Source organism: Corynebacterium lowii (assembly GCF_001412085.1).
GTDB classification, from domain to species: Bacteria; Actinomycetota; Actinomycetes; order Mycobacteriales; family Mycobacteriaceae; genus Corynebacterium; species Corynebacterium lowii.
In genome coordinates this window covers 283844-398329 of the sequence record NZ_LKEV01000001.1, presented here as the reverse complement: position 1 = coordinate 398329, position 114486 = coordinate 283844, and the positions used below count along the sequence as shown (strand labels likewise).

Sequence of the window (114486 nt, the reverse complement as noted above, 5' to 3'; positions counted from 1 at the left end):
TGGGGGAAACAACCTCCGAACCCATGGTCATCAGATCCGATGGCTCTCTCCTCCCCGCGCAGCTCCATGAAATGCGCACAACCATCTCCCGGCAACAGTGCGAGACAGAAACAGCATTACCCCTCGATGGCCCGCTACTGAACCGAGAGTGGGTGGTGCGACTCAATTATTTTTCCTCTGAGCCTGGAATCGGAGCGCTTTCTTTGGATGAAAAACTCGTGGAGTTTCCTGTTGAGGCAGGATTACATAGTGTGTACATACAAGTAACCGGGGGAGGTACCACACTCCATGCTTCCGCCCCCACAGCGTGTTTTGGTCGCAGTACTGTGGGGATCCTTATACCATCAGAATAATATTATTCTGATGGTATAAGGATTATTCAAAAGCAGGATTTCCCTGCATCACAGCAGCAACGTCCGTTGCCGTAGGAAGCAGTGTGACGGGCCCCCGAGTAGCACCAGATTTCATGATGTCACCTGCACAGCTATGAGCCAACCCCATCTGATGGCCCAACTCATGGGCAATGGTAAATACCCTACTCTCGGCACCGATCGTTGGCCGCAAGCGAAGATACGGCCTCTCAGTTCCCTGCCCACCAGCAGTCGCTACAGCACCCTGATTATTATCCTGCACACGGATATCCACAACGCCGTCACTCAACTCATCATGGTACTCGAACTTAATCTTCCCATCAGAAGCGTCCGTCCATGCCTGCGTGGCTTGTCGGATCTCCTTTCCATACAAAGCCTCCGCCCTATCGCTCACATACACATGGAGAGTGTCACCCTCCATAGAGGATGGCCTGTCGCGGAACCGGAACAAGGAAGGATCCGGCAACGGCTCACCAGCAGCGATAGCATTATGAGCTTCAGTGCACTGTGCCGACGTAATATGAGTGAAAAGGTCAGAACCAGCTTGAGCCGCAGGAACAGTGACAGCCATCGAAACCGATGCAAGGATTGCAGATAGAGTTACGGAACCATGCTTAACAGGATACTTCATCAGAATGAACCTCCATTGCAGACTACAAAAAAGAACATCAGTATAGCCTAAAATTCACGGAAATCAACCCCCACGTTTGAATTACCAGGGAAATTGTTCATCAAAAAGCGCCCATGCTTTCACACACTAAGCAATGAAGCAATCGTTAGCTAACCAATAGCCGCCCCACAAAAATACCCAAAGCAAAAATCGGAAGACCTAGCGCTCCGATAGCTCCTGAGCAATCCATTCCTTGCGCTCACGGCGGCGCTGTGCCCAAGCAGCTACGGCCTCATTGGCTTCTACACGCATGCGGGGGAAAATGAGCATGGAAAGCGGGAAGGCCACCAATAGCGCACCCGTGGCGGATACCAACAAGGGGAAGGGGCTGCCGATGAGCCAGGCGAGGAACTGAATGAGCACCGTAAGCACCACAAAAAGCCCCAGGCGGGCCAGCCCGTATTTCAATAGGGCACGGTTGGCCTTCTTGCGCAGCAACTGATCTTCACTCACCCCCTCCACGCTACTATGGTGGCAATGTCAAGGAGGAATGATACGTGGGTCGCCTAATACTTATTCTTCTCATCATCATCGCGCTGGTGCTGCTGTGGAAGGCCTTTGGCCCTAAAACCTGGAATCGCGGTACGGCCTTGAACCGCCTGAACCGCGTTCCGCAGCAGCCCGTGATTAAGGGACCGGACGATGATCCCGATTTCCTGTGGAACATCGACAAGCAGCGGTTTAAGGAGCGCCGCGCCCGCGAGCAGGCCGAGGAGGCCCGCCAGCAGGAGGAACAGCGCCGGACTCAGCGGCGCGATGTACAGAATCCCAGTGAGCAGAGTTCCGGCGAACAGAAGCCTGCGGAGGACGCTCAAGGCTCAGAGGAAGAACCCGAACCTCCCGAAAACTAAACCCCCGCCTCCCCGCGCCGCAGGATCTCCATGAGGTATTCCCCGTAGCCAGAGGCCCGGAGTTCCCCGGCGCGCGCCGCTAAGTCCTCGCTGGAAATGTAGCCCATGCGCCAGGCCACCTCCTCCGGGGCGCCGATTTTAAGCCCCTGGCGCTGCTCGATGGTGCGCACGAAGTCCCCCGCGGCCATGAGCATGTCCACGGTGCCGGTATCCAGCCAGGCCGTGCCGCGCGGCAGCACCTCCACCTGCAATTGTCCGCGCCGCAGGTACTCGTTATTCACGTCCGTGATCTCTAATTCCCCGCGCGCGCTGGGTTTCAAGTTCCGGGCGATCTCCACCACGGAGTTGTCGTAGAAGTACAGCCCCGGCACGGCAAAGTGTGAGCGCGGCTGCTGCGGTTTTTCCTCTAAGGCCGTGGCCCTGCCCTGCTCGTCAAAGGAAACCACGCCATAGGCCTGCGGATTGGCCACCCAGTAGGCGAAGATAGCCCCGCCCTCTACCTCGGTATAGCGGCGCAATTGGGTGCCCAGGCCCGCGCCGTAGAAGATATTATCGCCCAGCACCAGGGCCACGGAGTCGGTGCCGATGTGCTCGGCGCCGAGGCGGAAGGCGTCAGCAAGGCCGCGCGGGGCGTCCTGGGTGGCAAAGCTGAGCTGGATACCGAATTGGGAGCCATCGCCTAGCAAGCGCTCGAACTGGGGGCGATCCTCGGGCGTGCTAATCACCAGGATCTCGGTGATCCCCGCGAGCATGAGGGTGCTCAGGGGGTAGTAGATCATGGGTTTGTCGTACACCGGCACGAGTTGCTTGGATACCCCGTAGGTGATGGGCCGCAGGCGCGAGCCGGTACCCCCGGCCAGGATGATGCCCTTCACAGCCCGGCCTCCTCGTTAGCCACCGCCCAGGCGTTGCGCAGTTCCGTGTAGTAGGCGCGGGCTTCCTCCGCGCTGGGCAGATGACCGTCCTCTTCGGCCGTGGCCAGGCTGGGGGCCTGCTGGTCCTTGGAGGAGAGAATCGGCTGGCCGCCTGCCACAGGCCACTCAATCCCGATGGCGGGGTCGAGGGGGTCAATGCCGTGCTCCACCTCGGGGGCGTACTCGGAGGTGGTCAGGTACACCACGGTGGCGTCGCTCAGCGCCAGGAAGCCGTGGGCAAAGCCCGCCGGAATGTAGAGCCCCTGGCGGTTTTCCTCGCTGAGTTCAAAGCCCGCCCACTGGCCGAAGGTCTCGGAACCGGTGCGCACGTCCACCAGCACATCGAAGATCGCCCCCGCCGAGCAGGTGACCAACTTGGCCTGGCCGGGGGGCACCTCCGCGTAGTGCAGGCCGCGCAGCACCCCGGCCTTGGAGGTGGACATATTGGCCTGCTGCACGTCCAGGGGGTACCCCGTGGCCTGCTCAAACTCGCTGGCCTTGAACCATTCGTGGAAGGCCCCGCGGCGGTCGGGGTGGACGGTGGGCACCAGGCGCAGCGCGCCCTCACAACCTGCTATGGGTTCAAACATGCCCGCCATTCTAGTGCGGGAACTGCCGCTCGCCCTTGCGATAAGCGCTTTCCGACGCCGCGAAGGCCGCCTCCCACCACTGCGGGTTCTCCCGGTACCACTCCACGGTGGCGCACAGACCCTCGCGGAAGTCCCCGTGCCGGGGCTCCCAGCCCAGTTCGCGGGTGGAGGCGGGGTCAATGGCATAGCGGCGGTCGTGGCCGGGGCGATCGCTCACGTGGAGGAAATCATCGGGGTCGCGCCCAAAAATCTCGTTGAGTTCCCGCACCACCTCCATATTGCTGTGCTCCCCGTCCGCGCCGATGAGGTAGGTATTCCCTGGGGTACCGCGCTCGATGATGGTCCACACGGCGGAATTGTGATCCTCCACGTGAATCCAATCGCGCACGTTGCGGCCGGTGCCGTACACGCGGGGCGGCTCGTCCGCGAGGAGGTTGAGAATCTGGCGGGGAATGAACTTTTCCGGGTGCTGGCGCGGCCCGTAATTATTGGAGCAATTAGAGATGGTGGCCTCTAGGCCAAAGCTGCGCACCCAGGCCCGCACCAGGTGATCGCTGGCCGCCTTGGAGGCCGAATACGGGCTGGAGGGGCGATACGGGGTATCAGGGCGGAAGCGAGCGGGATCATCAAAGGCGAGATCCCCAAAGACCTCATCGGTGGAAACGTGGTGGAAACGCACCTTATAGCGTGCCGACGCCGCGAGCAGCACCGCCGTGCCCTCCACGTTGGTGCGCACGAAGTCTAACGGGGAATGCAGGGAGCGGTCATTATGGGATTCGGCGGCAAAGTGCACCACCAAATCCACCTGGGAGACCAGGGAATCCACCAAGTCCTCGTGAGTGATGGAGCCGCGCACGAAGCGCAGGCGAGTGGCGTCGTATGCCTCTAGCGCCCCCTGAAGGCTCGCGGGGTTCGCCGCGTAGGTCATGGCGTCTAAAACAATAAAAGAGTGCTGGGTATCAGCCAGAGCACCCAGCACAAAGTTGGAGCCGATAAAACCGGCACCGCCGGTGACCAGGATCTTCATGCTCACCAGGGTAACGGAGCCCTATTTATCCTCCACAAACTGCATGGAAAGCCGCAACTCCTGCGCCACGGCCACCACCTTTTCCCATCGCACCCCCGAGGCGCCGTGCTCGATAGCGTGCAGAGTGGAACGGGATACCCCCGCGCCATCAGCAACGTCCTGTTGCAAACGACCAAGCTGGCGTCTCCGCTCCGCCAATTGCGTACCCAGCACCAATAGTTCTGGTACGTCGCCGGCTGGCTTGCCAGCCTTACGCCGAGGTAACGCCACAGCCCTCACCCACCTCTTCCACACCTTATTTTATTCCAAGAGCACATTTTAATTTTCTTGCACTAAGACACTACACCGAAAGCGACACTTGGAGCCAATTTTTTCCACTTCCACTTTCTGTATACCAAAAAGTAGGAAGATCCGCTCGTTATAGAAAAATACCCCGCCTCCCAGCAGAAATGTCCAAGGTAGCACCCCTAACAGAAGGATGTACATATTTTCACACATAGACCACTGAGGTTTTGGAGAAGATATACAGAAAAATGTGTTTCATTGGCCAGACCAGAATACTATCCACGCCCAGAATCCGCCCCCTGAAAATACTTTGACACCCATTCTTGGAACACTTTGGTTCAATTTCCCACACATAAGAATCCTCATGCGGCCTCGCCCCCGTATCCCGCTCCTGCCCCTGCTGTCGCTCCCCCGGCGCCCCCTATCCCCCGAGTACTTCTTAGTTCAACCCGGCATAGGAGTGCAACCCCGAGACCACCAGGTTGATGAAGAGCAGGTTGAACACCATCGTGCTCATCGCCAGGATATTCACCCACGCGGCCCCCACCTTCCAGCCCGCCGTGGCGCGGGCGTGCAGGTAAGCGGCGTAGAGAATCCAGGAGATGAAGGAGAAGGTCTCCTTGGGGTCCCAGCCCCAAAAGCGAGTCCAGGCGTCCTCCGCCCAGATAGCGCCAAAGATGATGCCCATGCCCAGAATCGGCAGGGTGAACACGGCGAGCTTATAGGCGATGGCGTCGAGCTTGTCCGCCGTGGGCAGCGGGCGGGCCATCGCACCAAATACCCCGGCGATGCCGCCCTCGGCCTCCTTGCCGGGAGCCTGCCCCACGCGCAGCAGATACAGCAGGGAGAACACGCCGGAGACGATACCGATGGAGGCACCGGTGGAGACCGTGGTTACGTGCACCGGCAGCCAATAGGATTGCAGGGCCGGCACCACCGGGGCCGAATCCGCATAGAGTTTGGTGGCCCCCACGAACATGAGTACCAAAAGCGGCGTGAGAATCCAGGGCCATACCACTTGCTGGCCGCGGCGCTGTATCACAAAGGCCGCCACAACCAGGGTGATGCACGAGATCATCAGCACATACTCGTAGAGATTGCCCAGCGGAAAACGCCCAGCGGAGAGCCCTCGGGTGACCGCGGAGATCACGTGCAGGATGAGGCCCGTCCACACCAGGGCCTGTGTAGCTCCGGCCCATTTGCGCGCCTTTTCCTCCCGCTCGCTCAGCGTCATATCCCCCTCGCTGGGGTTCTTCACACTGGGGTCCTGCGCAACCAGGCGACGCAGGCGAATAATGGGCTGCATTTTCACGTAATAGAACAAGGAGGCCACCAAGGCCACCGCGTACACCAAAAACGCGGCCTGAAAGGTATTATCGGACAACCCCGCCAGGCTGGTATTCACAGACATTTTTAGGCTTCTTCCTCAACAAACTTCCCTGCACACTGATAGCAGACGCTACCAGAGGCATCGCGCTTTAATCCTCGCCGTCCTCGGCGTCATTTTCCTCCGGTAGATCCAGAATTCGGAGGCGCAGTACCTCAAACTCCGAACCCCATCCGGCGCGATCGGTGCGCGCCAATCCCGCCATTTCCACCAGGGTAGTCCCGCCCGCCGCCGGGCTGATACGCACCCAGATGCGGCGGCGCTTCACCATCAACGAGGCCACCAGGGAACCCAGCATCACCACGGCGGAGACGAGCACCCACACCTGGGTGGGGTCGGAGGCCACCACGTAATTGGCGTACTCATTAGCCCCCTCGAAGGTCACCACGGTGCCATCATCCAAGGTCACGGATTGACCCTGGCTGAGGTTCACGCGGTCGATCTTTTGGAGCTGCCCGGCGTGGATGAGGGCGGGGTCCAGGGTAAAGATGTTCTGCCCCACCCCGGTATCCAGACCGTTATCGCCCCGGTAGACGTCGATAGCCACGGCAGGATCGCGCAGCGTGGGGAAGGCCGAGGTAAGCAACTCCCCGTTTTCTCCCGACCATTGCGCAGTGGGGGCAAAGAGCCCCTGAATGGCCAATTGGTTCTGGCGGCGCTCGTAGAGGTCCGGGTACATGCCCGCCGGGGGGTCAAAGCGCATGGCCCCGGAGGAGAGGAAGAAGGTGGGATCGTCAGGACGCCACTGCAAGGTCTGCGTGCGCTTTTCCCCATTGGGCCAGGTGACGGTGAAGGTGGGGGCAAAACCGTGGCCCTGAAGGTAGAGGCGATCCCCAGCCATGCGCAGCGGGTGATTCACCTTGAGTTCGTAATCCTCCCAGGTGGCCGGGTCCTGGGTGATGGCCTCGCCCTCCGCATAGGAGATATTCGAGCTAAACATCTCCGCCTGGCCGCTGGGCAGGTAATCGGCGGTGAAGTCGTGGGCGTGGAAGCAGAAGGGGTTGAGCCCCGTGCCGTCGAAAAGCGGCCCGGCGCGGAAGGAATCGAAGTTAGCCGGGGAGGTATTGCAGAACTCCGTGGACTGATCGAGGGCCACCGTGTCATTGGAGCCCGATTCCGTCACCACAATCACGTGTCCCTCGTAGGAGACCAATTTGCCCAGCCCCACCGTGACCAGAAGCGCCACCAGGGAGAGGTGGAAGAGCAGGTTAAAGAACTCGTGTGCGTAACCGCGCTCGGCGGAAAAGGCCTGCTTGCCCGCGCGGTCCTCGGCGGGGCCGTACTCCGCCAGCCGCCAGCGGCGAAAACTGGCGCGCACCCTCTGCTCCATCTCGTCCGCGCTGAGTTCCACCTCGTCCGCGCTGTGCAGCGGCATGCGCTCTAGGCGCTTGGGCGGGCGCACCGGCGCGGTGCGCATGGCCTTGTAGTGCTCCCAGCTGCGCGGAATAATGCAGCCCACCAGGGAGATCATCAGCAGCACATAGATGGCGGTAAACCAGGTGGAGCTAAAGACGTCAAAGAGCTGAAGGCGGTCGTATATCTCCGCCAGCTTGCCGTTTTCCGCCAGGTACTCCTCCACATTGGCCATGCTGAGGTTGCGCTGCGGCAGCAGAGCACCGGGAATGGCCGCCACGGCCAGCAGGAAGAGCAGCACCAGGGCGGTGCGCATGCTGGTGAGCCAGTTCCAGGCGCGGCGCAGGTACCTCGCCACGTGCTTCATCATCTCTTTGCGTCCTCCTCGATCAGGCCTACACCAGGGTGGTGCCGTATTCCACGGTCCACTGCCGCACCCAGTTAATGAACTCCGCCCATACGCCGCTCACCAGGGCCAGGCCGACGAGCACCATGAGCACCCCACCGGCAATCTGGATGGCCCGGGTGTGGCGGCGCAGCCAACCCACCCCGCGCAGGGCCGCGCCCGACCCCAGGGCCAGCACGATGAAGGGCAGGCCCAGGCCCAGGCAATAGCCGATGATGAGGATGACCCCGCGCGCGGCGGTCATGCCCTCGGTGCCCGCGGACACGGCCATGATTGCCGTCAGGGTAGGCCCCAGGCAGGGCGTCCACCCCAGGGCAAAGACACCGCCGAGCAAGGGCGCTCCCACCCAGGTGGTCCAGCGCTTGGGGTTCATGCGGGTATCGCGCTGCAAGCCCGGCACCAGGCCCAAGAACACCAGGCCCATGAGGATGGTGACCACCCCGCCAACGCGCATGAGCGTTTCCGCCTGCACCGTGAGCACACTGATGGCTCCAAAAACCGCGACGGTGGTCAGCAAAAACACCACCGTAAAGCCCAGTACAAAGAGCACGGAGGCCAACACCACCGCCCACTGACGGTGCTTGCCCACCTGGGGGCCGTGCTCACCGGCATAATCCATCTCCCCGCCCACGGTGCCCGCGAGGTAGGAAAGATAGCCCGGCACCAGCGGCACCACGCACGGCGAGGCGAAGGACACCAATCCGGCCAGGGCCGCCGCCAGCACCCCGAGGATCAGCGGGCCGGAGGTCACGAGGTCAGCAAGTTGCTCTCCCACCGGGCTACTCCTGAGCGATCTGCTTCACGACGTCGATAAGCTCCCCCGCCGTGATCGCCCGCAGGAACACCGCTGCCGGGCGGTGCTCCCGATCGAGCACGATGGTGGTGGGCACGACGCTAGCCGGTACCCCGCCGAGGGCGGCGGCGGTGCGGAAGGGTGGGTCATACAGGGAGGGGTAGGTCACGCCGTTGTCTTTGACGAAGTCCTGGGCGATCTGGCGGTTATAATCGCGCACGTTAATGCCCAGAATCGTGGCGTCCAGGGGCTCGATGGCCTCCTGGGTTTCCTCTAGATCGTCCACCTCGGAGCGGCAGGGCGCGCACCACTGCCCCCAGGAATTGAGCACCACCACTTTGCCCTCAAAATCGGAAAGGGAAATCTGCGTACCCTCCTCCATGAGGGAATCCCCGGAGAAGTCCTGCACCGGCTGGCGTTCCGCCTGCTCGTAGAAAATCTCCGTGGCCCCGCCGGGAGAATAAAAGGAAAAGGAGCCCTCGCCCTGACTCACGGCGTTTTGCCCGGCGGTCTGATCGGCACTGCACCCCGCGGCGGTGAGAGCAAGGGCTATCGACGCCGCCAGCGCGGCGCGGCGGCCAGTGATGCGCCCGGTAATGCGCGCAGTACCGCGCGCCATGAAACGGCTCTGCGGCATTGCTAAATCTCCTGCGCGGGCTCGCTATAGCGGTGCTCCACCAGTTGCTCATCCTGGAAGATGAGGGAGGTCACCGAGGCCAAATCGCAGCGTCGCGTGGCCGGGTTATGGGCCAGGGGCTTGCCCGCCGCCCAGCGCTGCACCATCACGATGGGCAACTGATGGCTCACCACGATGGCCTCGTGGCCCTCGGCGGCTACTCGGGCGCGCTCAATGGCGGCCCGCATGCGCTCCAAGATCACGTCGTAGTGCTCGCCCCAGCTGGGCAGGGTGGGATTGACCATGAGCGGCCAGCGCACCGGATTCCACAACTGAGAGCGCAGCCCCTTCACACGCAGCCCCTCAAAGCGATTGCCCGCCTCTAGAACACCCTCCTCGGTGCGTACCTCGCAGCCGGTGATCTGGGAGATCGGGGCGGCGGTCTCCTGGGCGCGCTCCAAGGGAGAGGCCGCCAGGTAGGTCACATCGTGGCCCTCGAAGGAACGCGCGGTGCGCGCCGCCTGGCTCTGGCCGCGCGAGGAAAGGTAATAGCCCGGCATACGGCCATAGAGAATCTTGGCGGGGTTATATACCTCGCCGTGGCGTACCAGGTGAACGATGGTTGTGCTCATGGAGTGCTTTCTCTTATGGGTTGCCTTACGCGGTAGCCCCAGAAGCTTCCGTGGCCGCAGCGGCCGCCTTGGCGGCGGGAATCAGGGCGCGCTCGATCCGCTCAAAATCATCGTCGCTCAGCGCGCTGGACACAAACCACGTCTCAAAGACGCTCGGCGGGGCGTACACCCCGGCGTCGAGAAGCGCGTGGAAGAAGGGCGGATAGCGGAAGGTATCGGCGGCCTGCATGTCCTGGAAATTGCGGCCCTCGCCCTCGGCAAAACGCACCGAAAGCATGGTGGCGGCGCGCTGGATATGGTGCGCCACCCCCTCGCGTTCCAGGGCCTCGTGCAGCAGCGCAGCCAGGCGGTTAGCATGCGAGCCCACGGCGTCATAGACCTCCTCGGTGGCCGCGCGCAGGGAGGCCAGGCCCGCGGCCACCGCCACGGGATTCCCCGAAAGGGTGCCCGCCTGATACACCGGCCCCAGCGGGGCCAGGTGCTCCATCACGTCCCTGCGCCCACCAAAGGCCGCCGCAGGCAAACCACCGGAGACCACCTTGCCAAAGGTCACGAGGTCACCGGCCACCTGATCCACGCCATACCAGCCGTTATAGGAGGTGCGGAAGCCCGTCATCACCTCGTCCAGAATCAACAGTGCCCCGTTGGCGTGGGCAATCTCCTTGAGCTTGGCATTAAAACCCGGCTCCGGGGCCACCGTGCCCATATTCCCCGCCGCGGCCTCCGAAATAATCGCCGCGATCTCGCCGGGGTGCTCGGCAAAGGCCCGCTCCACCGCTGCCACATCGTTATAAGGAACCACGATGGTATCGGCCGCCGAGGCTCCCGTGACCCCCGGAGAATCCGGCAGCCCAAAGGTGGCCACCCCGGAACCCGCCGAGGCCAGCAGCGCATCGACGTGCCCGTGATAGCAGCCCTCAAACTTCACGATCTTTGCCCGGCCCGTATAACCGCGGGCCAGGCGCACCGCGGACATCGTGGCCTCCGTACCGGAGTTCACCAGGCGCACCTGCTCGGCGGCGGTACGCTCCACGATGGTCTGTGCCAACTCCACCTCAGCTATCGACGGCGCGCCGAAGGACAACCCGTGCGTAGCGGCCTCCTGCACCGCCTGCACGATGGAGGGCAGGGCGTTCCCCATGAGCATCGGCCCCCAGGAACACACGAGATCCACGTACTCATTGCCATCGACGTCGATGAGGCGAGAGCCCTTGGCCTCCTTAATAAAGCGCGCCTGGCCGCCCACCGAGCCGAAGGCCCGCACCGGGGAATTGACGCCGCCGGGGATGAGATTGGAGGCGCGCTCGAACCAGCGCGCGGATTCGGCGGTGTGGGCAGAAGAGGCGTGGAGGTCAGTCATGGGGGCCATTGTAGGTTCGGATAGGGCAACAGTGGGAGTCTTGGTGGTGAGGCAGTGCCCTTGGCCATGTCTTGCGATTTTTTCGTTTTTGCACGCTAGGCTTCAGCGCATGAATACAACGCTCCCTCCCACCGATCTAACAGGCATGAAAAAACTCAGCGCGTTCCTTGAGAGCCTTAGCGAACCAGCCACCTTAATCAGCTCTGACGGCGAGACCATGCCGCTCCCCTCGGAAGTCTCTAGCATCCTGAGCATGGTCGCCAAGAGCATGGAAAATGGCAAGGCTGTCACCGTAGCCCCGATTGACCAACAAATAACCACCCAAGAAGCCGCCGATTTCCTGGGCATAAGCCGCCCTACCCTTATTAAGCTCCTTGATAAAGGCGAGTTACCGTACCACCGCTCTTCTGGTGGGAGGCACCGAAAGCTCCTCTTACAGGACGTGATGGATTATCAAGAGAGCACTAGGAAGAAGCGCAGAATAGCGCTTGACGCCCTGACCGCTGAGGCATATGCCGCAGGTCTCTACGACGCCACAGCCGATACCTACAAAGAGGCACTACACCAAGTACGGAGAGAGATTCAAAAAGATTCTTAATCCTGCCCCATCTCCTAGGACATACGTGCTACACTAACGGCGTATTCCCCCTCGCACTCTAAGGTATCCGTCTTAAAGCGGTGTCCGGCGTTGGGGGTTATTTTTATTCCCTCCCCTCCCCCGGCTCAAAGAGCAACTGCACCGTATCCCCCATCTCCACGCGGTGCACCCCCAGCCCATAGACCTCCCCCACCAACGCCGGGTCAAGCACCTCCCCCGGCGTTCCCTCGGCCCGCACACGCCCTTTGTCGAGCAGCACCAGCCGGTCGCAGTAGCGGGCCGCCAGGTTGAGGTCATGCAGAATCACCACCACGGTGGCCTCTAATCCCCGAATCAGGGCCATCACCTCGTGCTGATAGCGCACATCAAGGTGGTTAATCGGCTCGTCAAGCAGGATATAGGGCGCACGCGCCGCCAACGCCCGCGCGATGGATACTCGTTGGCGCTGTCCGCCAGAGAGTTCGGCTACGCGACGTCGCCCGTGGCCCGCGAGCCCTACCTGGTGGAGCGCAGTGGCGGCGATCTTTTCGTCGATAGCTCCGGTGCGTTGGAAGTCCCGCAGGTGGGGGCTGCGGCCCAAAAGCACCATCTCGGCGGCGCTGAGCCCCAGGGCTAGTTCGCTTTCCTGGGCCACCACGGCGATGGCCCGCGCCCTTTCCTTGGGACGCAGCGCGGTAAGTGGCACGCCGTCTACCTCCACGGTGCCGCCGGTGGGGTGAAGCGCGCCGCTAAGCAGGCCTATCAGGGTGCTTTTGCCGCTGCCGTTGGGGCCGATGATGCCCAGCACCTCGCCGTCGTGGGTACGCAGGGAGACGTCGCTGAGCACCGGGGCGTCGGTACCGTAGGCAAAGCTCAACCCCTGGGCGGCTATCACGGGTGGAACCTCTCCACGATATTTTCCAGGCCCTGCACGGTCAGGGGGGTTCCGGGTTCGGTGTAGTTCATCAACTGCACCATCACGTTGCCCTCGCGCACGGCTCTGAGTTCATCGGCTCCAGGCAGTTCTTTCAGAGCCTCGGCCACCTGGGCTGGGTCACCGGTGCTGTGGAGAAGCACGATCACGTCCGGGTCTCGGCGGATGAGTTCTTCCACGTTGATCTCCGCGACGCGCTCGGCCATATCCCCAAAGACGTTGCTCATGCCCGCGGCCTCCAACTGAGGCGTGGCCATAGAGCGCTGCCCATAGGCGAAGGTGGCTCCCCCGCCCACGGTGGGATAGAGCACGGCAGCGGTGGTGGGCTTATCCGGGCGAGTATCGGCCTGGGCGCGCTCGGTGGCGGCCGCCACGCGCTCGCGCAAACCCTCGTTGACCTGCTCGGACTTATCCGTGACCCCGTAAATCTCGCCGTAGAGATTCACCTGCTCATACACGTCCTCCATGCTGGCGGGCGTGGTGCGGGAGTGGCAGAAGATCGGCTCGATCACCTCCGGGATTCCCGCTTTATCCAGCGATTCCCGATCCACGTTGTCCAGGTGCCCGAATACGGCATCGGCCCCCTGGGCGAGCACCACATCCTTGGAAAGTTGAATGTGGCCGGTGCCGTCCACCTGATCGGTCAGCGAGTTCATGGCGGCCAGTTGCTCGTTCTCCTGCGCGGTGTAGTACTGCTCGGGGTAAGCCCCGGCGCGAGCGCTCACGCTGCCCAGCACACCCAGGGCGCTCAGCGTGGATACCGGGGCGCTATCGAGCAGCAGGGCGTTGCTGGGCGGGGCGGTAAAGGTGACGTCCTGCCCGCAGTTATGCACGGTCACGGGATAGTTCCCACCCGCCTCGGCGGCCTCCTGCGTCTGTGTCCCGCCCCCGGCGCAGGCACTCAAACCCAGGCTCAGCGCCACGGTGCCCACTGCCACCACCGTGCGCGCGGGGCGTCGTACCGTGCAAAGCCCTATGCGAAGAAAATCCATCATCTCTCCTCCTCTATCCATTTTCCGCGCGCCCTAGTAGGCCGCGCTGCCTTTACGAATAACGCTCCACAGGAAGGGCGCGCCGATCATCGCGGTAATCACTCCCACGGGAATCTCCCTGGGTGAAAGCACCATGCGGGCCAGAATGTCCGCGCTCACCACCAGCACCGCCCCCATCAGCGCGGAGATCGGCACCACGTAACGATGGGCCGATCCCACCGCGCGCCGGGCCAGGTGCGGCACCACCAGCCCCACGAATCCGATGCTTCCCGACGCCGCCACCAGCACCCCCACGCACGCCGCCACCAGCACGAGCAGCCAGGCGCGCAGGCGGTGCGGGGAATAGCCCACGGCGTGCGCGGTGGTATCCCCGATAGCCAGGGCGTCGAGTTGGCGGGCGTTGAGCGTCAGCAGCGCCACTACCACGAGGGTGACCACCACGGCCACCGCCAGCGGCGAGTTCCCCTGCGCCAATCCCAGGGAGCCGAGCAACCAGAACATCACCGAGCGAGTGCCCTCGGTGTTGCCCACCGCCATGATGAGAAAGCTCGTGAGCGCGGAGAGCGCGTAACCCACCGCCACCCCGGAGAGCACCAGGCGCAGCGCTGTTAAAGCACCCCCGGCGCGCGCGGTGGCATAAACCACCAACCCCGCCGCCAGAGCGCCGAGAAAGGCCATCACTTGCAGGGCGTGTTCCATCCACCCCACCCCAAAGCCCAGCAAGATCGCCAGCGCTGCACCGCAGGAGGCACCCGCGTTGATGCCCAAAAGTTGCGGATCAGCGAGGTCATTGCGCACCATCGCCTGAAGGGCCGCACCGCAGGCACCCAGACCCGCACCCACCACGAGGCCCAGGAGCACCCTGGGCAGCCGCACCTGCCACACGATCGTGGCCTGCGCCCCGGTTCCACCGCCGCTGAGCACGGTGTAGAGGGTTTCGGGGCTGAGCACCACCGAGCCCAATGCAATCCCCAGGGCCACCGCCACGCATAGCGCCGCGAGCAGCCCCAGGCTCCAATAGCGGGCACGTGAGCGCGTGGCCCGCATACCCAGATCATCGACCATGCCGTAATCCTTGCACAGCCAATACCACCCAGGTAGCCAGCACGAAGGGCCACGTGAGCACCGGCCAGCCCGCCAGGGTCATGGCCGCCTGAATGAGCAGGGCCAAGGCAACGGCGGCGGTGGCGGGGATTACACGGTGATTCCCACCACCGCGCCCCTGGGGAGGGGTGAAAGTGGCTCCCACGGCGATGGCCGCCAGCAGGGCGCAGTAACTCCACACCCCGGTGTGGAACTCCGCCAGCGGGATAGCGAGCAGGCAGACCACCGAGACCGCCGCCCCACCAAGCCCCCAGGCGGCGGCGCGCCACGAGCCCAGGGCGAGACCGAGGAGAATGAGCAGGCCGGGAAGCCACCCGGAGCCCAGGCTCACCTGGGCGAAGGCGGAGGCCACGCCGCCGAGTACGCCGCCGACGGCGCCCTCAGAAGCACCGGCAGGCGGCAGCACCAGGGCATAGACCATACCCACCGCGCAGAAGGGCGCGGTGAGCACCGGCAAACCAGCCCTTCCTACAACGCCTTCCAGCAACCATTGCAGACCCACCGCGCAGCACACCCCCAGCAGCAGCCACCCCAAGCCGGGCAGACTCAGCCCGCAGCGGGCGGTCACCAGCGCCCCGATGAGCGCGCCGTTATAGCCCCACAGTCCCTCGCGCACCTGAGCCAAGCGCGCCGAGCAGGCCGAACATCGCAGAAACAACAAACCCAACCCACACCCCACCGCCGCCCCGAGCACAGCCCCGGCAGCCAGCACCGGCGACACCAGGGCCAGGGCCACGGCAATCACCAGCCCCGTCATCCAGGAAGGCACCAGGTATATCTGCGCCAGGGAAGTCAAAACCGCTCTCATTGGTACTTCCTCATCTCTATGGGGCCCTGGCCGCGCAGGTGCGCGCGCAAGCAAGCGCTCACGGCGGCGTGAAGCTCGCGGATCTGCCCGGTGCTGTGGGCCAGGGTGCGAATCACTATTCCGGTTGGCAGCCCCGGCCCCTCCACCAGGCGGCTGATTCCGCTGCGTGCCCCCGAGGAATCCTCACGCACCAGGGCCGCGATCTCTTCGAGAAAAGAAGGGGCCAGGTGGGCGTCGATAGCCATGAGCGTGCCGGCATGCGTATAGCCCTCCATGTAACCCAGCCCGGTCACCCCCTCGCCGGGCAGCAGGCGCAGGTGATCCACCGCCAGCCTGCGCCCGCTACAGCGCACTTCAGTGCACAGGCTCAGTTCCTCCCAGCCGAACTCCGAGCCGTCGGGTGCCCAGCCGGGGGTCACGATGTCGGTGAGCAGCAGGCTGGACTCGGGGTGCATGTCCACCGTGGTGCGCTGGCGGTAGCGCCCCTGCCGGTACATGATGAGCTGGTCAGGCACGTATTCCAGCACCGCTCCCCGGGCCAGGCGCACGTTCATCTCCTGGGTGGCGGGGCCTTGGGGGCTGCGGTAGACCTTGGTGGCTGATTGGGTGCTCAGCAGCAGGGAGGCTCCTTGTTCCACCTCAATGCCCAGGCGGTAGGAATCGCCGCCCAGGAAGCCACCACCGGGGTTGAGCACCGTGTACATCACCTGCCCGGATTCATCCAGGTAATGTGGCCGCATGACGCTGAGCGCCCCGCGATGGTACTGGCGGGTGGCCACGCTGCGCTGCCCCTCGGCGCCGGGGCGCAGCGCCACGCCAAGGTCCAGCTCTCCGGTGTGGCTTATCGACGTCACGGCGGCCCCACTCCCTAGCGCAGGTCCAGCATGAGCACCTCATGCCTGATCCAGTCCAGCACCGTATCCAGGCCCTCATCGGTGCGCAGATTGGTGAGCGCGAAGGGCTTATCGCGGCGGAACTCGCGGGCATCGGCCACCATGACGTCCAGGTTCGCCCCCACGTAGGGGGCCAGGTCCGTTTTATTAATCAAGAAAAGATCGGATTTAATCATGCCCTGGCCCGCCTTGCGGGGAATCTTCTCCCCCTGGGCTACGTCGATGATGTAGATGGAAAAGTCCACCAGCTCCGGGGAGAACGTGGCCGAGAGGTTATCTCCGCCCGATTCGATGAACACGAGGTCAAGATCCGGGAACTTCTCTTGGAGTTGCCTCACGGCGGCCTCATTCATGGAGGGGTCCTCGCGGATAGCGGTGTGCGGGCAACCGCCGGTCTCAATGCCCACGATGCGCTCGGGGTCCAGCACGCTATTGCGGGCCAGGATCTTGGCGTCCTCGATGGTGTAGATGTCATTGGTGATGGCCGCCATCGAGAGTTCCCCGGCCAGGGCGCGGGTGATGCGCTCCACCAGTTGCGTTTTACCGGCACCCACCGGTCCTCCGATGCCAATGCGCACCGGGGCGTTTTGAACATTATCTGCCATGATTTTCTCCTTCTAACTCATAAACATGCGGGCGCGCTGCGCCTCGTGCTTCATCTGGGCGATTTCTAGCCCCGGCGGCATGGCGCCAAGATCCTCGCGGGTGAGTCCCGCTGACTCTGCCACCGCGCGGGCCACCCAATCCCGCGCGCTGGCGATGATCCGCTGCCCGGCGTCCTGGCCCAGGGGCACCCCGCGCACGGCGTTCTGGGTGAGGGATATGACCGTGGCGTGCAGGTGCACCGCCACGGCCTCCTCCTCGGGTATACCCCACTGGCGACAGGCCAGCCCCCAGGTCACCGACTGCTGCCCATAGGCGCGCCCCTCCTCTACCGCTTGGGCGTAGGGGCTCAGCCAGGGGCCGGGGTCCGATTGCGCGGCGAGGCTCAGCAAGCGGGTGCCCATCGTGATTCCGGCGCGGCGCACCTCGGCGGGCAGGGTGGCGGCGGTGGCGAGATCGTCGAGGTCAATCACCTCCGCCATATCCACCGGCTCGCTCAGGCGATACACCTCCCGCACGATCACGGCCTCCGTGGCGGTCAATTGGGCGCGCACGAACATCTCCAACCAGGCCCCGAACTCCTCCGGGCCGCCGATCTCCCCGGAGTCCACGTAACTCTCAAAGCCCAGGGAATGACTAAAAGCCCCGGTGGGCAGGGCGGAGTCCGCCATCTGCATGAGCGCCAGGCGGGAGTTCAGGCCCATCATCAGTGGGTGTGCTCGGCGTGGCGGAAGGGCACCGGCATCACGCGCTCCTCGCGCCGGTAGGGCACCCCGTGGTGTTCCAGAAAATCCACCACCGTGGAATCCCATTGCACGATCATCTGCTCGCCCTCAAACTGCGCGGGCAGGTGCCGGTTGCCCAGGGCGTGCGCCACCCGGCCCATCTCCCCGATACCGCGCGGGCTCATCACCAGCACATCGCTGGCCTGTGCCTTCACGACGATCGCGTTGCCCTCCTCTTTCAGCAGCACGTCGCCGTCGCGCAGGTCGGGGTGGCCCGCGGGCAGGCGCAGCCCCACCTCGGTGCCGTGGTCGGTGCGCAGACGCTGGGTGCGCTTGGTGCGCGCCTGATCGTCAAGCCACACCACCTCGCGGTGGATACCTGCGGGAATAAACGCGGGATCGTCGTAAGTATTTCCCAGAATCGAGGTAATAATCATCGGTGCTCCTTAGAAGAGGAAGTAGCGCTGCGCCAACGGCAGACGTTCGGCGGGCTGGCTGGTGATGAGTTCTCCATCCACGCGCACCTCGTAGGTTTCCGGGTCCACGGTGAGGTGTGGGGTGGCGTCGTTGAGTTTGAGGTCTTTCTTGCTGAGGCTTCGGATACCGGAGCAGGCGCGAATCTGCTTGCGCAGGCCCACTTTGTCCGGCACTCCGGCAGCCACGGCGGCCTGGGAGAGGAAAGTGATCGAGTTATGCTGCGGGGCGCTGCCGTAGCCGCCGAAGGCATAGCGATACAGGCCGGGCTGCGGGGTGGGAATAGAGGCGTTCGGGTCACCCACCACGCTGCTCACGATCTGCCCGCCCTTGATGATGGCGTCCGGCTTGGCGCCGAAGAACTTGGGCTCCCACAACACGAGGTCGGCAAACTTGCCCACCTCCACCGAACCCACGGAATCGGCAATGCCCTGGGCGATGGCGGGGTTGATGGTGTACTTGGCGATGTAGCGGCGTATCCGCAGGTTATCGCCTTGCTCTCCGCTTTCGACGTCGCCCGCGAGGCGTCCGCGCTGACGTTTCATGGAATCGGCCACCTGCCAGGTGCGCAGAATCGTCTCCCCCACGCGCCCCATCGCCTGCGAATCGGAGGAGGTGATGGAAAAGACCCCGAGGTCGTGCAGCACGTCCTCCGCCGCGATGGTCTCGGTGCGAATGCGCGAGTCCGCAAAGGCCACGTCCTCGGGGAGATCGGGGCGCAGGTGGTGGCACACCATGAGCATGTCCAGGTGTTCCTCGGCGGTATTGCGCGTGTACGGCAGGGTGGGGTTCGTAGAGGCCGGGAGCACGTTGCTATCCCCGGCCAGCGTGATGATGTCCGGGGCGTGCCCGCCGCCCGCGCCCTCGGTGTGGAAGGTATGAATCACCCGTCCGCCGATGGCCTCGCGGGTGGACTCCACAAAGCCGGCCTCGTTGAGAGTATCGGTGTGAATGGCCACCTGGATGTCGTATTCCTCGGCCACGCGCAGGGAAAGGTCGATGGTGGAGGGGGTGGCTCCCCAATCCTCGTGCACCTTGAGCCCGATGGCCCCGGCCTCGATCTGCTCGGCCAGAGCACGGGTGTGGGTGGCGTGCCCCTTACCCAGCAGGCCGAAGTTCATGGGGAAGGCCTCGAAGGAGCGCAGCATAGCCGCGATATTCCAGGGGCCGGGGGTGATGGTGGTGGCCTTGGTGGACTCCGAGGGGCCGGTGCCGCCGCCGATCATGGTGGTGATCCCGGAGGTCAGGGCCGTTTCAATCTGATCGGGGCTGATGAAGTGAATGTGGGTATCAATGCCCCCTGCGGTAAGAATCTTGCCCTCTCCGGCGATCACGTCGGTGGAGGTGCCAATCGGAATGGTCACATCGTCCATCATGTCCGGGTTGCCCGAGTGCCCGATTCCGCAGATGTGCCCATCGCGCACCGCCACATCGGCCTTGTAGATGCCGGTGTAATCAATCACCAGGGCGTTGGTTATCACCAGATCCGGCATCTGGGCATCGTCATCGCGGCGATGTTCGCCGTTTTGCCCCATGCCCACGCGGATCATCTTGCCGCCACCAAAAACGGCCTCTTCACCATCGGCGGTGAGATCGCGCTCCACGCGGGCAAAGAGCTCGGTATCGCCTAGGCGCACCATATCCCCCACGGTGGGACCGTAGAGGGCGGCGTGCTGAGCGCGGCTCATTTGAAAGCTCACCGTTGCTCCCCCTTATCCACTGAGCCCTTATCCACCGGCCCATTGAACTGGTTGCGGAACCCTCGCACCACGCGGTTTCCGCCCAATTCGATGAGCCCCACGGTGGTGCTATCCCCCGGTTCCAGGCGCACCGCGGTTCCCGCCGGAATGTCGAGGCGGCGGCCCAACGCGGCGCGGCGGTCGAAGTCGAGGGCCGGGTTGGCCTCGGCAAAGTGATAATGGGACCCCACCTGCACCGGACGATCACCGGTGTTCTTTACCTCAATGGTGATGGCCTCCTTACCCTTGTTATAGATCAGCGGTTCTTGTACCAACGCATATTCACCAGGTATCACTTCATACTCCTTCGATTAGCGGATGGGATTATGTACCGTGACGAGCTTGGTGCCATCCGGGAAGGTGGCTTCTACCTGAACGTCATCAATCATCTCCGGCACCCCTTCCATCACGTCCTCCCGACGCAAAATTGTGGTTCCCCAACTCATCAGTTCGGCCACGGTGCGGCCATCGCGCGCACCCTCCATCAACTCGTAGGTGAGGATGGCCACGGTCTCTGGGTAGTTCAGCTTGAGTCCCCTGGCTTGGCGCCTTCTGGCGAGGTCCGCAGCCACCACGATCAAGAGTTTTTCCTGTTCTCGCGGTTGTAGGTGCATAGCCCTCTCCTTTTCTATCAATCAATAGATAGCTATTTTAGCCCCACCCGCCTCCCGGCGCGCACCCACCCCGGCAGCGCGGGAAAGTTGAGCGTGCATCGAAAGATAAATGAGCGAAATTAAAATACCAAAGTAGAGAAAGTATCTCATAATTTAGGGAACCCTAAAGTGTCAAATATGTACATCCCATCACAATGCAAGTATCGCTATAATTTCATCACAAATAAAAAGAACCTCAAATTTGCAATAAAATCAAAGAAAAGCCTGCTCTCCCATGGGGAGAAGCAGGCTAAAGGAAAGGGCATATGCTTTTAAGAAAGCGCCCTCCTGGCGGCCTCGCGGGCGTCGGCAAGCACGGCAGGAACCCCCACCCCACCGGCCCAGGCCCCCGTGGCCTCCACGCCGGGTACCTGCGCCAAAGCCTCACGCACCCGCGCCACCGTATCCAGGTGCTCCACCCCGTAGCGCGGCAGACCGCCAAACCAGCGCTGCACAAAGATCTCGCTCAGGCCCACCGCGCGGCCATCAAAGCCCGTGACCTTCTGCAAATCATCCAGGGCATAATCCACCAGATCGTCCTCCTCGGCGCGCACCAGATCGTCCTGCCCAAAACGCCCGAAGCTCGCGCGCACCAGTGCCCCGCCGCGCTCTGCCAGGTGCGGCCACTTCTTAGAGGAGAGAGTAAAGGCCTTGGCGTGCAGGCCGGGCTCATCGGCGGCGATGAGCACCCCGGAGTTCTCCGGCAGCCCCTCGGCGGAATCAAAGCGCATGCCCACCACGGCACTGCTGGCTAGTTGCACCCCCTTCAACGCGGCCGCGGCCTGCGGGGCTACCGCCCCCAGCAGGAGCGCGGTGGTGGGGGCCGGAGTTGCCAATATCACGCGATCGTAGGTGCCCTCCCCCGCCCCCTTGAGGCGGAACCCAGCCCCGGCGCGCTCCACCCCGGAGATGAAGGCATCCACGTAAATCTGTGCCCCGCTGCGCTCCGCCAGGGCCTCGTAGAGATCGGCGTACCCGCCCTCAAAGGCAGCAAAGAGCGGTTTATGCAGCGTGCCGCTGCCCTGACGCCGCTCCAATACCGCGGCAACCGCCGTGGAAAGGCGCACCGGCTCGCCCCGGCGCGCCAGATCGTCCATCGCCTCGGCCAGGGCGGGAATGGTGGCCCGCAGCCCCAGATCATCGGCGGCACAGGAATACACCCCGCCCAGCAGGGCCGATACGCAGCGGTCCACCACCTCGGCACCGTAGCGCTGGCGCACCAGTTCGCCCACGTTGGCCTCCTGGCCGGGCGTCCAGGCCAGGGGCTCGGCGGTGGCCTCGGTGTCGATACGCTGCGCGGTTTCCGCGCTCACCAAGTGGGCCACGGCCTCCCCGGTGGCGGGAATACCCATGAGCGTGCCTTGGGGCAGGGCGGCGGTGCGGCCACCCGTGTACACCAGGGAGCGCAGGCCAGAGGGGTGAACCAGGCGCTCACCCAAGCCCAATTCCTCGAACAAAGCCACCGCGTACTCATCGCGGGCGATGAAGGCCTCCGCCCCCATGTCCACCGGCCCGGAGGCAAAGGGCACGGTGAAGAGCTTGCCGCCGGGGCGATCGGCGGCCTCGTAGACCTCCACCTGAGCGCCCTCGTCGCCGCGGGCAATCTCATAGGCGCAGGCCAGGCCCGCTATTCCGGCTCCGATAATCGCATAACGCATGTGTGTTAAGCCTCCTCGTGAATCAGGGCCACGGCCTTGGTGATGGCCTCGGCCTGGGTATCCGGCAGCACCCCGTGGCCCAGGTTGAAGATGTGCCCGGTGGCGTGCCCGGCTTCTATCGCGCGGCGCGCCTCCTCCTTAATCCGGCGAATCTCCCCGCGCAGCACGTCCTCCCCGGTAAAGAGCATGGCCGGGTCCAAATTGCCTTGGAGCACCTTGGAGCTAGCGGCCGCGTGGATACGCCGGGCGGCTTCATCGAGCGGTACGCGCCAGTCCACCCCCACCACGTCCGCACCCGCCAGGGCCATATCTCCCAGGAGTTCCCCGGTGGTCACCCCAAAGTGGATGCGGGGAATACCCGCCTGCTCGATCTCGGAGAAAATCTGGGTGGAATGGGGCAGCACGTACTCCCGGTATTCCTTGGCGCTGAGGTAGCCCGCCCAGGAATCAAAGAGCTGCATCACATCAATGCCCGCCTCGATCTGCTGGCGCAGGAAGGCCACCACGATCTCCACCAGGCGCTCCATGAGGGCATGCCAGGTATCCGGCTCCGTGTGCATGAGCGCCTTGGTGCGCTGGTGTGCCTTGGAAGGGCCGCCCTCGATCAGGTAGCTGGCCAGGGTAAAGGGGGCACCGGCAAAGCCAATGAGCACCTGGTCATCGCGCAATTCCCCCAGGATTCCGGCGATTCCCTCGCTCAATCCCGGCACCGGAGCCTCCAAACGCGGCAGGGCCTCCACGTCCGCGCGGCTGCGCACCGGGGTTTCCATCACCGGGCCACGTCCGGCCACAATATCCACGTTCACCCCGGCGGCCTTGAGCGGCACCACAATATCGGAGAATAAAATCGCGGCGTCCACATCGTGACGGCGCACCGGTTGCAGGGTGATCTCCGCCAGTAGTTCCGGCATAAAGCAGGAATCCAGCATGCCGATCCCCTCGCGCACCTGGCGGTACTCCGGCAGGGAGCGCCCGGCCTGGCGCATGAACCACACCGGGGTGCGGGTGGGGGTGCGGCCCGCGATGGCGTCGAGAAGCGGGGCGGAGGATAACTGGCGGCGTGCGGTTGAGCTCATGCCCTCGATTCTGCCCTACCCGGTGGGATACTTGCGCACCGCGTTCGATCGCGCCTCGATAACTAGCGACGCCGCGAGCATGAGCACCGTGGCCGCCATCGGGTGCAGCAGCCCCGCCACGGAGGCCACCACCGCCACCGCGTTATAGGCCCAGGCGAAGAGGATATTGCGATCCACCACCGTGCACACCTTGTGGGCCAGGGCCATCAGTTGCGCGATGGCGCTCACGTCGTGGCGCAGCAGCACCACATCGGCCTCCGAGGAATCGGAACGGCTGGCCTTATCCAGCTGATTTCCTCCGTTGATGAGGATGCCCACGTCCGCCACCTTGAGGCACTCGCTCACCGAGGAATCTCCCACCATCGCCACCCTGGCGCCCCGGGTGTGTACCGCGCGCACCGCATAGGGCTTGCGAGAGGCCGAGATACCGGCCAGCACCTGGGAGATGCCCAGGCGACGGGCAAAACGACGCCCCACCGGGTAGGCATCGCGGGTGAGCATCATGGTTTCCAGGCCCATCGAGTTCAGCTGCGCCACGGCCTCGGCGGCGTCCTCGCGCACCGTATCTTGCAGGGAGATCACCCCGCGGTCCTTGCCATTCCAGCGCACCACCAGGGGCGTACCGGCGGCAAAGGCGGCGTCGGCAAGCCTGCCGGTGAGCTCGGAGAGATCGTGGGGCCGCCACAGGCTCGCGCTCATCTGGCGCAGGTGGCAGCCGCCCTGATCGCGCACGGGGAGTTCCAGGGTGCCGTGAAAGGCTCCCTCGCCGTCAATGTGCACGTGATTGACGTCAATCCAGTGCGGAATATCCTCGCTCGTATCGTGATCGCGGGCCTGGCGCGCGGCGTGCACGATGGCGCGGGAGGCCGTGTGATCGGATTCCAGGCACAGCGCCGCCGCCACGCGCAGCACCAAATCGGGATTCTCACCGAGGTCAGCGGTGACCGTCTCCACCGTCATATCCGAGTGCGAGAGCGCGCCCACGCGATTAAAGATCACCGTGTCCACGCCCTGAAGGCGGCGCATCACGGCCCCCTCCCGCAGCAACATTCCGTGCCGTGCCGCCGTCTCCACGCCCAGGCGCAGCGCCAGCGCCGAGGAGAGCGCCAGCGCCGCCGGGGCCACGCAGGCCAGCACCGCCAAGGCCGTGCCAAAGGCCAACGCCGGGTTACCCGTGGCCAGCGCCCACCCGGCAAAGCTCATTCCCGCCACGATCAACGCCGCGGGGATGAGCATGCGCGCGCTGCGGGTGGAGAGCATCACCGCCGTGTTTTGCAGGGCATTGACCCCCGAAACCCAGCGCTCCACTCCCGCGATGCGGGTGCGGTGCCCGGTGCGCTGCACCCGCACCTTGATCCGCTGCCCGGTGTTGATGGACCCGGCGCGCACCGGGGAATCCACCTCCACCGGCACCACTCCGCCCGAACGCGGCAATACCGTTTCCACCACGCCGGGCCGCACGGTGCCGCTGCCGCCGATGACCACCCCATCGACCGGGATGCGCTGGCCGGGTTGAATCACCACATCATCGCCCACATTGATCTCGCTCACCGGCACCTCCTCGGCCACCGGCTGCCCGGTGACGCGATTGTGGCTCACGAGCGTCACCATCGACTGCGGATCAATCCGCTGCGCGGCGAGATCATCGAGGAGGGAGGAACGCGCCTGAATAGAGAGCTTGCGCCCACCGAGAAGCAGCAAGGTGGTACCGCAGGCCACGTCAAAGAACAGTTCTTCCTGGTTAAAGCGCTGCGCGGTGAAGGCGAATACATCTGGCGTACCCCGCCAGCCGAGCGTTCCCACCTCGGTAAATAACAGCGTGCCCAGCGACCACACGAAGGCCCCCACGATGGCGATGGAACTCGCGCCGTCGAGAGCCACGGCGCCGCGACGCACCCCGCCCGCCAAGGCCCGGTGGAAGGGCCAGGCACACCAGGTGACCACCGGAAGGGAAAGCAGCGCGCACACCCACTGCCAGCCGGAAAATTGCGCCTGGGAGAAATAACTGAGAATCACCACCGGAACGGTGAGCAATAAGGCCAGAATCAACCTCGGGGTGGTGATGAGATCGCGGGCGGTGTAGAGCACATCGCCCTCGCTGCGCTGCCGCCTGGCCTGTGCGCCGGCCTCCGGGGTCAACCACGCGGATTCCGAACGAAAGAATCCCTCCGCCCGGGCGCGTTCCAGGGAGCGCAACTCCACCTCGGCCCGGCGTCGCTCCTGCTTGCCGCCACGACGCCGCCGAGGCGGCATCGAGAACGGATCGCCGCCCTCCGAGCGGTACAGGCTCTGACGGCGCAGGGCATCGTCGGTGAGCACCGCCCGAACATCAAAACGCTCAAATACCTCCACCACGAGGTTGGGCATCAACCCCTCCGGAGCCGTCACCCATGCCGTAGCGGAGTGGTACACAATCCTGGCGTGAACCCCCGGTATCTCCTCTAGCTCCCGCTCGATCTGCGCGATCTCCGGGGCGTCGTTAAGCCCCTGCAATTCAAAAGTGAGCGAGGTCTTGCGCCCGGACTCCCCCAGGGCTTGAGGATCGCCAAAGCCCGCCTCCGCAGCGGCCGCCTTGGCCTGGCTAATTGCCTGAGCTACTTGGTCAGCCATCCTTGCCCGCCTTTCTCCGTATTTCACCAGAGCACCCTACTCCGATATGCCCCGCAAAAAATCACTGGCGGCAGGGCGGAACATCGCCAAGGCGGCGAAGGCCAGGACAATAACGTGAAGCAAGATCGCCACCCCCACCGCCTGCGTTATCAGCCCCAGCACGCTCACCGCAATGCTCGCAGTGATCGCCGCTGCCACTATGCGACGAGCGCGCAGCCCCGGCTTTCCGGGTTTGGACAGGTGAGCCGCGAACGACGCCACCAGTACCCCCGCCACCAGGTTCGTGCCGCCAACCACCCCGAGGTTCACCCGCACGCTGCCCTCCGTGGCCTGGGAAATATCGCTGAGCGCGATGAAGGCGGAAAGCAGCATGAGCACGGCCCCCGCCACGGAGAGCCAGTAGGCCACGCGGAGGGCACCAGGAACCTGGGAAGAAGAATCGGCGGACATGTCTGGTGATCCTACCGATGGGGTGGGACGAGCGCCGTGGTGTGCAAAGATAATTCACCAAACCATGTATGAGGCATACATTCTGAAGCAGGGCGGTGATGCTCCATTTCTTCTTTTTCTCTTTCCCCCCGGCCCGCTGCGCAGGTCTATCACCACCTTCCTCCTCAGCAAGGCCCTCATCAGCGCCGCCCTGGCCCTCCCCCACGCGATTCTCACGCCCCTGCTGCTGGATAAGGGGCTCTCGCTCACCCAGATCGCCCTCGTCCACGCCCTGTACAGCCTGAGCATTATCCTCACCGAATATCCCAGCGGTATCCTCGCGGACCGCATGGATAGGAAGCGCCTTTTCCTCTGGTCAAAGGTGGTTCTGCTGGCTTTCTTTGCCGTCGCCATTCTGGGCCAGGGCTTCCTGCTTATGTGCGTGGCCTGGATGCTCTATGGCGTGGCCTCCGCCTTGGAATCGGGCACCATTGATAATGACGTCATCAATGCTATCAAGCGCGCGGACGGGGATAGCGGGAATAAAGAAGCGCGCATATCCCTCCTGGTGCGCCGTGATAACCAGGTATCCCTCGCCGCCATGCTGGCCGCCAGCATCATCGGCTCCTGGTTCTACTTCCAGTTTGGATACTCGCCCTATCTCATCTCCATTGGGCTTGTTCTTCTCGCCGTGCTGGCGGTGCTGCGATACTTCCACCTTGATTCCAGCGCGGAAACGGGCCACCAGCGCGGTTCCTCCCTCATGGGGCAAATCAAGCACAGCTGGGCCGAACTACTCGGCAGCGGCGAGTTGCAGGTTTTCATGGTGCTCTCCATCGCCGGGCAGATCTTCTTTCAGGCCCACTTCCAGCTCTGGCAGGCCTTCTTCCTAGAAAAGGGCTCTCCCGCCGAGCGCCTGGTGATCTTCTACGTGCTCTTCCAGATAACAGGCATTGCTGTGAGCCAGATTCCCACCCACAACCTCTCCATCCGGCGGCTGCGTACCTTATCCCTGGCGCTCATTCCCATTTTCGGCCTGGCGATCTTGCTTTTTAGCCGGCTAGAGGGCGTGCTCTCCCTAGCCCCCTATATCTTCTTCGTGGCGGTGTTCTGGGTGCTGGTGAACCACTCCAACTTTTCCTACCGCAAGCACGTCTCCCCGGAAAATATCAGCGCGCTCACCTCGCTGAGTTCTTCTATATCGCGGCTCTCCGCCTTTCTCACCCTCGCGGTGGCGGCGCTGCTCCTGCGCTATCTCAGTGCGGTGCAGGTGGTTTCCCTGCTCTTCCTCGCCGCCTCCTGCGCGGTGGCCGGTGCCCTGGTGATCTTTTCCAGGCTTGCTCGCCAGGGCGCCTGAACCCCGGCCCCAATATGCCCCACCCGCATGGGGAGCCAAGGCGGCCCCTACTCGGCCTTCTTCACTTCCCCCGTCCACACGAGGGTTTCGCGGCGGAATACAAATACCAGGGTCACCACCGCACCCACTCCGGCGAGTATCTGTAGGGAGCCGTCGATAGCATAAAACGCCATCGGCACCGCCGTGCTGCCCGGAACCAGGGAGAACACCGCCACGGCGCGCACCACGAAGTAGAAGGCGAAGATCATGGTGATTCGGCGCGCCACAGGAGCCCACTTATGCCCCTTGCGTAGCAGGGTGAGCATCCACCACAGCAGGCCCACCACACCCAGAGCGATCAAGAAGGAAAAGCCCACCCCCAGATACGCCACCGCATCCAGCATGGAATCGGAAAGTTCCACTCCGCCGCCTTGGTTTTCCGCCATCTCGCGGGCGGCGGCCTTCAGTGGGCCGGTATCCATGAGCGTCATCACAACGGAGACCACCTCGTGCAGGACGTCCGCCAGCAGCACCAAACCCCACACGCGGGCCAGAAGCATCACGCTTTCGGGCGCGGAGCCTTGACCGGGTTTAGTTGCGGCTGCGTTCTTTTCTTGCTCGTTCACGTATTCCTTCTATCGTGCTTGTATTTTTGGCGCAGTCCTGGGCCACTCAGCGCAGAAGTCGCGCGGCCTCGGTGGCAAAGTAGGTGAGAATCTGATTCGCCCCGGCGCGTTTGATGGAAAGCAACGATTCCATCATCACCTGCTGCCCATCTACCCAGCCGCGCTGCCCTGCGGCCTGAATCATCGCATATTCCCCGGAAACCTGATAGGCGGCCACCGGCACCGGGGAGGTCTGCGCCACTCGGTGCAGAATATCCAGGTAGGGCAGGGCGGGCTTGACCATCACGAAGTCCGCCCCCTCCGCGATGTCGAGTTCCACCTCCAAGAGCGATTCCCGCGCATTGGCGGGGTCTTGCTGGTAGGCCCGGCGATCACCGTTGAGGGAGGACCCCACAGCCTCCCGGAAGGGACCAAAGAAGGCGGAGGCATACTTGGCCGAGTAAGCCATGATTGCTACGTCCTGATAGCCGCCCTCATCCAGGGCCTCGCGGATCGCAGCGATCTGCCCATCCATCATGCCCGAAGGGCTCACGATGTGGGCTCCCGCCTGAGCCTGGGCCACCGCCATCGCCTGATAGCACGGCAGGGTGGCATCGTTATCCACGATGGTGGCCCCGTGGCGGTCAGTTCTGAGCACCCCGCAGTGGCCGTGATCGGTGAACTCGTCCAGGCAGGTATCGGCCATCACCAGCAGATCATCGCCAAACTCCGCTCTTAAGGCCTGCACGCCTCGGTTGAGCACGCCCTCTGGGTTCCAGGCCGCAGAACCCGTGGCGTCCTTATCCTCCGGGAGCGGCACCCCAAAGAGGTCCACGCAGCGCACCCCGGCGTCCAGTGCCTCGTGGGCGGCACGCAGCAGGGAATCCGTGGTGTGCTGGTACACCCCCGGCATGGAATTAATCTCGCGGGGTTCGGTGATCCCATCGGCTATAAACATCGGCAGAATTAAATCAGCCGGGCGCAGCGCGGTTTCCGCCACGAGTTCCCGCATGGCGGGGGTGGAGCGCAGGCGGCGGGGGCGTCGCGAAGGCTCCTGCGGGTGGTAGTTCTGGGGATCGGGCGGCGTAGCGGGCACGGTTCAACCTTCCGATTGGGGAATAGAGCTGTGTCCCCATAGTAGGCGCGTGGTTTTTATGCTTTACGACGCGCCCGTCGCTTCCGCGTCGGCAGTTAACTAGCCCGAGCCAGGAGAGGACGGTGCTTCATGGCGATGCCCGTGCTCTTGCACAAAGCGGGGACATCATCGTAACCAGTCCACATATCCCACGGGGTAGACCGAACAAGGTGGTCATAGAGGGAATCAAACTCCACAAAAGCACCCTCATCATCGTGATTGAGGAGGTCTACCCATATCTCTCCGGGGTCGGCCTCCGCTACCCTCACCCGTGCCTTGTCCAAGGTAATGGCGCCACCAACAAGGCGTGCATGTGGAGCCGTCATGATGGCTTCTGCAACGCTCTTAACCGTCAAACCTGGCGCAGCAGCGGTCAAGTACACTTCCACGGACATTTTCACTCCTTACTACAGGCGTGAGTTCAATCCTATGCTTTACGACGCGCCCGTCGCTTCTTGCGCGGCGGCGGCAACTGCCCCGCAGCGCGCAGGGAGGCCACGTGTTCGGCCAGCGCGTCCACCAGGGATGGCACGTCCGCCTCCTCGGGCATGACGTCCACGCGCAGTCCCATCTCACGGGCCACCTGGGCGGTGGCCGGGCCGATCACGGCGATGATGGTGCGCCGATGTGGCTTCCCCGCGATGCCCACGAGGTTCTTCACCGTGGAGCCGGAGGTAAAGCACACGGCGTCGAAACCGCCGGTCTTAATCATGTCGCGCACCTCGGCGCTCGGCGGGGCGGCGCGCACGGTGCGGTAGGCCACCACGTCATCGACCTCCCAGCCCGCGGCGTGCAGGCCCTCCACCAGAAGATCGCTGCCCAGATCAGCGCGCGGCAGGAGCACGCGGCCCACGGGGTCAAGGTCCTCCACGTATTCGGGAAAGACCTCCACGAGCCCCTGGGCGTTCTGCTTGGTGGCCGGTGGGGTGATCTCCGGGGTGAGCCCCAAGGCCTTGATGGCCTCGGCGGTTTTGCGGCCCACCGCTCCCAGGTGCACTCCGGCGAAGGCGCGGGCGTCGAGCCCAAAGGCGGTGATCTTATCCCACACGGCGTCCACCGCGTTCACGGAGGTGAAGATGATCCACTGGTAGCGGCCCTCCACGATGCCCTTGATGGCGCGTTCCATCTGTGCCGGGTTGCGCGGGGGTTCCAGGGAGATGGTGGGTACCTCCTGGGGAATGGCGCCGTGGCTGGCCAGGCGCGCACTCATGGGGCCTGCCTGGGATTTGGCCCTGGGTACGAGCACTCGCCAACCATAGAGCGGGCGGTTTTCCCACCAGGAATACTTGGAGCGATCATCGACGGCGGTGCCCAGGGTGACCACGAGGCGGCCGGGAAGGTCTACATCGAGCTTGGCGAGGGTGCCCAGGGTGGCGTCGAAAGTGCGCTGCAATCGCGTGGTGCCGTTGACGGTCACGGATACCGGCGTGGCCGCCCCCATGCCGCGATCCAGCAGTTCCTCCGTGATGGTGCCCAAGTCCCCCTGCATGGCCTGGAGCACCAGCGGCTGCGGGGCGGCGGCGAGTTGATCCCAGTCCGTAGTACCGCCGGTGACGTCCGTCTCCGTGAAGGTGGAGCCCAGGGCGATGCCCGCGAAGGCCGGCACCGTGGAGGGCAAGGACATTCCGGGAACCACCTGGAACTCCGCGCCGGTATCCGCCACGGCGGTGATCTCCGCCAGCACGGATTCCCGCGAGAGCGGGTTGCCCGCAACCAGGCGAATCACGTTGTGGCCCTCCTGCACGGCGGCGGCCAGTTCCGCGGCGATCTCGGCAGGTTCGGGGTCGCTAACCTCACGAATATCCGCGGCCGTGGGGGGCGCGGGGCGCGGGGGTTTGCGTCGAGCGCCGTTGCTGCGGGCCTCCTCCACAAGGGCCTCGTATTCCTTTTCCGCCTTATCAATCTTTTCCTGCGGAACCGGCAGATTAGCCGCCACGATCTCTCGCACCCCGGCCAACACCTCGGCGTCGGTATACGCCACGGAGGTTTCCGCCAGTACCTCACGGGCGCGAATGGTCAGCAAATCTGGATTCCCCGGGCCTGCACCCACAAAGATGACCGTACCCGGCTGGGTGGTCTGCGGCGTGCTCTGAGGCGCAAAAGCCTGGTGGGCCATACTCATGTGCTTCTTTTCTAGTTCTTGGACAGGGGCAAAAGACACCTCGCGGGCAGCGCGGCACCACCTGGGCGTGCCAGACACAGCGCGAGGCGTTTTGTACGATTCCGCGGCGCAATCTCATACCCCGGGCGCCGCCGCAGAATCACAATGTGGTATTTACACCATAAAATATGCTGAGTTAAATAGGAAACCGGCTCATGCGGCTCGCCGCTGCCCCTCCGGCTGCAACTGTTCGGCGTAGCGCCGTGCGAGCGGGGTGGTGACCACGATGTAATCCACCGTGGCCTTATCCAAGGTCAGCACCAACCCCTCACGACCACTGCGGCCGCTGCGCCCGCCAGAACCCGCATGGCACACGGCAAAGATTTTCCCCTGTGGGGTTTGAAAGGTGCCGGTGGTGGTCAGTCCCTTGATTCTCGTGGCCGAGGCCGCCGACCCCGAGGCCTGCGCGGCGGCGTGGATTTCTGGCAAGGCAAACACGTCCTCCACGGCGCGCGCGTTCGTTACGGCGCGCAGGGGGATCGTCAGGTGGGAGCGGTGCGCAGCGAGCTTTTCCCACCAGTCCAAGGTAATCGTCACCTGTTTATCGGTGATCTGTAAATAAGCCATGATGGCTCTCCACTTTAGGAGTTCTTGGCGCGCAATCCCAGTAGGAGCACCAGCGGCAGCCCCAATAACAGCGCCGCCGCGCCAGGGCAGGCTACCCCGCCATGAGCTCGGCGGCCCCCTCGCTGAGCAGTTCCCGAGCAGCCATAACTCCCAGCTCCTGGGCCTGATTCCGGGAGGCGCGCCGCTCCACCAGAAGACGCTGGGAACCATCCAGGGCAAAGACCCCGGCGCGCAGCACCAGTTCTTCCCCCTCTATCACCGCGTGCGCCGCCACCGGGGCGGTGCACCCCGCCTCTAGGGTGGCCAGGAGGGCGCGCTCCGCGCGGGCGCGATCGGTGGATTCGGAGTGCGCCAACTCATCCAGGGCGGCCACGGCGGGGGCGTCGTCAGCCCTGCACTCCACCGCCAGCGCTCCCTGCGCCGGGGCGGGGAGGAAATAGCCGGTATCAAAGACTTCCGTGGCTCGATCCTGCTTACCCACGCGCACGAGCCCCGCGTAGGCCAGCACGATGGCATCGAGTTCGCCGGAGAACACCTTGGACATGCGGGTATCAATATTGCCCCGCAGAGGGCGAATATCCAGGTCCGGGCGCAGCGCCTTGAGCTGAGAGATACGCCGGGGCGCGGAGGTACCCACCTTGGCCCCCTCGGGGAGTTCGGTGAGCGTGAGGCCGTCGCGGGCAATCAGCGCCTCGCGCGGGTCCTCGCGCGGCGGTACGACGAGGTGAAAGCGCGGGTCGGGGGCCGTGGGCAGGTCCTTGAAGGAGTGAACCGCCGCCACGCATTCGCCCTTCGCCATCGCCTCGCGCAGGGCCTGGGTAAACACGCCCACGCCGATGCGCTCCACCGGGGCCATGTTCACGTCCCCCTCGGTGGTCACGATGTGCAACTGCGCCTCGTGCCCGGCCGCCGTGAGAGCATCGCGCACGTGTCCGGCCTGGGTGGTCGCCAGAAGGCTGCCGCGCGTACCGATCGTCAGGGTGTTCATCTGCTCTGCTCCTTAATTTTGTTGCGGGTCCCGCTCCGGCGCATCGCTAACCGGAGAATCACTGACCGGCTCATCACCGACGAGAGAATCACCAGCAAGAGAACCGCCGCCAGTAAAACCCTTGCCCGTAAAATCGCTGTTCGGGAGATCGCTGGCGGGCAGCGATACGCTGCGGCTAGGCAGGGGGTTGAGATTAAAGAGTTCCTGAAGGGCCGACTCATAGGAGACCACCCCCGAGGTCATCGCCAGCTCTTTTACCCGCACCGTGGGTGCGTGCAAGAGCTTATCCACCAAGCGGCGCACGGTGCGGGCGGCTTCCTCAAAATCCGCTTCGTCCATATCGGGCACGCGCCCCCGCAGCCGCTCTAGCTCGGCATTGGCAAGCTGGGTGGCGTGGCGTCGCAAAGCCGTCACGGCGGGCACCACATCGCGTACCCGCTGCTCGGAGGTGAAGTGGTTGAGTTCCTCCTCCACGATGCCGCGCGCCTGCTGCTCCACCTCGCTGGCGCTGCGCCCCTCATGCTGGTGCAGACTCTCGATATTCACCAGGTTCATTCCCGGCTGCTGCGCTATCTCCGGGTCAATATCGCGGGGCAGGGAAAGGTCGATCAGGGTCAAGGGACGCTTGCCGACGTCCCCCGGCGTCACCGTAAAGTAATCCGCCCCGGTGGCAGAGACCACCAGATCCACCCGATCCAGCACCTCGCGGCGCTGCTCGAAATCTATGACCTCGGCGTTCACCCCGGCCTGCCTGGCGTGATCGGCCAGACGCTCGGCGCGCGAGCGGGTGCGGTTAGCCAGGATCAACGTCTCCACACCGAGTTTGCCCAGGTGCGTGGCGGCGAGGGAGGCCATCGCCCCCGCCCCCAGCACCAGGGCCTCGTGGCCCCGCAGCGGCTTTTCTCCGCTCAAATCCTGTGCCTCTAGGGCCGATTCCACCGCGAGGGTCACCATAGAGGCTCCCTCATCGTCAATGCCCGTTTCCGTGTGCACGCGCTTTCCCGCGTGCAGGGCCGCCTGAGTCAGGGAATGCAGCAGGGGCCCCACCGTGCCCTTATCCGTGGCCTCCTGGTACGCGCCGCGCACCTGGCCGATGATCTGCTGTTCGCCCACCACCATAGAATCCAGGCCCGCGGCCACCGCCATCATGTGCTCCGCGGCGGCGTCGGCATAGCGCACGTAGAGGTAGCCGCGCAGGGTGTCAATGTCCACCCCGGATACCTCGTGGAGCACGCTCACCACGTCGTGCACCCCAGGGTGGAAGCCTTTAGCCACGGCGTAGACTTCCAGGCGATTGCAGGTGGAAACGATCATCGCCTCAGAGAGCGCGGGGCGCTCCACTAGGAGGCTCGTTGCCTCGTTGCGCACCGCGTCATCCATGCTCAATTTTTCGAGCAGTGCCACCGGGGCCGATCTATGCGACATGCCCACCACGAGCACACTCACCTTGCCACTCACCGCTTTCTCACGTATCCCCCAACTTTAGGTGGATAATAGGGAGATCTTTTTAGTTGATGCCAACGGTAATAGTCTTTCTTTACCTAGAACAACAAAGCATGGCCTAACTCCTCGTTATCCACCTCCCAGCAGGCAAATTCCTCCCCGTCGATCACCACCACCGGCACCCTATCGCCAAACTCCGCCGCCCATTCGGCATTGCTATCGACGTCGCATATCTCCAAGGTGGCGCCGCGCTCCTGGATCACCGGCCTGATCTGAGCCTCCACCCGCGCGCACGAACCACAGGTGGCGCGCACCATCAGCTGAACATGATGTCTCTGCACACTTCTGTCCTACCAGGCTTACGATGGTGGGCGTGAATGAGCTTCGCCCGCCCTCCTTCCCCGCCTCCCCTCGTGATTTTCTCGCCAACTGGTCGATCAGCCACGGCAACCTGCGCCGCTTCCTCTCCAATACGGCGCTGCCCCCGTTGGGCGACGATGAGCAGGAGACCGCTGGGCGCGCCGCCGCAGCCGCAGCGGTGGAGGAAAACTACGGCATCTCTCTAGAGTCCTTTCACTCCGGCATCGAATCCGTCAGCGGCTCCATCGAGGCCGCCGGAGCCCTGCGCGTCTCCCCCACCGACCCCGGCGTGCCGCAAGATGCCGGGGTGGCCGCCTTCTTCGACGTCGATAACACCCTCATCCAGGGTTCCTCCCTCATCGCCCTGGCCTTTGGATTGGCCCGCAAGCGTTACTTTCGGCTCTCCGAGCTCCTGCCTATCGCCTGGAAGCAGCTCAAGTTCCGCCTCACCGGCTCCGAGAACGCCGAGGACATGGCTGCGGGCCGCACCCAGGCCCTAGAGTTCATCAAGGGGCGCAGCGTGGCGGAGCTGACCGAACTGTGCGAGGAAATAGTGGATCGCCACATGCTGCACAAGGCCTTCCCCGGTACCCGCGATCTCGCGGCCATGCACCTGGCGGCGGGCCAACAGGTGTGGCTGGTTACCGCCACCCCCGTGCAGCTCGCCCAGATCCTCGCCCAGCGCTTTGGTTTTACCGGGGCCCTCGGTACCGTGGCCGAGGTTAAAGACGGGCGCTTCACGGGGAACCTGGTGGGCGATATTCTCCACGGCCCCGGTAAAAAGCACGCCGTGGCGGCCCTGGCGGCCTTGGAAAAGCTCGATCTGGAGCGCTGCACGGCCTATTCCGATTCCTCCAATGACATCCCCATGCTCAGCATGGTGGGCACCGCCGTGGCCATCAACCCCGATCGCGCGCTGCGCCGTGCCGCGCAAAAGCGCGGCTGGATCGTGCGCGATTATCGCAACGTGCGCAAGGCCATCCGCACCTATGGGATACCCGGCCTGGCCACGGCGGGGTTCAGCTTCCTTGGGTGGAAACTGGGGCGCGGAGCCCTGGCTTAAAGGCCCGCCATATGAGGAAAGGCCGCGCAATCTGGCGCGGCCTTTCCTCATGCACTTTTTACTTACCCAACTTGCGACGCTGAACGCGGGTACGGCGAAGCATCTTGCGGTGCTTCTTCTTGGACATGCGCTTGCGGCGCTTCTTAATCACGGAACCCATAGGGCTACCTCACTTACCTCGTTGATGTACTTCTGTTCTGCCGAACACGCGCACCTGTGCCGACACGAATGTTCTTCACTTTAGCCGCCGTCCTAAGCACGGCCAAACATCGCACCCGCCGAACACCCCGCAAAGGGGCGTGCGGCGGGTGCGAGATAACGCGATGGAAACCAGGCGCGGAGAACTACCCAACCTCGTAGTACGAGGAATCCAGGTACTCGTTCACTGCCTTATCGTGCACTCGGAAGGAGCGTCCCACGCGAACGGCGGGCAGCTCACCGGAGTGAACGAGACGGTACACGGTCATCTTGGAGACGCGCATGATCTCCGCAACCTCCGCGACCGTCATAAAGGTTCCTTTATCTTCACTAGCCATAATTACCTAACCCTTCACAAGCAGGTGGCGCGCTGTAGGCTTCCCCTCCCACAGAACGAATCACGCACGTGCTTTTTCTAATTCTAGCGTGAATCCTGTGACTGATGCGACCTGAGTCCATGACAGGTGCCCCTTGGTGCCAGGTGATGCCCAATACAACGGGAAAGAGCTCATGTGGCACACGGGCAACCAGGGTTAATCCTCCGGCGAAACCACGGGAGCCCCCAGCTCCTGAGAACGCAGGGCACAGGCCTCAGCCGCGCGGAAGAAGGCACCGCGAATACCCGATTCCTCCAATTCGCGCAGCGCCGCCACCGTGGTTCCCGCGGGAGAGGAGACGTTGGCGCGCAAGGTGGTGGGGTCAGCCCCCTCCTGCACCAGCATGGCCCCCGCGCCGTCGATAGCCCCCGAGGCGAGGCGAGTGGCCACCTCCCGGGTCAATCCGAGGTTCACCCCGGCGTCCACCAAGGCTTCCGCCACGAGGTACACATAGGCCGGCGAGGAGCCCGCCAGGGCCGTCACGGCGTCCATGTCCTCTTCTGCGACCTCCACCACCATGCCGACGGTAGAAAGCAGCTCCTTGACCATCGCGGTTTGATCCTCGTCCACAAACCGCCCCGACGTCATGGCGCACACTCCCTTGCCCACCATCATCGGAGTATTGGGCATCACGCGGATAATCGCCGTGCCAGCCGAGAGATCTTCCTGAAGGGAGGCCAGGGAAAGGCCCGCCGCCATCGACACCACCGTGGTATCCGCGTCGTTATCGTTGATGGTCTCCGCGATTTCGCGCAGCACGCCGCCCATCATCTTGGGCTTGACGCACATGAACACCACCTGGGCCCCCGAGGCCGCGTGATTGTTGTCCTGCGTCGTTTCCACCCCGTAGCGCTCCCGGAAGTACTCCCTGCGCTGCTCCCTGCGGTTGGTCACCGTAATATCCGTCGGGTCCGTGCCCGCCGCTATCAGCCCTCCGATGAGGGCTTCACCGATCTTTCCTCCGCCAATTACTGCGATTGAAGTCATGCCCTCCACCCTGCCACAGAAGCGACACCGGCGCCCCCACGCGGACTGGAAAGCGCGGGAACGCCGGTGTGATAGGTGCGCGGCCACGCCGCGCTAAAAGGGGTGATTAAAAGATGTGCGGGATATACGGCCCAAAGGTCATCAGTACGCCCACCACGGCGGCCAACGCCATCGAAACGCCATCGTGGGCGGTGCGCAGCGCGTGCACCACGCCCACCATGATTCCGGTGACAGCCAAGGCCAAAATCCCCACGAGGATACGGCTCAGGCCGGAGGACCACAGCTGGTCAAATCCAATGAACACCAGCGCGCCGAATACCACGCCCATCACGGCCAGGAGCACCGCGGAGCCCGCACTCGTGCGCGCCTCCTCGGGAGCGGCCTTCTTCGAGCGCTGCGGAGCGTCCTTCTTCTCAGACTTCTTCGCCCCCTCGGCGGCTTCGGCGGCCTCAGCCGCATCTTCCCGCTCGGAGCGCTGGTACAGGCTCGCCACGGGGGCGGAGTTCTCATCGCCCACGCGGGGAATACGCCCGGTCTCCTCCGCGTCCTGCTCGGAGGTTACTTTTTTGCTTGACGACGCCGCCCCGGCCGCAGCAGGCTTCTTCTGCTGCGGGGTCTGCTGCTGAGCCTGCTTCTGTTGCTGGGTCTGCGCGGTCTTTTTGCCTCCCACCGTGGCAATAACGGCGGTTTCCTCGGCCTTGGCAACCTCCGACTTCGCCTCAGCGGCGGGCTGCTCTTTCTTACCCTGCACCGGAATCGAAGGAGAAGAATCGGGGTATCCGCGGCGCGCGGAGGTGGGAATGGGCCACGGCCCCTTGGCCTGGGCGGGCTGAACGGTCTGAGCCGTCTGGGGCTTGGGCTGCACCGGCGTCGAGGGCGCGGAGGCAACCTTCTTCTCTTCCTGACGGTCGCTCTCATTCTTAGGTGCGCCCTGCTTCGCTACGGGCGCCTCCGGCTTTGCAGTGGAGCGCTCGGCCTTCGAGGTAGCAGTGCGCTGCGGCGTCGCCTGGGTTGGCGTCGCTGCTGCAGAGGCCTGGCTCCCCTGTTCGCGCTGGGTAGCGCTCGGAGCAGGCTTCGGGGTGGCCTGTACCGCAGGGAAGGCCGAGGTGCTTGGCCCCACGGGCTTCACAGGCTTATAGGCCTCACCCGTGGGCGTCGGCGGCACGCCCCAGGAAGGCTTGCTCGGGGCCTTGGGGCGCGGCGTGGGGTTCAATCCCGCCACGGAGGGAGCCGTGGCCGCGGGCGAGGAGGGGGTGCGAGGGCGTCGCTCGGACTCGGGGGTGTCGATGGGCACGGAGGAGTGGCGCGACTCCGCCGGCTTCTCCTTCACGCGAGACAACGAACCCGTGAGCTCGGCCACGGAAATGCCGCCGTCCTCTAAGCTGCGGCGACGTCGCCTACCGCTGCGTTGCGCGGCACCATTGCGGTTAGCCTGGGCGCGCTCCATCAGCTCCGCTACGGTGAGTTGTTTCTCCTCGTCACTCATCGTGCATCCTCTCCTATTCCAGTCCCTTATCTATCCGTTGGAGGATCACGCCCTCACGCAATGCCCACGGACAAATATCAATCTTTTCCAGCGCCAACGCTCGCATCGCGGCCTCTGCCACGAGTGCGCCCGCGACGATCTGGTGCGATCTATCCGAACTCACTCCCTCTAATTCCGCGCGATCCGAGGCCGTCATCCGGGAGATAAAGGCGATCAGTTGCCGCAGGCCTGGGGCCGTCAGCGTGCGCGTCACGTAAGGCCCCTCCGCGGAGGGGGCCGCGCCCGTGAGCCGCGCCAAGGTGCGGAAGGTCTTGGAGGTGCCCACGGCGAGACGGGCAGGACCAAAACTACGTACCTGACGGGCTGGCTCCACCAACTCGGCATCAATGAAGTCACGCAGCAGATTGATCTTTTTCCGCTCAGGCGGATCAGTGTCAAACCACTCGTGGGTCAATCTACCCGCTCCGAGGTTCAGCGAAAAGGCCGCGTCGGGCTGTTCATCGGCTCCGGTGGAGATTTCCAGCGAGCCACCGCCAATATCCAGATTAGTAATGCGCCCCGCGGACCACCCGTGCCAGCGGCGCACCGCCAAGAAGGTCAGCCGCGCCTCGTCCTCGCCGGAAAGAACTTCCAGGCTCACCCCCGTCTCCTTATGAACGTGTTTGAGCACGTCCTCGGAGTTCGTCGCGGAGCGCACCGCCGAAGTAGCAAAGGCAATAAGCTCCTCGCAGCCAAGTTGTTGCGCGAGTTCGGAAGATTCCCGCACCGCCTTGGTGAGCTTCTTCATGCCCTTCTCATGGATCGCTCCATCATCATCGAGCAGCTCCACGAGCTTAATCGCGGTTTTCCAATCGCTCATGGGCGTGGGGCGCCCACCGGGCCGCGCATCTACCGCCACGAGGTGAACAGTATTGCTGCCCACGTCCAATACACCTAATCGCACACCCCATAGGGTAGACGGTCTACCCTCATCAGGTGTGAATCGCCCACAATCCACCCAGGTTTTTCTAGGTTTCCCCGCCGCCTCCCCCGCCGGAAAATCCGTGGCACAGGGCGTGGAAAAAGCCCCCGATTTCCCCCGCGAATGGTTTGAGTTCACCAATCCCACCGATCCCCACCACGTATTCAGCATTGATCTCACCTGGATGGAATCGCACTGGCACTGCACCTTCGGCACCAGCGCCTGCCACGGTATCGACGCCTCGCTTCCCGACGTCGGCTGCTGCAATCACGGTGCCTTCCTCGCGGATGAAACCGACCGCGACCAGCTTTACGACGCCGCCGCAGCCCTGCCCGCCCGCTACTGGCAACTGCGCCCCGCCGAGACCGACGAATACCTCGCCCACGGCGCGCCCGAAGAGATCGAACCCTGGCTGGAATGGGACGAACTAGACGACGAGGAGGGCAATCCCGAACCCGCCCTGAAAACCAAAGTGGTGGATGGCGCCTGCATCTTTGCCAATCGACGCGGCTGGGCCACCGGCCCCGGCTGCGCCATTCACCAATGGTGCGTGGACGAGGGGCGCGACCTCACCGTGGAGAAACCCGAAGTGTGCTGGCAACTACCCCTGCGCCGCACCGAGGAGTGGGAGGACCGCCCCGATGGGGTGGAGATTTTGCGCACCACCATCGGGGAATACGACCGGCGCGGCTGGGGAGAGGGCGGCGAGGACTTCGACTGGTACTGTTCCAGCGCCCCTGGCTGCCACACCTCCGAGACACCCGTGTGGGTGAGCCAGGAAGCCGAATTGAAAGCCCTCATGGGCGCGGAGGCCTATGAGGTTCTAGCCGAGCACCTGCGAGCACGGGCGGCCGTACCCAAGGGGGTGTTCCCGGTTCATCCGGCCACGAGGGAGGCGCTTGGGTAGTTTTCTTCCCTTTTTGTTCTAAAATCTGCGCAAATGACCTATTCTTAGGGCATGCTTCTGGCCTTCACCCTGGAGAACTACCGCTCCTTTGCCGCCGAGTCCTCCCTCGATCTGATGAAGCGCAGTTTCCGCCGCAACGTTCCCACCGATGGGGACTGGGCCGCCGTGACCGAACGAGTCGTGGGAATCTACGGTGCCAATGCCTCCGGCAAATCCACCGTGTTGCTCCCCCTTTCCCTCTTGCAGCGCGCCATTGCACTTTCCCTCCGAGACCCCAGTACCACCCAAGAGCTCTACTCCCCTCATGCGCTCCATCGAGGCAAGCCCACCGCTTTTACCGTGGAATACATAGAGGAAGGAACACGGTATCGGTGGCGGCTGCGGCTCGATACGGAAGGTGTCGCCGCGGAAACCCTAGAGGCCAATCACACCGGGCACTTTCGCCTCATCTTCCAGCGCGATGAGGGCGATATTCACTTTGGCCCCCAGGCCGGTATCCCCCGTGCCGTGCAGGAAAACATTGCGCAGTTTCTCACTCCGTGGGCGCTGACCTTCTCCGCCTGGCTCACCGCCCGTTCCAAGGGGCCTTATATCGGGGCGGTGACCTGGTGGGAGGAACGCCTGACCTCCCTCGGCGTACTCAATAGCAGGGAGGAAACCCACTACACCTTCATGCGCATGTTGAAGTACCCCGCCTGGCTGGGCGCCAGTTCCGCCATCATCAAGGCGGCGGATACCGGGGTTAACTCCGTACGCGTGGATACCCAGACCTTGCCGCCCGAGATAGCGCAGCGGGTGCACGCCCTCAATCTGGCCCTCAACGGGGAATCTCCTGCCGGGGAAATAGCGGTAGAGGACCAGGAAGAAAAGGAGCTCATCGCCCAGCGCCTCATGTTCACACATGGCTCCGGCGATGATTCCTTTGAACTCTCCGAGGGCGAGGAATCACATGGCACCCGTGCTTGGTTCGACCTCGCCATACAGTCCATCTACACCCTGGCCACCGGCGGCGTGCTCAGCGTTGATGAAATAGACGAGAGCCTGCATCCCCTCTTGCTCAGCAACCTGATTCAACTTTTCAGCAGATCGGAGACGAACCAATCCGGTGCTCAGTTGATTTTTACCTCCCACGACACCACCGTGCTGGGTAACGATGCGGAATCGGGAATCCTCCCCTCCGGCATTTGGCTCACGGAAAAGAACCACGGTTCTTCCGAACTCATCGCCCTCGATGAGTTTCCCTATTCCGCCAAACACAATATCGAACGGCGCTATCTCCGTGGTGTTTATGGCGCTGTCCCCACCCCCTGGCAGGACCTCTCCCAGGAAGTTGCCCGTTTACGCTCCGAGTATCAGCAGTTCCGTAAAGCAAGGCGATAACGCTCATGGCCCGGAAACGTCCCGCCGGTAAGCGCAAGGCAGCCCTACAGACCTTGATTCTGTGCCAGGGCACAGTCACAGAACCCACGTACTTCGCTTATATGCAGCGCTGCTGGAAGTCCCGCGCCATCAAGATCAAGGCGCATCACGAGACTCCACTCAAACTCGTGCAGCACGCACAGCGTCTAGCCAGAGATGAACATTATGAGCGCGTTTTTATCGTGGTAGATGAGGACGATTCCCGCAACGAACTCTTACCCGCCATCCATCAATGCCAGCGTGCCAGTACAAAGAAATGTTCGTTTGAACTCATTACGTCCCACATCTGCTTTGAGGTCTGGCTCCTGGCCCACGCCCGCGAGGTACCTTCTTCTGCCTCGCATCGCCCACTGCTGGCACGCCTCGTGCGGGAGGCGGGGCTCGTCGATAAGCAAAGCCCTAAGCACCTGCACGCAGACTTCCCCTACCTCCTATGGCAGGAGGCCCAGAAAAGAATCCCAGTCCTAGAAACTAATTCCCTGGGAGAGCACCCCGCTACCGCTGTTCCCGTGGTGTTGGAGGCGCTGCGCGCAGCCCAGGGGGCAACACCCTAACCCTCAAACTTGTACCCCAGCCCGCGCACCGTCACCAGACGCGTGGGCTGAGAGGGCTCGTCCTCGATCTTGGTGCGCAAGCGCTTCACGTGCACGTCGAGGGTCTTGGTGTCGCCCACATAATCGGCACCCCACACCCGGTCAATGAGCTGCCCGCGGGTGAGCACACGCCCGGAGTTACGCAGCAAGTATTCCAGGAGGTCGAACTCCTTGAGCGGCATGTTGATTTCTTTGCCCGCCACGGTCACGATGTGGCGTTCCACGTCCATGCGCACGCACCCGGAACGCAGGATTTGATCGGATTCTTCCTCCACGTCGGTGGGTTCCACCATGCCGTTGCGTCGCAGCACCGCGCGGATACGGGCGATGAGTTCGCGGGAGGAATAGGGCTTGGTCACGTAGTCATCGGCGCCGAGTTCCAGGCCCACCACTTTGTCTATTTCGGAGTCGCGGGCGGTCACCATGATGACGGGGACGTTAGAGACGGCCCGCAGCTCCCGGCATACATCGGTACCGGACATTCCCGGCAGCATGAGGTCGAGCAAAACGATGTCCACCTCATTGCTGGCGAACTCCACTAGGGCCGTTTGCCCGTCGGCGGCGATAATCGGGTTGAACCCCTCCTTGCGCAGCAGGAAAGCGAGCGGATCGGACAGCGATTCCTCGTCTTCAACGATCAAAATGGTGGTCATGAAGATTTGTCCTTTCGCCGGGTAGTCACTCGTGATACCGCCTTGAGCAAGGGTGTCTCAGAGGCATCGTCATCCTCCGGAACGGATGTTGTATCCGCATGATCCGGGTTATGTATGGGTAGCTCAATGGTGAAAGTCGATCCCGTTCCGGGCTTCGACCACAACTTAATGGTACCGCCGTGGTTTGCCACCACATGCTTCACTATGGCTAAACCCAGCCCCGTGCCTCCGGTGGAGCGGGAACGCGCCTTGTCCACGCGGAAAAACCGCTCGAATACCCGCTGTTGATCCTCGGGGGCGATACCGATTCCGCGGTCGGTCACCCTGATCTGCACGGCGGTACCGTCCACTACGCGCTGAGAAAGCGAGACGGGGGCGGAGGTACCGGAATAATTAATCGCGTTGCTCACCAGGTTTGATACGGCGGTAACCAGCAGGGATTTATTGCCATTGACCAGAATTCCCGAGGGCGCCCCGCGCATGAGCGGGATGGAGTGACCATCGGCGGCCACCTGGTTGCGGGTCATGGCCTCGGTAATCACATCATCCACAGATACCGGCTCCATGTCCGGTAGCGCTTCGGCCCCCTGCAATTTGGATAGCGAGATGAGCTCGTTAATCAGATCCGACATGCGCAGGGCTTCCTTGCGCAGCCGGGCACCAAAGTAATCCACCTGTTCGGGGTCCTCGGCGGATTCCATGAGCGCTTCGGCTAAGAGGGCCATGCCGCCCACGGGGGTTTTGAGTTCGTGGGAAACGTTGGCCACAAAGTCCCGGCGCGCGGATTCCATGCGCACGTACTCGGATTCGTCGGTGCTGTAGGCGATGCTAAAGCGGTCGTCGATAAGCGTGAGCGGTTTGACCACCGCCCGCACGTTGGTCACCCGCGAGCCCGTGCGCCGCTCCGAGCTCACCAGGTTGAGCTCATGGGTTTCTTTATCCTCGTAGACCTGCTGCGCCACCTCCCATACCTCGGGGTTCAGGGTGCGCTCATGTACCAGGCCCATCTCGTGCCCGCGCGCGTTGGAGAGCAGCACGTCACCCTGGCGATCCATCACCACAATCCCCGTGGGCGAACCCTGGATAGCCAGGTGCAGCACCTGGCTGATGGTGGTGATCTGGTTTTCCTCCAGGGTGGCAGAGGAGCGATGGCGGTTCATCGCCGCTCTCACGCGCGAGAAAAGCGGAGGGAGGCCACCCGCCACGGCGACCCCCACTCCAAAGGCGAGAACGAGGGATAAGGACAAGGCAGTGTGTTATGCGCTACTTCTGCGCACCCTGGGAGGCCACGGCGGCGGCACCGGCAGCGGCGGCCTCAGGGTCGAGGTAGGTGCCGCCGGGGTTCACCACGGAGCCGTCGGCGGCAATCTCGTAGACCAGCGGGATACCCGTGGGGATATTGAGCTCCGCGATGTCGGCGTCGGAGATCTTGTCCAGGTACTTCACCAGGGCGCGCAGGGAGTTACCGTGGGCGGCCACCATGACTACCTCACCCTTTTGCACGCGCGGCAGAATCTCCTCCTCAAAGTAGGGCACCAGGCGCTCCACCACGTCCTTGAGGCACTCGGTAGCCGGAACCTGCTCCAGGTCGGCGTAACGGGGGTCGTTTGCCTGGGAGTACTCGGCGTTGGCAGCCAGTTCCGGGGGCGGGGTGCCGTAGGAACGGCGCCACTCCATGAACTGCTCATCGCCGTACTTCTCGCGGGTCTCCGCCTTGTTCAGGCCCTGGAGCGCGCCGTAGTGGCGCTCGTTGAGGCGCCAATCGCGCTGCACCGGAATCCACAGGAGGTCGGCGGCGTCGAGAGCGATATTCGCCGTGCGGATGGCGCGGCGCAGCAGGGAGGTGTAGAGCACCTGGGGAGCCAGCCCGGCTTCCTTGAGCAGTTCACCGCCCCGGCGGGCCTCGGCCTCGCCCTTCTCCGTGAGGTTCACGTCCACCCAGCCGGTGAACTGATTAGAGGCATTCCACTCGCTTTGGCCGTGACGCAGCAGGATCAACTTTCCGTTACTCATGGCCTCCAGCATTCCACAATCCTCCCGGCCGCGCCGCGCCCTGCTTATCGACGCCCCCTTACTCCCCCACCGCGCGCCGCGCGCGGCACTCCTCGATGTCCACCGTCATCGCCTCCTCGTAGGCATCACGCAGCCGCCGCGCCGTGGCGGCCCAGGAAAACTTCGCCGCGTGACCGATGGCGCGCTGCCCCATGCCTATGCGCTCCTCGTCCGCATCGAGCAGATACGCCAGCGTTTCCGCCCAGTCGGCGGGATCGTGCCCGTCCACCAAGAGCCCCGTGCTGCCCTCTGCCACCGCGATGGGCAGGCCCCCGGCGCGGGCGGCCACCACCGGAGTCCCCGTGGCCTGAGCCTCTAGGGCCACCAAGCCAAAGGATTCGTTATAGCTCGGCACCGCCACGATGTCCGCAGCCTGATACACCGCCACCAGTTCCTGCGGCGGACGCGGGTCGAGGAAGCGCACGTAGCGGGCCACTCCCATCTCTCGCGCGAGTTCGCGGTATCGCGTCGCCGTGGCCTCGGCACCGGAGGTACCACCGCAGATGAGCACCCGCACGTTGCGCTCGGGGGAATCCTCCACCATGCGCGCCACGGCGCGGATAAGCACCTGCGGCCCCTTGAACTCCTGAAGCCGCCCCACAAAGGCAATCACTTTGGCGTGCAGGGGCACGCCCAGTTCACGGCGGGAGCGCTCGGTATTGCGGTCGGTGCCAGGGGTAAAAAGCTCGGTATCGGCTCCTGGGGGCACCACCGTGATGCGTTCCACGGGGGCGTCGTAATGCGCCACCAGATCGGCGCGTTCCTCCTGGGTATTCACCACGAGCAGATCGGCGTTATCCACCAATTGTTGCTCGCAGATCCGGCGAGCCTCCGTCTCCGCGGAATCATGGGCCGCCCGGTGGAGGTTTTTGACCGCCGCCAGCGTGTGCGCCGTGTGCACCAGCGGCACGCCCCAGAGGTCTCGCAAAAGCCAGCCCACCTGGCCGGAAAGCCAGTAGTGGGTATGCAGGACGTCGTAATGCAGCCCGTGGCAGTGCGTAAACTGCACCATGCCCCCGGCAAAGGCCGCCAGTTGCGTGGGCAATTCCTCCTTGCTCAGCCCCTCATAGGGACCCGCCACGATGTTGATAACGCGCAGGCCGGGGGCCACCTCCACCACCTCCCCCTGGCTGGGGCGGGTAGCCCTGGTGTACACGTCCACCTCCACTCCAAGTTTTGCCAGTTGCATGGCGGTGGAGAGCACATAAACGTTCATCCCTCCGGCGTCCCCGGAACCGGGTTGCTGCAAGGGGGAGGTGTGCATGGAGATCATGGCTACTCGCATGGCTCTACATGCTACGACGCCTCCGGTTAGGTCGTACAGCATGGGATGCGCGCGTATAGTCAAGTGAAGAAAACTTGCTGTCGCGCCACGTGCATGGTCAATCATGCCGGAAGGGAGCCCTGTGTCTGCCGCAGAAGAACGCGCTTGGCTCAAGCATTACCCAGAATGGACCCCGCATCACCTCGATTACGGGGACACCACCTTGCTCGACGTGTATGACCACACTCTTGCAACAAAGCCGGAAAAGCCCGCCACGTGGTTCTTTGGCCGCAGCCAAAGCTATTCCGATATTGATGAGCAGGTGCGTGCCGCAGCCGCGGGCCTGCGTGCCCTGGGGGTACGCCCCGGCGATCGGGTGGCCGTGGCTCTGCCCAACTGCCCCCAGCACATCGTGATCTTCTATGCCATCCTCAAGCTCGGCGCGGCCGTGGTGGAGCACAATCCCCTTTACACCGCCCATGAATTAGAGGTGCCCTTCCGCGATCACGGCGCGCGCGTGGCGATTACCTGGGATAAGTCTGCCGACGTCTTTGAAAAGCTCCGCAGCAGCACCGATCTGGAAACCATCATCTCGGTGAACATGGTCAACGCCATGCCGCCGCTCAAGCGCTTGGCGCTGCGCCTGCCGCTGCCAAAGGTGAAAAAGATGCGCGCCCAGCTCACCTCCCCGGCTCCCAATACGATCCCCTGGGATCTTTTGCTCTCCCCGCAATTAGGCGGCAATGGCTCGGATGTCACCTCCCTGGAAACGGTGGATAAAGATACCCCCGCGCTCGTTCTTTATACTTCCGGCACCACCGGAACCCCCAAGGGAGCACAGCTCACCCACGGCAACTTGTATGCCAATATCCTTCAGGGCAAGGCCTGGGTTCCCGGCCTGGGAGACCAGGACGAGCGCATGCTCGCCGCGCTCCCCATGTTCCACGCCTACGGGCTCACGATGAACGCCACCTTGGGCTTCCTCATCGGCGGCGAACTCATGCTTCTGCCCAGCCCCGAAACCTCCCTTCTCATGGACGTGATGAAGAATCACACCCCCACGTGGGTTCCCGGCGTACCCACGCTTTACGAGAAGATCGTGGAAGCCGCCGCCGAGGATGACATCACCATCAAGGGAGTACGGAGTTCCTTTTCCGGCGCCTCCACCCTGCCCATTAGCACCGTAGAGCGCTGGGAATCCATGACCGGCGGCCTGCTCGTGGAGGGCTACGGGCTCACCGAGACCTCCCCCATCATCGTGGGCAACCCCATGTCCACCGCGCGACGCCCCGGTTACGTCGGAATCCCCTTCCCCGATACCGATGTGCGCATTGCGGACCCCAACGATCTATCCCGCACCATGCCCGACGGCGAGGAGGGCGAGGTGCTGGTGCGCGGCCCGCAGGTATTCCACGGCTATCTCAACAATCCAGAGGCCACGGAAAAATCCTTTTACGAGGGTTGGTACCGCACCGGCGATGTGGGTGTGATGGAGGAGGACGGCTTTATCCGCCTCGTGGCGCGCATCAAGGAGGTCATCATCACCGGCGGCTTTAATGTGTACCCCAGCGAGGTCGAGGAGGTCATGCGGGAACATTCCGACATCGCAGACGTCGCCGTGGTGGGCGTGCCCCGCCAGGATGGCTCCGAATCCGTGGTGGCCTGCATCACCCTCAACCCCGGCGCGGCCCTGGACCCGGAGGGGCTCAAGCAGTTTGCCCGCGAGCACCTCACCAGGTACAAGGTTCCCCGCACCTTCTATCACTTTGAGGAATTGGCCCGGGATCAGATGGGCAAGATCCGACGCCGCCAGGTGCAGGCAGATCTCCTCGAACACCTTGGTATCAAGGGATAAGCGCTAAAAAAGGGGAGGCCCCGGAGAGAAAATCTCCGGGGCCTCCCCCTTTCGCTGAGTGTCAGCTGAAATCTGAGCTTCATGGGCAACGGTAGCGCTGCCCAGAATCTAGCTCGCGGGTTTTAGCCCACCAGGTTCTTCACGAACGAGGCCACGGCCTCGCCGTCCTTCTCGATCTGCGGAGCACCCTTGGCACGAGCGGGAACGTGCACGAAGCCAGCGTGAGCCACGCGGCCCTCCTCAAGGAAGCCCAGGTTGGTGTACAGCGCGGCGTTGCACAGGTAGCGACCGGCGTTGTAGCTAATGTTGATCTTGTTACCAGCGGCGGAGGCTGCCTTCTGCGCTGCGCGGTTCTCCTCGGGAGCCTGACGCTGAGCGGGGCCACCCTCGCTGACCGGGCCGTTGCCCGGAGCGCCAACGGCGTCGTTGCCCTGGCGCTGGTTGAAGCCCATCAGCTCCACGGCGGGCGCGTTGAGGTTGCCGCTGCGCTCACCGAGGCTGATGATGGCATCGGGGTCGTTTTCTTCCAGAAGGTTCTCCAGGTTAGAGGCGAAGGAGCCCCACTCGGTAGGAATCTCCTGGTAGATAACCTGAACGCCCTCTTGCTCAAGGATTTCCTTGGCCTTCTCCGCAACCTCTCCAGAGGAGTTGTGATCGCGGGTGAATGCGCCATAGGAGGTCAGAACAACGGTGGGAGCACTTTCGCTCGCGGAGGCTGCCGGTGCGGCAACACCCACGGAAAGGGCCGCAGCCCCAGCCAGGGCCACGGACTTCATAACGGTCCGAGAATGTAGTTGCATGGGCTAAATACTATAACCAGTTAACCTTTCGCTGAAATACCCATCACAAAGATGTGCCTACCCACACAGGCTCCGGCACCAGTGTGATTCCGAAAACACCGTGCACACCGGCGACAATCTCGCGGGCCAGGGCCACCAGATCCTCGGTGCGCGCACCCCCACGATTCGTCAGCGCCAAGGTATGCCGAGTGGAAAGCCGCACTGGTGAGCCCTCCCCCGGATAGCCGCGCGGGAACCCGGCTCGCTCAATGAGCCAGGCCGCAGAGAGTTTGACCTTCCCCTCCCCCGCCGGGAAGCGGGGCATGGTCTCCTCCCCCACTTTTGTATAGACCTCATCGGCCAGATTCTCTTCCACCACGGGATTGGTAAAGAAGGAACCGGCAGACCACGTATCGTGATCGGCCTCATCCAGCACCATTCCCTTGCCCCGACGCAACCGGAGCACGGCCTCGCGGACGTCGGCGGCTGGGAAGCGCGCATCCGGCCCCTCGGCGCCTAATTCCCTCGCCAGTTGCCCAAAGCGCAGGGGTGCGGAAAGCCCCTGGGTGTTCAACTGGAACTCCACCTCCATCACCACCGCGCGCTGCGTGAATTTGAGGTTGGAATAGCGGTAGCCGAGGTCAAGCGCGGCAGCCGGTACCCAGGAGTCCTCCCCCGTGCGGCGGTCCCACAGGCGCACCCGCGTGAGCACATCGGAGACCTCCGCTCCATAGGCCCCCACGTTTTGCACCGGGGTGGCGCCCGCGGAACCGGGTATGCCGGAAAGACATTCCAGGCCGCCAAGCCCCGCCTCCACCGTGGTGTGCACCACGTCATCCCACACGGCCCCGGCTGCGGCGCGCACCAGGCCTGTGGTGGTGTCCACGGTCACGGTGGCGTCGTCAAGCACCACGGACACGAGGTCAAGCGGGCCATCGGCCACTACGAGGTTGGAGCCTCCCCCCACGATGAGCAGCGGCACCTCGGCGGCGTCGAGAGTGCGTATCACCTCGGCGGCGGCCTCCGCGGTGGCACAGCGCGCGGTAAAGCGCGGCTTGCCGCCGAGCCTCAGCGTGGTGAGATCAGCGAGTGTTACCTCGGCGTCGCAGGTGATGCCAGGTATGTTGGTCAGGCGCTGGGTCAGGGCTACATCGCTCACCCCTCCCACGGTAGTCTCTAGGGCATGGCTACTCGTAGTGAGAACACCGTAACGATCAATCAGCCCGTGGAGAAGGTGCACGCCGCGCTGACCAATGCCGATTTCTGGGCTTACGACGCCGCCCACCTCTCCCCCGAGCCCGGCGAGGTTCACGAGTTCACGCAGAACAACGGCGGCGGCGAGGCCACCTTGTTCGAGGTTCTGCCCCTCGACGTCCTGCCGGAGGCCGTGCGCTCGATGGTTTCCCAGGCCCTCAAGGTCAAGCGCGTGGTCACCGTGGGTCCGCTTAACGACGGCCGCGCGGAGCTGGAATACACCGCCGACGTCAAGGGCACCCCCGTGGACTACAAGGGCGAGGCCACCATCTCCGGCGACGCCGAGACCACCACCTTTGACTATGAGAACGAAGTATCCGTGAACATTCCGTTCATGGGCGGCGCCATCGAGCCCAAGGTGGCCGAGGCCCTGGGTGAGATCTTTGAGAACGAGGGCGAGATCATCTCCACCTGGATCAACGAGAACCTCTAAATGGCCGATCACGCCCACAACCTGCGGGCGCAGTTTCGCACGCAGGGCCCCGTGGGCGTGATAACCAGGGGGACCACCGGCTATAACCGCCTGCGGCGCTTTGACCGCTGGCTCTATCACCATGAACCCGCGCGGCGCACGCTTCGCCTCGCCTCCGACCCGCTGGCCATCGACCTCGGCTACGGGGCCAGCCACACCACCACGGTGGAATGGGGGCGCTGGCTGCGCCGTTTGCGTTCCGACGTCCACGTGCTCGGCCTAGAGATTGACCCGCAGCGCGTGCTGCCTCCCCAGGGCGGGGTGACCTTTGGGCTCGGGGGCTTTGAACTGGCAGGACACCGCCCGCACCTGGTGCGGGCCTTTAATGTGCTGCGCCAATACGATGTGGCAGACGTCCACCAGGCCTGGGAATCGGTGATCTCTCGCCTAGCCCCCGGAGGCCTTTTTGCCGAGGGCACCTGCGATGAGATTGGCAGGCGCAGCACATGGATAGTGCTGGATCGCTCCGGCCCGCGCAGCCTCACCCTGGCCTGGGACCCCTTCGATGTGGCACGGCCCTCCGAGGTGGCCGAACGCCTGCCCAAAATACTCATCCACCGCAATCACCCCGGCCAGCCCATCTACGATCTCCTCACCGCCTGCGATGAGGCCTGGGATCACTGCGCGGGCTGGGCTCCTCACGGGCCGCGGGTGCGCTGGCGCAAGGCCAAGGAAATGCTGTATCAGCGCGGCATACCCGTCGATGTGCAGTGCCGCCCGCTGCGCGATAACGTGCTCACAGTTCCGTGGAGCGTGGTGAGCGAGCCAGGGGTATAAGCCCTCGTTGAGCATCACGGGGGACCCCGGCCCCGCGCAATCCCCCGTAGACTAGCCCCATGTCAAAAACCGCCAAAACTTTCACCACCATCATCGTGGTTCTGCTCCTTCTGCTGTTTGCCGCAGAGTTTGGCGCGCGGTGGGTAGCCAAGAAAGACCTCGCCGAAGAGTTCCGCGCCCAGGCTCAGACCGATGGCACAACGCTCAGCGAGGACCCCTCCGTTTCCTTCGGCGCCTCCCCCGTTCTGTTGGGGCTCGTGCGCAGCGAGCTCGGGCATGTTTCCGTGCACACCCCCTCCACGCTGCGCGTGGATAATGGCGTGGCCTCCGGTAACCCGGCTGCCGACATCTCCATCGAGAACCTCGATATTTCCGACCGCGATAATCCCGTGGCCGGTTCCCTGGAGGCCACCGCAGACCTCAGCAATGAGTTCCTGCTGGCGCTCTTGCAGCAAAATATCAGCGGCGGGGCCGATGGCTCCAATGGTGCCGACATCGGCTCCTCCCTCATCCGCAACCTCGTTCAGGTCACGGCCGTGACCTCCAACCCGGATACCCGCACCATCTCCGTGGAGTTCAGCAATGGGGCCGGAAACATGGACTTTGCCCCCGTCACCGCCGAGGGCCGCACACACTTTGAGGTCAATAACACCCAGGTGCTGGGTTTTGATCTTCCCCCCAGCATCACCGAGGAAATCTCCCGCCAATTGCAGCAGGGAGTGGAAGAACAACTCCTAGCCGCCGGGGGAGTCTCCATCACCAATGCCGAGGTCACCGGCGAGGGGCTGCGCGCCACCGTGAGCGGGCAGGATGTTCACCTCTCCGAGCTCAAAACTCCGTAAGAGGCCTCAATAAGCACAATCTCCTCGGCCCCCGCGCGGCGAGCGGTTTCTTCCATCTCCGCGCGGTGTGGACCGTGCACATCAATTCCCGCGGCCAGGCGCACCTGCTCGCTGACCGCCTCGCGGGCGGTGATGAGGTCGGTCATCCAGGCGTATTCATCGGCGGAGGAATCCAGCACGATGAGCACCGCCACGGCTCCGCTTTGCACCGCTAGGCGCGCCTCGGAGGCCTTGATAAGCGGGTGATGCCTGCCGGTGGGAAAACCGCAGGCGGCCATCATCTCTACGCCCTCGGGCACCTCGGCTGGAATCCAGGAGGCGGGCACCAAGAGGGAACGCTCCCCCTGTTCTATGGCCTCCGCCACGGCCGCGCGCGAGGAAGCCCCCGTGAGATCCTTCCTCACCAGCTGCCCTGCGTTCCGCCCAGAAGGTCGTTCAATTGCGGGCGCAGGTCCCACCAATACAGGCCGATAATTACCACGCCCGCAATGGAAATCAGTGGAACCGCTCCGCCCACAAAGACGCAAACCACCGCGGAACCCATCAGCAGAGCGAACCACGTCCACTTGCTCTGCCGATCCGCAGCGGGGAAGGCATCGGAGCGGGTGGAGGCTACGAAAACTGCGCCTACCACGCCGCAGATGCCCGCTACGAAGTAGAGCAGATCGTGCAGATTGTTAATCAAGCCAAGAAGGAGGAAAAGGGCACTAGTCATGGCGGGGGTTGTCCTCGTGAATGGTCTCGGAGATTACTTCACCGTCGATAATATCCCCTGCGCCCTTGTCCCCAGAGTTGTCCCCCACGCTCTTCTCAGAGCTCCAGGAGCTCATGGCCTCGCGGGCGGCGTCGCTCACCTGCTCCCCGATGCTCTGATAAGCGCGCCCGGCCTTGGCGGCCGCCTCGGAGTGGCGCGTGCTCTGGGCCGCGCGCCCCACGCGGTCCGCCAGGGAACTCAGGGCCTCCCCCGTGGCCCCGGCCACCTGGCTCGCCCCGTTCTTGAGGGAATCCATGCTGCGCTTATCCGCAAAGTCCTTCGAGGCATCTCGCAGCGTGTCCACCACGGTCTCCTCGTTGAGGGCGTGGCGGCCGCGATCTTCCGGGGCGCGGAGGTGCCCGCTAAACTCCCCGATCACCTCGCCCGTGCTGCGTGCGGCCTCGCGCCCGGCGCGAAGGATCTCAGAAAAGTGGTTCTTCCCGGAACTCATGAGGCCGAGTATAGCGGGGCTTTCCGCTGGCCACACGAGCAAAAACCACCCCGGCAAAAACGACGCCCCTAGAGGCGCCCCCTAGAACAACACCTGCGCCACGGTATAGATGGCCAATCCCGCCAAAGCACCCACGATGGTGCCGTTGAGCCGGATGAATTGCAGATCCTTGCCCACCATGAGCTCGATCTTCTCGCTCGCCTCCTCCGCATCCCAGGCGCGCACGGTATCGGAGATGATGGCGGTGATCTGGCCGGAATAATTATTGGCCACAAAGGCCGCCGCGGTCACCACTTTCCGATTGAGTTCCTCGCGCAGTTTTTCCTCCGCCAGCAATCGCTGCCCCCAGTGCAGGCTGTAGTGGGTAATGGTGCGCCGCAGCAGGGAATCGGGGTCGCTCACCGCCTGGCTCAGCGAGCGCGACGTCGCCCGCCATAGCGCTGGGGCCGCCTGCTCCACGGGGCGCGAGCGCATGATCTCTTCCTTCCAGCCCTCCACTCGCTCGATCATCTGCGGATCGTGTTGAAGGTCCTGGGCAAATTGCCGCAGGAAGCGGTGCAGGGCGCGGCGGGCCTCGTGGTGGGGATCGGCGGCGACGTCGGCGGTCCAGTTCACCAACTCGCGGTAAATCTTCTCCCCCACCAGGTCGTTCACAAAACGCGGCGCCCACACGGGCTTGCGCTCATCGAGCAGCCGCGTAATCAAATCCTGCGAGCCCTGGACCTTGCGGTGCGTCCAGGTAATCAGTTCCTCAATCAGTGGCTCGGTCTTGCCATCATCAATCAGTTGCTCCAGCGCCCTCCCCGCGGGCGGCCCCCATTGCGGCTCGGCGGCCTTATCAATGAGCAGGCGGCGGATCAACGCCTCGGCGTCCTCGTCCTTCACCGCCGCCAGGGCGTTATAGGCCAGCTGCCCGGCCTCGGCGGAAACGCGCTGCGCGTGAGCCGGATCGGCCAGCCACTTTCCGGCGTGCAGGGGCAGATTCGCGGTGGCGATCTTCTCCGTGATGAGCTCCGCATTGAGAAAGTTCTCCCCCACAAAGCCCGAGAGGGAATCGCCCAGTTGATCCTTCTTCTTAGGAATCAACGCGGTGTGCGGGATGGGCAAACCCATCGGATGCCGGAAGAGGGCCGTCACGGCAAACCAATCCGCCAGGCCGCCCACCATGCCGGCTTCCGACGCCGCCCGTACGTAACCCACCCAGGCCGGGGCGCCACCGGGCTGGTGCTGCCACCAGGTGCAGCCCAGGAAGATGAGCGCGGCCACCGCCAGCAAACCAGTAACGAAGGCTTTGTGGCGGCGCAAAGTGCGGCGTCGTTCCGCTTCTGCCTCCGGGGAGGGACCGGGCAGAGGGCGCGTGGCCCGTACGTGTTCTGCCATGTTTAAAGCCCCTGAGCGCCGGAGATGATAAGGCTCAATCCCGTGATGAGGGTGATGAGCCCGGTGGCCACAAGCAATATTGTGCGTTTCATGGATACCAGTGTAGAAAAGCGGGCCGCCGCCCCCTGAAATCTGGGGAGCGGCGGCCCGCTGGCAACCGTGGCTTTTAGTTCTTTCGCCCGGTTTCCTTCACGTACTGCTTGTAGTGGCGGCGGCCGTAGCTAATCAGCACGGAACCAGCCACGGCAAAGATCACCGTGAGCACAATGCCGATCCACAGCAGCGTCATGGGAGTAACATCCGCCTGCCCGGTATTGCCAAAGACCATGAGCGCTACCGCAAAGATTGCGATACCGGCCGGGCACAGAGACGCCAGCACCAGGCCCATGCCCACCCAGGTTTCGGTGCGCAGCAGGGAGGAATGCGGGGCCTCGTAGCTCACCGGCTCATAGCCATCAATGTAGTGCATGCGCGTGGCCTCTGGGGTGTGCGTGCTAGGCATGGGGTCGTACTCGCTTTCTTCTCGTGCAGGTCGCAATGACCTTTAGTTTAATCGTCCTTGCCTCGGAAAGCAGCTCGCGCCCTCTCCTTGGTGACTGCCGCCACCGCCGTGAGCGGGATACCCGCCGGGCACACATCCGCGCACTCACCGTAGAGGGAGCAGTGGCCGAAGTTGGTTTCCAGCTCGTCCACCATCTTGCGGGCGCGCTTGCCGCGTTCCTCCGAACCCAGGGGCAGCTTGGAAAGGTGCACCAGCTTGGCACCCGTGAACAGGTGCGCCGCGCCGTTGGGGCAGGCGGCCACGCAGGCACCGCAACCGATGCAGGCGGCGTGGTCAAGAGCCCACTCGGCCGTTTGGTGGTTGAGGTGCAGGGTGTCGGCGTCGGGAGCCGTGCCCGCATTGATGGAGACGTACCCGCCCTGCTGCATCACGCGGTCCAGGGCGGAGCGATCCACCACCATGTCCTTGATGACCGGGTAGGCGGCCGAGCGCAGCGGCTCGATCTTCAAGGTATCGCCATCGGAGTAGTTGAACAGGCGCTGCTGGCAGGCCGGGGAGTTCTTGGCCGCACCGTGCGGACGCCCGTTGACGAGCAGACCACAGGTGCCGCATATACCCTCGCGGCAATCGGAGGCGAAGGCGAAGGGCTCCTTGCCCTCCTCGATGTACTTATCGTTCACGAAGTCGAGGAGTTCCAGGATGGACATTTGCTCCTCGGCATCCGCCACGTCCACGCTCTCAAAGGCGCCCTCGGTGGTCGGTCCGGCCTGACGCCAGATCTCAAGATGAAGTTTCATTACTTGTAGTTCCTTGTCATTAGCGGGATGGACTCGAAGTACAGGGGCTCAGCGTGGCGGATAAAGCGATTCTCGCCATCCGGCTCCCAGGCGGAGACGAAGCACCAGTTCTCGTCGTCGCGCTCGGCCTCGCCCTCCTCGGAGAGGTGATCCTCGCGGTAGTGGGCGCCGCAAGACTCATCGCGGTCTAGGGCATCCACGCACATCAGCTCGGCCAGATTCAAATAATCGGCCACGCGGATCGCGCGCTCTAGCACCTGGTTCATCTCGTGCTGGCCGCCGGGGATACGCACGTTGGTGAGGAACTCCTCGCGCAGGGCGCGGATATTCTCGATACCCTCGCGCATGTCCTTGACGTTGCGGGCCACACCACAGGCGCGGTAGAGCAGGTCACCGAGCTGGTTGTGGTAGTACTCCGGGCCGTGCGGGTCGTTGCCCTTGGTGTTCATCAGGCGGTCGATCCGCGCCTGAGCGCGTTCCAGGGCCTCGGTCACGGCGGCATCATCGTCGGCCAGCAGCGGCTCGTTGAGGTGGTTCGCCAGGTAGTTCGGCACCGTGAAGGGGATGGTAAACCAGCCGTCCACGGAGGCCGAAAGCAGGGAGTTCGCGCCCAGGCGGTTCGCGCCGTGGTAGGTCCAGGAGCACTCACCGGCGGCAAAGAGACCGTCGATGGAGGTCATCTCGTTGAAGTCCGTCCACAGGCCGCCCATCGTGAAGTGCACGGTGGGGGCGATGCGCATGGGAGCGTTGTGCGGGTCCTCGCCAATGGCCTCCTCGTACATCTTGAAGAGGTTGGAGTAGCGCTCGTCCACGGTGGCGCGGCCCAGGCGCTCGAAGGCATCGCGGAAGTCCAGGTAGGCGGAGTTCTTCTTGGGGCCCACGCCGTAGCCCGCGTTGATCTGCTGGGAGATGGCGCGGGAGGCGACGTCGCGGGGAACGAGGTTGCCGAAGGCCGGGTAGCGGCGCTCCAGGAAGTAATCGCGCTCTTCCTCCGGGATGCTGTTCGGATCGCGCTGATCGTCCTTCTGCTTGGGCAGCCACACGCGGCCGTCGTTACGCAGGGACTCGGACATCAGGATCGTCTTGGACTGCCAATCGGCGTTGATCGGCAGGCCCGTGGGGTGGAACTGAATGAAGGCCGGGGAGGCCATATAAGCGCCGTGCTCGTAGGCGCGCATCATGGCCGAGGAGTTCGAGTTAATGGCCAGGGTGGTCATGCCGTAAACGTTGCCGTAACCTCCCGTGGCCAGCACCACGGCGTGTCCGGTGAAGGCGGCCAGCTCGCCGGTGATGAGGTTGCGGGTAACCAGGCCGCGCACGCGCTTGGTGCCGTTTTCCTCCGTAACGATGAGGTCCTGGAAGTCATTGTGGGTGAAAATCTCCACGGAGCCCAGGTGAATCTGGCGTTGCAGTGCCGACGCCGTGCTTAGCTGCAACTGCTGGCCCGTCTGGCCGCGCGTGTAGTAGGTGCGCGAGACCTGCACGCCGCCGAAGGAGCGGGTGGCCAGGGTGCCGCCGTACTCGCGGGCGAAGGGGGCGCCGATGGCGTTCATGTGGTCGATCACGCGCACGGACTCGTAGGCCAGGCGCCAGCAATCGGACTCGCGGCAGCGGTAATCGCCGCCCTTCACGGTGTCCTTGACGTGGCGGTACGCACCGTCGTTATCCACCTTCTTGCCGCGGGCGGAGTTCACGCCACCCTGGGCGGCGATGGAGTGCGCGCGACGGGGGGCGTCGTGGTAGGTGAATACCTTGACGTTGTAGCCCAGCTCGCCCAGCGCGGCGGCTGCGGCACCGCCGGAAAGGCCCGTGCCCACAATCAGCACGGTGAACTTGCGGCGGTTGAGCGGGGATACCAGGTTCATGTGATCCTTCTGGTATTCCCACATGTCCTTGGTGGGCACGCCCTTGGGCTCGTTCGCGTCCAGCACGCGGCCCAGGCTCACGCCTTCGACAACGGAGTCAGGCGCGGTAAACGGAGTGTGAGTGCTCATATTTATGTCCTTACAACCCTTCTCAGTCGTCCTAGCTCACCCAGCCGGCGGCAATGGAAAGCGGCATGATGATGTTGCCCAGCATGACCAGCGCCGGAACCAGGTACGCCACCGCGAGCAGGATCGAGCGGGTGCGCTTGCCGGTGATGCCGAGGTCGCTTACCGCCAGCCAGATCCCGTGGGAAAGGTGGAGGAAGAGGATCACCATGCTCAGGATGTAGAAGATCGCCACGGGCCAGCGGCTAAAGCTGGCGATCATGTTCGCGTGCACCGCGCCGTGTTCAAAGACATCGCTGGCCGCCGGAGCCACACCCAGGGTGAGGTCGAGGATGTGGAAGATGATGAAGAGCAGCAGCACGATGCCGGTAACCAGCATGGTGCGGGTGCTAAAGGAATCCAACCCGCCGAGCAGGTTGGTGCGGCGGAACTTGCCGCGGGACTGCCGGGAGCGGGAGTGCAGGGTGACCGCGCCGTAGATGTGGATAATCAGAGCCGCCAGAAGCACGATGCGGAAGATCCACAGGATCGACTCGCGCGGGAAGATCGGCTCGCCCATCGTGCGCAGGAACTCGCCGTATTCATCAATGGCGTAGGCGTCGCCGTGCATGGGCATAAAAATCTTCAAGTTGCCCACCATGTGCACGAGCACAAAGCCGCCAAAAATCAGGCCGGTGATGGCCATGCCCAACTTCAGCGCCCACGAGGGAATCTTCGGGGCAGAGCGGAGCGGTTCTTCGGTGATTTTGCCGTGACGGACTGCCTCACGGTCTGGATTTTTTACAGTCATGGCACCTCCAATGTCGCCTCAACCATAAGTGCGTGGAGGGCAAAACTCACAGTCCAAAAACAGGTTCCAAGCCACCATCAAGGCGTTTTTGTGGCACATTCCACCTTTTCTTAGGTGAGGGTTACCTCTAACCCGCGCCACATGAGGATTACCTTATCGGCCCCGAGGTGCGCAGACTTTGCCCAAATCACCATCGCAAGAGCGAAAGGTGAGTTTCCTCACTTATCGACGATCGCGGGGGTACCTAGCCCCGGAATGTGTCAAACTTTCGTCGGTGCTGGTCACTCCATAGAAATGAGGGGCCACCCAACGGGCGGCCCCTCATCAAAGATCAATCAATCACAGATTAATCATGTGCCCCTCAATACCTTCCGCGGCCTCCTTAAGTGCCTCGGACATCGTGGGGTGAATGTGCACGTTGCGGCCAATCTCCGTGGCCGTAAGATCAAAGCGCTGCGCCAGGGTGAGTTCCGCCAGCATTTCGGAAACATTGGCGCCCACCATGTGCCCGCCGAGGAGTTCTCCGTACTCGGCATCCGCCACGATCTTGGCAAAGCCCGCGGTCTCCGCCAGGCCCGCAGCCTTACCGTTGGCACTAAAGGGGAACACGGCAGTCTTGATCTCTCGATCCGGCCACTTCTCCTTAGCCGCAGCCTCGGTATAGCCAAAGGAAGCCACCTGGGGATTACAGAAGGTAGCGCGCGGCATCATCATGTAATCGCCCAGCTCCTCGGTTTCCGCCCCGGCGATGGTCTCGGCGGCCACCACACCCTGAGCCTCAGCGACGTGCGCCAGCTGCAACTTCGCGGTCACGTCACCAATGGCGTAGATGTGCTCCACGTTGGTGCGCATGCGATCGTCGATAGCAATGGCACCGCGCTCGGTGAGCTTCACGCCGGTGTTCTCCAGGCCGTAGCCCTCGGTGCGCGGGGCGAAGCCCACGGAAACCAGCACGCGATCCACGGTGAGGGTATCGGACTTGGAACCGTCCTTGGATTCCACGTCCACCTCCACGGAGGTGCCGTTATCGCGCACGGCGGTGGTCTTGTAGCCGGTGAGGAGCTTCACGCCCAGCTTCTTGTACTGCTTAGCGATCTCCTTGGATACCTCCGGCTCCTCGTTGGGGAGCACTCGATCCATGAACTCCACGATGGTGATGTCCACACCATAGTTGGCCAGCACGTACGCGAACTCCATGCCGATGGCGCCGCCACCGACCACAACCATCTTCTCCGGCAGTTCCTCGTTGAGGATCTGCTCCTCGAAGGAAACGACGTTCTTGGAGAGTTCCACGCCCGGCAGGGTGCGCACCACGGAACCCGTAGCGATGATGACGTCATCGAAGGTTACGGTCTTGCCCGCGTCATCGCCCTCCACGATTTCAATGGTAGAGGCGTCCTTGAAGGAACCCAGGCCGTTAATCTCCGTGATGGAGTTCTTCTTCATCAAGTAATGCACGCCCTTGACGATTCCGGCGGAGACCTTGCGGGAGCGCTGGTGCGCCACACCAAAGTCAAAGCTCACCTCGCCGGAGATGCCGAAGGTCTTGGCTTCCTTATTAAAGGTGTGAGCGACCTCGGCGTTCTTCAACAGCGACTTAGAGGGGATGCAGCCCACGTTGAGGCACACCCCACCCCAGTACTGCTTCTCCACCACGGCCACCTTTTTACCCAGTTGAGCGGCGCGAATGGCGGCCACGTATCCGCCGGGACCCGCACCAAGGACTACTACATCAAAATGTTCGCTCATGATGTTCAGGATACGGAAGAGTGTGGCCTTTGTCCCGGACGGCATCTCCTATCTAGAAGAGGTGAAGGGCCAAGGACAACTCCGATAGTTCCGAAGAACCAAGATGAGCGGCCTGCCCAAGAGCGTCAGAGATGGCAAGGGTGAGGTTTTCCAGGGGATTCATGACTGCCTTTCTACGGGTTGCGAAATTTCACTCAGGATACCTGCACTCCCCAACGGGGGCATATCGCATTCCCCACACCACACAGGAAAAATACGACATAAATCAGTAAAAATGTGGTTCAAACCACCATGCCGTGCGGCCAAATCCCGCCGCATACCTACCTGGGCACGCATAAAAGGGGGATGAGAGGTACTTAAGTAGATCGCTAAATCGGCTAATAACAAGAAAGACATTTGAGTATCTATCCTCGTTACCATTGCGTGATCTTTCCGCCCTTGTTACTCTTCACCTATCCGTTCCATCTCAGGGCTACCAAGGAGTACTTGCACACTATGGATTTCCTGCTTCAAATCAAAGAGTTCGTTGACGGCCCCATCGGCGACCTCTTGGTTCAGCTGCGCACTGGTGGTATCCAGTTCCCGGAGCTCCCGAACATCAGCTTCCCCGGCCTGCCGGACTTGAACGTGACCATGCCCGAGAACATTCAGGTGGGCGACCTGGGCTCCACCTTCGGTGACTTCTCCCCCTCCGAGCTGTCCTCCGGCGACAACGGCTCCTCTGACTTCCTGAGCGAGCTTTCCTCCGGCGACAACCAGGGCGAGTTCTCCTCCGATTTCTTCGGTGACCTGGATCTCTCCGAGCTTTCCTCCGGTGACAACCAGTTCGGTTCTTCCGACTTCCTGAGCGAGCTTTCCTCGGGCGACAACCAGTTCTCCACCGATCTCTTCGGTGACGTGGACCTCTCCGAGCTCTCCTCTGGTGACAACCAGCTCTCCACCGACTTCCTCGGTGACTTCTCCGAGCTGTCCTCCGGCGACAACGGCTCCTCGAACTTCCTGAGCGAGTTGTCCTCGGGCGACAACCAGGGTTCCACCGACTTCCTCGGTGACTTCTCTGAGCTCTCCTCCGGCGATAACCAGCTCTCCACCGACTTCCTCGGTGACTTCTCCGAGCTGTCCTCCGGCGACAACGGCTCCTCTGACCTTGCCGACGTGAGCGAGCTCTCCAATGGCGATAACGGTTCTTCCGACATCCTGGATCTGGACCTCTCCGATCTGCTGGATCTGAACCTGGATGGCGAGCTGAACCTCCCCGACATCCCGCAGTCCGTCTAATCTGCGGCTATCATGCCATCATGGCTTGAATAGAAACCCTGGCGGCCTGCCCGCCAGGGTTTTGGCCGTTCCCAGCCCCATTCACCCCGCCCACTTCCGATCAAGGGTTAAGCATGAAGTTCCTCAAAACCGCCCTGGCCGCGCCGCTGGCTGCCACGGCCGTCACGGCAGCCGCGCTTACGCTGGCTGCCCCCGCCTCCGCTGCCGAGGTCAACGCTCAGCAGGTAGCGGGCGATACTCCGCTAGCCACCATCACTCCGGTGCCCGGCCCCGCCCCCGAAGGCTCCCCCGCCTGGCGCAGGATTGTCCGCGAACACGGTGATCGCGTGGAAGAGGCCACCGCCTTCTCCCCCGCCATGAATCGCCACGTTCCCCTGGCGCTCATCAAGGCCGATCGCCCGGATGCTCCCACCCTCTATCTTCTCAATGGCGGCGACGGCGGCGAAGGAAGCGCTAACTGGATTCAGCAGACCGATGTCATAGATTTCTACCTCTCTAGGGGCATCAACGTAGTAATCCCCATGTCCGGGAAGTTCTCTTACTACACCGACTGGATCGAAGATGCGCAGCCCTTGGGCGGGCCACAAAAGTGGGAGACCTTCCTCACCAAGGAACTCCCCGGAGCCGTGGAAGGCTACCTTCAGGCCAATAACAACCGCGCCATCGCCGGCATGTCCATGTCCGCCACCTCTTCCCTGCTGCTCGCTCAGCACAACCAGGGCTTTTACGACGCTGTGGGCTCCTTCTCCGGCTGCGCGGAAAGCTCCACCCCCCTGGGATACGCCTCCATTGCCCTCACGTTGAACCACAGCCGAATCAACGACATCTCCTTTGAAAAGATGTGGGGTGAACGAGGCGGCGAGGTCAACCTCTACAACGATGCCCTGATTAACGCCGATAAATTGGCAGGTACCCAGGTGTACGTGTCCAATGGCTCCGGCACTGCCGGGGAAAATGACATGCCCAACGGCCCGCGTTTCAAGGATTATGGTGATGTCCAGACGGCATGGGCTATGGCTCAGACCATCGGCCTCGGCGGAATCATCGAGGGCGGCACCAACATGTGCACGCATAATCTCAAGGCCAAGATGGACTCCCTGGGCATTCCGGCGGACTTCAACTTCCACAACACCGGAACCCACTCCTGGGGCTACTGGCAGCAGGATCTGCGCGCCTCCTGGCCCACCATCGCCCGCGGCTTGGGCGTCTAAAACAGGCCGCTGCTAAGCGACGCCCCTCACCGGGGGCAGCAGCCAACGACTAAGGCCCCGCCTCCCTCCTCCTATCCGGAAGGGGAACGGCGGGGCCTTCTTCTATATGGCCGTTTAGACCGGCTCTGCCACCGTAATGATGTTATCGGCGTAGCCCAACTGGCCGCCCACGAAGTCACCGCCGCAGGTCACCAGAACCACGCGGTTTTCCCCGTCCTGGTCGTCAATAACATCGGGGAAATCGGCACCCTTGGTCACGTGGTAGGGAGCCTCGGTGACGCGGAACTCCCGATCCTCACCGTTGACGGTGATAGTGAAGGTCTCGTCCTTCTTGAGGTGGGTGAACTTCGCGGCATAGCCCTCACCCTGCCCGGCAAAGTTGACATGGCCGGTAATCACGGAGGAACCCACGTTACCCTTGGCGCCCGGCACGGCGGAGGCGGAGTACCAGCCCAGGCGCTGAACATCCTGCGGGGGCACGAGGCTATACTCGCCATTCTCAGTTTCGGTCACCTGAACCGCGTCTATCTCGGCACTGCCCTCATCACCCACGGTGATCTGCATGGCGGAGACGTCATCGGATTCACCCGGCGCGGCCTCCATCTCGTGTTCCTGCTCGCCGGAATCATCGATGTACGCGCTGGTGCTCGTGGAGGATTCCGCGGCGGTATCGGAATCGTCATTATTCCCGGCAAAAACCAAGGCCCACACCGCGGCAATCACGATGACCACAAAAATCACAATGCCGATCAGCACTGCGGGCCAGTTCTTCTTTTGCGTACTCCCTCCCGATTCCTGCGGAGAGCGGGAGGAGGGCACATTATTCGTATTGCTCATTAATTCTTCATTCCCTTGAAGTCAGGCCATAATCCAGATAGCCATTATCGTGGAGCCCTCACCACCGTGCAACCATGTACGGAGGTACCAGCATGAATCTTTCAGGTTCATAGGGTGGCGGGCAGCAAAAAAGGGGCACGGTCTCCCGCGCCCCTTCTCTGTTGGATTTTAACCCTGCTCGATGCCTACCAGGGTGTACTGATCGGCGCCAGCTTCCTTAGTGAAGCTCAAGACGGTGCCGTTGGAGTAGGAGGTCACGGCGTTAACCACACCACCGCGGCCCTTGCTGCTGGTGGCCTTGTCAATGGTGGCACCGGCCAGCTCAACCATCTGGCTGGCGAAGGTGTCGCCCTCGCTCAGGTCAGCCACGGAAACACCAGCAGAAGCCTCCTCAGCAGCGGGGAGGACGTCGGCAGCAGCTTCCTCAGCCTCGGGAGCCACCGGCGCGGAGGAACCATCAGCGAAAACCTCAGCGACGGAAACCACGATCTCAGTGGGAACCATCATAACGTAGCGGCTCACGAAGGTGTTGGAATGCTCCTCGTAGGTCAGCACGGTGGATGCCTGTGCAGGCGCCACACCCATCGCCAGAGCGCAAAGGCCAGCGGCGAAACCAGCAGTAAGCTTTTTCGTATTCTTCATGCTCGTGTTCACTTTCGTCTCGTTGCGGCCGCGCCTCAACGCAACCGGGCTTCAGTACTCAATCTCCCATGACCCCAGTCCCCTGTGGTCACTCGCAAAAGAATATGCTCTATAAGTTAGCAGACATCTGGTGCCGCGCAAGTGGAGCGAACCCACTCCGGGAAATTTCTCTCCGCGCGTATGATGCTCAACGATGTTACCTTCCATACCACCTCTCCCTAGAACCGCGCTAGGGCCAGGAGCGTACCGTTGAGATTCCTCAGTATAGCCACGGTTTTTGCGGCCCTTTCTGGCTTCCTCGTCATCATCATCGCCACCAAGACTTTGGACGCGGAGACCGCCAAGTCTTTTCAGGCTTATTGGGGGCTGTTTTTCGCTTGCACCGGCATCCTCGACGGCATCATGCAGGAAACCACCCGCACGGTCTCCATGCAGAGGGAAACCACGCAGAAGGTACCCGCCCACCCGGACCACGGGGGCGTCGATAAGCAAGATAAGCAAAAACCCACCCTCGCGCACTGGCACTTCGGCCTCCTCGTGGGCCTCACGGTGGCGGCGTTGAGCCTGCTCACGGAGTCCTGGTGGATGCCACGCATCCTCACCGATTATCAGATGGCCGGCAGCGGCCTCCTCGCGCTGGGACTATGCCTGTATGCCTTCCAGGCCGTGCTCTCCGGCGTGCTCTCCGGGTGGGAGCAATGGCCTCAGTATGCCTGGCTTATTGCGCTCGATTCCGGTATTCGCTTCCTCCTCGCCGCGCTTGCCTTTCTTTTTGGCTGGGATCTGCTGCCCTTCCTCCTCCTCACGGTGGTGGGCACGCTGAGTTGGGCAATCATTGTGTTGAGCAATCGCGGCGCCCGCGAGCACCTGCGTACTCCCCTTCCCGTTTCTCTGCGCACCTTCGCTCGCCGCGCTGGCTCCGCGATGCTGGCTACGGGGGCTTCAGCGGCGATCATTTCGGGTATCGCTCCCCTCATCAGCGCCACCCTGGAGGAGCCGGAGGCCAGGGCGGGCGTGGCCCTTTCTGGAATCATGATCGCGGTTTCTTTTACCCGCGCCCCCATCCTGGTTCCGCTTCAGCGCTTCCAATCGGCGTTGATCGTGTACTTCGTGCGGCACCGCGAGCGAATGCGGCAGGCGGTGCTCGCCCCCGCCGCCGCGGTGCTGGGAGTTGGGGCCTTCGGGGCGGTGCTCGCCTGGCTCATCGGCCCGTGGCTGCTGCGCGTGGGGTGGGATAACGACCCCGCCTACGCCGTGCCCGGCCCGCTGCTGGCCGCGCTCACCTTTGCCTCCGCCTGCACCGGCGTGTTGATGATTACCGGCGCAGCCAGCATTGCGGCGGAACGCCACCGCCTGTACGTGCTGGGCTGGGTGGGGGCCTCCGTCACGGTGGGCGCAATACTGTGGTGGGGCACGGACCCCCTGACCACCGTTCCGGCCGCGCTCATCATCGGCCCCCTCGTCGGCACGGTGATTCACCTGAGCGCGCTGCGCGCTCCACGGGGAACCGAGGCCACCCAGCGCGCAGGCCAGCACCGGCGCTAACATGGTGAACTATGTCTACGCTCGGGGTTCTCATCACTGTGTATCACGGCTCCCAGCCAGCCCACCTGGCCGAATGTCTTGATTCCCTCGCCGCCCAGACCCGCCAGGCCGATCACATCGTGCTCGTGGAGGACGGCCCTGTGTCCGCACAGGTCCACGCGCTTATCGACGCCTTCACGGCCCAGCACCCCCACGCCGAGGTACTGCGGCTGCCGCACAACATGGGCTCCGGCCTCGCCTCCGCCGCAGGCCTGGAGCGCATGGAGGGCGATGAACTCATTGCCCGCCTCGATTCCGATGACATCGCCGCCCCGGAGCGCTTCGAGCGCCAATGCGCCTTCCTGACGCAGCACCCGGAGATCGACATTCTGGGCACCGCGCTCGCGGAGTTTGAGCGCTCGCCCGAAGAGGTTACCGCTATTCGACGCCTCCCCGAGCAACACCACGAGATCGCGCGCTACGCCAAGATGAACTCGCCTATTAATAACCCCTCCGTGATGATGCGCGCGGCGGCTCTGCACACGGCCGGGGGGTACCGGCACGTGCACTTCATGGAGGATTACGACCTCTACGCCCGCGCCCTGGCCACCGGGGCGCGCTTCCATAACCTTCCGGAGCCCCTGACGTACTTCCGCGTTTCCGACGCCCAGTTCGCGCGGCGTACCGGCTCGGAGATGTTCGCCGCCGAGCGGCAGATGCAGCGCCACCTCGTTTCTTATGGGCTCATCAGCAAGCCGCGCTCCTGGTTTAATCTCGCGGCCCGCACCACCTACCGCCTGCTGCCCCAGGATCTTTTGCGGCGCGCCTACGCCCGGTTATTCCACAGAAAGCCCAAGAAAGATTAGTATGTGGGACATCATGAATGAAGATACGTGGTTGATTATCCCTTGCTTTAACGAGGGCACCGTCATCGGTGACGTCATCAGCCAGGCCCGCGAGACCTTCCCCAACATCGTGGCCGTTAACGATGGCTCCGCAGATAACTCCGCCGACGCCATCCACCAGGCCGGGGCGCACCTGGTGAACCACCCCGTGAACCTGGGGCAGGGTGCCGCGATTCAAACCGGCGTGGAGTACGCCCGCAAGCAACCCGGCGCGCAATACTTTGTCACCTTCGACGCCGACGGACAGCACCAGGTCAAAGACGTGCTGGTGATGGTGGAGCGGCTGCGCACCGAGCCCATCGACATCGTGGTGGGCACCCGCTTTGGCCGCCCCCGCAAGGAAACCGATCAGGTGCCCTGGATCAAGCGCGTGGTGCTCAAGACCGTAGTGATGCTCTCCCCCAGCACCCGCCGCCTGGGGCTTACCGACGCCCACAACGGACTGCGCGCCTTTAATAAAAAGGTGGCGGGGGAACTGAACCTGCGCATGAACGGCATGTCCCACGCCTCCGAGTTTGTTTCCCTCATGGATGAGATGGACTGGCGAGTGGCGGAACAACCCGTGGATATTCTGTACACGGAATACTCCATGAGCAAGGGACAATCCCTGTTCAACGGTGTGAATATCCTGGCCGATGAGCTACTTGCAAGGAGGCTGCCGTGACCGCCATGATTCAAATTATTTTGCTTCTGGCCACCATTGGCCTCGTGTGGTACTTCATCAGTAACCGCCGCAAGGCCCGCGCCAAGGCCTACGTCAAGCTGTTTTTTGTTCTCTTTATTGCCGTGTGTATCTGGGCGGTGCTGCGGCCGGATGATCTCACGGTGATAGCCAATTGGGTGGGCGTGGATCGCGGCACCGATCTGCTGCTTTATGGCCTCGTGGTGGCCTTTATGTTCGTCACCATGTCCACCTACGTGCGTTTCCGGGAACTGGAATTGCGCTATTCCCGCCTAGCTCGCTCGGTGGCCCTGCAAAACGCCATCCGCCCGGAGGACGAGCGCACAAGTTAAACGGTTACACTCGTGCGCATGACCGATGAGAATAAAAGCGACGATCTCAACAAGGCCAATGCGCAGGCGGATTCCCAACCAGAATCCGCTCAGCAGGATCTTCCCGCTGAGGAGCCACCCAAGGCCCAACCCGCCGCTACCGCGGAGGCTGAATCTCCCGTAGCAGAAGCCGCCTCCCAGATCGAGGAATCCCCTCGTACTAGCAGCGAGGAAGCAGCCGTTACTTCTTCCGAATCCAAGGCTGAGAAGCCCCAGGAAGAGGCTGCGGCTCCATTATCATCCGCTAAGGAAGCCTCGGAAGAATCTCCGAGCGCAGAAACAGCAAAACCCGCGGAGGTCACAGATAGCGCAGAGGCCGCGAAGGCTACGGAGGCTGCGCAAACCGCAAAGCCCGCCGCCGAGGCTCCCACTGAGGCTCCCTCCAAGCCGGTTACTGAGGTTCCCGCCGAGGCCCCTGCCGAACCTGCGGCCGAATCTGCTGCCGAGCCCGCTGCTGAGTCCAAGCCAAAACCCGCGGAAGAAGCAGCTAAGACGGATAAAAAGCAGTCCGCTCCCGTTCAGGCGCCCCGCCCCGTCACGGAATCCGACGCTCCCTCTTTAGCACCGCTCCAACAACCCAGCGAGCAGCCAGCCCCATCGGTCGAGTCCTCGGCGACAGCGAAACCTCGCCACGCCATCGAGGAAACCCCCGCGCCCTCTACGGAGAAGAAGGAGGCCAAGGAACCGAAGGTAGCGCCCCCGGAAGAGCCTCAAAGCCCTGAACCAGCGGCCAAGGCCAAGGAAACCCCCGCCCCGGCTGCGGAAGAGCCGCCACGCGCTAACTCGGAAGTTTCGGCAAAGCGCCCTCAACCTGCGCCCACTGTTGAGCCCACCGCTGAGCCCGCTCCGGCCGCCGCACCGAAAGCACCTCGGGAACCCCAGGCACCCGCCGCCACACCGCGTGCGGAGGGCGTCGAAAAGCAAGAGCGCCCGGCAGCCGCCAAGCCTGCTCCCAAGCGGACCATCAGCAGCCCCACCCCGGTGCCGCGCAAGGCTGCCACCACGCCTCCGGAGCAACCGACGACGCCCCCTGCCGCAGCAGCACCAGCGGCCGCACCGGCGGCGGCAGAGCACGCCGCTCCCGCCGCTGTGGCCCCCGCACCCAGCTCCAAGGCAAGCGCGCCACGTAAGAGCTCGCTTCCCACGTGGGCCGTGGCAGCCATCGGCAGCTTGGCGGTGATCGCCCTGGCCGCTGGCGTGGGCGGTTACCTGGTGGGTAAGGAACAGGGCCACGCCAAGGCTCAAATGGAAGCCGCCTCCTATATTGGCGGCCCCAGCGGTCCGCTGCGTACCCCCACCGAAGTACATCGCCTAAACCCCGAGGACCCTTTTGCCCTTGGTTCCGAGGACGCACAGGTGGTGATCTCGTACTTCTCCGATTTTGAGTGCCCCGTCTGCGCCACCTATGAGCGCGACGTTGAGCCGAAGATCATTGATGAATACGTCAATGATGGCCGCGTGCGCTTGGAATGGAACGATTTTCCCATCCTGGGCGAAAACTCCGCCATCGGTGCTCAGGCGGGACGCGCCGCCGCCGCGCAGGGGAAGTTCTGGGAGTTTAAGGACGCCGTGTATGGCTCCTTCCACGGAAACGAACACCCCGGTAACACGCTGGATGACTTTGTGGGGTTGGCCGAGCAAGCGGGCGTGCCCGATCTGGATAAGTTCCGCCAGGACGTAGAATCCGGCAAATACGTGGGCACCATCGTTCAGGCGATGGCCTACGCGGGTACCCTGGGTGTGAGCGGAACCCCCACCTTTGTGGTCAATGGTGTGCTGGTGCCGGGCAACGATTATGACTCCTTGAAGAAGGCCATTGAGCAATCCCTAGACAACGGCCAGCCGGACGCCCCTGCCACACCGCAGGAAAACGCTCCGCAAGAGAGCGCCGCGCAGGAGACCCAGGCCGAAGAGGAACACAAGGAAGAGCACAAGGCCGAGGAAGAGCAGAACTCCGGCGAACAGCACGAGGAGGGCGAAGAAGGCCACTCCGAGGGCTAATCGCAGGCGCTCTATAGAACGAACTCTGTGGAGCGCCTTAAGCCCGCTTGCTGCACTAACCCGATGGGAAAAGGCAGCAAGCGGGCTTTCTCTATGCGCTCACGCGTTCACGCACTTATGCGCGCATCATGCGCCGCGCGGGGTTACGCACCCCGAAAGAACTCCACCGTGCGGCGCACGCCTTCATCCAGGCTCACCTGGGGTTCCCAGCCCAGGACCTCCTGCGCGCGGCGATAGCTCAGCGCAGAACGCGGTACATCACCCAGGCGGGCGGGGGCGTATTCGGGTTCATCGGGGGCACCCACGGACTGCGCCACGAGGGAGTGAAGCTTTCGGTCCGAGGTCTCCACCGAGGTACCGATGTTAAAGCGCATTCCACCCCCCTTATCCCCGGCGGCCAGGCAAAAGGCGCGCACTACATCGCCCACGTACACGTAATCACGGGTGTTGCTGCCTCGCCCAAAGACCTTGGTTACCTGTCCGGCCAGCAGGCGTTGGGAGAAGATCGCCACCACTCCGGCCTCCCCGTGGGGATTTTGGCGCGGGCCGTACACGTTAGCGGGCGCGATGTGGGTGCAGTCCAGTCCGTAGAGGTGCCGGAAGGTATTGAGGTAGGTCTCACCGGCAAATTTCGACGCCGCGTAGGGCGAATGGGGGTCCACCGGGGTATCTTCCCCCACGGGGAAGGTGGCCGGCTCGCCGTAAATAGAGCCTCCCGAGGAGGTGTGCACGATTTTGCGCACGCCGTTGCGGCGGGCGGCGTCGGCAAGCCTGATGGTGGCCAGGATATTGGTCTGCGCATCGGTCACGGGATCGGCCACGGAGGCGCGGACGTCGATCTGCGCGGCGAGGTGAAAGATCACCTCGGGTTGGTGCTCCGCGAGAAGGGCATCCATGTCCACGGTGCGCACATCGCCTTCTACGAAGGTGAGGCGGCCCGTTTGTTCCGCCTGGCGGAGGTTATCGCGCCTACCGGAGGAGAGATTATCGAGAACCACCACATCGTGCCCCTGTTCGAGGAGGGCGTCGCTGAGGTTAGAACCGATAAATCCGGCACCGCCGGTAACAAGTGTGCGCATAGGTACCTACCTTAGCTGCCCTAGCGGACGCCGCCGTGCCGCCCACGCCGCAAGTGCCATTCCGGCCAGCGCCATGACGAGCCCAAAGCCGAGCATCTGCGGATAGCTAAACCTGCTGCCCAGGAACGTGAGCAGAGCCGGGAACACCATTCCCACATACGTGCAGCAGTAATATATGCCCGTCAATCCGCCCAGGTCCTCCGGCAGGGCAATACGCTGAGTTTCCGCTAGGCCAATAAACATTCCCAGGCCGTAGGCCAGTCCCAGCACCACGGCGCAGAGCACGCCGCCCCAGATGCTCGGGTGCCAGACGGTGAACATGGCGCAGGCCATGCCCAGGGCCGCCAGGGCCAGGGCGCTCACGGGGCCGCGGCGCCCGCCGGTATCAAAGCGCGGGCCGATCTGCTGAATGGCAAAGCCACAGCCCATCGTGATGAGCGAGATCATCCCGGTATAGGCCACCGGGTGTTCGAGGCCGCCTTGGAGCCGCGAGGTCACGATGGTCTGCGCGGTAAAGGAGGTGCCAAAAACCCAGGGGGCCATCGGCACCACCACGGTGAGGAATCGCTTACTACGTAAGGAGGGTACGGCGATGTCGCTCAGCATGGAACCCAGGCCACGCCCGCGGGGGCTGCGGCTGCGGTACGTCTCCGGCACGGAAAGCAGCAGCGGATACACGGCGAGGGTCAGGGCGATGTGCACCGCATAAATGAGTTGGCCGGGGTAGATGGCCCATTGGGCCAGGATTCCCGCCGTCACCGGGCCGAGCGCCAGGCCGGTGGTGAGCGTCATCGACGCCCTCTTGGCACCCGCCGAGGCACGTGCGTCCGGCTCGTAGGGTGGCATGGAGAGTTCCTTGAGCCAACTTCCCCCGGCCGTCATCGCAATGCCCAGGGCGATGCCCGCGATGAAGCGCCCCGAGGCCAAAAGAGCTCCCTGGTGCTCCCCGGAGGCGATGAGCACGGAGCCGAGCATCGCCAGGGCGGGAGCGGGCAACATGACCTTGCGCCTGCCCCAGTGATCGGAAAGAGTGCCCGCCCCCAGCAGTCCCGTAGCCACGCCCAGGGCGTAGATCGCCAGCATGGAATCCACAAAGAGGTCCGCAAACTCCCCTTCGCCGCGGTAAAACACGATCATGGAGGTGAACTGATTGCCGCCCCAGGCCACGACGAACATGCTCAGCGCTACCCGCAGCCATAGATACGAGGATGTTTGTTGGTGAGCCATAGAAAAATATAGTACGCCCATACTGTGACTCCCGGCACCCCACATCACGGAAGGGCTATCGGTTACACTCTCTACCATGCCGCAGATCACCACGGGGCGCGTGCGCACCCGCCACCTGATAGCCGCCAAGGAAAAAGGGCAGAAGATCAGCGCCCTCACCAGTTACGATGCCCTCACCGCCGCCATCTTTGACACCGCTGGGATAGACGTACTCCTCGTGGGCGATTCCGCCGCCAACGTGGTGCTGGGCCACTCCTCCACCCTGCCCATCACCGTGGAAGAACTGCTTTCTATGGCGCGCGCCGTGGCCGGGGCCGCCCCGCACGCCTTTGTGGTGGCCGACCTTCCCTTTGGAAGTTACGAGGCCAGCCCCCAGCAGGCCCTCGCCACCGCCACGCGCTTTATGAAGGAAAGCGGAGTGGCCGCCGTGAAAATCGAGGGCGGCGCGGAGATTGCCCCCACCATCGCCGCCCTCACCCAGGCGGGCATACCCGTGATGGGGCACCTGGGCTACACCCCACAATCCGAGCACGCCCTGGGCGGCTACGTGGTACAGGGCCGGGGCGAAGGTGCCCAGCGTTTGCTTGCCGACGCCCTGGCGATCCAGCAGGCAGGCGTGTGCGCGATGGTGCTAGAGATGGTGCCCACCGCGGTAGCAGAAAAGATCAGCGCGGAACTGACAGTGCCCACCATCGGTATCGGGGCCGGGGCGGGCACGGACGGCCAGATCCTCGTGTGGACCGACGCCTTTGGCCTCACCCAGGGCAAGACCCCGCGCTTTGTGCGCTCCTATGCCACCATAGGCGAGGAACTACACCGCGCCACCCAGGCCTATATCCAGGACGTTCAAGGCGGAGCCTTCCCCGCCGCGGCGGAATCCTTTGAGGAGTAAAGCATGACCATTCTGTGCCACACCATCGCGGAACTGCGCTCTGCGCTTGCTCAGTATCGCGGTTCGGGTGCTTCTTCCAGCCTGGGTTTGGTGCCCACGATGGGCGCCCTGCACCAGGGCCACGCCCGCCTCATCGAACAGGCCGTGGAGCACAACGAGGTCACGGTGGTGAGCGCCTTTGTTAATCCCCTGCAATACGCCAATAACGGCGATTGCGAGGACTACCGACTCTATCCTCGCCAGCCGGAAGCCGATCTGCGCCTGCTGGAAGAACTCGGCGTGGACATCGCCTTCATGCCCAGCCGCGAGGAGATGTACCCGGACGGTGATCCCCTCATCTGGGTGCGCACCGGGGAGATGGGTTCTCGCCTAGAGGGGGCCAGCCGCCCCGGCCACTTCGATGGCGTGGCCACCGTGGTGTCCAAACTCTTCCACCTCATCGCCCCCACCCGCGCCTATTTTGGCCGCAAGGATGCACAGCAGGTGGCCATCATTCACCGGCTCGTGCGAGACATGAACTTCGATATAGAGATCGCGGAAGTACCCATCGCCCGCACCCCGGAAGGCTTGGCGGAATCCAGCCGGAATCAGCGCCTGAGCGCGGCAGAAAAGGAACAGGCCCTGGCCCTTTCTCGCACCCTCTTTGGCCTGCGCGACCGCGCGGCGGCGGGCCAGCCCCTTGATCTTCCCGGCGCGCGCAACGACCTCGCCCACTCCCCCGGCGTGGAGGTGGATTACCTAGTGGTGGTCAATCCCGCCACGCTCGAACCGTTAAGCGAGGCCGAGTTAGGGCACCCCCTGACCAGCCCGGCGCTAGCCCTGGTGGCCGCCACCGTGGGCAGCGTGCGGCTGATAGATAACGTGGTGGTGGGTGATTAAGAGGACAGCGCAGGGGTGACCTCGCCACCCCTCATTGCGCTTTGCGCCTCCATCGAGGAGGTCAACGAGCTCGCCCGCGAGTACCTTCTCTCCCCGCGAGAGCGCGAACTCTGGGAACGTATCGACCACCTCACGTGGCTCATCAAAAGCCGCTAATACCCCCGCTTAATCCACTCCTCTAAGTGCGGGGCCTCGGCCCCGATGGTGGTGTGATCGCCGTGCCCGGTACGCACGGTGGTTTCTGCGGGGAGGTCCAGCAGCGAGGTTTTCAGTGAATCAATGATGGTGCCAAAGGAGCTATAACTGCGCCCCGTGGCCCCCGGCCCGCCCTGGAAGAGGGTGTCCCCGGAGAAGAGCTCGGCGGCCTCGGGGAGGTAAAGGCAGCAAGAACCCGGCGAGTGACCGGGGGTGTTGAGCACCTTCATCTGGGTGCCCGCCACCTCGAATACCTGGCCGTCGCTGAGGTCGTGGTGCGATACCTGGGGCAGCGTCTCTTCCCACAGCATGTGGTCGCCGGGGTGCAGGAGTATCGGGGCGTCGAAATGCTCCGCCAGCTCCGGGGCCACGTTGATGTGGTCGTTGTGGGCGTGGGTGCAGATGATTCCGCGCACCGTGCGCTCGCCCACGGCCTCGATGATGGGGGCGGCGCTGTGGGCGGCGTCGATAATGTATACCTCGCTCTCGTCGCCCACGAGCCAGATGTTGTTATCCACCTCCCACTCGCCGCCGTCGAGGGCGAAGATGCCGGAGGTAACCACGTGGTCTACGCGCAGGTCGGTGTGCGCCATTAGAGCACCACCACCGAGCGCAGCACCTCGCCAGCCTTCATGGTGTCAAAGGCCTTTTCCACGTCGCCCAGCCCGATGCGCTCAGAGACGAAATCGCCCAGCGGGAACGTGCCTTGCAGGTGGAGGTCCACGTAGGCGGGGAAATCGCGCTCGGGGAGGCAATCGCCATACCAGGAGGGCTTGAGGGCACCACCGCGAGAGAAGAAGTCAATGGCGGGAAGTTCGATCTTGGAGGTGAGGTTGGGTACGCCCACGAGCACCATGCGTCCGGCGTGGTCGCGGGAGTAGAAGGCCTGGCGGAAGGTGGCGGGGATGCCCACGGCGTCGATGGTCACGTCAGCCCCGAAACCCCCGGTGAGCTCGCGCACGCGGTCGATCACCTCTTGCTCCTCCATGTCGGCGGAGGCAATGGTGTGGGTGGCGCCGAGGTTGCGCGCCCATTCGAGTTTGCGCTCGTCCACGTCCACGGCGATAACCGTGGTGGCGTCGTTGAGGGCAGCACCCGCGACGGCCGCCGCGCCCACGCCGCCGCAGCCAAAGACGGCCACGGATTCTCCGCGCTTCACCTGGCCGGTGTTCACCGCGGCACCCACACCCGCCATAATTCCGCAACCCAGCAGGCCTGCGGCGGCGGGGTCGGCCTCCGGGTTCACCTTGGTGCACTGGCGCTCGTGCACCAGGGTCTTTTCCGCAAAAGCCCCAATGCCCAGGGCGGGGGTGAGTTCCGTGCCATCCTCCAAGGTCATCTTCTTGGAGGCGTTAAAGGTGTCAAAGCAGTAGTGCGGCTCGCCGCGCTTGCAGGCGCGGCACTCCCCACACACGGCACGCCAGTTGAGCACCACAAAGTCCCCCACCTCCACGTGGGTCACGCCTGAGCCCACCTCCTCGACGATGCCGGCGGCCTCGTGGCCCAGCAGGAAGGGGTAGGCGTCCTCAATATCACCGTCGCGGTAGGCCATGTCCGTGTGGCACACGCCGCAGGCCTGTACTCGCACCACGACGTCGTGAGCGCCGGGGTCGGGAATCACGATCGTCGCGCTTTCTACCGGCGCATTCTGCGCCGCAGAGATAATTCCGGTGACGGTGTGGGACATAAAAACTCCTCAGCTTGGTGATGCCTGTTTAGTTACGCGGTCAGTTCGTTCTCCCCGCCGAGTGTAACGAAGAGCCGGGACCGCAGCCCTCGATAAAGAAAAACGCCCCTGCTACCGGGCACGTTTGGGTGCCGGAAGCAGGGGCGCGGTGAGTGCTCTAGGCGGGTTTAGCCCAGGCGCTCCAAAATCACGTTGATCGGGGTGAAGTAGGACTTGTTCTTGGCATTGCCGCCCGCCAGAACGCCCACGAGCTCGTCGTTAGAGTTCAGCAGCGCGCCACCGGAGTTGCCGCCGAAGGTCTGCACGCTGGTCGAGATGAGGTCCGAGGGGTACTGATCGTCCCGGAGCGTGAGGCGGGTGGGGGTGCTGTTAGTGACCGTACCGGTGTTGCGGTTGCCGGGGGCGGCAACCTTCACGGCATCGCCGTTATTGAGCGCGGCGGAATCGCCCACTCCCACGTTCCCCTTCACCTTCACACCGGGGCCGAGGTCAATCTTCACCACATCGAGCTGCTGGCCTGCGGGAAGGTCGGAGCCCAGCGCGGCGATGGTGCCAATGCTGCCTCCAGTGCGGGAGTTGATCTGATCGCCCACCTTCCACTGGCCGCCACCACAGTGCAGGGCGGTATAGGCCGTATGGTCGTTGGCGATGCTGGCCGTGCAGGGAGAATTATTGACGCCACGGATGGGCATGCCCTGCCATACCGTGCCCGCTGCCTGAGCGGTGGCCGCATTAGCCAAGGGCATCGCCGCAACCGCGAGGGAGGTTACCAGCGCGGCAAAACGGCTGGAACCAAACTTAGTGGGGGAGAATTTCATGCCCAATCCCTTTCCATCAACGTACTTTCATGGTCGAACCTTAGCCCCAATGGCGGCCATGATCCATCGGGAACCATAAACGGCTCATCCTTTTACGGCAAGATTTATTCGAGGAAATTAAGGACCGGAAAATGCCTCCCATTACCTCTTAATCAAAAAGTTACATTCGCCGCCTAACTTTCGTCTGGCTTTCCCATCTTTCGGCTAACGCTTTCGCTCAACCCTCGTACTCACCCAGCCTCCGTGTTCTCCTACCCCTCGTTCTCTCCTACCCCTCGTGGCTGGGCGTCGCCCGTGCCTGCCCATACCCCGGAATCCCCGCCGCCACGTTGGCGGCGAGCACGCCATTAGGCCGTTCTATCTCCAGCTCGGCAGGAACCCCTGCGGCCTCATTAGCCGCCCGCAGTCCCTTCACGTGGGCATAGGAACCCTGCTCCTCACTTGTTCCAGGCTTTTTATGCCCGCTGCTGGAAGTCAGCCCCATAACCTTATGAATCACCGCGCCGGTGGCCACCGGATAGCGCGCCTGTGCTTTCACAAATGCAGAGTCCAGGACCTTCCGCCCCGTTTGTGTCACTTTCTTCATCGCATGCTCCTCATAACATGATCGTGAATCTCTTGTACCTCGGCATAAGCCGCCTCGGCGTCCCGCGGAATCATGGCCGCCCGGGTACGACGTTCCAGCACGTCCTCTACCGTGAGGGCGCCCTCGTGGGTAAAGGCGTATTCCGCCTCAGCCCGGCTCACGTCCAGATTTCCCACGTTGTTCAGTGGATTCTCCACGGTGGCCGCGGCGAATACCTGCGGAGCCTCATTGCCAAAGCGCCTCATCATGGCGGCGGGGAGGCCATGAAGATCGCGCAGGGCGATGTGGGAATAATCGCGGTGCCCCGGCGCGCCGATGAGCGGAAAATTGCGGGTCACGCAGGCCCGAGCCGTCAGGCCGCGTTCCCGAATCACGCGATCGAGCGTTTCCTCCGCCATGAGGCGATATTCCGTGAACTTTCCGCCCACCACGGAGTACACCCCGTTCTCCGAAGTCACGATGGCGTGGCGGCGCGAAAGGTCGGCGGTCGATCCCCCTTCGCCGTTATCCAGCAGGGGGCGCAGTCCCGTAAACGTCCCCAGCACGTCCGCGCGGGTCAGCTTCTTTTCCAAGGCGCGATTGATGTGCTTGAGCAAGAACTCCACGTCCTCTTCCGGCGTGGGGGGCACATCGGGAATCTCGCCGGGGGCGTCCTCATCGGTCAGCCCCAAATAGCACCGGCCATGCGGGGCGGGGAGAATGAAGAGATAGCGCGAGATCGAACCCGGCAGCGGCACCGTGAGCGCCCCCGTAGGGTTGCCAAAGAGCTCGGCGTCAAAGACCAGGTGGGTGCCTCGCGCGGGGCGCACCGTGATCTCGGAGTCAAGCCCACCCGCCCATACTCCGGTGGCGCTAATAACCGCGCGGGCTCGCACGATGGTTTCTGCGCCCGTGAGCGTATCGCGCAGTTTTACTTCCTGGCCGCTGGCGGAGGTGGCCTCGCAATACGTCAGTATCCGCGCTCCCTCACTCGCCGCCGTGCGGGCAAGCGCGGTGACCACGCGGGCGTCGTCAACCATCTGCCCGTCGTAATTCACCCAGGAGCCCTTCAGCCCCTTTCGGGACACCGCCGGGCACAGTCGCAGCGTCTCTTCCTTCGCGGCAAAGCGCGAGCGCGGCAGGGTGCTTGCCGACGTCCCGGCGGTGATCCGCAGCGCATCTCCGGCTAAAAAGCCCATCCTGGTCGCCACTTTTTGCTTCACGGTGGTATCCGCTCCCAGGGCCATCACCTGTGGCAAAGCCCGAATCAGGTGCGGGGCTGTGCGCTCCATGAGAATCCCGCGTTCTACCGCGGAGTGATGCGCGATACCGAGTTCCATCTTGGCTAGGTAGCGCAGACCTCCGTGGGCCAGCTTGGAGGACCACCGCGAGGTGCCAAAGGCGAGGTCGTGCTTTTCCACTAACACCGTGGAAAGCCCGCGCGTGATGGCATCAAGTGCCAGGCCCACGCCGGTGATACCGCCGCCGATAATCACCACGTCCACAGTCTCTTGCGTGCGGGAAAGCTCCGTCCATTCTGCTGCGCGGCGGCGCGCGTTTAATGCGCTAGTACTCATTGCCGTAAATATCCCTTCAATATTGCCGTGAGCTCGTGGGCCCACTCCTCATCCGATGACACCACTGCACCAAGTACCTTGGCGGAAAGAACAAGAGATTGTGCCACCATAAAAACGTGTGTGGCGATGACCTTGGGGTCTCCTTCCCTAATAGCCACGCCTTCCCGCTGCATACGGGCAATCACATTCTTTAAAAACTTCACCAGAATCTCTTGGCTCTCGCCCAGCCGTTGAAACTGGTACGTGAGCAGCAATTCCGGGTCCTTGCTCACCATCGACGATAAAAACTCATTATCGCGCGCCTTCAAGGCCACGGTGGTGATTCCTTCGCTCAGCACATCCACGTCGCGCGGGGGCGGATACACGGCGTCGAGAAGCCCCACGGTTTCCCTGGTGAGCACCTTGCGCACCAGGTTTTCCACGTTGCCAAAATACGAATACACCGTGGGCCGCGATACTCCCGCCGCTCTGGCGATGGCCGCCATCGTGGTCTGCCGAACTCCCCGCTCCATAAAGCACTCTCGCGCCGCAGCCAAGATGGATTCCTCAACGCTCATTGGCCGTTTTTGCGTTTCCAGGGGACTCTCACTCACAAAGATTCACGCCTTCCCTTTTAGGGCCTCGGAACAATGTAATAGCCCGCTCCTGGGGCGATCTCACATTCGATCGGGCAGGGGAAGTACTTATCGCCATCGGCATAGGAATTAATGCCGGGCATCTCCACCCGCACCTTTCGCGCCCGGTATTTCTTTGCCTCTTTCACGTCCTCAAAGTCTCCCGAGAACACCTTGCCCACATTTAAGACCGCTTTGCTCCGAGAGATTTTAGAAAGCACCGTGATGTCAAAAAGGCCGTCGTAGTGATCCGCGTCGGGGCATACCTGCATACCGCCACCGTAGGTTTTCGTATTACCGATGGCGCACAGGGTCACTTCTTCCTCTATGGGCTGCCCATCATCCAGGGTGATCCGGGTGGGGATGGAATGGAAATTGGCAAACTCAATAAGGATCGCCAGCATGTACCGGGGTTGCCCGGAGGGCCAGGGAATCTTATTGGTGCGATCCGTGACGAGGGAATCAAATCCGGCGCAGGCAATGGTGCCAAAATAGCGTTCCTGACCATCATCGGTGCGCATAATTCCCAAATCCGTGCGGGTGGTATAACCCTCCACGATGGTTTTTACGGCGCGGCGAGTATCCCTGGGAATGTTGTATTCGCGGGCATGATCGTTACCCGTGCCAGCGGGAATAATCCCCAGGGGCGTATCGCTTCCCGCCTGTTCTTGCAGGGCAAGGCTAATGAGGCCGTCGCCACCGCAGGCCACCAGGGCGTCAATGGAATCATCTTGCACCATTTCCCTGGCCAGGTTCCTCGACGCCTCCGGCGAGGAACCAGAAATGCGCACCACGTCCACGCCGTATTTATAAAAGGCTCTGGCTGCGGCCTCCGAGGCCGCCACGGCTTTCCCCTTTCCCGCAGCTGGATTAGTCAGCAAAGCAATGCGGGAAATATCCCGCTTGGGCATATGGTATGTATCGCTCATCGCTTGCCTCTCAGAAAAGTTTGCCGGGATTCAGAATCCCCGCGGGGTCCAAGGTTGCCTTCACCGAGCCCAAGATCGTGGCTCCCAGTTCCCCCATATCCGGCTGCACCCACGGGCGGTGATCGGTGCCCACGGCGTGATGGTGCGTGATCGTCGCTCCGTTATCCACCATCGCCTGACAGGCGGCTTCCTTGGCCGTCCACCACTGGCGCGCCGGGTCGTCGCCACGCTGCCCCGCGATGATGGTGAAGTACAGGGAGCAGCCGCCCTCGTAGACGTGCGAGATGTGGCACATGATGATCGCGGAGCTTCCCGACGCCGCCAGGGCCTCACCGACTGCCTCCGTGACGGCCTTCTTCACGCGGCCGATATTGGACCACTCCGTAGCCGTCTCGAAGGTTTCGCACACCGCGCCCTGATCGAGCAGGCCATCGCGGAGCACCGGGGCGCCAAAGCGGCCCTGCTCCCATTGACGCACCGGCCCCTCACCGCGGGAAACTCCGCCCAGGGAGAGCAAAAGGTTGCGTGTTTCCTCGTGGCGGGAGGCCGTATGCTCCGGGGTTCCCTCGTACATCGTCAGCAGGAGGCAGCCGGAGTCTGCGTCCTCGGAGTCACCGATCTTGTCCGTGGAGGAAAGGTTGATGCTGGATTCGATCTCGTCGGAAAGGCGCAGCACCGTGGGGCCGGTGCCCGTTTGCACCACGTGGCGCATGGCCTCGGCGCCCTGGGTAAAGGAGGGAAAGCTAAACGCCTCGTACCGCTTGACCTGGGGAATCGGGTGCACGCGCAGGCGCACCCTGGTAATCACGCCCAGCGTGCCCTCCGAACCCAGGAAGAGCTGGCGCAGATCCGGCCCGGCTGCCGAGGCCGGAGCCTGGTAGCCCACCCGCGTGATACCCACCGGGGTCACCACGGTGAGTTCCCGCACCATCTCATCAAAGCGGCCATAGCCTGCGGAGTTCTGCCCCGAGGAGCGCGTGGCCGCATAGCCACCGATGGAGGCATAGGGGAAAGACTGCGGGAAGTGGCCGATTTGCAGGCCGTGCTCGGCCAGCTTGAGTTCCGCATGCGGGCCGGAAAGACCCGCGCCCAGGGTGACCTCCAGGGAAACCTCATCGACGTCCTCCAGGGCGTCGAAGCGCGCCAGGTCCAGGCTCAGCACCGCGCGCAGGCCGCCGTCCTTGGGAGCCACGCCGCCCACCACGCTCGTGCCGCCGCCGAAGGGCACCACGGCCACGCGCTCCTGGGTACACCAACGCAGCAGGGCTTCTACCTCCTCCTCCGTGCCGGGGGCCACCACGGCATCGGGGGCGTCGATCACGCGGCCGGAGCGCCAATCGAGCAGGTCAGGGTAGGATTTTCCGCGGGCGCGGCGTAGGCGCTGCTCGTGCTCCACGCTGAGGTATTGCGCGCCCACGATCTCGGCTAGGGCGGCGAGGTCGGCCTCGGAAAGGCGTACCTCGCTCAGCTTGATCTCCGCTGCGGGAATGCGGTTGTTCTTCTCCGCATCGGCCCCCAGCACGGTGGAAACGAGCTTGCGCACGGCCTTAGAGAGCGGCTTGGCCTCCTCCGGCGTGCCCCACAGGCTGTGGGTCATGGGAGGGAGCGGTACGGCGGATTGGGTACGGTCAGGGCTGTTCGTAGACATGTACCAATGATGACACTTTTACAGAAAGTGTCAAGGTGTTAAGCGCCGGCGGGGGTAGGGAGCGGGGCTACCCGCCGCGTAAGGGTGCCACTACAAAGCAGCAGCCACCCCACCAGGCCGAGGTGACACCCCATCGCGTTGCGGCGCGGGCACCGCAGCACCAAGGGGTGCCACTGCCCGCTTATCGACGCCCCCGCCCCTCCCACTGGCACCCCTTGGGGTTGGTGGGTGCCCCACGCAACACGAAGGGGTGACGTTAGGCGGCGTCGATAAGCAGCAACCCCGGTACTGGCACCCCACAGCGCTGCCGCACCCACCCGAACACGAAAAAACAGCGCCGCAGAGCAAGAATCTTCTTACCCTGCGGCGCTGCATACAACTACAAAAAGCAGAGCCGCCTGCGAGAATCGAACTCGCGACCTATTCATTACGAGTGAATCGCTCTACCGACTGAGCTAAGGCGGCACGAGCGATTACCCTACTACACCCCGTATGCCTGCCGCAAACGGCCTACGAGGCCGTCGGTGGCAATGCTGAACTGCACGTTCTCCGTGATATGTCGGCGGCACACCGCGATAGCATCCAGGCAGGCCACCAGCCCGGCCTCTCCCACGCGCGCGGCCAACTCCCCGGCCAGTGCAGCGAAGTCGGGATGCACCGGGTCCACCCCGGAGCCCACCGCCAGCAGCAGCGCGTCCCGGTATAGCCCGGCGAGGTCCACGAGGGCGAGGTCCAGCAGGTCTCGCCGCCGCCGGGTGGTGCGCATTTTTTGCGCCTTCTCTAGTTCCTTGACCATTCCCGCGGTGCCGCGGGCGGCCTTCTGCGCGCCTTTTCCTCGGCCTCCCGCCCCCAGAGAGCGTTCCAGCTTCTCGCGCTCGGCGGCGTCCTCTTCTGCAAAGGCCTCCGTGGCCTCCTTCTCCATCGCTTTTACCAGCGCATACATCGCCTGGAAGGCCTGGTCTCCGTGGTTAATGAGTTCCGCGAGGTTCAGTATCGCGGCGCGGCGCTGCTGCATGCTGGGGGTGGTCACCAGGCGGCGCGCCCGGCCCACGTGCCGGAGGGAGGCGTGCGCGGCCAGGCGCGCATCGTGCTCGCTGGCCCCCTCCTCGCTCACGAGAATGCGCACGATCTCCTCCACCGAGGGGGAGGGCACGTACACGTGGCGGCAGCGCGAGCGCAGGGTGGTGGAGAAGTCCTCGGGATCGGTGGAGGGGGCGCAGAAAATGATGACGGTGCGCGAGGGCGGTTCCTCCACGGTTTTGAGCAGGGCGTCGGCCGCCGAGGCGGAGAGGCGATCGGCGTCCTCGATAATGACCACGCGCCAGGGGCTCACGGTGGGCAAGCGGTGAGCCCCGGCGATGATGGTTTCGCGCACATAGTCCACGCCGATGGAAAGGGCCTGGGGCACCACGCGCACCACGTCGGTGTGCGCGCCCTCGAATACCGCCCGGCAGGATTCGCAGCGCCCACAGCCGGGCTCGGGGCCGGTACATTCCAGGGCCGCGGCAAAGGCCAGCGCCGCCTGGGAGCGCCCCGAGCCCGGTGCACCGGTAAACACCCACGAGTGCGTCATGGCCCCGCTTATCGACGCCCCCGCGGGTTCCTCCCCCGCTATCTCCCCCACCATTTCGCGCGCCGCCCGCGCAGCCCCCAGCACCACATCGCGCACGCTGGGAGTATCTGCGAGGCGTTCGGCTACGCTGCGGGGGGAAGTATTCACCGCACCCAGCCTAGCTAATGGTTAGAGTATCTAGCATGAACCGATTGTTGAGGGCTATCACGTGGCTTTGGGGCACCTCCTGGCCCCTGTACGCCGCCCTCGTTCTCGGATCGAACCTGCTGGGTGCGGCGGCCATCATGTTCTTCATCCGCTTCCTCATTCCCCTGCCGGAACTGGAACACTTTGATTCCTCGGAAACGCATCTACCGGCCATCGGTATCAGCTACGTAGTCCTTGCCGCCGTCGTGGGCATTGCCGCCACCTTTGTCCTGTTTAGGCCGGTGCTGGATTGGCAGCGTTCCCCAGAGGCGCATGATCCCAATATGGTGCGCAATTTGGTGCTCCGCCTGCCCATTTATCAGGCCGTGGTGTGCGCTATCGTGTGGTTCATCGGCATTCTCATCGCCGTGGGGATCACCTCTTCCGTCAGCGGCCGCATGGCTCTCGTGATCGCCGTGGCCTGTGCGTTGGCAGGTTCCGTGGTCATCATCATCACGTACCTGGCCGCCGAGCGCATGGTGCGCCCGGTGGCGGCCTCCGCCCTGGCACGCCGCTTCGAGGATTCCACACTGGAGCCTCCGATTAAGTCTCGCCTGCGCACCACGTGGGTGCTCACCACGGGGGTGCCCGCCCTGGGTGTGCTGCTGCTCATCTGGGGGCAGCAGGCGGGTTTCTTCACGGACAACGCCGCAGACATCATCCCCGCTATCCTCTGGCTCATCGTGAGCGCCCTCATCACCGGCTTTGTGGGCACCACGCTTTCCATCATGAGCGTGGTAGACCCCATCCAGGAGCTCCAGGAGGCCATTAATCGCGTGCGGCGCGGTGATTCCAATGCGCAGGTGGACATCTACGATGGCTCCGAGATCGGCGTGCTCCAGGCCGGTTTTAATGAGATGATGCGCGGGCTGCGGGAGCGCCAGCGGGTGCGCGATATTTTTGGCCGCTACGTGGGCACGGAGGTGGCGCGCCGCGCGCTAGAGGAGCGCCCCACCCTGGGCGGCGAGGACCGCAAGGTCGCCGTGCTCTTCATCGACGTCATCGGTTCCACCACCTTTGCCGTCCATCACGAGCCGGAAGAAGTGGTGGCGGAACTCAATCGCTTCTTTGAGCACGTGGTGGAGGTGGTGCACCGGAATAAGGGCATCATCAACAAGTTCCAGGGTGACGCCGCGCTCGCCGTCTTTGGTGCGCCGCTCCCGCTGGGCGATGCCAACTCCCTGGCGCTGAGCGCCGCCCGCGAGCTGCGGGAGGAACTGCGCGATATGGAGTTGCAGGCCGGTATCGGTGTGGCCGCGGGGCACGTGGTGGCCGGGCACATCGGCGGCCACAATCGCTTTGAGTACACCGTGATTGGCGACGCCGTGAATCAGGCCGCGCGCCTCACCGAGCTGGCCAAAGATACCCCCGGCCGCGTGCTCACGAACTCCTCCACGCTGCGCGGGGCCAACGAGGCCGAGCAGGCCCGCTGGACGCTGATGAAGTCCGTGGAGCTGCGCGGGCGCCGCGAAATGACCCAGCTGGCCCGCCCCATCCGGCAAACCCTCGCAGACAGGTCGTAAATCATGGATACCCCCATCGGCCCCCTCACCCTCCTGGCCTCCCCGCAGGGGCTCACGCACATACTCTTCGGCCCCGGTGAATCCACCGATTCCCCCTTCGTGGAGGCCGCGCGGGTTCAACTAGAGGAATACTTTGCCGGGCGGCGCCGCACTTTCGACGTCCCCCTGGATTGGGGCGCCTCCTCCGGTTTCCGCCTGCGAGTACAGCGCCATCTCCTTTCCATCGGGTACGGCCACACCAGCAGCTATGGCGAGATCGCCGCTGCCCTCGACGCCCCGAGGGCAGCCCGCGCCGTCGGCAGTGGTTGCCGCACCAATCCCCTGCCCATCATCGCGCCCTGCCATAGGGTTTTGCGTTCCGACGGCTCCCTGGGCGGCTATGCCGGGGGCCTCGCGGCTAAGGAGTGGTTGCTGCGCCTAGAGGGCGCTTGGTGATCTTTCCTATCGAGCAATAGGGAGTAATCTACCTTCATCTTCGTATTTCCCGATCTTGGAGGTGCGCCTTGCGCGAACTCACTATGCGGGCGGTGATCCTCGGTGGACTCATCACCCTGGTTTTCACCGCCGCCAACGTTTATTTAGGCCTCAAGGTGGGCCTCACCTTTGCCACCTCTATCCCGGCTGCGGTGATCTCTATGGCGGTGCTGCGCCGGTTTAGGCATCACACCGTGGTGGAAAACAACATCGTGCAAACCATCGCCTCCGCCGCCGGCACGCTCTCCGCTATCATCTTCGTGCTCCCCGGCCTGGTGATGGTGGGGTGGTGGCAGGGTTTCCCCTATTGGACCACGCTCCTGGTGTGCATGATCGGCGGCGTTTTGGGCGTCATGTATTCCATACCGCTGCGCCGCGCGCTCGTCACCGGCTCCGATCTTCCCTTCCCCGAGGGCGTCGCCGCCGCCGAGGTGCTGCGCGTGGGCGATGAAAGCCGCTCCGAGGAGGAAAATCGCCGCGGGCTGCGCGCCATCGTTGCAGGCGCTGCCTCTTCCGCCTTCTTCTCGCTGCTCGGCGCCCTCAAGGCCGTGAGCACGGAGGTTTCCACGGCGCTGCGCGTGGGCACGGGTGGCACCATGATCGGCGGCAGCCTTTCGCTCGCCCTCATCGGCGTGGGGCACCTGGTGGGCATCACCGTGGGAGCCGCGATGTTCGTGGGCGTGCTCATCTCTCACGGCGTGCTCCTGCCGCTCTTTACGCGCGGCGAGGTACCCGCTTCTGGCAACATCTCCGAGGCCGTGAGCGCCGCATTCCGCAACGATGTTCGCTTCATCGGCGCGGGTGCCATGGCCGTGGCCGCGCTGTGGACGCTTCTTAAAATCATCGGCCCCATCGCCAGGGGTATTTATTCCTCCATCCTTTCCTCCCGCGCTCGCCAGGGCGGGCAGCAGGTGGAACTCATCGAGCGCGATATTCCCTTCCCCCTCGTGCTCGGCAGCATTGGAGTTTCCATGCTCCCCATCGGCCTCCTGCTCTGGAACTTCCTGCGCGGCACGGAGATCAGCCACCACACCGGCACCCTGATTCTGCTCAGCGTGGTATTCACTCTGATTTCCGGCCTGCTCATCGCCGCCGTCTGCGGCTATATGGCGGGACTCATCGGGGCCTCCAATAGCCCCATCTCCTCAATGGGCATCATCACCGTGCTCGCCACCGCCCTGCTCATTAAGGTCGCCACCGGGGAGGAATCCGCCACCAATCCCACCGCCCTGGTGGCCTATACCCTCTTCACCGCCGCCGTGATCTTCGGCATCGCCACCATCTCCAATGACAATCTCCAAGACCTCAAAACCGGCCAGCTCGTGGGCGCTACCCCCTGGAAGCAACAGGTGGCCCTCATCATCGGCGTGGTCTTTGGTTCCCTCGTCATTCCCCCGATTCTCCAGCTCATGCTCCACGCCTTCGGTTTCCAGGGCGCCGAGGGGGCCGGGCCGGACGCCCTCGCCGCGCCCCAAGCCGCGCTCATGTCCTCGGTATCGCAGGGAATCTTCGGCGGCACCCTGGATTGGGGCAAGGTGGGCTTGGGTGCCCTCATCGCCGTAGGCATTATTGCTATCGACGAAACCCTCGGGCGCGCTAGCGCAAAGCGCTTGGCGCTCCCGCCGCTCGCCGTAGGAATGGGTATGTACCTTCCCCTCGGGCTGACCATCGTCATCGCCCTAGGCAGCGTGATCGGTACCCTGTACAACCGCTACGCGGCCCGCAGCGCCCACCCAGAAAAGCTCACGCGCCTGGGCACTCTCCTCGCCACCGGGCTCATCGTGGGTGAAAGCCTCTTCGGCGTGCTTCATGCCGGTATCATCGCCGCCACCGGAAAATCCGCCCCGCTTGGCATATTCCCGGAGGGCTACGAGGGCGCCGCACAGTGGGTGGGCCTCATCGTCTTTGTGCTGCTGGTGGCCGGCATCTACCGCCGCCTCAGTTCTTCCCCGCAATGAAGCGCTACCAAGTTTCCATTTTCAACCAGCAGAGATGCCCATAGTAGATTGCTTAACGATCACACAGAATCCGAATCAGAAAGGAAACAATGATCGTGACGAAGCGAATCAGCACCGCGATGCTTATGGCGGCCTCCGGGCTCGCTCTCCTCTCCCCCAGTGCCCTCGCTAGCGCCGGGTACCAGGGTGAAGATTCAAACGGCTGCCAGGCCTATGTTGATGGAAATAATGCGTGGACGGACTGCGATCCCGCCAGCACAGACGGCCAGCTAGCCACGAAGGCAGTGTGCACCTCCGGCGAGGAGAAAGAAAGCGCCTGGTCCTTTGTGGGCGCAGGCTCCCGCGTTACCCGCGTAGCGCTGGTGACCTGTGATTCCGGTGTCCTCAACGCCGAGACCATCAGGCTATAAACGAATCCCTGATTCTGCCCCCACTGCTGTGGGGGCTTTATTTATTGCGGCACGTAGCCGCGGCCATGCATAGCAAAAGGAGGGGTGGTGGTTCCCGTAACAGGAACTCACCACCCCTCCTTCTTTTAGATCATCTGGCTAGTGCATTGGCACTAGATGTGAGAGGGCATACCCTCCTCCAACACCAACGAACCAGACGGAATCGCCTTAATGGAACGACGCGGCGTCTTCGGCGCCACCGCCTTACCCACCTCAGGCGCATCCTCAGTAACCACCGTGACGTTCTTATCCTGCTTCTTCTCCACAGTCTTCTGCGAAGGAGCAGGCTTCTCCACAACATCACGAGCCGTCACCGTCTGAGCAGCATCATTAATGTCATGATGCACAGCCACCACAGCCCCGGAAGAATCCCGCAGCGTCTCAAAGGCCACCTGCTCAGAACAGTCACCATCAGTCACCGCAATGGGCACATTAATCTGCCCATCAGCAACCTGCGGCACAAAGACCACCTTCGCAGTAGCACCCGTAGCGGCACCAGACGCCTTGCACATCAGCTCAGCATCCAAGGTGTACTTCTTACCAGCCTCCAGGCCGGTAAAGCTCACCGTATCCACCACCGTGGCACCAGCCACCAGAGCACCATTATCCTCAATGGCCGCATCCGTGGTGATCTTCGGAGCAGGCTTACCCGGCTCCGGCTTCACCGGCACCACAGGCGTGGACTCAGAAGGCTTCGGCTCCTCAGAAGGCTTCGGCTCCTCAGAAGGCTTCGGCTCCTCAGAGGGCTTCGGCTCCGGCTTAGCAGGCTGATCCTCGCTCGGAGTCACTGCGTGAGCAGGATCCTTGTCCGAAACAACCTTCTCGCCCGGCTTGTGCTCCTTGCCCGACTCGTCAACAGGAACGCCAGCGGCCTTCGCCTCGTCCTTGTGCTTCTGATCGCCTTCCGGCAGGACCAGCTCACCGGTGAACGTTGCCGACTCGCCAACCTTCAGCAGATCAACGCTCGACGGGGAAATGTTGGTGACGTCACCAACGCCCTCCACCGTCTCATCGTCAACCGTGACATCCTTCAGGTCCACGTTGCCGGTGTTGGTCACCACGAAGGTCACCTCAGCCTTTTCACCCGGCTTCAAGGACTCCGCAGCATCCCACTTCTGCGAATCATTGCCGTTGATGTACTTCTTCAACTCCAGCTTCGGAGTCACAGGTGCATCGGCATCATTCACAGTCTGAGCGGCATCGTTGATGTCCTTGTGCTCAGCAATCGCGTTCGGGGTCGTGGCATCCGGGGTGGCGTTGCCCTTGGCATCCACCACCTTGGAGGTCAGTTCCTCGAAGGCAACGGCAGAAGATACATCCTTCGCATTGGCGTTGAACGAGATGTCCACGTCAACCTCACCGGAAACGGAGTCTTCCTCCGACTTCGGCGTCGTAAACGTCTTCTCGCCCGAACCAATCACGCGGGTGGCATCGTTCTTATCCACCATCTGAGCGTTCAGGGTGTACTCGGTATCCGGCTTCAGGCCCTCGTAGGTAACCGTATCCACAACCTTGCCACCAGGGGCAATGGACATGGACTTCGGATCCACCGAGGTCTTGATGGACGGCTTCAGCTCGGCAGGCTTCTCCGGCTCATCCGGGGTCACCGCGTGGGCAGGATCCTCGTTAGAGGGAACCTTCGTGCCCGGCTTCTGCTCCTTGCCATCAGCATCCTTGAACGGCACTTCCTTGCCGTCCTTATCCACCGGAGTACCCTCCGCCTTCGCCTCATCAGCATGCAGCTTGCCAGCCTCCGGAGCCTTCACCTTTGCGGTGAAGTACACCGTCTCGCCAGCCTTCACATCCTGCTTAGCAGGCGAAATCGTACCCAGCTCAACGCCAGCGGTATCCGCCGCGGTGAGCTTATCGGCCACCGACACATCCTTCATATCCAGCGTGCCCGTGTTCGTCACCGCGAACGTCACCGTCAGGTCCTGATCTGCGCCCTCGGCCTTGAAGGCATCATCGGCAGTCTGAGCGTCAATAACACCCTCAGCACCCGGAGCAGACTGTGCCTTCTCAGACCCAGCGAACTCCTCCGTACCGATGTACTTCTTCAGCTCCAGCTTCGCAGTACCAAGCTCCTCCGGCTCTTCCGGTTCCTCGGTCACCGGCTCGCCCGGCTCTTCGGGCTCACTCGGCTGCGTCGAGGACGGCTCAGGCGCAGGCGTCGACTCGGACGGAGTCGGCTTCGGCTCATCAGAAGGCTCATCCGACGGCGTCGGCTCCGGGTTCTCCGGAGTTTCGGAGGCAGGAACAGACTCCGAGGGCTTCACACTCGGCTTCGTATCCTTATCCGGCGTCTTGGCGTGGGCCGGATCCTCATTCGACGGAACCTTCGGCTGATCCTCACCAGGCTTATCCGGATTCTCCGGGCTCGGCGGAACACCCTCAGCCTTCGCCACATCCTTGTGCTCCTGGTTGCCCTCCGGCAGCGTCAGCTCGCCGGTGAACTCCGCAGAATCACCCACGTTCAGGCGATCAATCTGCTTAGGCGTGATGTTCTCAACATCGCCAACGCCCTCCACCGTCTCATCAGAGAGGGTGACGTTGAACAGATCGACGTTACCGGTGTTGGTCACCACGAACTTCACCGTGGCCTTCTCGCCCGGCTCCAGCTCTTCCGCGGTGGCCCAGTCCTGAGCATCGTTGTCGTTGATGTACTTCTTCAACTCCAACTCAGGGTGCTGCTTCACCTCATAGGTAACCGTCTGCTTCTCATCCGCGATGTCCTTGTGCTCAGCAATCGCATTCGGAGCCTTCGCATCCGGAGTCTCATTGCCCTTGGCATCCACGACCGTCGAGGTCAACTCCTCGAAAGCAACAGCAGAATCACCCGCAGCCAACGACTTCGCCGGCAACGGAATCTCCACCACCACAGAACCAGAAACCGAACCATCCTCATTCTTCACGAAATCAGACAGACCAGAAGCATCAGCAACAAACGTCTTGGAAGCAGAAGCACCCTCAATCGCAGAAGAATCAGACTTCTTCATCAACTGCGCCTCAAGCGTGTACTCCTTGCCCTCAACCACGTTCTCCACAGTCACCGTATCGAACACCGTCTGAGCCTCATCGGAAGCAACAACAGCAACCTTGCTGTCCTTATCCACCGACGCAGAGGTAGCAACCTCAGGCTCCAAATCCTTGCCCGGGGTGGTGGCATGAGCCTGATCCTCATTCGACTCCACAGGAGTAGACGCATCAACCACCTGCGGCTGACCATCCTCACCCTGCTTCGGCTTGCCATTCTCATCCAACGGCGTGTACTCAACCGGCTTGCCATCCTCATCCACCGGCGTACCAGCAGACGAAGCCTTATCCGCATGCAACTTCTCAGCATCCGGAGCCTTCAAATCACCAACGAAAACCACCTTGCCCTCAGGCTTCAGCAGCTTCTGATTATCAGCATTACCCGCAAACTCAGCCAAGCGAATATTCGTCACCTGCGGAGTACCAGCATCCACACCAGAAACAGTGTTATCAACAGCATTCGTGAACGCCTCAGTAATAGCCTCATCCGAAGGCGTAGCAATATCCTTCAGATCCAACTCACCAACGTTTTCCACCACAAACGCCACCGTCAAATCATCACCAGCAGCATCCGCCGTCTGAGAATCATTCAACTTCTCAGCAGCCTCCACAGAAGCAACATCCGTCTTCGCACCGATGTACTTCTTCAACGAAATACCAGCAGGACGAACATCCTTCTCCGGCGTTACCGCATGAGCAGGATCCTCATTCGACGGAACACGCGTACCCGGCTTCTGCTCGTTACCCTCGGAATCCTTGAACGGCACTTCCTTGCCATCCTCATCAACCGGAGTACCCTCCGCCTTCGCCTGGTCAGCATGCAGCTTCCCAGCCTCCGGCGCAGCAATCTTCGCCGTAAAGTACTTCGTCTCGCCGATCTTGATGTCCTGCTTCTCCGGGGAAACCGTACCGGGCTCAATACCAGCAGTATCCGTATCAAGCAACGCATCCGCAACAGACACGTCCTTCATATCCAACTTGCCAGTATTCGTCACAGCAAACGTCACCGTCAGCTCATCACCAGCAGCCGCAGCCTGGAAAGCCTCATCAGCACTCTGAGCGTCAATAACACCCTCAGCACCCGGAGCCTCCTGCTTCTTCTCAGAACCAGCGAACTCCTCCGTACCGATGTACTTCTTCAGCTCCAGCTTCGCCTCAGGTAACTCACCCGACGTCACCGTCTGAGCCTCATCATTGATGTCCTTATGCTCAGCAATCACGTCCGGCGCCGAACCCTCCGGAAGATCCTCAGCCTTATTAGCCTGAGCCTCCTCATCAGAAGACTTCAACGTCTCAAACGCCACAGCCGCAGCAACAGAACCCTCAAGATCATCATTGACCTTGATCGGAACAACCACAGAACCCTTACCGGACTCATCCGCCGTGAACTCCGCAGAACCGGAACCCACAACCTTCGACTCATCAGTCTTATCAACCAACTGAGCCTCAAGCGTATAAGCCTTACCCAGCACCAAATCCTCATACGTCACAGTGTCATTCACCGTAGCGCCAGCAACCACACGGTCAGCACCATCAGCAAACTCGGCCGACGTACCGATCTTCGGGTTCTTCGGCTCCGGACGTTCCTCTGTTACCGAGGTGGTCTCTTCGGGAGTGGTCTCTTCCTCGGAAGTCGGCCCCGGGGTAGGCTCCGGATCCGGAGGCGTCGTGTCGTCAACCACAACCTTCTTCTGGCCCTTCTCATTATCAAGGAAGGCACCGGTGCGGTTGGAACCAGACGTATTTTCCTTGCGGCCCACGTTCTCCGAGCCGGTCAAGTACTCATAAATCTTCTTAACGTTGTCGTTATTCTTAATAGCCGGAGCATCGGAAAGATCTAGACCATCAGAGTAATACCAAATAGCCGCCTGCGTAGCTCCTACAGCATCAGCCTTGGAAAGCGTCTTCGGATTCTTAACTCCAACCTTCTCGCCAAGTTCCTGCTCCGAGAGCAAGGGGTAAGCATTGTGAAGGATCCAGTTAATCTTTTCCTTATTCGCATCGTCCTTAAGGCTGGTATCGTTAGCGACCTTATTGTAATCGGCCCAGTTAACAATTTTACCGTTGGACTCTCGCGAAGCGACTCCTGCCTCAACGCAGTATGCGTACAGGCCGGAAATCGGCACACCCGATGTTTCATTAACCGTGAAAATCCCAGCAATATGGTTAACGCTATCAGGAGTGACGATGTTTTTGTTGTATAGGCCACTATCCGCCGTATTGACCGTCTCTCCGTAATCGAGAGCGTTCGCTACAGCAGTAGAGCCCGAAAAGACAACAAAAAGGGCAGCCAAGAAGGAAATAATCTTCTTTGCCGTACCAGACAAAGCAAACGATTTCTTCAAGCCCTCATCGCCAGACATGGATAACACCCCCATCCATACCTTTAAGGTTTACCTTTTTCAAGATTTGCATATCAAACCTACCCTAAAAAGACAGAGAACACCGACGTTCGTAGCCCAACACAAGCTACATGCTTCCACAAGCATAAGATAGCCCGTCAGCCGCGGAAACGCCGTTATCTCTTCGTTACCTTCGCCGGACTATAGATACAGGCGTAAGCCCTCAGGGTTGATTTGTATACAAACTATTATACGGGGAATATTTTTACTTCCCCACGGTTTTCTTCCTAGCCCTTTTCACCGTCTTAGTGCCCCCACTGGCAGCTTCCTTTGCTCGTCGCTCAGAAAGCAGCTCGTTGGCGCGCGCATCCGTCATCGTCTCGGGAGTATCGCCGCGGCGCAGGGAGGCGTTCGTCTGCCCGTCCGTCACGTATGGACCAAATCGCCCATCCTTAATGCTCATGGGCCGCCCGGAGACGTCATTGTCCCCCAGCTGCTTGAGCGGTGGTTTCGCCGCAGCGCGGCCACGGCGCTTCGGTTCCGCATAGATGCGCCGCGCCTCATCGAGAGTCACGGTGAAGATCTGTTCCTCGCTAGCCAGCGAGCGGGAATCAGAACCCTTCTTCAGGTACGGCCCGTATCGCCCATTTTGGGCGGTAATCACTTCCCCATCCGTGGGATCAACCCCCACCTCACGCGGTAGCGCAAGTAGTTGGAGCGCTTGGTCTAACGTCACAGTGGCTGGCTCCATCGAGGAGAACAGTGAAGCCGTGGCAGGCTTCAGGCTCTCTTCCACCAGGGCAGCAATCCGCTTTTCCTTCTGCTTCTCGGCGGTCTTGGTGCCCCAGTTCTTTGCACGCTTCCCCTCGGCGGCACGCTGGCTATCCTCCTCGGCCCGCTCGGCGGCCACTACCTTTTCCGCCTCCGCCTCGGCATGCTCCTGTTCATCCTCGCGCAGTTGCTCGGTGACGTAGGGGCCATAGCGCCCCTCCTTGGCCACGATCATGCGGCCATTAGCGGGGTTCTCACCCAGTTCGCGTCCCCCCTGGGGGGTAGCAAAGAGTTTTTCGGCGGCTTCCAGGGTCAATTCCTCGGGGGTGGTGTCCACGGAAAGATTTGCCCGCTGGTATTCGGGCTCTCCCTCAGAGTTCACTCCCACCTGGCGCTCGATATAGGGGCCATAACGGCCCACGCGCACGTTAATAGCCCGCCCTTCGGCATCATCGCAAAGATGCAGGGAATTAACCTGGCGGGCATCAATATGCTCCAGGTTGTCTCCCACCAGAGTTTTTAGGCCACCACGGCGCGCAATAGCATCGGCAATATCCTCATCGGCCTCTAAATTGCCAAAGTAAAAGCTGGTGAGCCAATCCACGCCATGCGCAGAGCCGGTGGCAATGTCATCGAGTTTATCCTCCATTGAGGAGGTGAAATCATAATCCACCAGGGCGGAGAAGTTATTTTCCAACAATCCCACCACGGCAAAGGCCACCCAATTGGGCACCAGCGCATTACCTCGCACCATCACATAACCGCGATCTTGGATCGTCTTAATGATGGAGGCGTAGGTGGAGGGGCGCCCGATTCCCAGGTCCTCCATCTTCTTCACCAGGCTGGCCTCGGTATAGCGCGCGGGCGGATTCGTGGTGTGCCCATCGGCGCTGAGTTCCGTGGCCGTGAGGGTATCGCCTTCGCTGAGGCGGGGGAGGCGTCGCTCCGCATTGTCAGCCACGTCGCGGCCGTCGGCAAGCCTGCTTGTCTCCACATAAGCCCGCAGGAAGCCTGGGAACGTGATGGTGCGCCCGGTCGCGGCAAACTCCGCCTCGGCCTCGGCCGTGAGCGTGACCTTGAGCGAGGTACCCTTGGCGTCCGCCATCTGCGAGGCCACGGTGCGCTGCCAGATCAGCTCGTAGAGCTTGTATTCCTCGGCGTCGAGACGCCCATGTAGTTGCCCCGGCGTGGCGAAGGTCTCACCTGCCGGGCGGATCGCCTCGTGAGCCTCCTGGGAGTTCTTCACCTTGCGGTCGTAGCGCCGGGGGGCACTCGCCACAAAGCTCTCCCCATACAGGGCGCGGGCCTGCTCGCGCGCGGCCTGAATACCCTGGGAGGATAGCGAGGTGGAATCGGTACGCATGTAGGTGATGAAGCCGTTTTCGTACAGGCGCTGCGCAATGCGCATGGTGCGCTCGGAGGTGTAGTGCAGCTTGCGCCCGGCCTCCTGCTGCAAAGTGGAGGTCATAAAGGGCGCATAGGGGCGCCGCGTATAGGGCTTTTCCTCCACATTCGCCACGAGCACGGTGGTTCCGCGCAGGGCTTCCGCCAGGGCGTCGGCACGCTGCTTATCGACGACCACCAGCTCGCCCTTGGCGGAACCCTTCAGCTCACCGGCATCGTTGAAGTCGCGCCCCTGCGCCACGCGCTTGCCGCCAAGGCGAGACAGGCGCGCCACGAACTCGCGGGGATTATCCCGATCCTCCTGCGCAACGCCGGTATCCATCGTGGCCGCCACGTCCCAGTACTCTGCGGACACAAAGGCCATGCGCTCGCGCTCGCGCTCCACGATCACGCGGGTGGCCACCGATTGCACGCGGCCCGCCGAAAGGCGCGGCATGACCTTCTTCCACAACACCGGGGAGACCTCATAGCCATAGAGGCGGTCCAAGATGCGGCGAGTTTCCTGCGCATCCACGAGGTTATCGTCCAGCTCACGGGTGTTTTCCGCCGCGGCGAGGATCGCAGCCTTGGTGATCTCATTGAACACCATGCGGCGCACGGGCACCTTGGGCTTGAGCACCTCTAGGAGATGCCAGGCAATAGCCTCACCCTCGCGGTCGGGGTCGGTGGCCAGCAGAAGCTCATCAACGAGCTTGAGCTTTGCCTTGAGGTCAGCCACCTTCTTCTTTTTATCGCTGCTCACCACGTACAGGGGCTTAAAATCGTTCTCGGTATCCACGCCCAGGCGCGCCCAAGGCTCCTTTTTGTACTTGGCCGGAACATCGGCAGCACCGCGCGGCAGATCGCGGATGTGACCCACCGAGGCCTCAACGAGGTAATCATCACCGAGATAAGGCTGAATCTTCTTCGCCTTCGTCGCGGATTCCACGATCACCAGGCGCTTCACGCCCGATCCCTGAGTGTCTGCCACGGGACTACATCCCTTCAATCCATGCGATACTTTCTTACTACTGCTACACCGTACACAGTATTTAATAGCGCCATTACGCAACCCCCACCGAATCCATGCCGCGAGTGCCACGGGTGGCGCGCCGTCAGCAAAGCACCACTAGAATGTTGGGGCACAAGCGCCAACAACCTCGGAGGTGGGATGACACATCAGATTGAAGCCTGGGTCGAGCTTTTTATGACCTCAGCGCTGTTTTACCCCATCACCGCCACCTTGGTGTTCCTCGATTGCCTCATCCCCTTCTTCCCCAGCGAATCCATCCTCACGATGGCCGGGGCGTGGTCGGGCAGCACCGGAAACCCCAATATCTGGGGAATCATCGCCACCGGCATCATCTTTGCCGTTATTGGCGATAATGTGTGCTATCTCCTAGGCACCCGCTTTGTTCACTTCATCCGCTCCGCTCCCCCCAAAAGCAAACTGGCGCGGACGATGAAGTGGGTGGAAAGCAATATGCGACGCCGCGCGGGCTTCACCATCATCATCGCCCGCTTTATCCCCTGGGGCCGGCTCGTCATTACCCTCTCCCTCGGCTCCATGCGTTATCCGTGGAAGAAGTTTTTTCTCTTTGACACCATCGGAGTCATCATCTGGGCCACCCAGGCCGGCTTTGTGGGATACCTCGGCGGCTATGTGGTGCAGGATTACCCCCTGGTGGGCCTCGCCCTTGGCCTTACCCTTGGGGCGCTAGTAGGCGTGCTCATTGACAAGATAAACGCGCATTTCAGCGAATACTCTGCGGTGCGTTCCGCCACGTCACGAGCCTAAACATACCGATAAGGGGCGGCTCGGAGATTTTCGAGCCGCCCCTTATCTTCGCGTATTCATGCGCTTACTGAGTGCACGTGCATAGAGATTGAGCGTAAGCGCAAGCGCACCTGGCGCAATTTACCTATTCAGGTTGTTCGCCAGAACAAGCGCAACATCAAGTTCGGAGGGCTTCAAGGTAGACACCCGGCTAAAAACCGTCTTATCCGCCATGAGGGACCCACCACAACCGTGATTCATACCAAAAGAATGGCCCATCTCATGCGAAATGACAAAGCTGCGGTTCTCGCTGCTGAAACCATCAAGGTGCGTGGTGACGAGCTCAATGTCCGAGCCCTTTTCATGGTTATAAGTAATACCATTATAGTATTTGAAACCATCTACATCAGAAAAGTTGATGGAGCGTTCAGTCTTGGCATCAACGATCTCGATGGTAATTTGGCCGCCCAGGGCCTCATTCCAATCATTAACGCTCTGCCGAATCTCATCGGCATAGCGAGACGTGCCCAGGTACACCTCTGCCTGTCCGTTTTCAACGGTGCCTACCAGCCCGGTCATCTTCTCCATATACGGTATGGGCTGACCAGATTCCAGAGCCCGATGCACCTGGCGGCACTGGGCATCAGTAACAAAATAAGAATAATCCCGGGCAGAAGCCGGCTGGACCACAGAAACAGAAGCCACACACGCCATCAAAGTGGCCGCAGCTGCGCGCAAATAACGCACGTTCATCCTCCCAAAATCAACCTGCACATAACAGGAAAAAAGGCTACTGGCAGCCTTCTTACAACATTCTCCGGAGAGAGTACCACCCCTCCCAGCATGTATCAATCACAAAAGGAAAAAGCGGCCACGATCACATATTGCGAAAGTGTTATTTCACTCAGACCATTAAGAAAGGCCGCAGCAACCGGCGAACCGAGCTGCGGCCTTCGTACTCTTCAGCTTGCGCTACAGAGCACGAACCTGCTGGGCCTGGGGGCCCTTAGCACCCTCACCGATCTCAAACTCCACGCGCTGGTTCTCCTCCAGGGTGCGGAAACCGTTGCCCTGAATCTCGGAGTAGTGGACAAAGACGTCTGCGGAGCCATCCTCAGGAGCGATAAAGCCAAAGCCCTTTTCGGCATTGAACCACTTAACAGTTCCCTGTGCCATGTTCTTGCAACCTTTTCTTCTGGTTCTGTGCCGATGCGCTGATGCACCGGCGGGAAACGGGGTCTCATCAAACTACCCAGTACCGCAACATGATCCTGGGCGCCCGCATGTTCATCTCCTGCGAGCGCCTACACACTGCGCACAGAAACTGCGACCTTGTATTAGTGTGTCACGTTTTGCAGCCGCGCGATAGTATCGAAAGTATAAACCTGAAAAATCCCAGGCCAGAATCATTTTCTTAACCTCAAAAGGGGGTAACCTCTTCGATGTTCCCACCATCATCCCCCCATTCCTCCCTGGATTCAGAACTCGTAGCCGCCCTCCATTCTCGTTTTCCCGGCTCCCAGTGCACCCACTCCTCCACCATTCCGGCACAACCAGCTCGATTCTCCGCCTGGCCCCAATGGATTCTCCCCAGCCTGCGCACCTATTTAGAGGAAAACGGCGTTCCCCGCCTGTACGCCCATCAAGTGCAGGCCGCCGAGGCCGCCCACGCGGGCCATCACGTAGTAATTTCCACCGGCACTTCCTCTGGAAAATCTCTGGGGTACTTACTCCCCCTCCTCACCGAGCTCGCCAATAACTCCACCTCCTGCGCCCTCTATCTCACCCCCACCAAGGCCCTCGGATCAGATCAAATACGCAATCTCCGCCGCCTGTGCTCCGAGGTCCCGGACCTCTCCGGTATTCATCCCTCCCCCTACGACGGCGATACCCCCGCCGAGGCCCGAGCCGGTATTCGCGATATTTCCCGGCTCATCGTGACCAATCCGGATATGCTCCACGCTTCCATCCTCGCCCATCACCCCCGCTGGGCTCGCCTGCTGCGCAAACTGCGCTACATCGTGATAGATGAGTGCCACGTATATCGGGGTATTTTTGGCGCCCACATCGCGCTCGTGTTGCGGAGACTCTTGCGCCTGGCCCGGCATTATGGCGCCAATCCCACCGTCATTGCGGCTTCCGCCACCTCCGCCGATCCCGCAGAACACGCCTCCTTACTCACGGGCCTCCACGTACAAGCGATCACCGAGGATGGTTCCCCCTCCGGCGAACGCACCATAGTGCTGTGGGAACCAGGACCACTCCCCTCCGAGGACGCCACCCCTACACGGCGCTCGGCCACCTCAGAGGCTGCCGGGCTCATGGCGGCCTTGATCGCCCAAGGCGCACGCACCCTTACCTTTGTGCGCTCCCGGCGCGCCGCCGAGGCCGTGGCCATGCAGGCCTCCGAGGACCTCGTGCTCATGGGCAAACCCCTGGCCTCCCAGAAAATACGCCCCTACCGAGCCGGATACCTTGCCGAAGATCGACGAGCCGTGGAGCGCCAGCTCGATTCCGGCGAACTTCTAGGGGTGGCCACCACCAACGCCTTAGAACTGGGAATTGACATCGGTGGGCTCGATGCCATTATCACCGCGGGCTTTCCCGGAACAGTATCGTCGCTATGGCAGCAGGCAGGGCGCGCGGGCAGGCGCAATCAAAGCTCAATCATGGTCCTCGTGGCCCGCGACGACCCCCTGGATACCTACCTCATCCACCATCCCGATGCCCTTTTGGGCCGCCCTTTAGAGCGCTCAGTATTCAATCCCCATAATCCTCACGTATTGCGCGATCACCTCTATTGCGCCGCCATAGAACTCCCCCTCACCGCCCAAGACATTGATTACTTCGGAGCCACCGAGGTGATCGGAGAATTAGAGGAAGAGGGCTTGCTACGCCGACGCCCCTGCGGCTGGTTCCCCGTGGGCGACCACATGGATAGCGCGCATGGAGAACTGGGGCTGCGCGGTGGCAACAACGGCGAAATACTCATCGCTGATGCCAGCGACGGGCGCCTGCTGGGCACCATCGACACCACCCGTGCTCCCGCCCACGTACATCCCGGGGCTGTGTACCTGCACCAGGGCGAAACCTACGTGGTGGATGATCTGCACCTTGACGACGCCGTGGCCCTCGTGCGTCCGGCCTCCGTGGATTACACCACCTTTGCCCGCAGCACCACCTCCATACGTATTCTCGGAGAACCCCTAGCCCACCGAGAATTACGCCCTGGGCTGAACCTCAGTTCCCTCAACGTAGAGGTAACCAATCAAGTGGTGGATTACGTGGCACGCCGCCCCGATGGCACCCTGCTCGATACCGTCGCCCTCACCATGCCCGCCCACATCCTCCATACCCGCGCAGTGGCCTATACCCTCACCCCCTCCTTCCTTGAAGAAATCGGTATCCCCGTGGCAGAACAGCCGGGGGCGCTCCACGCCGCAGAACACGCCGCCATCGGCATGCTCCCGCTCATTGCCACCTGTGATCGTTGGGATATAGGTGGCCTTTCCACCACGGTTCACCCCGATACTGGCCTCCCCACCGTATTTGTATACGACGGCTACGCCGGTGGAGCCGGATTTGCCGATTGCGGCTTTGAAAACTTTGCCACCTGGATCAAGGCCACATTCGAGGCAGTACGATCCTGCCCCTGCGAATCCGGCTGCCCCTCATGCGTGCAATCTCCCAAATGCGGCAATGGTAATCAACCCCTGAGCAAACCTGGCGCCATCCGCCTTTTAGGTACGCTGGTCTCCGCCGTGGAAGCATAAAAGGCTCATATGGGGCCTGCGCGTGATCTCGCCTCCCTTCTTTTGACGCGGGTGGTAACTACCGCATCGGAATCCTCCATCTGGCAGTGCACCAAGGCGGCGTTATTGTCCCGCGCGTTTTCCTCCGCTACCCGGCAGGGCTCCTCCCCGGCAAAGTATGCCTGCGCGGCGGAAAGAGCAGCCATATCGGCGGCTACCTGCGCGTGATGCTGAGCCACCACGCCTCCGGTTATCACCACGATCATGCCCGCTATTCCCACCAACACAGCACAAAGGCTCGCCGCGATGAGGGTGCTGTAGCCTTCCTCCGATCTCGCTCCTTTCTTCATTGCCTCTCCATCGGATACACGGCTTGCGCCCGCATTACTCCAAAAGGAGAAGGTATCTCCGCCGTAGCGGTGCCTTTACCACTTTCTTCCATCATCACCACGCTCCCCCGTACTGGCTCCATGTGATTGCCCGTAATGGCGTATTCCCGGGCAGCGGCACCGGCAATATCTATCGCAGAAAGATAGGCAGCAAGAGTAAATAACCCCGCTACCAGCAAGGCAAAGAGCACGATGACCGCGCTTGTGGCAATGGCGGCCTCCACGGTCACCGAACCCCGCTCATCTTCTATCTTCGCTCTAACCCGGGGAATTGTTAAGGGCATCGGTGATAATCCCCTGAATCGCATCCGTGACTGCCGAGCTATTGACCACCGCGTACAACACGGCCGCCAAGGCCGCCGCGGCAAGGGTTCCCATTGCATATTCAATAGTGCTGAGGCCCTTTTCCTCACGGCCAAGCTGTATCGTTTTTCTGGCCGCATTTTCCACGGCTGTGACCATCATATAAATGATGATGTGCATGATTACTCCTTAGAGATACTGGTATATTTACAAAATCTTCTGCGCCAGCCCCATGAGCACCGGGGCTAATCCCAAAAGAAAAAACGCTGGGAGAAAGCACAGTGTCAGCGGCATGGCAATGAGCACTCCAGAGCGCTCTGCAATGGCGGTATCGTGGTTTTCTTGGTTCTGGCGCAGTTCCTCCGCAATCTGTGCGGCGGCGTCGGCAAAGCGTGCGCCGCTGTGCTGCGAGTGGCACGCCATATGAGCCAATTCCTTCATTCCCGGAACCTCCGTGGCATCGCGCCAGGCTCGTTCCGGGGACACTCCCAGGGCCAACAGGGAGGCGATCATTCTCCAACGCTGCCCTAGAGTGCTGCATGTGGAGACCACATGAGCAGAATCTGCGGGATGGAGCCCCACCGCGATGCACGCGGCGTAGAGCTCAATATCGCCTGCTACCTCCGGTGCGATATTCCCCTTATCGTGATTCAGCTTGGAACGCACCCACGCTACCGCGGCATATATTGGGCCATCGCGGGGGCGAGTGGCTGCCCGTTCACGGCGCAAGCGCTGCGTGCGAGCCCCTGCGGGAAGGATAAGCAAGGCGGCCGCTAAGAAAACACACACCATCATCGCCGGCCTCCCGCGCGTTCGATGAGAAGGTGCGTCCACAACACTCCCGCGGAAACTAAACCCGTGCCCACCATGAGCACTATTCCGCCGAGGCCACCACCCAGGAGGAAGGAAAGAGGTTGGGCACCCATCGCCGTCCCCAATCCCATTCCCGCCAGGGGCAGAAGTGTGAGCACCAGCGCCGTCGATTGCGGCCCCATCAGGCGAGCGCGAACCGCCGCGCGATGTCGCCTTTCCCGCTCCAAGGTGGCCTGCACCTGGCTTAACAGGGGTGCTAGGGGCACGCCGTGGCGTCGGGCGGCTTCCCATAGATTTGCCACGGTGCCGAGTTGCGGGATCGTACCCGACGATTCCGGCGGATTTATCCCGGCGGCCATATCGTGCAATCCTTGGAGCACGGAGGCGTCCACTTCTTCTCCATGCCGCACCGCGTTATTGAGAGCAACCGTGGGATCGGCCCCGCTGCGCAATTGCTGCACAATCCGGCCCAGCACGGCGGCAAAACCTTGTTGCTGGCGCTCATTCCGTTGCCGTGCCCTTAGCGAAAGCACTATCCGCCATCCCGTTGCCACCGCTATTCCCACTGCTATGACCACGCTCAGTGAGGACACAAGAGCGAGTACGCAAGCGATGAGCGCTCCTGCGCATATCCACCCCTGAGCCCTAGACCTAGGCCGGGCCGCTATTTCTCGTATCCGCTGCAAAGGCCGCGGTGGGAAACAGGCACATGCTCCCGCCACGCATCCCACCAGGCTCACCATCGTTCCACTCCTTCTAACGACGGCACTTCTGCACCCCGGCGCCACAATTCTCGAATGTGCACCAATCCCTGTGCTCCCCATTCCACCGCCCCGATTTGGCCCAAAACGCGGCCTCCCCCTTTTGTTCTGCGCATGACCATGACGATCTGCACCGCTGCGGCAAATTGGCTGTGCGCAGCCTCTCTTTCTAATCCGCCTAAAGCCGCCAAGGCCTCTATCCTGGCCGGAACCTCCGCTAGAGAATTGGCGTGTAAGGTTCCCGCCCCGCCTTCATGCCCGGTATTGAGCGCAGAGAAAAGATCCACTATCTCCGGGCCTCGAATCTCTCCCACGACGATGCGGTCCGGGCGCATACGCAACCCCTGACGCAGCAGCGTGCTCAGCGTAATTTCTCCGCACCCCTCCACATTGGCCCGGCGCGCCACGAGATTGAGCACATGCGGATGGCGGGGAGCGAGTTCTGCGGTGTCCTCAATACAAAGAAGGCGCTCGGTGGCGGGAACCTCCGCCAGGAGAGCGGAAAGCAGGGTGGTTTTACCCGTACCCGTACCGCCCACGATGAGATAGGAATAGCGGCGTCGCACGATCTGCCGCAACAATTCGGCCACGGGCTCAGAAAGTGCCCCAGCCTGCACTAATTGCGGCACGTCCATCGTCGCCTGCCGCAGTATTCGCAGGCTCACGCACGTGCCCGATTCCGCGGGAGGACTAAGCACCGCGTGAAAGCGGATACTCGTGCCATCGGAACGCAGCAGGCGACCATCGGCAAAAGGTTGAGCATCATCGAGCCGAGTACCCGCGGATACCGCCAAACGAGTGGCTAAGCGGCGCACGGCGGCGTCATCGCTAAAAGTTATCTTGGATCGCTCCAAGCCATCGCCGCGATCAAACCACACCTGCTCTGGCCCATTGACCAACACATCTGTTACTCCGGGGAGGCTCAAGACCGGCTCCAAGGAACCCACTCCCTCGGATTCATCCCGCAGGCGGCGCAGTATGGCAAGCACCTCGACGTCGCTAATAAGCCCCGCCTCAGCCCGCACAGCCGCAGCAACCTCGGTGGTATCCAAGCAGCCCTGCTCTATCAGCCGACGCTGCACCCCCTCCACCACGTCCTCATGCGTTTTCATCGCGTCACCGCCTCCGCGGCCGCTCGCAACGTGCGGGGTAATCGCGGCGGGACCCCTCCCAATTCCGTGGCCTTGGCCAGACCGGAGATGGTGGAAAGCTCCGCTATTACGCTCAGGCGAGTAAGTTGCTGAATATCCTCTAGATCAAGCCCAGACCAGCCACGATGTCGCAATACCACCGCTGCGGCGACGCCACGTGCGCGCACATGCGCCGCAATGCTGGCCGCCCGTGCCCCGGCGCGCACCTCGGTGGGGCACAGCAGTATAACCTCGTCGCAGGCTTGGACCCCGGCCTCGAACAACGGGCCAAAGCTGGGGAGATCAAGCACCACCGGGGTATCACCGCGCCGCAGCGTATCCACCGCACCGGAAAGTTCCTGGGCGGTGAGTTCATAGCCATCATCAATAGCGCTGCGTGAAGCCGAAAGAACCGATACCCGATCACGCCCAGGAAGGGCTGCCAGCACGTCCTCCGGCGCGGTATTGCCCTCCGCCAGTCGCACATCCGGCCACCGCGCACCCGGTGTTTCCTCACAACCGAGCAATAAATCCAGGCCTCCCGATTGCGGCACGGCATCAATCAGGATCGTTGGCTGCTTTTCCGCGAGTTTTCTGGCCGCGGCCACCGCCAAAGTAGAGGTTCCTGCGCCTCCTACTGCGCCGATTATTCCCAGTACCCGGCTGGGAGTATCTGAGGGAGTGATACTTACGCGCGCTGTTTTCCCCAGAACACGCAGGAGGTCAGCGGCCTGAGCCGGGATCACAAAGCCGCGTTCGGCACGGCACTCCACCACCACGTGATGGGGCAAAGGGCCGGGGTCACCACCCACAAGATAGATCGCCGGAGCAGCCCTGGGTGGCGGGGGTGGAAGGAGAAAACGACCTTCATAGTCCACAATCACGGCGGTAGCGCGTGGGTAATAGCGAGCGATCTCGGCGGAGTCGGTGCTATCTACTACCTTCATGCCGCTGGCGGCTGCGATGTGCGCGGCCTCGGAGTGAAGGGAAGGCTGGATAACGATGAGCAGAATAAGAAAATCGGAAGGATTCATACTGCTCAGTGTGCTGGCTGCGCTACCCCGTCACTAGAGGGTTTTGTTCTGATGTGGATAACTCACCTAGGAAGGTGATGTGTCACAAAGAATTGTGGATAACTTGCGGCTGTGCACGATTGAGGTCAGAACCCCGAAATAGCCCCAGACATAAGGGACGGCCCGCGCCTCGGGGGGGTGTGCGCGGGCCGTCAAGTAACCCGGTCTCGGGGGGCGGACCGGGGCAGGCCACACAGTATATCGGGGCCTTGCACAGGTCATTATGGCACAAATGCGCGACGGTGGCAAGAGCGCTACTCAAGAAAGCGGCCACTCACGCCGCCGCGGCAATAGATTCCGCCTCCCGCGCCCCATCAATCCACGCCCACAATAACAGCTCTAGCAGGGAAGATACCCCCTCCCAGGAGCGTGCGTACTCCGCAAGGGCGGCATGATATTCCGCCCGGTGACGGTAAAGATAGGGCTCGGGAACCGCCAAACCACGGGGATCGAAGCCGCTCGCTATCGCCGCGATTCGCCCCGCCACGCGCGCCACCGTGCCGCTGCGTTCTCCAAATACCTCCCGCGCCGCAATTTCCGCGTGCACCACCTGCGGCAGCAAGGCATCGTCCTCGCCCGCCACGATCATGTCTCGGAGACCATGCAGCCGCTCTACCTCCGTTTGAGGCACGCCATCGCCACCCGAGAGCACATCGAGGCGGGCCAATACCTGCAAGGGGGCCCGCAACCATGTGCGCGTTATGGATTCCACGTATCCGGGGGCGAGCACCCCGTAGGCGCTGATGGGAGGTTGCGGGGCGGCGTCGATAAGCGCACTGCTGCGCGCGCCGCGCAGGGCCGATTCTGAGGCGGTGACCTCGGATCGACGCAGATTGACGGGGCGGCGATGCACTGCCGCGATGTCCTCGGTGGCCTGCCTGGCGAGGGCATCGACGGCGCCGAGGCTGCGCAACCTATCAAACATAGCGCCCACCCTATAGAGGCACGATAGGATGAGCATGGACTGCACCGTCTACACTGTGTGGAAGCGAAGAAATACTCTAACCGCTCCTGGGAGGAAAAGTGAGCAACAAGGACGGATTTTTTACCGATAGCCCGAGGGATTTCACCCCCCAGGTGAACTCTATACCGCTAAGCGATGTGAATGCCTCCACCGGGGAGCAATCCATCGGCACGCTGGTCAGCAATGCCACCGAGCAGATGTCCAGCCTTTTCCGCTCCGAATTGGAGCTGGCTAAAACCGAACTGACCTCCGAGGTAAAGAAGGGCGCCATCGGCGGTGGCCTTTTTGGTGCCGCCGGAACCATCGCGCTCTACAGCACGTTCTTCTTCTTCATGTTCGTGGCCGCGCTGCTGAGCCTGTGGCTGCCCGCCTGGACCTCCTTGCTCATCGTGTTCCTGGTGATGATCCTCACCGCTGGCCTGCTGGCCCTGGTGGGATTGAAGAAGGTCAAGAGCGTTGGCGCGCCGCAAAAGACCATCGACTCCGTCACGGAGTTGAAGAACCTGGTGCCCGGCTCCGCCCAGAAGAAGCTGGAATCCAAAGACCGAGGGATGTACAGCTAGGTAGTCTCCCGCTCTTCCTCCCCACCTCCCGATGCGCCACAGACGGATCGGGAGGTTTCCCACGCCCAGCCCCCTTGCATCCGCGCTCCCCAAGGAGTAGTCATGGCCGCAGAACTCCCCCTTCCGCCCAGCGTCGTGCACCTCGAAGGGCCGTTTCGCCATGACCTCATCTACACCAGGGGGGTACGGCTGCACGTAGCCCAGGCGGGCTCCCCCGATCACCCTCTCATCATCCTGCTGCACGGCAGTTTTGGCGGCTGGTTCGACTACAAAGACGTGATCGATCCCCTCGCCAAGCAGGGCTTTCACGTGGCCGCCGCCGATATGCGCGGCTACGGTATGTCCGATAAACCTCCCACAGGATTTGGCTACGATATTCGCTCCGCCGTGGGGGACGTCACCGGGCTCATCCGCGCCCTGGGCCACTCCTCGGCCACCCTCGTGGGCACCGATACCGGAGGGGCCGTGGCCTGGTGCACCGCCGCCGCAGTACCCAAGCAGGTAGACGCCCTCGTCTCCATCTCCGCCGCGCACCCAGTAGACATGCGCCGCGCAATGGCCAGCCGACCCTGGCTCCACGGCATGACCATCCTGCGCCGCTGGCTCAGCCTCCCCATCGGACGCTGGCTGCTCCACCGCGATTCCTTCTTCCACTGGCACCTGCGCGCCGCCACGAGTTCGGCCTTCCACCGCTCCCCCGCCTTCGAGGAAAACCTACGCCTGCGGCTCACCGCCCGGCGTATTGGTTCCACCTTGGGCGCTCGACGCCGCAATAATCGGCTACTCACCGCAGCAATTCCTACCAAGTGGCTGGGGCTTAAAATCTCCGCCCCCACCCTCATGCTCGCCCCGCCGCGCCACCTCTGGGTGCACTTGGGCCGCCGCGGCGCGCAGCGCCTCACACCCAAGGCACAGAGCAGGTTTCAGCGCCGCCACATCGAGGGCACCAAGACGCTGCCCAGCATCGAATCCCCCGCCGCTCTCGCCGCCACCATCAGCGAGTTTCTGCGCAGGGAACTGGGCTAACCCCACCTACCTCAGCGGCGCCCCTGCCCCAACTCCGCCACGCCCCTACCTCGCCGCAGCCCCCGCTGCACGCACCCCACCGCGTCGCAGCCGCGCCCCTAGCGAGCAGCCCCCGCCGCTCGCTACCGCGCCACGCACTCCCCCGTAGCCACCGGCTGCGTCAAAGCCGTGATCTCCCCAATGCGTTCGCGCGCCTCCCGGCCCGTGAGCGCATAGCCAGTATCCGACTGATCCACCGAGGCCCCAAAGACCACGCCGAGCACGGCACCGGATTCGTCCAAGAGCGGCCCGCCGGAATTACCCTCACGCACGGAGCCGCGCACGGTATAGGCCTCGCGCTCAAAGCGCCCCGAGGCGTAAATATCCGGCCCAGCAATGGTCAGGGCCTCGCGCACGCGGGCCGGGGCGGCCTCGAAGGGGCCGGACTCCGGGAAGCCCATCACCATCGCGTCTTGCCCCGTCTCCGCGGTGTAATCCGCCCAGGCCAAGGGGGCCAGCCCCAAACCGGGGCTGTGCAGCACCGCAATATCCATCTCCGGGTCATAGAGAACCACCTGAGAATCACGCACCCCCACGGCGGTATCCAGGCGTACCTGATTGGTGCCTGCCACCACGTGAGCATTGGTAATCACGTAATCCGGGGCGGCCACAAAGCCAGAACCCATGAGGCGGCGTCGGCAGCCGGGGGCATCGCCCATCACGTGAATCACGCTCGGGCGCAGTTGCTCCACCAGAGCAACGTTATCCACCTGAATCTTCGGGGCCTCCACCTCGGGAGAAATCCCTTGCCCAAAGGGGGAGATCACCGGCGGTAGGCCGGTATCGGAAAGCAGGGCGGAGATCTTCGAGGGCAGGCGCGAGGCCGAATCCGGCACCACGCGATCCACCCCCGCCAAAATGCGCGAACTTTGAATCCCCGTCGCCAATTGTCCGCCCACACCCGTGGCGGCTGGAATAGACACCAACCACACCACCACCAGGGTGACCGCCACCTGGAATAGCGCCCCCAGCCCGGAATCCACCTTGACCGAGGAGCGCGTTTTCATGCCATTGCGCAGCGCGGAGCCAATCATGCCGCCCACGAGGTTGCCCACCGCCACAAGCAGCAGCAATACCCCCACGGCCATGAGGAAGCGCAGGCCCACCGAATCCGTCAGCGGCATGACCAAAGGCATGAGACCGGCCCCCGCGATGAGACCGGCCAGCACTCCCACGGCGGAGAGAAAAGAAGCCACGCCGCCCTGCCGCCAGCCGCCGAGCAGCGCCAACAGGCAGGCAAAGGCAATGAGCACATCAACCATCACACCGGGATTCACTTGCGGGGTTCCGCCCTTTCACATCTCATTATTCCGCGAGGCCGCCAACGCCTCGCCCAGATCCACCACGCGCTCGTGGTCCCAGGGCTGGGTCCAGCCGGCGGCGTCGATAAGCCCCGCCAGCAGTGCGCCGGTAAAACCCCACACCAGATAGCCGTGGCTGCGGAAGGCGGGGCCGGACCAGCCCTGCCACCCCACGGTGAGGCGATGGGCGGGGTCGATGAGCTCAGCGAGGGGAGCGTCAAAAACATCATCGGTCTCCTCCGGACTCGCGGGATAAACCGCCCCGGACTCCTCCCGATACGCCAGCACGGGGTGCACCATCGCACCGCTGACGCGCACGCTGATCGGCGGCAGCGTCACCAAGGGGGTAACGGTAGCGCTCCCCAAGCCGGTCTCCTCCCACGCCTCACGCAGCGCCGCCCCCACCGGCCCCGCATCGCCGGGATCAATGTGACCTCCCGGAAAGGCCACCTGCCCCGCGTGGGCGCGCATCGTGGGCGTGCGGTGGGTGAGCAGCACGGCGGCCTCGTCAGGCAAGGTGTGCGCGGCGGGGTCACCGGAAAGCGCCATGAGTACCGCCGCTTCTCGACGCCCCCTAGCCCCCTCCGCCTCACGCCCCGGGGTGGGTACCGCGCCCTTCTCTGCGGCGCGCTTGAGGGGGAGCAACCACGGGGGGATCATGCGGTGGCCTCCTGTACGTCGCGCTCAATATCCTCCACGCGCGTATAGGGCTTGGGCAACATCTTGAGCACCTTTCCATCGCGTACCACCAGAGTAATGGGGACCACACCGGGCAGTTCTAGGGCACCGGCAAAGGAATTATCGTCATCCTGGAAGCTCGGCAGGTCCACGCCCAACTCGTTGAGGAGGGCCGCACCACTGGCCGCGCGGGCGTCGGCATGCACCCCCACCACCCGATACTCCGGGTGCGCCTGCGCAAAACTCTCCATGAGCGGCAATTCCTCACGGCACGGCGCGCACCACCAGGCCCAGACGTTAACCACCGTCACGGCCCCCTCGCTCAACTCCTCCTGGTCAGCATTCGACGCCCCCAGGCAGGGCAGCTCCACCCCGGCTACCCCGCGCGCCGCGCACTCCGGGCGCTGCGCGACCTCGGCTTCCTGCTGCTCCGCCTCCTGCGTCTCCGGGCCGCGCATCATGCCCGGCACCACCGCCAACAACAGAGCCAGCACCGCGAGGACGGCCACAACATAGCCCACTACCTGCTTTTTCACCTATGCTCCCCTCGACGGGCAATCCGCCACCACCGGGCACTGGCCGCACAGGGGCGTGCGCGCCTTGCACACGCGGCGGCCGTGGAAGATCATGCGGTGCGAGAACATCGTCCACTCCGGGCGCTCGATAAGCTCCGTGAGATCCCGCTCCACCTTGAGCGGGTCCTTCTGCTCGGTCAGACCCATGCGACGGGCCAGGCGGCCCACGTGCGTATCCACCGCCATGCCGGGCACCCCAAAAGCATTACCCAGCACCACCAACGCCGTTTTACGGCCCACCCCCGGCAGGCTCACCAGGTCCTTCATATTGCCTGGCACCTCGCCGCCAAAGCGGCCGACGAGCGCCTGCCCCATGCCTACGAGATTGCGCGCCTTCGAGCGATACAAACCCGTGCTGCGGATGTACTCGGCCACCTCTTCCTCCGAGGCCCGCGCGTAATCCTCCGCGCTGCGGAAACACTCAAAGAGGGCGGGGGTAACTTTATTGACCCGCTCATCCGTGCACTGCGCAGACAGCACCGTGGCCACGGTGAGTTCCAGGGGATTGGAATGCACCAGCTCGCAATGAGCATCGGGATAGGCCTGCGCCAACGCTCGATTAATACGACGCGCGCGGCGAGTAAGAGCGAGATCGGGCATACCCATTAGTGTGCCATTTTCCACTCACACAACATATTTACTCCCCGGTGGGCATCGTACCCAGCTAGTTCAAATACCTAAGAAACTGTTAGTTATAGACCAATAAAGAACTGCTATAGAATCCCCACTAGCAGGTCACATCCCGAAACCTCGGGCGCACCTGCCGGGCCGCACGCGGTTACCGTGCAAGGAGAACCAACTTCCTTGTACAGTGGGTGCTGGTTCACAATTTCACGTTAATACGCAGATTCAATCCGGGATAGACACTATTAGCGCGAGTACACCAGGCGGGCGTACTCCACCTGCCCTACCACCGCTGGTATGCAGACACAGGGTCCGGAGTTCTGCGTCCGTACCTTGAATGGAGAAACTGTGGAAGTTGTACAAGACATCCTCTCGCGCGCCGGAATCTTCCAGGGCGTAGACCCCACGGCCGTGCACAACCTCATCCAAGATATGGAGACCACCCGGTTCACCCGTGGCTCCACCATCTTCAACGAAGGCGAGCCCGGCGACCGCCTCTACATCATCACCTCGGGCAAAGTGAAGCTCTCGCGTCACTCCCCTGACGGCCGCGAAAACCTCCTCACCATCATGGGCCCCTCGGACATGTTCGGTGAACTCTCCATCTTCGATCCCGGCCCCCGCACCTCCTCCGCCGTGTGCGTCACCGAGGTTCACGCCGCCACGATGGATGCCGCCATGCTGCGCCAATGGGTAGACGAGCACCCCGAGATCGCCCAGCAACTGCTGCGCGTTCTCGCCCGCCGCCTCCGACGCACCAACGCCTCCCTGGCCGACCTCATCTTCACCGATGTGCCCGGCCGCGTGGCCAAGACGCTGCTGCAACTGGCCAACCGCTTTGGCACCCAAGAAGGCGGCGCGCTGCGCGTGAACCACGACCTCACCCAGGAGGAGATTGCCCAGCTCGTAGGTGCTTCCCGTGAGACCGTGAACAAGGCCCTGGCCACCTTTGCCCACCGCGGTTGGATTCGCCTGGAAGGCAAGTCCGTACTCATCGTGGATACCGAGCACCTGGCCCGGCGCGCGAGGTAGTTTGCCAGAGCGCTTGGGGGTGGGGCTTGTGGGCGTTTAGGGCGCCCGCGTTTTGTGGAGCTTGTGGAGCGCCCGTGTTTACAGAGCGTCCGCTCAGTCTTTTTTGAGGACTGGGTGGGCGCTTTCGTTGGTGGCGGGGTGGGTTGCTGATGGGTTGACGGCGGCAGCAGCGCTAAGGGGTGCCATTGGGTGAGTTTTGGGGCTCGGGGTTCCGGTAGTGGCACGCTTTAGGGTTGTTTGGACTTTGAGGGAGTTGGCCGGGGAGATTAGCCGCGCGTGTTTTCCAGGGACAGCAACCCCCGGCTCATCCACGTACCCAAACCAACTACGGCGCTTACGACACTAAGGAGTGCCACTACCACCAGCCGATGCCGCCACGAACCCACAACGGCACCCCTTGGGGTTGTGGTGGTTGGCCGGATCAAGACGCCGGGGCTGTTGGCTGAGGTCCCGGCCGCCAACCCACCACGTACCCACCCGCCCACAGCACTTTGGGGTGCCACTGGCGGGAGGGGCGGCGTCGATAAGCGGGCAGTGGCACCCCTTGCGGCCGCAACAACACCAGCGCAACCCCAAGGGGTGCCACCTCGGGGCGTGGGAGCGCCAATACACTCCTACTGGCACCCCAAAGCGCCGCCGCACCAACACAAAAAAGAAGGAGCCCCAGGGGCTCCCTCTCCGCAAACAGCAGCGGAACTTACTCGTTGTCCTCCAGGTACCGCAGGGCGACCCGCGTGGATTGCTCGGCGGCGCCGCGGAGAACGGGGTCAACGTCGTCGTACATCACGTCGATCAGGGTGCGCAGCTCAATGTCCTTGCCATGTTCCTCCCAGGCCTGGCGAATCTGGTCGAGGCGGTATTGGCGGCGGTCGATGTACTTGCGGGCGAACGCGGCGGTATCCTCGCCGTCCGGCCCATGACCGGGCAGCAGGGGAATGTCCTTGCCACGGCGCTC

General features: G+C 62.8%; 116 protein-coding genes and 1 tRNA gene (2 of these 117 only partly in view). 31 read left to right on the top strand and 86 right to left on the bottom strand.

Translation table 11 applies throughout. The features are described from left to right. Positions 1–353: the end of a hypothetical protein gene (locus Clow_RS01890; RefSeq protein ID WP_055175464.1), read on the top strand. Its footprint begins 1324 nt before the window's first position; only the last 353 of its 1677 coding nucleotides appear in the window; its start codon lies off the left edge, out of view; its stop codon occupies positions 351–353. Positions 354–375: 22 nt separating this feature from the next. Here the strand turns inward: Clow_RS01890 and Clow_RS11620 are convergent, their stop codons facing one another. Then, the gene (locus tag Clow_RS11620; RefSeq protein ID WP_156334534.1) at positions 376–1002 is read right to left on the bottom strand and encodes a reprolysin-like metallopeptidase; all 627 of its coding nucleotides are present in this window, start codon (positions 1000–1002) and stop codon (positions 376–378) included. A 198-nt stretch (positions 1003–1200) separates the two neighbouring features. Beyond that, a complete protein-coding gene (locus Clow_RS01880) occupies positions 1201–1494 on the bottom strand; it encodes a DUF4229 domain-containing protein (RefSeq protein WP_245625662.1) in 294 nt (97 codons plus the stop codon). Positions 1495–1538: 44 nt separating this feature from the next. Here Clow_RS01880 and Clow_RS01875 point away from each other — a divergent pair, with 44 nt between their 5' ends. Further along, on the top strand, positions 1539–1892 hold the full coding sequence (locus tag Clow_RS01875) for a hypothetical protein (RefSeq protein WP_055175459.1): 354 nt from the start codon (positions 1539–1541) through the stop codon (positions 1890–1892). On the opposite strand, the gene rfbA is transcribed toward Clow_RS01875, so the two are convergent. The 10 genes from rfbA to hemL all read right to left on the bottom strand — a co-directional run bounded on the left by rfbA (position 1889) and on the right by hemL (position 11255). Then, entirely contained in the window at positions 1889–2767 is an 879-nt protein-coding gene (gene rfbA, locus Clow_RS01870; protein WP_055175456.1) for a glucose-1-phosphate thymidylyltransferase RfbA, read from the bottom strand. The genes Clow_RS01875 and rfbA overlap by 4 nt on opposite strands. After that, complete coding sequence (gene rfbC / locus Clow_RS01865; RefSeq protein WP_055175453.1) at positions 2764–3396, bottom strand: dTDP-4-dehydrorhamnose 3,5-epimerase; 633 nt, start codon at positions 3394–3396, stop codon at positions 2764–2766. The genes rfbA and rfbC overlap by 4 nt, the downstream gene beginning before the upstream one ends. A 10-nt stretch (positions 3397–3406) precedes the next feature. Then, the gene (gene rfbB, locus Clow_RS01860; protein ID WP_055175450.1) at positions 3407–4423 is read right to left on the bottom strand and encodes a dTDP-glucose 4,6-dehydratase; all 1017 of its coding nucleotides are present in this window, start codon (positions 4421–4423) and stop codon (positions 3407–3409) included. 21 nt (positions 4424–4444) lie between these two features. After that, entirely contained in the window at positions 4445–4693 is a 249-nt protein-coding gene (locus Clow_RS01855; RefSeq protein WP_055176267.1) for a helix-turn-helix domain-containing protein, read from the bottom strand. Between the two features lie 454 nt (positions 4694–5147). Then, on the bottom strand, positions 5148–6119 hold the full coding sequence (ccsB, locus tag Clow_RS01850; RefSeq protein ID WP_055175448.1) for a c-type cytochrome biogenesis protein CcsB: 972 nt from the start codon (positions 6117–6119) through the stop codon (positions 5148–5150). 67 nt (positions 6120–6186) lie between these two features. After that, positions 6187–7818 carry a cytochrome c biogenesis protein ResB gene (locus Clow_RS01845; protein WP_055175445.1) on the bottom strand — a complete coding sequence of 544 codons (1632 nt, stop codon included), beginning with the start codon at positions 7816–7818 and terminating at the stop codon, positions 6187–6189. 25 nt (positions 7819–7843) lie between these two features. Beyond that, entirely contained in the window at positions 7844–8629 is a 786-nt protein-coding gene (locus Clow_RS01840; RefSeq protein ID WP_055175443.1) for a cytochrome c biogenesis CcdA family protein, read from the bottom strand. 4 nt (positions 8630–8633) lie between these two features. Further along, positions 8634–9284, bottom strand: a complete 651-nt coding sequence (locus Clow_RS01835) for a TlpA disulfide reductase family protein (RefSeq protein ID WP_245625661.1) — start codon at positions 9282–9284, stop codon at positions 8634–8636. Positions 9285–9286: 2 nt separating this feature from the next. Then, positions 9287–9895: a histidine phosphatase family protein gene (locus Clow_RS01830; protein ID WP_055175440.1), complete on the bottom strand. Its 609-nt coding sequence runs from the start codon at positions 9893–9895 to the stop codon at positions 9287–9289. Between the two features lie 25 nt (positions 9896–9920). Beyond that, the gene (hemL, locus tag Clow_RS01825) at positions 9921–11255 is read right to left on the bottom strand and encodes a glutamate-1-semialdehyde 2,1-aminomutase (RefSeq protein ID WP_055175437.1); all 1335 of its coding nucleotides are present in this window, start codon (positions 11253–11255) and stop codon (positions 9921–9923) included. 109 nt (positions 11256–11364) lie between these two features. Between hemL and Clow_RS01820 the strand changes: the two genes are divergently transcribed. Continuing rightward, positions 11365–11853 (top strand): helix-turn-helix domain-containing protein, encoded by a 489-nt coding sequence (locus Clow_RS01820; protein ID WP_055176261.1) that lies wholly within the window; start codon positions 11365–11367, stop codon positions 11851–11853. 103 nt (positions 11854–11956) lie between these two features. Here Clow_RS01820 and Clow_RS01815 read toward each other — a convergent pair whose 3' ends face one another. The 15 genes from Clow_RS01815 to Clow_RS01745 form a co-directional block, all read right to left on the bottom strand. Next, positions 11957–12727 carry an ABC transporter ATP-binding protein gene (locus tag Clow_RS01815; RefSeq protein WP_055175434.1) on the bottom strand — a complete coding sequence of 257 codons (771 nt, stop codon included), beginning with the start codon at positions 12725–12727 and terminating at the stop codon, positions 11957–11959. Continuing rightward, positions 12724–13761 (bottom strand): ABC transporter substrate-binding protein, encoded by a 1038-nt coding sequence (locus tag Clow_RS01810; protein ID WP_055175431.1) that lies wholly within the window; start codon positions 13759–13761, stop codon positions 12724–12726. Before Clow_RS01810 ends, Clow_RS01815 begins: the two co-directional genes overlap by 4 nt. A 30-nt stretch (positions 13762–13791) precedes the next feature. Then, entirely contained in the window at positions 13792–14823 is a 1032-nt protein-coding gene (locus Clow_RS01805) for a FecCD family ABC transporter permease (RefSeq protein ID WP_055175428.1), read from the bottom strand. Next, positions 14813–15670, bottom strand: coding sequence for an urea transporter (locus Clow_RS01800; RefSeq protein ID WP_055175426.1), 858 nt, complete (start codon positions 15668–15670; stop codon positions 14813–14815). The genes Clow_RS01805 and Clow_RS01800 overlap by 11 nt, the downstream gene beginning before the upstream one ends. Next, positions 15667–16524: an urease accessory protein UreD gene (locus tag Clow_RS01795; protein WP_082418464.1), complete on the bottom strand. Its 858-nt coding sequence runs from the start codon at positions 16522–16524 to the stop codon at positions 15667–15669. Before Clow_RS01795 ends, Clow_RS01800 begins: the two co-directional genes overlap by 4 nt. A gap of 14 nt (positions 16525–16538) precedes the next feature. Beyond that, complete coding sequence (gene ureG, locus Clow_RS01790) at positions 16539–17168, bottom strand: urease accessory protein UreG (protein ID WP_055175422.1); 630 nt, start codon at positions 17166–17168, stop codon at positions 16539–16541. Between the two features lie 12 nt (positions 17169–17180). Continuing rightward, positions 17181–17873 (bottom strand): urease accessory protein UreF, encoded by a 693-nt coding sequence (locus Clow_RS01785; RefSeq protein ID WP_055175419.1) that lies wholly within the window; start codon positions 17871–17873, stop codon positions 17181–17183. After that, on the bottom strand, positions 17873–18328 hold the full coding sequence (gene ureE, locus Clow_RS01780) for an urease accessory protein UreE (protein ID WP_055175415.1): 456 nt from the start codon (positions 18326–18328) through the stop codon (positions 17873–17875). The genes Clow_RS01785 and ureE overlap by 1 nt, the downstream gene beginning before the upstream one ends. 9 nt (positions 18329–18337) lie before the next feature. Continuing rightward, positions 18338–20053, bottom strand: a complete 1716-nt coding sequence (gene ureC / locus Clow_RS01775; protein WP_211256920.1) for an urease subunit alpha — start codon at positions 20051–20053, stop codon at positions 18338–18340. Positions 20054–20061: 8 nt separating this feature from the next. Then, positions 20062–20400 (bottom strand): urease subunit beta, encoded by a 339-nt coding sequence (locus tag Clow_RS01770; protein ID WP_055175409.1) that lies wholly within the window; start codon positions 20398–20400, stop codon positions 20062–20064. Between the two features lie 15 nt (positions 20401–20415). Beyond that, complete coding sequence (locus Clow_RS01765) at positions 20416–20718, bottom strand: urease subunit gamma (RefSeq protein ID WP_055175407.1); 303 nt, start codon at positions 20716–20718, stop codon at positions 20416–20418. Positions 20719–21029: 311 nt separating this feature from the next. Next, complete coding sequence (locus tag Clow_RS01760) at positions 21030–22415, bottom strand: protoporphyrinogen oxidase (RefSeq protein WP_055175405.1); 1386 nt, start codon at positions 22413–22415, stop codon at positions 21030–21032. 5 nt (positions 22416–22420) lie between these two features. Next, complete coding sequence (hemE, locus tag Clow_RS01755) at positions 22421–23491, bottom strand: uroporphyrinogen decarboxylase (protein ID WP_055175402.1); 1071 nt, start codon at positions 23489–23491, stop codon at positions 22421–22423. A gap of 15 nt (positions 23492–23506) precedes the next feature. Beyond that, the gene (locus Clow_RS01750) at positions 23507–26101 is read right to left on the bottom strand and encodes a heavy metal translocating P-type ATPase (protein WP_055175400.1); all 2595 of its coding nucleotides are present in this window, start codon (positions 26099–26101) and stop codon (positions 23507–23509) included. 36 nt (positions 26102–26137) lie between these two features. Further along, positions 26138–26551, bottom strand: coding sequence for a hypothetical protein (locus tag Clow_RS01745; protein WP_055175397.1), 414 nt, complete (start codon positions 26549–26551; stop codon positions 26138–26140). On the opposite strand from Clow_RS01745, the gene Clow_RS01740 reads away from it, so the two are divergent. After that, positions 26550–27887 carry an MFS transporter gene (locus Clow_RS01740; protein WP_082418462.1) on the top strand — a complete coding sequence of 446 codons (1338 nt, stop codon included), beginning with the start codon at positions 26550–26552 and terminating at the stop codon, positions 27885–27887. The genes Clow_RS01745 and Clow_RS01740 overlap by 2 nt on opposite strands. A 47-nt stretch (positions 27888–27934) precedes the next feature. On the opposite strand, the gene Clow_RS01735 is transcribed toward Clow_RS01740, so the two are convergent. The 8 genes from Clow_RS01735 to Clow_RS01700 form a co-directional block, all read right to left on the bottom strand. After that, positions 27935–28492: a hypothetical protein gene (locus Clow_RS01735; RefSeq protein ID WP_055175393.1), complete on the bottom strand. Its 558-nt coding sequence runs from the start codon at positions 28490–28492 to the stop codon at positions 27935–27937. A gap of 46 nt (positions 28493–28538) precedes the next feature. Next, positions 28539–29567 (bottom strand): porphobilinogen synthase, encoded by a 1029-nt coding sequence (gene hemB / locus Clow_RS01730; protein WP_082418460.1) that lies wholly within the window; start codon positions 29565–29567, stop codon positions 28539–28541. Positions 29568–29662: 95 nt separating this feature from the next. Beyond that, positions 29663–29932, bottom strand: coding sequence for a hypothetical protein (locus Clow_RS01725; RefSeq protein ID WP_156334532.1), 270 nt, complete (start codon positions 29930–29932; stop codon positions 29663–29665). A 101-nt stretch (positions 29933–30033) separates the two neighbouring features. Continuing rightward, positions 30034–31722 carry a bifunctional uroporphyrinogen-III C-methyltransferase/uroporphyrinogen-III synthase gene (locus Clow_RS01720; RefSeq protein WP_055175389.1) on the bottom strand — a complete coding sequence of 563 codons (1689 nt, stop codon included), beginning with the start codon at positions 31720–31722 and terminating at the stop codon, positions 30034–30036. Between the two features lie 198 nt (positions 31723–31920). Further along, positions 31921–32334, bottom strand: a complete 414-nt coding sequence (locus tag Clow_RS01715; RefSeq protein ID WP_055175387.1) for a hypothetical protein — start codon at positions 32332–32334, stop codon at positions 31921–31923. Positions 32335–32425: 91 nt separating this feature from the next. Continuing rightward, a complete protein-coding gene (hemC, locus tag Clow_RS01710; protein WP_055175385.1) occupies positions 32426–33322 on the bottom strand; it encodes a hydroxymethylbilane synthase in 897 nt (298 codons plus the stop codon). Positions 33323–33334: 12 nt separating this feature from the next. After that, on the bottom strand, positions 33335–34768 hold the full coding sequence (locus Clow_RS01705; protein WP_082418499.1) for a glutamyl-tRNA reductase: 1434 nt from the start codon (positions 34766–34768) through the stop codon (positions 33335–33337). A 95-nt stretch (positions 34769–34863) separates the two neighbouring features. After that, complete coding sequence (locus Clow_RS01700; RefSeq protein ID WP_055175383.1) at positions 34864–35082, bottom strand: glutaredoxin family protein; 219 nt, start codon at positions 35080–35082, stop codon at positions 34864–34866. Positions 35083–35129: 47 nt separating this feature from the next. Between Clow_RS01700 and Clow_RS01695 the strand changes: the two genes are divergently transcribed. Next, entirely contained in the window at positions 35130–36188 is a 1059-nt protein-coding gene (locus Clow_RS01695) for an HAD-IB family hydrolase (RefSeq protein ID WP_055175381.1), read from the top strand. A gap of 58 nt (positions 36189–36246) precedes the next feature. Here the strand turns inward: Clow_RS01695 and Clow_RS11270 are convergent, their stop codons facing one another. The 5 genes from Clow_RS11270 to Clow_RS01675 form a co-directional block, all read right to left on the bottom strand. Next, positions 36247–36348: a 30S ribosomal protein bS22 gene (locus Clow_RS11270; RefSeq protein WP_003855542.1), complete on the bottom strand. Its 102-nt coding sequence runs from the start codon at positions 36346–36348 to the stop codon at positions 36247–36249. Between the two features lie 184 nt (positions 36349–36532). Beyond that, complete coding sequence (locus Clow_RS01690) at positions 36533–36724, bottom strand: helix-turn-helix domain-containing protein (protein ID WP_055175378.1); 192 nt, start codon at positions 36722–36724, stop codon at positions 36533–36535. Positions 36725–36919: 195 nt separating this feature from the next. After that, a complete protein-coding gene (proC, locus tag Clow_RS01685; protein ID WP_055175375.1) occupies positions 36920–37750 on the bottom strand; it encodes a pyrroline-5-carboxylate reductase in 831 nt (276 codons plus the stop codon). 106 nt (positions 37751–37856) lie between these two features. Further along, positions 37857–39236, bottom strand: coding sequence for a ZIP family metal transporter (locus tag Clow_RS01680; protein WP_055175373.1), 1380 nt, complete (start codon positions 39234–39236; stop codon positions 37857–37859). 13 nt (positions 39237–39249) lie between these two features. Further along, entirely contained in the window at positions 39250–40179 is a 930-nt protein-coding gene (locus tag Clow_RS01675) for a Ppx/GppA family phosphatase (protein WP_055175370.1), read from the bottom strand. 34 nt (positions 40180–40213) lie between these two features. On the opposite strand from Clow_RS01675, the gene Clow_RS01670 reads away from it, so the two are divergent. Genes Clow_RS01670 through Clow_RS01660 form a run of 3 tightly spaced genes read left to right on the top strand, consistent with a single transcriptional unit; the run spans position 40214 to position 43077 of the window. Continuing rightward, entirely contained in the window at positions 40214–41104 is an 891-nt protein-coding gene (locus Clow_RS01670; protein ID WP_055175367.1) for a DUF3109 family protein, read from the top strand. A 51-nt stretch (positions 41105–41155) separates the two neighbouring features. Continuing rightward, positions 41156–42484: an AAA family ATPase gene (locus Clow_RS01665; RefSeq protein WP_055175364.1), complete on the top strand. Its 1329-nt coding sequence runs from the start codon at positions 41156–41158 to the stop codon at positions 42482–42484. A 5-nt stretch (positions 42485–42489) separates the two neighbouring features. Continuing rightward, the gene (locus Clow_RS01660; RefSeq protein WP_055175361.1) at positions 42490–43077 is read left to right on the top strand and encodes an RloB family protein; all 588 of its coding nucleotides are present in this window, start codon (positions 42490–42492) and stop codon (positions 43075–43077) included. Here Clow_RS01660 and Clow_RS01655 read toward each other — a convergent pair. Genes Clow_RS01655 through mshA form a run of 4 tightly spaced genes read right to left on the bottom strand, consistent with a single transcriptional unit; the run spans position 43074 to position 47106 of the window. Continuing rightward, complete coding sequence (locus Clow_RS01655; RefSeq protein ID WP_055175358.1) at positions 43074–43769, bottom strand: response regulator transcription factor; 696 nt, start codon at positions 43767–43769, stop codon at positions 43074–43076. The two genes, Clow_RS01660 and Clow_RS01655, sit on opposite strands and share 4 nt — an antisense overlap. After that, positions 43766–45016 carry a sensor histidine kinase gene (locus Clow_RS01650; protein WP_055175355.1) on the bottom strand — a complete coding sequence of 417 codons (1251 nt, stop codon included), beginning with the start codon at positions 45014–45016 and terminating at the stop codon, positions 43766–43768. Before Clow_RS01650 ends, Clow_RS01655 begins: the two co-directional genes overlap by 4 nt. Positions 45017–45032: 16 nt before the next feature. Further along, positions 45033–45782, bottom strand: a complete 750-nt coding sequence (locus Clow_RS01645) for a phosphoglyceromutase (protein WP_055176253.1) — start codon at positions 45780–45782, stop codon at positions 45033–45035. A 58-nt stretch (positions 45783–45840) separates the two neighbouring features. After that, positions 45841–47106: a D-inositol-3-phosphate glycosyltransferase gene (mshA, locus tag Clow_RS01640; protein WP_055175352.1), complete on the bottom strand. Its 1266-nt coding sequence runs from the start codon at positions 47104–47106 to the stop codon at positions 45841–45843. Between the two features lie 121 nt (positions 47107–47227). On the opposite strand from mshA, the gene Clow_RS01635 reads away from it, so the two are divergent. Continuing rightward, positions 47228–48940, top strand: a complete 1713-nt coding sequence (locus Clow_RS01635; protein ID WP_055175349.1) for a long-chain-fatty-acid--CoA ligase — start codon at positions 47228–47230, stop codon at positions 48938–48940. 122 nt (positions 48941–49062) lie between these two features. Here Clow_RS01635 and Clow_RS01630 read toward each other — a convergent pair whose 3' ends face one another. After that, positions 49063–49740 (bottom strand): pyroglutamyl-peptidase I family protein, encoded by a 678-nt coding sequence (locus Clow_RS01630; protein ID WP_082418458.1) that lies wholly within the window; start codon positions 49738–49740, stop codon positions 49063–49065. A 43-nt stretch (positions 49741–49783) separates the two neighbouring features. Then, positions 49784–50878 (bottom strand): UDP-N-acetylmuramate dehydrogenase, encoded by a 1095-nt coding sequence (locus tag Clow_RS01625; RefSeq protein ID WP_055176250.1) that lies wholly within the window; start codon positions 50876–50878, stop codon positions 49784–49786. 24 nt (positions 50879–50902) lie between these two features. Here Clow_RS01625 and Clow_RS01620 point away from each other — a divergent pair, with 24 nt between their 5' ends. Genes Clow_RS01620 through Clow_RS01610 form a run of 3 tightly spaced genes read left to right on the top strand, consistent with a single transcriptional unit; the run spans position 50903 to position 53064 of the window. Next, entirely contained in the window at positions 50903–51406 is a 504-nt protein-coding gene (locus Clow_RS01620) for a DUF2505 domain-containing protein (RefSeq protein ID WP_055175344.1), read from the top strand. Continuing rightward, complete coding sequence (locus tag Clow_RS01615) at positions 51407–52222, top strand: class I SAM-dependent methyltransferase (RefSeq protein WP_055175342.1); 816 nt, start codon at positions 51407–51409, stop codon at positions 52220–52222. Positions 52223–52281: 59 nt separating this feature from the next. Further along, positions 52282–53064, top strand: coding sequence for an LmeA family phospholipid-binding protein (locus Clow_RS01610; protein WP_055175340.1), 783 nt, complete (start codon positions 52282–52284; stop codon positions 53062–53064). On the opposite strand, the gene Clow_RS01605 is transcribed toward Clow_RS01610, so the two are convergent. From Clow_RS01605 to lpdA, 9 genes are all read right to left on the bottom strand, one after another. Continuing rightward, positions 53037–53468, bottom strand: coding sequence for a hypothetical protein (locus Clow_RS01605; protein ID WP_055175337.1), 432 nt, complete (start codon positions 53466–53468; stop codon positions 53037–53039). The genes Clow_RS01610 and Clow_RS01605 overlap by 28 nt on opposite strands. Continuing rightward, entirely contained in the window at positions 53465–53779 is a 315-nt protein-coding gene (locus Clow_RS01600; protein WP_055175334.1) for a DUF2516 family protein, read from the bottom strand. Before Clow_RS01600 ends, Clow_RS01605 begins: the two co-directional genes overlap by 4 nt. Continuing rightward, positions 53772–54269: a hypothetical protein gene (locus Clow_RS01595; RefSeq protein WP_055175332.1), complete on the bottom strand. Its 498-nt coding sequence runs from the start codon at positions 54267–54269 to the stop codon at positions 53772–53774. Before Clow_RS01595 ends, Clow_RS01600 begins: the two co-directional genes overlap by 8 nt. Positions 54270–54350: 81 nt before the next feature. Further along, on the bottom strand, positions 54351–55649 hold the full coding sequence (locus Clow_RS01590) for a DUF445 domain-containing protein (protein ID WP_055175329.1): 1299 nt from the start codon (positions 55647–55649) through the stop codon (positions 54351–54353). 166 nt (positions 55650–55815) lie between these two features. Continuing rightward, positions 55816–56151 (bottom strand): hypothetical protein, encoded by a 336-nt coding sequence (locus tag Clow_RS01585; RefSeq protein WP_055175323.1) that lies wholly within the window; start codon positions 56149–56151, stop codon positions 55816–55818. A gap of 47 nt (positions 56152–56198) precedes the next feature. Then, complete coding sequence (locus Clow_RS01580) at positions 56199–56948, bottom strand: succinate dehydrogenase/fumarate reductase iron-sulfur subunit (RefSeq protein WP_055175322.1); 750 nt, start codon at positions 56946–56948, stop codon at positions 56199–56201. Beyond that, on the bottom strand, positions 56948–58942 hold the full coding sequence (locus Clow_RS01575) for a fumarate reductase/succinate dehydrogenase flavoprotein subunit (protein WP_055175320.1): 1995 nt from the start codon (positions 58940–58942) through the stop codon (positions 56948–56950). The genes Clow_RS01580 and Clow_RS01575 overlap by 1 nt, the downstream gene beginning before the upstream one ends. Positions 58943–58973: 31 nt before the next feature. Continuing rightward, positions 58974–59729 carry a succinate dehydrogenase cytochrome b subunit gene (locus Clow_RS01570; protein WP_055175317.1) on the bottom strand — a complete coding sequence of 252 codons (756 nt, stop codon included), beginning with the start codon at positions 59727–59729 and terminating at the stop codon, positions 58974–58976. Positions 59730–60068: 339 nt separating this feature from the next. Next, positions 60069–61478: a dihydrolipoyl dehydrogenase gene (lpdA, locus tag Clow_RS01565; protein ID WP_055176247.1), complete on the bottom strand. Its 1410-nt coding sequence runs from the start codon at positions 61476–61478 to the stop codon at positions 60069–60071. A 495-nt stretch (positions 61479–61973) separates the two neighbouring features. Here lpdA and Clow_RS01560 point away from each other — a divergent pair, with 495 nt between their 5' ends. Continuing rightward, positions 61974–62756, top strand: coding sequence for a hypothetical protein (locus Clow_RS01560; protein WP_055175314.1), 783 nt, complete (start codon positions 61974–61976; stop codon positions 62754–62756). 113 nt (positions 62757–62869) lie between these two features. After that, positions 62870–63967: an alpha/beta hydrolase gene (locus Clow_RS01555; protein WP_055175310.1), complete on the top strand. Its 1098-nt coding sequence runs from the start codon at positions 62870–62872 to the stop codon at positions 63965–63967. A 114-nt stretch (positions 63968–64081) separates the two neighbouring features. Here Clow_RS01555 and Clow_RS01550 read toward each other — a convergent pair whose 3' ends face one another. Together Clow_RS01550 and Clow_RS01545 are read right to left on the bottom strand one after the other, a co-directional pair. Then, positions 64082–64804: a class F sortase gene (locus Clow_RS01550; RefSeq protein ID WP_055175307.1), complete on the bottom strand. Its 723-nt coding sequence runs from the start codon at positions 64802–64804 to the stop codon at positions 64082–64084. A gap of 168 nt (positions 64805–64972) precedes the next feature. Further along, positions 64973–65446, bottom strand: coding sequence for a hypothetical protein (locus Clow_RS01545; protein ID WP_055175304.1), 474 nt, complete (start codon positions 65444–65446; stop codon positions 64973–64975). A gap of 249 nt (positions 65447–65695) precedes the next feature. Here Clow_RS01545 and Clow_RS01540 point away from each other — a divergent pair, with 249 nt between their 5' ends. Genes Clow_RS01540 through Clow_RS01520 form a run of 5 tightly spaced genes read left to right on the top strand, consistent with a single transcriptional unit; the run spans position 65696 to position 70929 of the window. Further along, on the top strand, positions 65696–66991 hold the full coding sequence (locus Clow_RS01540; protein WP_055175301.1) for a polysaccharide biosynthesis protein: 1296 nt from the start codon (positions 65696–65698) through the stop codon (positions 66989–66991). Between the two features lie 11 nt (positions 66992–67002). Then, positions 67003–67836 (top strand): glycosyltransferase, encoded by an 834-nt coding sequence (locus tag Clow_RS01535; RefSeq protein ID WP_055175299.1) that lies wholly within the window; start codon positions 67003–67005, stop codon positions 67834–67836. A gap of 13 nt (positions 67837–67849) precedes the next feature. Then, positions 67850–68539 carry a glycosyltransferase family 2 protein gene (locus tag Clow_RS01530; protein WP_307303171.1) on the top strand — a complete coding sequence of 230 codons (690 nt, stop codon included), beginning with the start codon at positions 67850–67852 and terminating at the stop codon, positions 68537–68539. A 5-nt stretch (positions 68540–68544) separates the two neighbouring features. After that, positions 68545–68889, top strand: a complete 345-nt coding sequence (locus tag Clow_RS01525) for a DUF2304 domain-containing protein (protein WP_055176241.1) — start codon at positions 68545–68547, stop codon at positions 68887–68889. An 18-nt stretch (positions 68890–68907) separates the two neighbouring features. After that, positions 68908–70929, top strand: coding sequence for a thioredoxin domain-containing protein (locus Clow_RS01520; RefSeq protein WP_055175297.1), 2022 nt, complete (start codon positions 68908–68910; stop codon positions 70927–70929). Between the two features lie 143 nt (positions 70930–71072). On the opposite strand, the gene Clow_RS01515 is transcribed toward Clow_RS01520, so the two are convergent. Next, positions 71073–72008, bottom strand: a complete 936-nt coding sequence (locus tag Clow_RS01515) for an NAD-dependent epimerase/dehydratase family protein (protein ID WP_055175294.1) — start codon at positions 72006–72008, stop codon at positions 71073–71075. Between the two features lie 6 nt (positions 72009–72014). After that, complete coding sequence (locus Clow_RS01510; protein ID WP_245625660.1) at positions 72015–73235, bottom strand: MFS transporter; 1221 nt, start codon at positions 73233–73235, stop codon at positions 72015–72017. A gap of 76 nt (positions 73236–73311) precedes the next feature. Between Clow_RS01510 and panB the strand changes: the two genes are divergently transcribed. The 3 genes from panB to Clow_RS11615 are packed head-to-tail and all read left to right on the top strand — an operon-like array spanning position 73312 to position 75162. Beyond that, a complete protein-coding gene (gene panB, locus Clow_RS01505) occupies positions 73312–74127 on the top strand; it encodes a 3-methyl-2-oxobutanoate hydroxymethyltransferase (protein WP_055175287.1) in 816 nt (271 codons plus the stop codon). A 3-nt stretch (positions 74128–74130) separates the two neighbouring features. Continuing rightward, positions 74131–75006, top strand: coding sequence for a pantoate--beta-alanine ligase (gene panC, locus Clow_RS01500; RefSeq protein WP_055175285.1), 876 nt, complete (start codon positions 74131–74133; stop codon positions 75004–75006). Positions 75007–75021: 15 nt separating this feature from the next. Continuing rightward, positions 75022–75162: a hypothetical protein gene (locus Clow_RS11615; RefSeq protein ID WP_156334528.1), complete on the top strand. Its 141-nt coding sequence runs from the start codon at positions 75022–75024 to the stop codon at positions 75160–75162. Here the strand turns inward: Clow_RS11615 and Clow_RS01495 are convergent. From Clow_RS01495 to Clow_RS01450, 10 genes are all read right to left on the bottom strand, one after another. Then, positions 75159–75794: an MBL fold metallo-hydrolase gene (locus tag Clow_RS01495; protein WP_055175282.1), complete on the bottom strand. Its 636-nt coding sequence runs from the start codon at positions 75792–75794 to the stop codon at positions 75159–75161. The genes Clow_RS11615 and Clow_RS01495 overlap by 4 nt on opposite strands. Continuing rightward, a complete protein-coding gene (locus Clow_RS01490) occupies positions 75794–76888 on the bottom strand; it encodes an S-(hydroxymethyl)mycothiol dehydrogenase (RefSeq protein WP_055175278.1) in 1095 nt (364 codons plus the stop codon). The genes Clow_RS01495 and Clow_RS01490 overlap by 1 nt, the downstream gene beginning before the upstream one ends. A 167-nt stretch (positions 76889–77055) precedes the next feature. Beyond that, positions 77056–77706: a trypsin-like serine protease gene (locus Clow_RS01485; RefSeq protein ID WP_055175277.1), complete on the bottom strand. Its 651-nt coding sequence runs from the start codon at positions 77704–77706 to the stop codon at positions 77056–77058. 268 nt (positions 77707–77974) lie between these two features. After that, positions 77975–78292 (bottom strand): hypothetical protein, encoded by a 318-nt coding sequence (locus Clow_RS01480; protein WP_055175274.1) that lies wholly within the window; start codon positions 78290–78292, stop codon positions 77975–77977. Then, positions 78289–79848: a glycerol-3-phosphate dehydrogenase/oxidase gene (locus tag Clow_RS01475; RefSeq protein WP_055175271.1), complete on the bottom strand. Its 1560-nt coding sequence runs from the start codon at positions 79846–79848 to the stop codon at positions 78289–78291. The genes Clow_RS01480 and Clow_RS01475 overlap by 4 nt, the downstream gene beginning before the upstream one ends. Then, positions 79845–80405 carry a TetR/AcrR family transcriptional regulator gene (locus Clow_RS01470; RefSeq protein WP_055175269.1) on the bottom strand — a complete coding sequence of 187 codons (561 nt, stop codon included), beginning with the start codon at positions 80403–80405 and terminating at the stop codon, positions 79845–79847. Before Clow_RS01470 ends, Clow_RS01475 begins: the two co-directional genes overlap by 4 nt. A gap of 56 nt (positions 80406–80461) precedes the next feature. Continuing rightward, positions 80462–81391, bottom strand: a complete 930-nt coding sequence (locus tag Clow_RS01465) for a diacylglycerol kinase (protein WP_055175267.1) — start codon at positions 81389–81391, stop codon at positions 80462–80464. Between the two features lie 10 nt (positions 81392–81401). After that, a complete protein-coding gene (locus Clow_RS01460; protein WP_055176238.1) occupies positions 81402–82988 on the bottom strand; it encodes an FAD-binding oxidoreductase in 1587 nt (528 codons plus the stop codon). 443 nt (positions 82989–83431) lie between these two features. Beyond that, positions 83432–83504 (bottom strand) — tRNA-Thr (locus Clow_RS01455). Between the two features lie 16 nt (positions 83505–83520). After that, positions 83521–84759, bottom strand: coding sequence for a DNA polymerase III subunit delta' (locus Clow_RS01450; RefSeq protein WP_055175265.1), 1239 nt, complete (start codon positions 84757–84759; stop codon positions 83521–83523). A gap of 35 nt (positions 84760–84794) precedes the next feature. Here Clow_RS01450 and Clow_RS01445 point away from each other — a divergent pair, with 35 nt between their 5' ends. The 4 genes from Clow_RS01445 (at position 84795) to Clow_RS01430 (ending at position 89163) form a co-directional block, all read left to right on the top strand. Then, positions 84795–86321 (top strand): adenylate/guanylate cyclase domain-containing protein, encoded by a 1527-nt coding sequence (locus tag Clow_RS01445; RefSeq protein WP_055175262.1) that lies wholly within the window; start codon positions 84795–84797, stop codon positions 86319–86321. Positions 86322–86324: 3 nt separating this feature from the next. Continuing rightward, complete coding sequence (locus Clow_RS01440; protein WP_055175259.1) at positions 86325–86756, top strand: methylated-DNA--[protein]-cysteine S-methyltransferase; 432 nt, start codon at positions 86325–86327, stop codon at positions 86754–86756. Positions 86757–86782: 26 nt separating this feature from the next. Beyond that, on the top strand, positions 86783–88753 hold the full coding sequence (locus Clow_RS01435) for an OPT family oligopeptide transporter (protein WP_281175637.1): 1971 nt from the start codon (positions 86783–86785) through the stop codon (positions 88751–88753). A gap of 95 nt (positions 88754–88848) precedes the next feature. Beyond that, positions 88849–89163 carry a hypothetical protein gene (locus Clow_RS01430; protein WP_156334526.1) on the top strand — a complete coding sequence of 105 codons (315 nt, stop codon included), beginning with the start codon at positions 88849–88851 and terminating at the stop codon, positions 89161–89163. A gap of 152 nt (positions 89164–89315) precedes the next feature. Here Clow_RS01430 and Clow_RS01425 read toward each other — a convergent pair whose 3' ends face one another. Next, complete coding sequence (locus Clow_RS01425; protein ID WP_156334524.1) at positions 89316–94598, bottom strand: VaFE repeat-containing surface-anchored protein; 5283 nt, start codon at positions 94596–94598, stop codon at positions 89316–89318. 244 nt (positions 94599–94842) lie between these two features. Beyond that, entirely contained in the window at positions 94843–97722 is a 2880-nt protein-coding gene (gene topA, locus Clow_RS01420; protein ID WP_055175250.1) for a type I DNA topoisomerase, read from the bottom strand. 180 nt (positions 97723–97902) lie between these two features. Here topA and Clow_RS01415 point away from each other — a divergent pair, with 180 nt between their 5' ends. Further along, complete coding sequence (locus Clow_RS01415; RefSeq protein WP_055175247.1) at positions 97903–98529, top strand: DedA family protein; 627 nt, start codon at positions 97903–97905, stop codon at positions 98527–98529. Positions 98530–98649: 120 nt separating this feature from the next. On the opposite strand, the gene Clow_RS01410 is transcribed toward Clow_RS01415, so the two are convergent. Beyond that, on the bottom strand, positions 98650–99255 hold the full coding sequence (locus Clow_RS01410; RefSeq protein ID WP_156334522.1) for a hypothetical protein: 606 nt from the start codon (positions 99253–99255) through the stop codon (positions 98650–98652). A gap of 225 nt (positions 99256–99480) precedes the next feature. Continuing rightward, entirely contained in the window at positions 99481–99684 is a 204-nt protein-coding gene (cspE, locus tag Clow_RS01405; protein WP_055122404.1) for a transcription antiterminator/RNA stability regulator CspE, read from the bottom strand. A 266-nt stretch (positions 99685–99950) separates the two neighbouring features. On the opposite strand from cspE, the gene Clow_RS01400 reads away from it, so the two are divergent. Then, positions 99951–102281 (top strand): DEAD/DEAH box helicase, encoded by a 2331-nt coding sequence (locus Clow_RS01400; RefSeq protein WP_055175242.1) that lies wholly within the window; start codon positions 99951–99953, stop codon positions 102279–102281. A 5-nt stretch (positions 102282–102286) separates the two neighbouring features. On the opposite strand, the gene Clow_RS01395 is transcribed toward Clow_RS01400, so the two are convergent. From Clow_RS01395 to Clow_RS01355, 8 genes are all read right to left on the bottom strand, one after another. Further along, positions 102287–102610 carry an Rv3654c family TadE-like protein gene (locus Clow_RS01395; protein ID WP_055175240.1) on the bottom strand — a complete coding sequence of 108 codons (324 nt, stop codon included), beginning with the start codon at positions 102608–102610 and terminating at the stop codon, positions 102287–102289. Next, positions 102607–102933, bottom strand: coding sequence for a hypothetical protein (locus Clow_RS01390; RefSeq protein ID WP_055175237.1), 327 nt, complete (start codon positions 102931–102933; stop codon positions 102607–102609). The genes Clow_RS01395 and Clow_RS01390 overlap by 4 nt, the downstream gene beginning before the upstream one ends. Then, a complete protein-coding gene (locus Clow_RS01385; protein WP_055176232.1) occupies positions 102908–103111 on the bottom strand; it encodes a DUF4244 domain-containing protein in 204 nt (67 codons plus the stop codon). Before Clow_RS01385 ends, Clow_RS01390 begins: the two co-directional genes overlap by 26 nt. 48 nt (positions 103112–103159) lie before the next feature. After that, positions 103160–103618, bottom strand: coding sequence for a type II secretion system F family protein (locus Clow_RS11265; RefSeq protein WP_169786559.1), 459 nt, complete (start codon positions 103616–103618; stop codon positions 103160–103162). A gap of 125 nt (positions 103619–103743) precedes the next feature. Continuing rightward, positions 103744–104358, bottom strand: coding sequence for a type II secretion system F family protein (locus tag Clow_RS11260; RefSeq protein ID WP_169786558.1), 615 nt, complete (start codon positions 104356–104358; stop codon positions 103744–103746). Between the two features lie 143 nt (positions 104359–104501). After that, positions 104502–105638, bottom strand: coding sequence for a TadA family conjugal transfer-associated ATPase (locus Clow_RS01365; RefSeq protein WP_055175225.1), 1137 nt, complete (start codon positions 105636–105638; stop codon positions 104502–104504). Next, positions 105635–106690, bottom strand: coding sequence for a septum site-determining protein Ssd (ssd, locus tag Clow_RS01360; RefSeq protein ID WP_055175223.1), 1056 nt, complete (start codon positions 106688–106690; stop codon positions 105635–105637). The genes Clow_RS01365 and ssd overlap by 4 nt, the downstream gene beginning before the upstream one ends. Positions 106691–107003: 313 nt before the next feature. After that, complete coding sequence (locus Clow_RS01355; protein WP_055175220.1) at positions 107004–107654, bottom strand: hypothetical protein; 651 nt, start codon at positions 107652–107654, stop codon at positions 107004–107006. Between the two features lie 98 nt (positions 107655–107752). On the opposite strand from Clow_RS01355, the gene Clow_RS01350 reads away from it, so the two are divergent. Next, a complete protein-coding gene (locus Clow_RS01350) occupies positions 107753–108256 on the top strand; it encodes a phage holin family protein (protein WP_055175217.1) in 504 nt (167 codons plus the stop codon). Between the two features lie 102 nt (positions 108257–108358). Next, positions 108359–109282, top strand: coding sequence for an alpha/beta fold hydrolase (locus Clow_RS01345; RefSeq protein WP_055175214.1), 924 nt, complete (start codon positions 108359–108361; stop codon positions 109280–109282). Between the two features lie 122 nt (positions 109283–109404). Here the strand turns inward: Clow_RS01345 and Clow_RS01340 are convergent, their stop codons facing one another. The 4 genes from Clow_RS01340 to nth are packed head-to-tail and all read right to left on the bottom strand — an operon-like array spanning position 109405 to position 112475. Then, positions 109405–110583 (bottom strand): MarP family serine protease, encoded by a 1179-nt coding sequence (locus Clow_RS01340; RefSeq protein ID WP_055176230.1) that lies wholly within the window; start codon positions 110581–110583, stop codon positions 109405–109407. A 33-nt stretch (positions 110584–110616) separates the two neighbouring features. Beyond that, positions 110617–111282 carry an NUDIX hydrolase gene (locus tag Clow_RS01335; protein ID WP_055175212.1) on the bottom strand — a complete coding sequence of 222 codons (666 nt, stop codon included), beginning with the start codon at positions 111280–111282 and terminating at the stop codon, positions 110617–110619. Further along, positions 111279–111836: a TlpA family protein disulfide reductase gene (locus Clow_RS01330; RefSeq protein ID WP_055175209.1), complete on the bottom strand. Its 558-nt coding sequence runs from the start codon at positions 111834–111836 to the stop codon at positions 111279–111281. The genes Clow_RS01335 and Clow_RS01330 overlap by 4 nt, the downstream gene beginning before the upstream one ends. After that, a complete protein-coding gene (nth, locus tag Clow_RS01325) occupies positions 111837–112475 on the bottom strand; it encodes an endonuclease III (RefSeq protein WP_055176227.1) in 639 nt (212 codons plus the stop codon). A 372-nt stretch (positions 112476–112847) separates the two neighbouring features. Here nth and glxR point away from each other — a divergent pair, with 372 nt between their 5' ends. Then, positions 112848–113531 carry a CRP-like cAMP-activated global transcriptional regulator GlxR gene (gene glxR / locus Clow_RS01320; RefSeq protein ID WP_055175208.1) on the top strand — a complete coding sequence of 228 codons (684 nt, stop codon included), beginning with the start codon at positions 112848–112850 and terminating at the stop codon, positions 113529–113531. Positions 113532–114228: 697 nt separating this feature from the next. On the opposite strand, the gene Clow_RS01315 is transcribed toward glxR, so the two are convergent. Further along, positions 114229–114486 carry the 3' end of an MBL fold metallo-hydrolase gene (locus Clow_RS01315; RefSeq protein WP_055175205.1) on the bottom strand. The gene runs 555 nt beyond the window's last position, so 258 of the gene's 813 nt are visible here — the last part of the coding sequence; its start codon lies beyond the right edge, outside the window; it ends in the stop codon at positions 114229–114231.

Excerpts from the sequence above, each read along its gene's own strand:
- Clow_RS01615 (WP_055175342.1), top strand. The coding sequence starts at position 51,407 with ATGGCCGATCACGCCCACAACCTGCGGGCGCAGTTTCGCACGCAGGGC.
- Clow_RS01845 (WP_055175445.1), bottom strand. The coding sequence starts at position 7,818 with ATGATGAAGCACGTGGCGAGGTACCTGCGCCGCGCCTGGAACTGGCTC.
- mshA (WP_055175352.1), bottom strand. The coding sequence starts at position 47,106 with ATGCGAGTAGCCATGATCTCCATGCACACCTCCCCCTTGCAGCAACCC.
- cspE (WP_055122404.1), bottom strand. The coding sequence starts at position 99,684 with ATGGCACAGGGAACTGTTAAGTGGTTCAATGCCGAAAAGGGCTTTGGC.
- Clow_RS01525 (WP_055176241.1), top strand. The coding sequence starts at position 68,545 with ATGATTCAAATTATTTTGCTTCTGGCCACCATTGGCCTCGTGTGGTAC.
- Clow_RS01660 (WP_055175361.1), top strand. The coding sequence starts at position 42,490 with ATGGCCCGGAAACGTCCCGCCGGTAAGCGCAAGGCAGCCCTACAGACC.
- Clow_RS01470 (WP_055175269.1), bottom strand. The coding sequence starts at position 80,405 with ATGAGCGTTGAGGAATCCATCTTGGCTGCGGCGCGAGAGTGCTTTATG.
- Clow_RS01765 (WP_055175407.1), bottom strand. The coding sequence starts at position 20,718 with ATGCACCTACAACCGCGAGAACAGGAAAAACTCTTGATCGTGGTGGCT.
- hemE (WP_055175402.1), bottom strand. The coding sequence starts at position 23,491 with ATGAGCTCAACCGCACGCCGCCAGTTATCCTCCGCCCCGCTTCTCGAC.
- ureE (WP_055175415.1), bottom strand. The coding sequence starts at position 18,328 with ATGATTATTACCTCGATTCTGGGAAATACTTACGACGATCCCGCGTTT.
- Clow_RS01340 (WP_055176230.1), bottom strand. The coding sequence starts at position 110,583 with ATGGTTGATGTGCTCATTGCCTTTGCCTGCCTGTTGGCGCTGCTCGGC.
- Clow_RS01585 (WP_055175323.1), bottom strand. The coding sequence starts at position 56,151 with ATGCCTAGCACGCACACCCCAGAGGCCACGCGCATGCACTACATTGAT.
- Clow_RS11270 (WP_003855542.1), bottom strand. The coding sequence starts at position 36,348 with ATGGGTTCCGTGATTAAGAAGCGCCGCAAGCGCATGTCCAAGAAGAAG.
- Clow_RS01580 (WP_055175322.1), bottom strand. The coding sequence starts at position 56,948 with ATGAAACTTCATCTTGAGATCTGGCGTCAGGCCGGACCGACCACCGAG.
- Clow_RS01655 (WP_055175358.1), bottom strand. The coding sequence starts at position 43,769 with ATGACCACCATTTTGATCGTTGAAGACGAGGAATCGCTGTCCGATCCG.
- Clow_RS01495 (WP_055175282.1), bottom strand. The coding sequence starts at position 75,794 with ATGGCGCACACCGACCTGCGCGTAGACCACGTGGTTACCTCCGGCATC.
- Clow_RS01345 (WP_055175214.1), top strand. The coding sequence starts at position 108,359 with ATGGCCGCAGAACTCCCCCTTCCGCCCAGCGTCGTGCACCTCGAAGGG.
- hemC (WP_055175385.1), bottom strand. The coding sequence starts at position 33,322 with ATGAACACCCTGACGATCGGTACGCGCGGCAGCCTTCTGGCGACCACC.
- Clow_RS01475 (WP_055175271.1), bottom strand. The coding sequence starts at position 79,848 with ATGAGTACTAGCGCATTAAACGCGCGCCGCCGCGCAGCAGAATGGACG.
- Clow_RS01400 (WP_055175242.1), top strand. The coding sequence starts at position 99,951 with ATGTTCCCACCATCATCCCCCCATTCCTCCCTGGATTCAGAACTCGTA.
- Clow_RS01820 (WP_055176261.1), top strand. The coding sequence starts at position 11,365 with ATGAATACAACGCTCCCTCCCACCGATCTAACAGGCATGAAAAAACTC.
- Clow_RS01515 (WP_055175294.1), bottom strand. The coding sequence starts at position 72,008 with ATGCGCACACTTGTTACCGGCGGTGCCGGATTTATCGGTTCTAACCTC.
- Clow_RS01485 (WP_055175277.1), bottom strand. The coding sequence starts at position 77,706 with ATGAAATTCTCCCCCACTAAGTTTGGTTCCAGCCGTTTTGCCGCGCTG.
- Clow_RS01830 (WP_055175440.1), bottom strand. The coding sequence starts at position 9,895 with ATGAGCACAACCATCGTTCACCTGGTACGCCACGGCGAGGTATATAAC.
- rfbC (WP_055175453.1), bottom strand. The coding sequence starts at position 3,396 with ATGTTTGAACCCATAGCAGGTTGTGAGGGCGCGCTGCGCCTGGTGCCC.
- Clow_RS01510 (WP_245625660.1), bottom strand. The coding sequence starts at position 73,235 with ATGGCTCACCAACAAACATCCTCGTATCTATGGCTGCGGGTAGCGCTG.
- Clow_RS01530 (WP_307303171.1), top strand. The coding sequence starts at position 67,850 with ATGAATGAAGATACGTGGTTGATTATCCCTTGCTTTAACGAGGGCACC.
- Clow_RS01570 (WP_055175317.1), bottom strand. The coding sequence starts at position 59,729 with ATGACTGTAAAAAATCCAGACCGTGAGGCAGTCCGTCACGGCAAAATC.
- Clow_RS01745 (WP_055175397.1), bottom strand. The coding sequence starts at position 26,551 with ATGTCCGCCGATTCTTCTTCCCAGGTTCCTGGTGCCCTCCGCGTGGCC.
- ccsB (WP_055175448.1), bottom strand. The coding sequence starts at position 6,119 with ATGTCTGTGAATACCAGCCTGGCGGGGTTGTCCGATAATACCTTTCAG.
- Clow_RS01740 (WP_082418462.1), top strand. The coding sequence starts at position 26,550 with ATGTCTGGTGATCCTACCGATGGGGTGGGACGAGCGCCGTGGTGTGCA.
- Clow_RS01630 (WP_082418458.1), bottom strand. The coding sequence starts at position 49,740 with ATGCAACTACATTCTCGGACCGTTATGAAGTCCGTGGCCCTGGCTGGG.
- Clow_RS01645 (WP_055176253.1), bottom strand. The coding sequence starts at position 45,782 with ATGAGTAACGGAAAGTTGATCCTGCTGCGTCACGGCCAAAGCGAGTGG.
- Clow_RS01385 (WP_055176232.1), bottom strand. The coding sequence starts at position 103,111 with ATGGTCACAGCCGTGGAAAATGCGGCCAGAAAAACGATACAGCTTGGC.
- Clow_RS01665 (WP_055175364.1), top strand. The coding sequence starts at position 41,156 with ATGCTTCTGGCCTTCACCCTGGAGAACTACCGCTCCTTTGCCGCCGAG.
- Clow_RS01555 (WP_055175310.1), top strand. The coding sequence starts at position 62,870 with ATGAAGTTCCTCAAAACCGCCCTGGCCGCGCCGCTGGCTGCCACGGCC.
- Clow_RS01520 (WP_055175297.1), top strand. The coding sequence starts at position 68,908 with ATGACCGATGAGAATAAAAGCGACGATCTCAACAAGGCCAATGCGCAG.
- rfbB (WP_055175450.1), bottom strand. The coding sequence starts at position 4,423 with ATGAAGATCCTGGTCACCGGCGGTGCCGGTTTTATCGGCTCCAACTTT.
- Clow_RS01595 (WP_055175332.1), bottom strand. The coding sequence starts at position 54,269 with ATGAGTTCCGGGAAGAACCACTTTTCTGAGATCCTTCGCGCCGGGCGC.
- Clow_RS01390 (WP_055175237.1), bottom strand. The coding sequence starts at position 102,933 with ATGCCCTTAACAATTCCCCGGGTTAGAGCGAAGATAGAAGATGAGCGG.
- Clow_RS01445 (WP_055175262.1), top strand. The coding sequence starts at position 84,795 with ATGAACCGATTGTTGAGGGCTATCACGTGGCTTTGGGGCACCTCCTGG.
- Clow_RS01725 (WP_156334532.1), bottom strand. The coding sequence starts at position 29,932 with ATGACGGCTCCACATGCACGCCTTGTTGGTGGCGCCATTACCTTGGAC.
- Clow_RS01545 (WP_055175304.1), bottom strand. The coding sequence starts at position 65,446 with ATGAAGAATACGAAAAAGCTTACTGCTGGTTTCGCCGCTGGCCTTTGC.
- nth (WP_055176227.1), bottom strand. The coding sequence starts at position 112,475 with ATGCCCGATCTCGCTCTTACTCGCCGCGCGCGTCGTATTAATCGAGCG.
- Clow_RS01695 (WP_055175381.1), top strand. The coding sequence starts at position 35,130 with ATGGTGGGCGTGAATGAGCTTCGCCCGCCCTCCTTCCCCGCCTCCCCT.
- proC (WP_055175375.1), bottom strand. The coding sequence starts at position 37,750 with ATGACTTCAATCGCAGTAATTGGCGGAGGAAAGATCGGTGAAGCCCTC.
- hemL (WP_055175437.1), bottom strand. The coding sequence starts at position 11,255 with ATGACTGACCTCCACGCCTCTTCTGCCCACACCGCCGAATCCGCGCGC.
- Clow_RS01575 (WP_055175320.1), bottom strand. The coding sequence starts at position 58,942 with ATGAGCACTCACACTCCGTTTACCGCGCCTGACTCCGTTGTCGAAGGC.
- Clow_RS01465 (WP_055175267.1), bottom strand. The coding sequence starts at position 81,391 with ATGAGCGATACATACCATATGCCCAAGCGGGATATTTCCCGCATTGCT.
- Clow_RS01720 (WP_055175389.1), bottom strand. The coding sequence starts at position 31,722 with ATGGCCCACCAGGCTTTTGCGCCTCAGAGCACGCCGCAGACCACCCAG.
- Clow_RS01750 (WP_055175400.1), bottom strand. The coding sequence starts at position 26,101 with ATGGCTGACCAAGTAGCTCAGGCAATTAGCCAGGCCAAGGCGGCCGCT.
- Clow_RS01690 (WP_055175378.1), bottom strand. The coding sequence starts at position 36,724 with ATGGCTAGTGAAGATAAAGGAACCTTTATGACGGTCGCGGAGGTTGCG.
- Clow_RS01460 (WP_055176238.1), bottom strand. The coding sequence starts at position 82,988 with ATGACCCACAGCCTGTGGGGCACGCCGGAGGAGGCCAAGCCGCTCTCT.
- Clow_RS01600 (WP_055175334.1), bottom strand. The coding sequence starts at position 53,779 with ATGACTAGTGCCCTTTTCCTCCTTCTTGGCTTGATTAACAATCTGCAC.
- ureC (WP_211256920.1), bottom strand. The coding sequence starts at position 20,053 with ATGAGCCGCGCTCAGCACGCCGCCCTCTACGGTCCCACCGTGGGGGAT.
- Clow_RS01440 (WP_055175259.1), top strand. The coding sequence starts at position 86,325 with ATGGATACCCCCATCGGCCCCCTCACCCTCCTGGCCTCCCCGCAGGGG.
- Clow_RS01550 (WP_055175307.1), bottom strand. The coding sequence starts at position 64,804 with ATGAGCAATACGAATAATGTGCCCTCCTCCCGCTCTCCGCAGGAATCG.
- lpdA (WP_055176247.1), bottom strand. The coding sequence starts at position 61,478 with ATGAGCGAACATTTTGATGTAGTAGTCCTTGGTGCGGGTCCCGGCGGA.
- Clow_RS01700 (WP_055175383.1), bottom strand. The coding sequence starts at position 35,082 with ATGGTGCGCGCCACCTGTGGTTCGTGCGCGCGGGTGGAGGCTCAGATC.
- ureG (WP_055175422.1), bottom strand. The coding sequence starts at position 17,168 with ATGGCAGATAATGTTCAAAACGCCCCGGTGCGCATTGGCATCGGAGGA.
- Clow_RS01800 (WP_055175426.1), bottom strand. The coding sequence starts at position 15,670 with ATGAGAGCGGTTTTGACTTCCCTGGCGCAGATATACCTGGTGCCTTCC.
- panC (WP_055175285.1), top strand. The coding sequence starts at position 74,131 with ATGACCATTCTGTGCCACACCATCGCGGAACTGCGCTCTGCGCTTGCT.
- Clow_RS11620 (WP_156334534.1), bottom strand. The coding sequence starts at position 1,002 with ATGAAGTATCCTGTTAAGCATGGTTCCGTAACTCTATCTGCAATCCTT.
- Clow_RS01620 (WP_055175344.1), top strand. The coding sequence starts at position 50,903 with ATGGCTACTCGTAGTGAGAACACCGTAACGATCAATCAGCCCGTGGAG.
- Clow_RS01760 (WP_055175405.1), bottom strand. The coding sequence starts at position 22,415 with ATGCGTTATGCGATTATCGGAGCCGGAATAGCGGGCCTGGCCTGCGCC.
- Clow_RS01715 (WP_055175387.1), bottom strand. The coding sequence starts at position 32,334 with ATGGCTTATTTACAGATCACCGATAAACAGGTGACGATTACCTTGGAC.
- Clow_RS01590 (WP_055175329.1), bottom strand. The coding sequence starts at position 55,649 with ATGGCAGAACACGTACGGGCCACGCGCCCTCTGCCCGGTCCCTCCCCG.
- Clow_RS01365 (WP_055175225.1), bottom strand. The coding sequence starts at position 105,638 with ATGAAAACGCATGAGGACGTGGTGGAGGGGGTGCAGCGTCGGCTGATA.
- Clow_RS01335 (WP_055175212.1), bottom strand. The coding sequence starts at position 111,282 with ATGATCCCCCCGTGGTTGCTCCCCCTCAAGCGCGCCGCAGAGAAGGGC.
- Clow_RS01610 (WP_055175340.1), top strand. The coding sequence starts at position 52,282 with ATGTCAAAAACCGCCAAAACTTTCACCACCATCATCGTGGTTCTGCTC.
- Clow_RS01560 (WP_055175314.1), top strand. The coding sequence starts at position 61,974 with ATGGATTTCCTGCTTCAAATCAAAGAGTTCGTTGACGGCCCCATCGGC.
- Clow_RS01395 (WP_055175240.1), bottom strand. The coding sequence starts at position 102,610 with ATGAAGAAAGGAGCGAGATCGGAGGAAGGCTACAGCACCCTCATCGCG.
- Clow_RS01680 (WP_055175373.1), bottom strand. The coding sequence starts at position 39,236 with ATGAGTGACGAGGAGAAACAACTCACCGTAGCGGAGCTGATGGAGCGC.
- Clow_RS01415 (WP_055175247.1), top strand. The coding sequence starts at position 97,903 with ATGACACATCAGATTGAAGCCTGGGTCGAGCTTTTTATGACCTCAGCG.
- Clow_RS01425 (WP_156334524.1), bottom strand. The coding sequence starts at position 94,598 with ATGTCTGGCGATGAGGGCTTGAAGAAATCGTTTGCTTTGTCTGGTACG.
- Clow_RS01835 (WP_245625661.1), bottom strand. The coding sequence starts at position 9,284 with ATGCCGCAGAGCCGTTTCATGGCGCGCGGTACTGCGCGCATTACCGGG.
- Clow_RS01490 (WP_055175278.1), bottom strand. The coding sequence starts at position 76,888 with ATGTCCCACACCGTCACCGGAATTATCTCTGCGGCGCAGAATGCGCCG.
- panB (WP_055175287.1), top strand. The coding sequence starts at position 73,312 with ATGCCGCAGATCACCACGGGGCGCGTGCGCACCCGCCACCTGATAGCC.
- Clow_RS01480 (WP_055175274.1), bottom strand. The coding sequence starts at position 78,292 with ATGAAGAAAGTGACACAAACGGGGCGGAAGGTCCTGGACTCTGCATTT.
- Clow_RS01785 (WP_055175419.1), bottom strand. The coding sequence starts at position 17,873 with ATGATGGGCCTGAACTCCCGCCTGGCGCTCATGCAGATGGCGGACTCC.
- Clow_RS01810 (WP_055175431.1), bottom strand. The coding sequence starts at position 13,761 with ATGATGGATTTTCTTCGCATAGGGCTTTGCACGGTACGACGCCCCGCG.
- Clow_RS01355 (WP_055175220.1), bottom strand. The coding sequence starts at position 107,654 with ATGTTTGATAGGTTGCGCAGCCTCGGCGCCGTCGATGCCCTCGCCAGG.
- Clow_RS01805 (WP_055175428.1), bottom strand. The coding sequence starts at position 14,823 with ATGGTCGATGATCTGGGTATGCGGGCCACGCGCTCACGTGCCCGCTAT.
- Clow_RS01535 (WP_055175299.1), top strand. The coding sequence starts at position 67,003 with ATGTCTACGCTCGGGGTTCTCATCACTGTGTATCACGGCTCCCAGCCA.
- ssd (WP_055175223.1), bottom strand. The coding sequence starts at position 106,690 with ATGAATCCTTCCGATTTTCTTATTCTGCTCATCGTTATCCAGCCTTCC.